The sequence below is a fragment of the Pseudomonas azotoformans genome (genome assembly GCF_900103345.1).
Classification (GTDB): domain Bacteria; phylum Pseudomonadota; class Gammaproteobacteria; order Pseudomonadales; family Pseudomonadaceae; genus Aquipseudomonas; species Aquipseudomonas azotoformans.
Genome location: NZ_LT629702.1, coordinates 6360212 through 6472760, shown reverse-complemented (window position 1 = coordinate 6472760; position 112549 = coordinate 6360212). Strand labels below are relative to the sequence as shown.

Sequence of the window (112549 nt, the reverse complement as noted above, 5' to 3'; positions counted from 1 at the left end):
CAACTGGCGATCAACGGGTGCCAATTGGAAACAGCCAGCCATTGCAGCAAATCGTCCACTAAGTGTGTGACACGGCTGGCGGGCGGCGCCATATGAACCAATTGCTCACCACGATAGATGCCGACTCCTGACTGGCGGAATCGACCCGCATCATCGATCAATCCAAACATGAGCAATTCATGCGCCTTGAGCAAGTCAACTCGATCGCTCGGGCTCCACTGCGTCATAGCCTCGTAAGCGGCAAATGCATTGCGCACTTCCTGGATTTCCCGAGGCAGGCCCAACACGCGTTTACCCTCCAGAACGGCAGTCACTTGCTCGACGCTGAGGGTATTGTTCTCGATAGCCAGCGAGGCCTGGATGGTGCGAATGCGATTGCCACGCCTGAGCTGAGGCGTCTGGCGATTATCATCACCGACTGAAAGTTGACCTATCTGCTCACTGATATCGGCTACCAAGGTGAGCATCTTTGTAGTCAGGGTCAACGGAGGTTGATAACGGCTCATGTCCTCATCCAGCTCAATCACGAAAAAACACATGATGCCTCAAGGGCCCCGCATTGCGCAGCTTCAATCAACTTCCACCCCATCACTGAACTGCAACGCCGCCAACCTTGCATACAACGCATTGCTCGCAATCAACTGCTGATGCGTTCCCACTGCCACCAGCTTGCCCTGGTCCATCACGGCAATGCGGTCAGCATTCTTCACCGTGGCCAGTCGATGGGCGATCACCAGGGTGGTGCGCCCCTGCATCAATTGCGGCAGCGCTTGCTGGATCAGGTGTTCACTCTGCGCATCCAGGGCGCTGGTGGCTTCGTCCAGCAGCAGGATCGGCGCGTCCACCAGCAACGCCCGGGCGATGGCCAAGCGCTGGCGTTGGCCACCAGAGAGGCCCATGCCGCCGTCGCCCAGGTGGGTCTGGTAACCGTCGGGCATTTGCAGGATGAAGTCGTGGGCGTGAGCAATACGCGCCGCCGCCTCAACCTGTTGCTGGGTGGCCGTCGGGTTGCCGTAACGAATGTTCTCTTCAACGCTGCCAAAGAACAGCGCCGGGCTCTGGGACACCAGGGCGAAGTGGCGGCGCAGGTCCATGGGATCGAGTTCAGTCAGCGGGTGGCCTTCGATGAGGATTTGGCCTTGCTGGGGGTCGTAGAAGCGCAACAGCAGGTCGAAAATCGTCGATTTGCCCGCGCCGGATGGGCCGACCAACGCCAGGGTTTCGCCAGGGTTGATGGTCAGGTTCAGGCCGTCGATGGCATAGCTGTCCGGCCGCGAAGGGTAGGAAAAGCGCAGGTCCTGCAGTTCCATGCGCCCGCTGACCCGTTCCGGCAACTGGACGGTGCCGGCGACCGGCGCCTGGATGTCGTTGCTCGACTGCAGCAACTCGCCAATGCGCTCGGCGGCACCGGCGGCACGTTGCAGTTCGCCAAGCACCTCGCTGAGGGTGCCGACCGCACTGCCGACGATCAGGCTGTAGAACACAAACGCCGCCAGCTCACCGCCGGATATGCGCCCGCTGATCACGTCCATGCCGCCGACCCACAACATCACGCCCACGGCGCCGAGCACCAGCATGATCACCAGGGTAATCAGCCAGGCACGTTGGGTGATGCGCTTGCGCGCGGTGGTGAAGGCGTCTTCCACCGTCACGGCGAAGCGCTGTTCGTCCTGCACCTGGTGGTTGTAGGCCTGCACCGTCTTGATCTGGCCGAGGGTCTCGGACACATAGCTGCCCACATCGGCGATCCGGTCCTGGCTCTGGCGCGACAAGCTGCGCACGCGCCGGCCGAAGATCAGGATCGGCGCCAGCACCAGCGGCAGCGCCACCACCACGATGCTGGTGAGCTTGGGGTTGGTGACAAACAGCAGCACGATGCCGCCGATGACCATCAAGGCATTGCGCAGGAACAACGACAGCGAGGAACCGATCACCGATTGCAGCAGCGTAGTGTCAGTGGTCAAGCGTGACTGGATTTCCGAACTGCGATTGTTCTCATAAAAGCCCGGATGCAGGTAGATCAGGTGATTGAACACCTGCCGGCGGATATCCGCGACCACCCGCTCGCCGATCCACGACACCAGATAGAACCGCGCAAACGTGCCGACCGCCAGGCCCAGCACCAGGATCATGAACAACCCGATGGACTGGTTGAGCAAGTGCGGCGATTGGGTCATGAACCCCTGGTCCACCAGCAGACGGATGCCCTGCCCCATGGACAAGGTGATACCGGCCGTGACGATCAGCGCCAACAGGGCGCCAAGCGCCTGCCAGCGGTAAGGCGCGATGAATCGACTGGCCAGGCGAATCGCACGGCGTTGACGGACTGAGAACATGGAGGGCATCACCGATGAGGAGTCTGTACACCTACATGGGGGGAACTTGGGCGAATAGCAATGAGTCAGGTTAATTATGCCCGCCGATGCTGATCCCTAGAGGCTATCGGTCTAACCCCTGGCTGGAAATCTGTATTGGTTTCTGGTGGACTGAGTGTTCGAACCGCTGACCTGGCAGGGAGTTGTAACAGCCTGGTCACGCGCGGGCTTTAGAGTAGGTACACAACCTGATGAGGAGACAGGCCATGACCTTGCAGAACAGCAGCGATGCCAAGATTGAAGTGATCCGCCAACCGCAGCAGTTGCCTTGCTCGTACATTGACGCCCAAGGCCGCGAAGTGCAGATCACCGAAGAGATGATCCAGCAAGCGTGCAGCGAACTGGAACAGCGACTGGTCAAGCCTGCCCAGCAAGGCTGAAGCGCCCACGCTCTTTCAAACCCGGCCCTGGTGGCCGGGTTTTTTATTCGGTCTCTAAACCGCTTCGGCGCCCAACGCGGACACGATGTTCGACAACACGGCCGACTCACCCAGGATGCGCACCTTCAAACCATCGACCTCGCGGCGCTCGGGGTAGTGCTTGCGCAGCAGGTCAAACGCCTTGCGCTGCTCGTCCACCGTTCCTACAAGGCTGCGGCGGAAATCCGCATCATCACGCCGTGGGTCGTACACGCTGCGGCACAGCGTCGCCAGCGCCCATGCCGGGTCGGTAGAAGCATTCAGCTGCACCTCGGCCAACCACGGCGGTGGCAGCAAATCACGCAATTGAATGCTCGGCTCCTGGCCCAGGTGCGCGCAGTACGCCTGATAGATCTGCGCCGTACCGCGCTGCTTGCCGTCGAGGCTGTAGCCAGCGATATGCGGCGTGGCCAGCACGCACAGGTCAGCCAGGTCGACGTCCACTTCGGGCTCGCCCTCCCACACATCCAGCACCGCTTGCAGGTCTTCGCGGTCCAGCAACACCTCACGCAGGGCGGCATTGTCGACCACCGGGCCACGGCTGGCGTTGATCAACCAGGTGCCGGGCTTGAGCTGTTCAAGGCGCTGACGGTCGAACAGGTGCCAGGTGGAGCCGTTGCCGGACTTGGTCAGCGGTGTGTGCAGGCTGATCACATCGCATTGCTCGACGATCTGCGCCAGGCTGACGTAATCGCCGTCTTCGGCGATCTGCCGGGGCGGGTCACAGACCAGCACGTTCCAGCCCAGGCCCTTGAGTACCTTGACCAGCCGCCCGCCGACTTCACCGGCGCCAACCACGCCGTAGGTGCGCTGGTTAAGGTCGGCGCCTTCGATCTCGGCCAGCGTCATCAGGCTGCCCAGCACATAGTCCACCACGCCACGGGCGTTACAGCCGGGGGCACTGGACCACTGGATACCGGCCTGTTTGAAGTAGTCGAGGTCCAGGTGGTCAGTGCCGATGGTGCAGGTGCCGACAAAGCGCACGTTCGTGCCATCAAGCAAGGCACGGTTGACGTTGGTCACCGAGCGCACCAGCAATACATCGGCCTGCTCGACCGTGGCACGGTCAATGGAACGGCCAGGCACGCGGCGAATCTCACCGAAACCCTGGAAGAAGGCATCGAGCAGCGGAATATTTTCGTCGGCAACAATCAGCATGGCAGGCTCCTTAGGCGGACCCGCAGTGTACAGGGATCGCAGCCCTCGCTTACAAATCGCTAACACAGGTTTTTTCCTGACCGATGCGTCAACGCGTAGAATCCGCTGTCCTTGCGCTTGCCTCGACTGGACACCTGTACGTGAACACTGCCACCGCCACCCTTACCCGCCCCGCCCGCATTCGCCGGGAAGTGCGCGGCCTGCTGACGCTCGCCCTGCCGATCATGATCGGCCAACTGGCCACCACGGCGATGAGTTTTGTCGATGCGGTGATGGCCGGACGCGTCAGCCCGCAAGACCTGGCGGCAGTGGGCCTGGGCAACTCGATCTGGATTCCGGTGTACCTGCTGATGACCGGCACACTGCTGGCGACCACGCCGAAAGTTGCACAGCGCTACGGTGCGGGCCAGTTCAGCGCGATCGGGCCGTTGGTGCGACAGTCGTTGTGGCTGGCCGTGGTGGTCGGCATCACGGGGGCGCTATTGCTGCTCTGCGCCGAACCGATCCTGCATGCGATGAAGGTCGAGGCCGACCTGATCGCGCCGTCCATGGGTTACCTGCATGGCATTGCTGCCGGCATGCCGGCCATTGCGCTGTATTACGTACTGCGCTGTTTCAGCGATGGCCTGGGCCGCACGCGACCGAGCATGGTGATGGGCCTGTGCGGCCTGGCGCTGAATATTCCGCTGAACTACATCTTCATCTACGGTCACCTCGGCCTGCCGGCCATGGGGGGTGTGGGATGTGGCTGGGCCACGGCCATTGCGATGTGGGTGATGATGCTCGGCCTGGCCGGCTGGACCCGTTGGGGCCCGGCTTACCAGAGCAGCGAATTGTTCAAGCGCTTCGACTGGCCGCAATGGGGAGTGATCAAGCGTGTACTGGGGATTGGCCTGCCGATTGGCATCGCGATTTTTGCCGAATCGAGCATCTTCGCCGTCATCGCCTTGCTGCTCGGCAGCCTGGGGGCCACGGTGGTGTCCGGCCATCAGATCGCCCTGAACGTCAGCTCGCTGGTGTTCATGATCCCCTACTCCCTGAGCATGGCCGTCACTGTCCGCGTGGGCCAGGCCCTGGGCCGCGGCGAACCGCGTGAAGCGCGCTTCGCCGCCGGTGTCGGCATGGGCACTGCGCTGGCGTATGCCTGCCTGTCGTGCAGCCTGATGCTGGTCTTTCGCGAACAGATTGCCGCGATCTACACCCCGGACCCGATCGTCATCCACCTGGCCTCCACGCTGATCGTGTTTTCAGCGCTGTTCCAGTTCAGTGATTCGATCCAGGTCACTGCCGCCGGCGCCTTGCGTGGCTACCAGGACACCCGTGTCACCATGGTGCTGACCCTGTTCGCCTATTGGGGCGTGGGCCTGCCGGTGGGTTATGCCCTGGGCCTGACCGACTGGCTCGGCGAACCGAGCGGCCCGAGCGGCTTATGGCAAGGGCTGATCGTGGGCCTGAGCTGTGCGGCGGGGATGCTGCTGGTGCGCCTGGCGCGCAGTGCACGCCGGCGCATCCGTGCAGATAAAGCGCAGGGTTAAGCAGACTTCTTGCGGATCCAGTACAGGTACGTACCGGCCTGTTCCTGCTGATCCACCAGTTCGTGGTCCAGGAACACACAGAACTTGGGAATATCGCGGCGCGTGGACGGGTCGGTCGCGATCACCTTGAGCAAGCCGCCGGGCGGCAGGTCACGGATGTGCTGGTGCAGCATCATCACCGGCTCCGGGCAGTTGAGGCCGGTGGCGTCGAGGGTGGCGTCGACGGGCAAATCGAGGTTCATACATCACTCCTGAAACGGATGCCGCTCCAAAGGTGGGAGCGGGCTTGCCCGCGAAGACACGGGCACATTCAACATTAGTTTCGACTGTTATACCGCTTTCGCGGGCAAGCCCGCTCCCACAGGGGTCCTGTGGTGATTTCAACTGTTCAGCGAGCCTTGGGTTTCTTCGCTGTTTCCAATCGACGCAAATGGCAGGTCACTTCCTCACGGTCGTGGTACAGCTGCTTGCAGCCGATCTCCACGCGAATGCCACGCGCCTTGAAGCCGTCCTCAATGCGCTCCAGCAAGCGCTTCACTTCAGCGTAGCGTTGCTTCATCGGCAACTTCAGGTTCACCACCGCCTCGCGGCAATGCCCCTCGCCGATCCAGGTTTCCAGCAGCGCGGCGTTGCGCGCCGGTTTCTCGACGATGTCGCAGACCATCCAGTCCACTGGCTGCTTGGGCACGAAAGTGAAGCCGTCGGCCATCAGGTGCTGCACCAGGCCGGTGTCCATCAGGCTTTCGGCCATGGGGCCGTTGTCGATGGCGGTCACCAGCATGCCACGGTTGACCAGTTGCCAGGTCCAGCCGCCCGGCGCTGCGCCGAGGTCGACGCCGGTCATGTCGCCGTGCAGGCGCTCGTCCCACTGGTCGCGGGGGATAAAATGGTGCCAGGCTTCTTCCAGCTTCAAGGTCGAGCGGCTGGGCGCTTCGCGTGGGAACTTGAGGCGCGGGATACCCATCGGCCACATCGCCGAGTTGTTCGACTCGGCCAGGCCCATGAACACTTCGCGGCCGCTCTTGAAGGTCAGCAACAGGCGCGGCTTGCTCGGGTCGTCGACCAGCTTGCCGGCGTTCAGCAGGGCCTTGCGCAGGTGCACTTCGAATTTCTTGCAGAAGTTCGACAGTTCCTTGCCGTCGTTGGTGTCGACCATCTCCAGCCACAGGCTGCCGCACACCGGGAATTCACGCAGGTGGGCGAGGATCACGCTGATGCGGTCGGTTTCCGGCAGGTCGATGAATACCCCACGCGCCCACTGCCTGGGGAAGATCAGCTCGGCAAAGCGCTGGCCGTGCATCAGGCGCTGGGCGCCGTCTTCTTCGGTGCAGACGAATTCGGCGCAGGCGCTGCCGGTCTTGGCCTTGGCGTAGCCGGAAACGTTCAGGCGCGCGGCGTGTTCCGCGATCTCGGAACAGACTTCGCCTTCAAAACCCGGGCGGCAGTGCATAAAAAGGGTGTTCATCAATTCTCCAAGTGAATCAACCGACCTTGCGCTGTCGCAATGCCTGTCATGAAAACCCGCGCATGATAACGGACTTCGGAACCTTGGACTTAACGATAGAGTCCAGTTATTAGCCTGCTAATGAAAACAGGGCTAAGTTGATAGCTCTGTTCGTCCCGTCAGGTCCGTAGCCGTGCGGACCATAAGGAGTCGTGTCATGTCATCGCTTGATAGCCTGAGAACCCTTAAAACACTGCAAATCGACAACAAGACCTATCACTACTTCAGTTTGCCCGAGGCCGCCAAGAGTCTGGGTGACCTGGACAAGCTGCCGATGTCGCTCAAAGTGCTGCTGGAAAACCTGCTGCGCTGGGAAGACGACAAGACCGTCACCGGCGCCGACCTCAAGGCCATCGCAGCCTGGCTCAAGGAACGCCAGTCCGACCGCGAGATCCAGTACCGCCCCGCCCGGGTATTGATGCAAGACTTTACCGGCGTACCCGCCGTGGTCGACCTGGCCGCCATGCGCGCCGCCGTGGCCAAGGCCGGGGGCGATCCGCAGCGCATCAACCCGCTATCGCCCGTGGACCTGGTAATTGACCACTCGGTGATGGTCGACAAGTTCGGCAACGCCGACGCCTTTGAGCAGAACGTCGACATCGAAATGCAGCGCAACGGCGAACGCTACGCCTTCCTGCGCTGGGGCCAGAGCGCCTTCGACAACTTCAGCGTGGTGCCACCGGGCACCGGTATCTGCCACCAGGTCAACCTCGAATACCTGGGCCGCACCGTGTGGACCAAGGACGAAGACGGCCGCACCTATGCGTTCCCCGACACGTTGGTCGGCACCGACTCCCACACCACCATGATCAACGGCCTCGGCGTACTCGGCTGGGGCGTGGGCGGGATCGAGGCGGAAGCGGCGATGCTCGGCCAGCCGGTGTCGATGCTGATCCCGGAAGTGATCGGCTTCAAGCTCACCGGCAAACTGAAAGAAGGCATCACCGCCACTGACCTGGTGCTGACCGTGACCCAGATGCTGCGCAAAAAGGGCGTGGTGGGCAAGTTCGTCGAATTCTACGGCGACGGCCTGGCCGACCTGCCGTTGGCGGACCGCGCCACCATCGCCAACATGGCCCCGGAATACGGCGCCACCTGCGGTTTTTTCCCAGTGGATGAAGTGACGCTGGACTACCTGCGCCTGTCCGGGCGCCCGGCAGAAACCGTGAAGTTGGTCGAGGCGTACACCAAGGCCCAGGGCCTGTGGCGCAACGCCGGCCAGGAACCGGTGTTCACCGACAGCCTGGCCCTCGACATGGGCAGCGTCGAAGCCAGCCTGGCCGGGCCGAAGCGCCCACAGGACCGCGTAGCCCTGCCAAATGTGGGCCAGGCCTTCAGCGACTTCCTCGACCTGCAATTCAAACCCACCAACAAGGAAGAAGGTCGCCTGGAAAGCGAAGGCGGCGGCGGGGTTGCCGTGGGCAATGCAGACCTGGTGGGCGAAGCCGACTACGAATACGACGGCCAGACCTATCGCCTGAAAAACGGCGCCGTGGTGATCGCCGCGATCACCTCCTGCACCAACACCTCCAACCCCAGCGTGATGATGGCCGCCGGGCTGGTGGCGAAAAAGGCCGTGGAAAAGGGCCTGACCCGCAAGCCCTGGGTGAAAACCTCGCTGGCCCCCGGTTCCAAAGTAGTCACCGACTACTACAAGGCGACTGGCCTCACCCAGTACCTGGACAAGCTCGGCTTCGACCTGGTGGGTTATGGCTGCACCACCTGCATCGGCAACTCTGGGCCGTTGCCGGAACCTATCGAGAAAGCCATCCAGAAGGCCGACCTGGCCGTGGCGTCGGTGCTGTCCGGCAACCGCAACTTCGAAGGCCGGGTGCACCCGCTGGTGAAAACCAACTGGTTGGCATCGCCGCCCCTGGTCGTCGCGTATGCCTTGGCCGGCACCGTGCGCATTGATATCAGCAGCGAACCGCTGGGTAACGATCAAGACGGCAAGCCGGTGTACCTCAAGGACATCTGGCCGAGCAGCAAAGAGATCGCGGACGCTGTGGCCCAGGTCAGCACCGGCATGTTCCACAAGGAATACGCCGAGGTGTTTGCCGGTGACGCGCAATGGCAAGCCATTGAAGTGCCGCAAGCTGCGACCTACGTGTGGCAGAAGGATTCCACCTACATCCAGCACCCACCGTTCTTCGATGATATTGCAGGGCCCCTGCCGGTGATCAAAGACGTCACAGCCGCCAATGTGCTGGCCCTGCTGGGCGACTCGGTCACCACTGACCACATCTCCCCGGCCGGCAATATCAAGACCGACAGCCCTGCCGGCCGCTACCTGCGCGAACAAGGCGTAGAGCCGCGCGACTTCAACTCCTATGGCTCACGCCGTGGCAACCATGAAGTGATGATGCGTGGCACCTTTGCCAACATCCGTATCCGCAATGAAATGCTCGGCGGTGAGGAAGGCGGCAATACGCTGTACATCCCCACTGGCGAGAAGATGCCGATCTACGACGCCGCGATGAAATACCAGGCGTCGGGCACGCCATTGGTGGTGATCGCCGGCCAGGAATACGGCACCGGCTCCAGCCGTGACTGGGCAGCCAAGGGCACCAACCTGCTGGGGGTCAAGGCGGTGATTGCCGAGAGCTTCGAGCGTATCCACCGCTCCAACCTGGTGGGCATGGGCGTACTGCCGTTGCAGTTCAAGCTGGATCAGAACCGCAAGTCGCTCAAACTGACCGGCAAGGAGAAAATCGACATTCTCGGGCTGAGCGATGTGGAGATCGTGCCGCGCATGAACCTGACGCTGGTGATTACGCGGGAGGATGGCACTACGGAGAAGGTTGAGGTGCTGTGTCGGATCGATACGCTGAATGAGGTGGAATACTTCAAGTCGGGCGGCATCTTGCACTATGTGCTGCGCCAGTTGATCGCCTCTTAAGCAACACTGCAAAACCAATGTGGGAGCGGGCTTGCTCGCGAATGCGGTGGATCAGTCAAGCATGCATCGACTGACACTCCGCATTCGCGAGCAAGCCCGCTCCCACAGTTTTGACTGCGTTTCAGATCAGCCGAACAGCCACTTCCACAGCAGGACCAATACGACAACCGCCAGCACCGGCCGCGCAATGCGGTAAGCCTTCGGATGCTTGCGCTTCCACTGCTTGACCACACCACTGAACTTGTCGCTGAAGGTCTTGCTCCAGGCATACGCCTGGTTGATCCCGCCTACGCGCTCGTCATCCAGGTTCTGCGGCGCAGTCGCGCGGCCCAACTGCTTGCTGACCCAGCGGTTGACGCGGGTCATCAGGCGGTTGCTCAGGGGGCGTTCGATATCGCAGAACAGGATCACGCGGGTCTGCTCGGTTTCGTTCTTGACCCAGTGCACGTAGGTCTCATCGAACATCACGTCTTCACCGTCGCGCCAGGCGTAGACCTGGCCGTCGACGAAGATGCGGCAGTCGTCGGAGTTCGGCGTGGACAGGCCCAGGTGATAACGCAGGGAACCGGCAAACGGGTCGCGGTGCGGGTTGAGGTGGCTGCCGCCCGGCAACAGGGCGAACATCGCACCTTTCACATTGGGAATGCTGCTCACCAAGGCCACGGTTTTCGGGCACAGCGCCTCGGCCGATGGCAGCGGTTTGTCGTACCACTTGAGGTAGAAACGCTTCCAGCCTTTCTTGAAGAACGAACCGAAACCGGCGTCGTTGTTCTTTTCGGCGGCGCGGATATAACCCTCGTCGAACAGGTGCATGGCCTCTTCGCGGATCACTTCCCAATTGTCCTTGAGCACGTCCAGTTCCGGGAACTTGCTGCGGTCCAGGTAGGGCTTGGATGGCACGGCCGAGAACAGGTACATCAAGGCGTTATACGGGGCGAACAGCGCCGAATGGTTGACGAACTGGCGCAACATCGGCAAACGCGCCTTGCCGCGCAGATGCACATACAGCGTGCTGCCGATAAACAACGCCAGCACCGACAGCTTGGCGGCCAAAGAAAAGGTCATGCAGCAACTCCTGGAAATAAGCGCCTGGCCAACAGCAGACGTAGCAGCCGGCCATGATAAACACTTGGGCCAGTATGCAGAAGGCCCAAGGTATTGGCGCTGACATACATCAAGCCTGGTTTTCCTGCTCGGTAAACAAATCGCTGAACAGCATGCTCGACAGGTAGCGCTCACCGGAGTCCGGCAGGATCACCACGATGGTCTTGCCCTGCATTTCCGGCTTCTCGGCCAGGCGCACGGCCACAGCCATCGCCGCGCCGCAGGAAATACCGCACAGAATCCCCTCTTCCTGCATCAGGCGCAGGGCCATGGCCTTGGATTCGTCGTCGGTCACCAGTTCCACGCGGTCGACCATCGACAGGTCGAGGTTCTTCGGCACAAAACCGGCGCCAATACCCTGGATCTTGTGCGGGCTGGGCTTGATCTCTTCACCGGCCAGGGCCTGGGTGATCACCGGCGACACGGCCGGCTCGACGGCCACCGACAGGATCGGCTTGCCCGCGATGTTCTTGATATAGCGCGACACGCCGGTGATGGTGCCACCGGTGCCCACGCCCGCCACCAGCACGTCCACGGCGCCATCGGTGTCGTTCCAGATTTCCGGACCGGTGGTTTTCTCGTGGATGGCCGGGTTGGCCGGGTTTTCGAACTGGGCCGGCATGAAGTAAGTGGCCGGATCACTGGCGACGATTTCGCCGGCTTTTTCGATAGCGCCCTTCATGCCCTTGGCCGGTTCAGTCAGCACCAACTCAGCGCCGAGGGCCTTGAGTACCTTGCGCCGCTCGATGCTCATGGATGCCGGCATGGTCAGCAGCAGCTTGTAGCCACGGGCGGCGGCGACAAACGCCAGGCCGATGCCAGTGTTGCCGGAAGTGGGTTCGACGATGGTCATGCCCGGCTTGAGTTTGCCGGTGCTTTCGGCGTCCCAGATCATGTTGGCGCCAATGCGGCACTTCACCGAGTAGCCCGGGTTACGCCCTTCGATCTTGGCCAGGATGGTCACGCCACGCGGCGCGATCCGGTTGATCTGCACCAGGGGCGTATTACCGATGGAGTGCGCGTTGTCTGCAAAGATGCGGCTCATGACGGGTCCTATTGGCGGTATTCAGGAAGGCAACAAGGGTATGCCTCGTGCCGCCAAGCGTCCAGTCGGAGGAACGTTGCACGTGTTACGGGAGTCAATCGCCTACCTGTATGGAGAACTGACTGATGAAACGTCGCTACAGCTGGCCACTATGGACCGTTGCCGGATTGCTGGTGGTACTGGTCGCCTTGAGCATTGCCCTGCCCTATCTGGTGCGCAACTACTTGAATGACAAGCTCGCCGACATGGGCGACTACCGCGGCCAGGTCACCGACGTGGACCTGGCTTTGTGGCGCGGCGCCTACAGGATCAACGGCCTGGAGATCATCAAGGTCGACGGCAAGGTGCCGGTACCGTTCGTCAAGGCGCCGCTGATCGACCTGGCGGTGAGCTGGCACTCGCTGTGGTACGACCATGCGGTGGTGGCCAAGGTGCTGTTCATCAACCCCGAGGTGAACTTCGTCGACGGCGGTGCCAACAAGCAGGCGTCCCAGACCGGTAAAGGCACCGACTGGCGCGAACAGTTGAGCAAGCTGGCGCCCATCACCCTGGATGAGGTACGCATCGAAGACGGCAAGATCGCCTTCCACAACTTCAGCTCCAAACCTCCAGTCAATCTCAATGCAACGTCGGTCAACGCCAGCTTCTATAACCTGACCAACGTGGTCGACGTCAAAGGCAAACGCGACGCCCGCTTCGACGGGAAGGCCCTGCTCCAGGGCCAGGCGCCGCTGGAAGCCAGCGCCACCTTCGACCCGCTGAGCAATTTCGAAAACTTCGAATTCCGCTTCCGCGCCAAGGACCTGCAGCTCAAGCGCATGAATGACTTCGCCTCGGCCTACGGCAAGTTCGACTTCAAGGCCGGCACCGGCGATGTGGTGATCGAAGCCCAGGCGGACAAAGGCCAGTTGACCGGCTATATCAAGCCATTGCTGCGTGATGTTGAAGTGTTCGACTGGCAGCAGGACGTGGAAAACAAAGACAAGAACATCTTCCGCTCGATCTGGGAAGCCGTGGTCGGTGCCAGCGAAACCGTGCTGAAAAACCAGAGCAAAAACCAGTTCGCGACCCGCGTCGAACTCAGTGGCAGCGTGCACCAGCAGAATGTCAGCGCGTTCTCCGCGTTTTTGGCGATTTTACGCAACGGCTTTATCCAGGCGTTCAATGCGCGGTACGAACAGCCCAAGCCCAGCGCTGACTAAATGTGGGAGCGGGCTTGCTCGCGAAGGCGGCGTGTCAGTCAGCGCAAATGTTGACTGAACAACCGCATTCGCGAGCAAGCCCGCTCCCACATGGGCACGAGTACAGATTCAGGTCGTGACCGGTCATTCAGAGACTGAATAACCCGCGTGCGTTCACAGTCGCCGGGGCTGCGCGGTATAGTCCCGGCATTGATGAATGCGAGGAAGCACCGATGAAGTTCGAAGGCACCCAGGCCTATGTGGCTACCGATGACCTGAAACTGGCCGTCAACGCCGCCATTACCCTGGAACGGCCGCTGCTGGTCAAGGGCGAACCGGGCACCGGCAAGACCATGCTCGCCGAGCAGTTGGCCGAGTCCTTCGGCGCCAGGCTGATCACCTGGCATATCAAGTCCACCACCAAGGCCCACCAGGGCCTGTACGAGTACGACGCGGTGAGCCGCCTGCGCGACTCGCAACTGGGCGTGGACAAGGTGCACGACGTGCGCAACTACCTGAAGAAAGGCAAGCTCTGGGAAGCGTTCGAGTCCGAAGAGCGGGTGATCCTGCTGATCGACGAAATCGACAAGGCCGATATCGAGTTCCCCAACGACCTGCTGCAAGAACTCGACAAGATGGAGTTCTACGTCTACGAAATCGACGAGACCATCAAGGCGAAAAAGCGCCCGATCATCATCATTACCTCCAACAACGAAAAAGAGCTGCCGGACGCGTTCCTGCGCCGCTGCTTCTTCCACTACATCGCCTTCCCCGACCGCACCACCCTGCAAAAGATCGTGGATGTGCACTACCCGGACATCAAGAAAGACCTGGTCAGCGAAGCGCTGGATGTGTTCTTCGACGTGCGCAAGGTGCCCGGCCTGAAGAAAAAGCCCTCCACCTCCGAACTGGTCGACTGGCTCAAACTGCTGATGGCCGACAACATCGGCGAAGCGGTGCTGCGCGAACGCGACCCGACCAAGGCCATCCCGCCGCTGGCCGGTGCGCTGGTGAAGAACGAGCAAGACGTGCAGTTGCTGGAACGTCTGGCGTTCATGAGCCGTCGCGGTAATCGCTGATGTTGCTCAACCTGTTCAACGAGATGCGCGCCGCCAAGGTGCCGGTGTCGGTGCGCGAGCTGCTCGACCTGATCAACGCGTTGAAACAGCGCGTGACCTTCGCCGACATGGACGAGTTCTACTACCTGGCCCGGGCGATCCTGGTCAAGGACGAGCGGCATTACGACAAGTTCGACCGGGCCTTCGGCGCCTATTTCAACGGACTGGAAAAGCTCGATGACCACCTGCAGGCGCTGATTCCCGAAGAGTGGCTGCGCAAGGAATTCGAGCGCTCGCTGACCGATGAGGAGCGCGCGCAGATCCAGTCCCTGGGCGGCCTCGACAAGCTGATCGAGGAATTCAAGAAACGCCTGGAAGAACAGAAAGAACGCCACGCCGGCGGCAACAAGTGGATCGGCACCGGCGGCACCAGCCCGTTTGGCTCCGGCGGCTATAACCCCGAAGGCATTCGCGTCGGCGATGCCGGCAAGCGCCAGGGCAAGGCCGTCAAGGTGTGGGACCAACGCGAGTACAAGAACCTCGACGATCAGGTGGAACTGGGCACGCGCAACATCAAGATCGCCCTGCGCCGCCTGCGCAAATTTGCGCGCCAGGGCGCAGCGGAAGAACTGGATATCGACGGCACCATCGACCACACCGCTCGCGACGCCGGGCTGCTGAATATCCAGATGCGCCCGGAGCGGCGCAACACCATCAAGCTGCTGTTGCTGTTCGATATCGGCGGCTCGATGGATGCCCACGTGAAGATCTGCGAAGAACTGTTCTCCGCGTGCAAGACCGAGTTCAAGCACCTGGAGTACTTCTACTTTCACAACTTCGTGTACGAATCGGTGTGGAAGAACAACCAGCGCCGCACCTCGGAACGCACCTCGACCCAGGACCTGCTGCACAAGTACGGCGCCGATTACAAAGTGATCTTTATCGGCGATGCGTCGATGGCACCGTACGAAATCACCCAGGCTGGCGGCAGCGTCGAGCACTGGAACGAAGAACCCGGGTATGTGTGGATGCAGCGCTTCATGGCCAAGTACAAGAAGCTGATCTGGATCAACCCGTATCCCAAGGACACCTGGGGCTATACGGCGTCGACGGGAATTGTGCGGGAGTTGGTGGAGGATCAGATGTATCCGCTGACATTGCGCGGGCTTGAGGAAGGGATGCGGTTTCTGTCGAAGTAGCCTGAAAACCTGTAGTCGCGGGCAACGACTACAGGACTGTCATCAGCCGTGCTGGGCGTCGGTCCAGCCGAACTTCAGGAACAGCGCGGCAAACTGTTTGACCAGTTCAGAGTCCTTCTTGTCGACCTTACGGTCATTGTTGACATCCTGATTGATCGAGACCCCACCAAGGCCATTCCCATCGGCATAGACCGCCGCCGTATAGACGATGCTTTCATCGGTGGGTACACCGTGACCTTGATGAAAATGCAGGCGCACCGTGTCAGGCACACCGTTGCCATCAAAGTCCCGGGCAAACACTTTCAAGTATTTATCAAAGGGTTCGTCAAGGCTGAACCAATTGAACTCAAGAAACAACTGGGCCAACTCAATGGCCTGTGCACGGTCGACCGCATCGACGATGCCATCCTGGTTCACATCATCGGCAATTACCCAGTCCAGCTTCCCGTCATCGGTGATATCGAAGGTTGTGGCCTGGTGGACAAGCGTCGGTGTACGGGTATCGTCGTGAAACTCAAGCGTGACCACGTCGGGCACATCGTTATCGAGTATGTCCTGTGCGTAGATCTTCATGTAGCGCATGGTGAATCCTGATTGTGAATGAACGACCAAGACTTCCATGCGCGTCCTTGCGGACCAATACGACGGAGGACTCAAACACCGTAGGACATATCTCGTACTGTCATTGCGTACTGCCTCAGTACTTAAATGAAGCGACGCAAAAAGTCGACGTGCTGGCGGTGCGCGGTCTCTTGCACCACCGGCGACAATCTGACCATTTCCCCCGGCAGACACTGCGCCAGCCGCGCCAGTGACAACGGCGTCAGTGCCCCGAGGCGTGGATAGCCGCCGATGGTCTGCCGATCATTGAGCAACACAATCGGCTGCCCATCCGGCGGCACCTGGATCGCGCCCAGGGGAATGCCCTCGGAAATCAGCGACGGCCCCTGGTACTGCAAAGGTGTACCCAACAAACGCATGCCCATGCGGTCGGCGCGGCTGTCCAGGGACCAATCGCTGTTGAAGGCATCGAACAGGCTTTGGCCGCCGAACTGGCCGATCTGTGCGCCGAGGATGACATCCAGTGATGCACCGGTTGGCAATTGGGGTTCACTCAGTACCTTCATGGCCCCGCCCGCCCCCGAATAAACGAGGCGCCCGCCTTCGGCCAACGCCCTGCCAAAACCGTCCACCCCGCCCAATTCCTCACGTACAACCGTGGCGCAACTGCCGAGCACATCCGGCGCGTCAAAGCCGCCCGGTGCCGCAAGGTAGGCCCGCGCACCACTGAACGGCTGGGTAAAGCGCAAACGCTGGCCCTTTTGCAGGATAAAACTGCGCCCAGGGCTGATGGCACGTTCGTCGATATACGCGCCCAGGTCCGCACCGGCCAGGGCCAGCAGGCAATAGTCCTCGGCCTGCACGGTGAAACCGCCCAGGGTGATTTCCACCACCGGCGCGTCCAGAGCATTACCCAGCAGCCAGTTGGCCCAGGACATCGACACCCAGTCCAGCGCCCCGCCCTGGGTCACGCCCAGGTGGCGCACGCCAAAGCGACCGGCGTCCTGCAACAGGCACAGCGGCGTGCTGGCCTCGATCAATAAGCGGCTCATGCCTGCGCCTCCAACGGCGTGTCATCGCCACCCAACTTGATGAATTCAGCGTGCTCGACCGCTTCGAAGCGCACCGTGTCACCAGGCTGCATCAGGCTGTAGCCGTCGCGCTCACGGTCGAAAAGTCTGGCCGGCGTGCGGCCGATGAGGTTCCAGCCGCCCGGCGACACCACCGGGTAGGCGGCGGTTTGCCGTTCGGCAATGCCGACGCTGCCGGCCGCCACGCGTTTGCGTGGGGTACTGAGGCGCGGGGTGGCGAGGATTTCATCCACCAGGCCCATAAAGGCAAAGCCGGGCGCGAAGCCGAGGGCAAACACCTGGTATTCGTGGGCGCTGTGGCGGCGAATCACTTCGTCGATCGCCAAGCCGCTGCGCTGGCTGAGCAAGGTCAATTCCGGGCCGACGCTCAGGTCGTACCACACCGGCAGCACATGGCACTGGCCGCCTCCCTGGGCCTGCGGCTGCAGGTCGGTGAGGGCCTGGTCGATCAGCTCCCGCGCCTGGGCCGGGTTCACCGCAACGAGATCGTAATGCACCATCAAGGTGGTGTAGGACGGCACCAAGTCCACCAGTGCCGCGCCAAACCCGCTGCGCAGGCGCTGGGTAGCAGCGAGCATCCACGGCATGTTGGTCTCGGCGATGACATCAAACAGACGCACCATCAGGCAGTCGATGGCGACCACTTCAATCCGTGGTTTCATGCTGGCTTCAATGCCTCGCGGATGCGCTGCACGGCCGCGACCGAGCTGGCGTTGTCGCCGTGCACGCACAGGGTATTGGCTTGCAGGAGCAGCGGGCTGCCGTCGCTGGCAATCAACGTTTCACCACGGGCAAGGGTCAGGGCTTGCTGGACGATAATGTCGGAATCATGGTGCACGGCGCCCGGCAACTGCCGCGACACCAGGTGCCCCTTATTGTCGTAAGCGCGGTCAGCGAAGGCTTCAAACCAAAGGGTGACGCCGTATTCATCGCCCAAGGCCTGGGCCGCGCTGTTGTCGCGGGTGGCGAGCAGCATCAGCGGCAACTCGCCGTAGGCCGCCACGGCTTGGATCACCGCGCGCAATTGCACGGGGTTGGCCATCATGTCGTTGTACATCGCGCCGTGGGGTTTGACGTAGCTGACCCGCCCGCCCTGGGCACGGCAGATGCCATCCAGTGCGCCGATCTGGTAGTGCAGCAGGTCCTGGATTTCCTGCGGGGTGTAAGCCATGGAGCGGCGGCCGAAGCCTTGCAAGTCCTGGTACGCCGGGTGCGCACCGACTTGCACGCCATGCTTGAGCGCCAGGCTGACGGTCTTGCGCATGATGCTCGGGTCGCCAGCATGGAAACCGCAGGCCACATTGGCGCAATCGATGAACGGCATGACTTCGGCATCCAGACCCATGGTCCAGTTGCCAAAGCTTTCGCCGATGTCGCAATTGAGTAGAAGACGGCTCACGGACTGTCGCTCCTGTAGGCTTTGTTTTTTTGTAGTGTGGGATTTTTTACGCAGAACTCGCAACTTGTCCTGACACCCCAACGGCGCTTATCGTGGAATGGCTCGATTTTTGGCGCTGGCCCGGTGCGGCGTCCAACTAATAAAAACCGATCCATGCATAAGAAAAAGTTGATCCCATGAATTTGAAGTTCCTCGAAACCTTCGTCTGGGTGGCCAAACTCAAGAGTTTTCGCCTGACCGCCGAAAAACTGTTCACCACCCAGGCCTCGATCTCCAGCCGCATTGCGGTGCTGGAAAGCGAGTTGGGAGTGAAGTTGTTTCTGCGAGATTCGCGTGGCGTGAGCCTGACTCCGGAAGGCTTGAAGGTGCTGGATTACGCCGAGCAGATGATGGTGACCATGCAGGACCTGAAGCAGTCCCTGGAGACCACCAGCAGCAAGGTCGGGCGCATCCGGATCGGCGCCATGGACACGGTGATCCACACCTGGCTCAGCCCGTTGGTGGCGGAATTGATGGACCACTTCCCCCTCGTGGAAATCGAATTGGTCGCGGATACTGCACTGAACCTAAGCGATCAGCTGCAAAAAGGCTTCCTCGACCTGATCCTGCAAACCGACCTGCTGCGCCTCGAAACCGTACGCAGCCTGGAACTGGCCAGCCACCCCATGGCCTGGATCGTCGCCAGCCAGTCGATCTACAACCGCGACTACGCCTCCCTCGCCGAACTGGCCCGGGAGCGCATCATCACCTACTCGAAAAACTCCCATCCGCACCAGGACGTTATCAGCCTGATGCAAGCCAACGGCGTGGCCGCGCCACGCATGAACTGCGTGAACTCGGTGTCGGCCATTACCCGCCTGCTGCGCGATGGCTTCGGCATCGGCGCGTTGCCGCCGGTGCTGGTCAGCGAAGAACTGGCGCGCGGCGAATTGGTGATGTTGCCGATGGCGCAGAAACTGCCGAATCTGCAGGTGGTGGTGTCGTGGCGCGTGGGGGTGGAGTTGGTGGAAGAAATTGTGGGGTTGTGCCAGAAGGTGGTGGCGCGATATGCCGAAGAGGTTGGCGCAGAGCGGATGGTGCTGGCGAAACCCGATTAAAAAGGTGGGAGCGGGCTTGCTCGCTCCCACATTTGGAACTGTGTATGGCTTACAAACCTTTGAGGTCGCGCTCTTCGATCGGCCGGCTCTGGCGCAGGCGCTTGCCACCCAGCACCACCCAGTCGATCAGGCGGAACAGGCATTCCAAGCCAAACGACAGCAGCATCGCCCCACCCAGGCCCCAGCCCATGGCCTCAGGCGTCAGCAGGATCTGGTAGCTGTAGCCGTTCCAGGTTTCCAGGCGGATGTCCGGGTCGGCCGCCACCGCCACTTGCAGGGCGCGGATGTACCACGGGCCTTGCATGGCCTGGAACTGCTTGTCCAACGCCACCTGGCGATCGAGCATGGCGCCCAGGCTGTTGGCATCGCTCTGGAACACCGGGTCATCACTGGCGCGGTAATGCGCCACCAAGGCTTTCAAATCGCCGTTGAAGAACTGCCGTGCGGTGTTTTCAAACCCGCTGAGGCCGGTCTGGGCCTCGATCAAGTGGGCTTCGACGCGCTTGGCATAGTCGTTGATAAACCCCGGCACCTGCACGCCGACCAGCAGGCCAATCGCAAACAGCACCAACCGCAGATAACTGAGCAACATGGGCGATATCCTTACTCGGTGATGCCTTGGCTGACGCATTCACCGCGTCGCCACAGGCTCCATTGGCCCGGCTCGTAGCGGGTCCAGTTTTCGTTGTCGGTCAACGGCTCGGTGGCGATCACCGTCACCACATCATTGGGCGTGGTTTCGGCCTGAAAATCGACGATCACGTCGACATCTTTCAAGCGGGCCGGGCCGAACGGTGCGCGGCGGGTGATCTGCGCCAATTTGGTCGAGCAATAGCAGAACAGCCAGTCGCCATCGCTGAGCAGGCAGTTGAACACACCTTTGCTGCGGTATTCGGTACAGGCGGCGATCAGGTCCGGCAACACCTTTTCAAGATCCACCGGCTCAGGGAAAGCTTCGCGCACGCGATTGAGCAGGTCGCAAAAGGCCGCTTCGCTGTCGGTGTCGCCCACCGGCCGGTAGAACGTGGCGCGGGGGTTGAAATCCGCCAACTGGCCGTTGTGGGCGAAGCACCAGTTGCGGCCCCACAGTTCGCGCACGAACGGGTGGGTGTTGGCCAGGCTGACCTTGCCGACATTGGCCTGGCGGATATGGCCGATGACCACTTCGCTTTTGATCGGGTAACGCTGCACCAGCAGTGCGACTTCCGACTCACTGCTGGCGGCCGGGTCCTGGAACAGACGCAGGCCACGGCCTTCGTAGAACGCGATGCCCCAACCGTCACGGTGGGGGCCGGTGCGCCCACCGCGCTGCATCAGCCCGGTAAAGCTGAACACGATGTCGGTGGGGACGTTGGCACTCATGCCCAATAATTCACACATGCCAGGGCTCTCGCTGCAGGGCGGACGACGTTAAAGGCGCGGTTCGACGCGCATACCGCTCACGGGTGCAGGACGGCGGAAGGGCACGTCGTCTTCATCTTGATCCGGCTCGGCGGCCAGGGCCGCATCGGCGGCGGCCTTGCGCTCGCGGCGGGCCTTGGCGGCGCGCTCGATCGGCCAGCGGATCAGCACAAACACGAGGTACACGCCAAAGGCGATCATGCTGTACATGAACAGATCGGAAATGGCCCGCCAGGCGTTGTTGCCGACCTTGAGCACCAGGTCCAGGGCCGTAATGGCCACCGCCGGCGCAAACTGGGTCTTGACCGGGTCGACGATGGTCGGGCTGAACAGCAGCACTGCCATCAGCAATTGCAGCGGCTCGCGCAACCAGCGCCAGATCCAGCGGGTCATGCGGCACCACACCAACAGGCAGCCCAAAGCGGCGAAGGCGTAAAGGCCCCAAGCGGTCAGATAGTCGTTCTCGGTCATGGTGTCCATGGCAAGGTTGGCAAACAGGCGGCTATGATAACGGCTTTTGCGTGTCGCGGCTGCAATGCCTGCCACCGTCTGCCAGATAGAGATCAATCCTATGCCTGTATCGACTGCTCCGATTGCCCGCAAGGCCCAAGGCCCCGATCCGTATGCCTGGCTGCAAGAGCGCGACAGCGCCGAGGTGCTCGATTACCTCAAGGCCGAAAATGCCTGGCAGGAAGCGCAACTCGGCGACCAGAAGGCGCTGCGCGACAGCCTGTTCGAAGAGATCAAGGGCCGCATTCTCGAAACCGATCTGTCCCTGCCCTCGCCGTGGGGGCCGTACTTGTATTACACGCGCACCACCGCCGGTGACGAGTACGCCCGCCATTACCGCTGCCGCCGCCCGGCCGATGACAGCAACCAGGTGGACGACAGCAGCGAAGAACTGTTGCTGGACCCCAACGTGCTGGCCAATGGCGGTTTCTTCTCCCTCGGCGCGTTCAGCATCAGCCCCGACCACCAGCGCCTGGCCTACAGCCTCGATACCAGTGGCGAAGAGATCTACACCCTGTACGTGAAGGAATTAGCCACCGGCAAGGTCAGCGAACTGGCGTTTGAAGACTGCGACGGCAGCATGACCTGGGCCAATGACAGCCTGACGCTGTTTTTCGGCGAGCTGGACGACACACACCGCCCGCACAAGTTGTATCGCTACCGCCTGGATGGCACGGCGGCGCAGGAAGTGTTCCACGAGCCTGACGGGCGTTTCTTCCTGCATTGCTACCGCTCCAGCTCTGAGCGCCAGTTGCTGCTGTCGCTGGGCAGCAAGACCACCAGCGAAGTCTGGGCGCTGGATGCCGACCAGCCGCAGCTGGATTTCACCTGCCTGGCGCTACGGGTCGAGGACCATGAATACGATGTCGACCACGGTCAACTGAATGGCGCGTGGACCTGGTTTATCCGCAGCAACCGGGATGGCATCAACTACGCGCTGTTCGTGGCCACCGACATTGGCGACGTGCCGACCGAAGGCGAATGGCAGACCCTGATCCCCCACAGTGACGAAGTGATGCTCGACGGTGTCAGCCTCAACACCACCGCCATGACCCTGAGCCTGCGCATCGGCGGCCTGCCGGTGATCGAGGTGCACCCGGAAGGTTTGCCGGTGTATCGCGTGGAATTGCCCGACGCAGCCTATAGCCTCTACGTACAGAACAGCCTGGAGTTTGTCAGCGACAAAATCCGCCTGCGCTACGAAGCCCTGAACCGCCCGGCCCAGGTCCGTCAGTTGGAACTGGCCAGCGGCACGCAACAGGTGCTCAAGGAAACCCCGGTGCTTGGCCTGTTCAATGCCGACGACTACGTGAGCCAGCGCCTGTGGGCCACCTCGGCGGACGGCACCCAGGTGCCGATCAGCCTGGTGGTCAAGCGCGACCAGCTCGGCAAACCCACACCTCTGTACCTGTACGGCTACGGCGCCTACGGTTCGAGCCTCGACCCCTGGTTCTCCCACGCCCGCCTGAGCCTGCTGGACCGGGGCGTGGCGTTTGCCATTGCGCATGTGCGCGGCGGCGGCGAGCTGGGTGAGGCCTGGTATCGCAACGGCAAGCAGGAGCACAAGCAGAACACCTTCAGCGACTTTATCGCCTGTGCCGAACACTTGATCGCCGAGGGCCTGACGACGTCCAGGCAACTGGTGATCAGCGGCGGCAGCGCCGGCGGCCTGTTGATCGGTGCGGTGCTCAACCAGCGCCCGGCGCTGTTCCAGGCAGCGATTGCCGAAGTGCCGTTCGTCGACGTGCTCAACACCATGCTCGACCCCGAGCTGCCATTGACCATCACCGAGTATGACGAGTGGGGCAACCCGCAAGAACCCGAAGTGTATGAGCGCATCAAGGCCTACGCGCCGTACGAAAACGTCAGTGCCCAGGCCTACCCGCACCTGCTGGTGATCGCCGGCTACAACGACAGCCGCGTGCAGTACTGGGAAGCGGCCAAGTGGGTGGCCAAGTTGCGCGACACCAAGACCGACGACAACCTGCTGTTGCTCAAGACCGAACTGGGCGCCGGCCACGGTGGCATGAGCGGTCGTTACCAGGGATTACGTGACGTAGCGCTCGAATATGGATTTGTGTTCAAGGCGCTGGGGCTGGCTTAAGGAACTTCGCCGGGCGGTTCTGTCTGAACACAGGACCGCCTACTGATTGATGGACCAAGATTGCAGCCATGGCACTACCCACATTAATGAATACCGAAATCCGCGACATGCTCATGGATTGCGGCCTGTTCGACCCCCTATTGCCGGAAGATTTTCACGTCGCCGCCGGCTATTTCAACATCAGCAGCATTGCCCGTGATGAAGCGATCTTCCTCGAGGGCGACGCCGGCACCTTCATGTGCATCATCCACAGTGGCCAGGTGGCGGTGCAGAAAACCAATCATGACGGCCAGCGCCTGACCATCGCCACCCTGCGCAGTGGCCGGGCCTTTGGCGAAATGGCGGTGCTCGACGGCGAGCGGCGTTCCGCCAGCTGCGTGGCGGCCAGCGACTGTGTGCTACTGAACCTGGGCAGGGATTCCCTGGAAAAGATGCTCAACGAAGCGCCCAGGGTTGCCGCCAAGATCATCCGCGCGATTGCCATCGCCCTGTCCAAGCGCCTGCGCATGGCCGACGGGCAGCTACTTTCCCAGCAGTTTTAACCGCCCGGCGACTTCGGCTTGCTGTCGTTTTGCAGCAGGCCGGGCACCGTCTGGTCCTTCGGCGGCGTCGGCAGCACGATGGGCACCAGCGGTGGCGAGCCGTTGGTCTTGGGCACGGCCGGCGGGGTGACTTGCGGGTACAACGTCGGCGTCGGGGTGCCCGGCGTGCCTGGCGTCGGGGCGGGCGCGACCGGTACGGTTTGCAACTCCTGAGCCTGCGCCGCACCCAATGCGAGCGCGCTCAACACAATGACCGTTAGAATGCTGCACTTCATCGATGGCTCCATGGCCTGACCGGAATGTCACAAGGCTACTCCCAACCGCGCAAGAATGCCCTTCCCAATGAGATTTCCATGAAACGTTTCGTTCTGCTCGACACCACCCCGATCCCCGACAACGGCGGTGCCTTGTGCCTGTTCGAATACGGTGAAGATTTTGTCATCAAGATCCAGGGCGGTGACGGCGGCCAATTGATGAACACGCGCATGCACGGCTCCGAAGATGCGCTGGCGGAAATTCCCTGCCGCAGAGTTGCCGGGCGCCCGGACTCACGCGTGCTGATTGGTGGCCTGGGCATGGGGTTCACCCTGGCCGCGGCGCTCAAACACCTGGGCAAGACCGCCGAAGTGGTCGTCGCAGAACTGGTGCCGGGTGTCGTGGAATGGAACCGTGGGCCGCTGGGGGAAAAGTCCGGGCGGCCGCTGCTGGACCCGCGCACGGTGATCCGCCTGGAGGATGTCGCGAAGGTGCTGCAGGCCGAACCCCAGGGCTTTGACGCGATCATGCTGGACGTGGACAACGGCCCCGAAGGCCTCACGCAAAAGGCCAACAGCTGGCTTTACTCCGCCGGTGGCCTGGCCGCCTGCGCCAAGGCCCTGCGCCCCAAGGGCGTGCTGGCCGTGTGGTCGGCCAGCGCGGACAAGCTGTTCAGCGACAAACTGCGCAAGGCCGGTTTCAAGGCCGAGGAAGTGCAGGTGTTTGCCCATGGCAACAAGGGCACGCGGCATACCATCTGGATTGCAGAAAAGCTAAAGAGTTGAATCAATGTGGGAGGGGCGGTGCGACGGTTCGACTTGCCCCCTCCCACATTTTGATTTTCATCAGAACCGGGAATTGCGGTAATCGATCACGTACGGCACTTTTTTGTCGAAGGTCTTTTCCAGCTCGTTACGGTCGAGCTTGGTCATGCCGCCCAGCTGGTGGGCGGTAAACCCGCTGTCGCCCACCTGTGAACCTGGCGCCAGGCTGACCATACGCTTGGCGACGGCTTCAATGGCATCCTTGTAACCGCCCTTCTTGTTCAGGTTGTATTTGCCCAAGTCGATTTGCGTGCGCAGCCAATTGCCCCAGTAGAACTCCAGGAACTCCGGTGCGACCTCTCCCGCGTCCGGCTTGCCATAGGCGGCCTTGCGGGTGAAATACACCAGGCTGCGGAACGTGTCGTCCTGCAGGTTCTTGAAGCCCAGGTGCGCCGGTAACTGCTCGGGCGGCAGGGTCTGGCCCTGGTTGTCCTTGAGCCAGACCTTGCGCGCCACTTGCATGCGCTGCCAGAAGCTCTTCATGTCGGGGCTGTTGCTGAAGTCATCGGTGACCTTGACCCACATAGTCAAGCGGGGGCCGCCGCCCGGCACCTCCCACAAGGTGGTGAAGCTGTGGTGACCGTCGGTCAGGTAGAGCTGGCCGCCGGGGCCGACCACCACGGTTTTCATGTCGTCGGGATGGGTGCCCACCGGGTCTTGGCAGGTGAAGCTCGACGGCTGGTGCAGGTCCGCGCCCTTGGGCACGTTGTCGGCTTCGCCCTGGCCGTTGGTTTCGCAGTATTCATCGAAGACCTTGGCGGGTTTGTCGGCGAACAGGCCCAGGCTGTAGTAAATCTGGTCGAAGCCCACCACGGCCTGGGTCGGGTGCAGTTGTTCGAGGGCCACCTCGATCACCTGCCCCGGCTTAGGGGTCGAGAAGGCTTGGGCCTGGGCAGTCACCAGGCCCAGCAGCAGTGCAACAATCCATGAATGCAAACGCATGAGTTTCAAATCCTTATCGATAAAGTGAAGCGGTTATTTACGTCGCGAGCGGCTAGAATCAACCCTATCCGTGAACCACCAAATAGCCAGGAGCCATGATGAGCTCGACCAACCCGCCCTCCCACACCGCCAAGCTGGACCGCATACTTGCCGATGCCCAGCGCGACCGGGAAATGGGCTACCGCGACAAAGCCTTGAAGATGTACCCCCACGTGTGCGGCCGCTGCGCCCGTGAGTTCTCGGGCAAACGCCTGAGTGAACTGACGGTACACCACCGCAACCATAATCATGATGACAATCCCCAGGACGGTTCCAACTGGGAATTGCTGTGCCTGTACTGCCACGACAACGAACACTCGCGCTACACCGACCAGCAGTACTTCGGCGAAGGCTCCACCAGCAGCCCGACGATTGCCAAGGCCACGCATAACCCGTTTGCGGCGTTGGCGGGGTTGATGAAGAAAGACGACTGATAGTCCATTGTTGCTAGCACCGGCCTCATCGGGGGCAAGCCCCCTCCCACATTCTGACCGGCGTACGCAGGCCTAGTGTGGGAGGGGGCTTGCCCCCGATGGCGATCGTCCAAGCAACACATCCCCCCAAGGCCGTATAATCGCCGTTTTTCTCCAAGGCACCCTTCCCCGTGGGCAATAAACGCTACAGCTGCATCGGTCTGTACAACCCCAAATCCCCCGAAAACGTCGGCTCGGTCATGCGCGCCGCCGGTTGCTACGGCGTGGCCTCGGTGTTCTACACCGGCGTGCGCTACGAGCGCGCCCGGGATTTCATCACCGACACCAAGAAGGTCCACCACGACATTCCGCTGATCGGCATCGATGACCTGAAAAAGATCCTGCCCCTGGGCTGCATCCCCGTCGCCGTGGAACTGGTGGAAGGCGCCCGCCCACTGCCTGAGTACACCCACCCCGACCGTGCGCTGTATATTTTCGGCCCCGAAGACGGCTCGCTGGATAAAGAGATCCGCGATTGGTGCGAAGACGTGGTCTACATCCCGACCACCGGTTGCATGAACCTTGCCGCCACCGTCAACGTGGTGCTCTACGACCGCCTGGCCAAGGGCAACAACACCCGTTCGGGCCCCAAGTACTGATATTTCGGGAACATCCGGCGCCTGCTGGCAGTCAGCTATTTATCAATAGCCCTTGTTGGAGACAGATCATGAGCGACAGCAAAACCTTGCGACCTATCATCGAACACACCCCCTTCGAGACTCAGCCAAAGCAGAACGTGCACGGTTGGGAGCGCATCGGCTCGGTGGCGGGTGGCGTGATGATGGTCGGCAAAGGCCTGCGCCGAGGCGGGATTTTCGGCCTGATCCAGGTGGCGATCGGCGGTGTGGCGCTGGCCCGTGGCTTTACCGGGCACAGCTCGCTCAAGGACAAGCTGGAACAGAGCCGCCAGGAAATGAACACCGTGCGTACGAAAATCGAGCGGGCCGGTGCCGAGCTGAAAAACCTGAAAACCAAGGCAGAAGTGGCTGCTGAAAAAACCACTGGCTAAAGAAGATCTTCCAAACAATGGAGATCTAAATGTGGGAGCGGGCTTGCTCGCGAAGTCGGTGTATCAGTTAAAGATGAGCTAACTGACACACCGCCTTCGCGAGCAAGCCCGCTCCCACATTTGGTTCTGTGCAAGGCTTGGGATCAGTGCAGCAACTTGCTGTCGAGCACCACCGACGACTCGCCGATGATGCTCTCGGCAAGCTGCACGAACTCCGCCGTGGTGATGCGGTTGGCCCGCATCACTGCTTGCGTCAGGTCATCCAGCGACCGCTTGTTATGGGTCTTCACGCGGATCTCGCGATCCAGCTCCTGCAACACCACCACCGCCCGTGCCACTGTCGCGCCGCTGACGTGCTCGCCACGCAGGCTGGTCACGTCCTTGCCTTCCTTCGCCAAGCGCGCCTGTATCGCCTGATAACGCTCATCGGTAATGCCGCCGGCGCGGCGCAGCAATTCGATGGCGTAATACTCGCCCAGGCCTTCGCTGATCCAATCACTGGTGTCGTGATCGTTGAAACGCCCTATCGCCTGCACCACTTCGCGGACCAACGGGCTGCCGCCGTGCTCGCTGACCAACGGGGTGCGGCTGTTGAGGAAGACCGAGTCATGCGCCGAAAAGGCTCCACGGCGCATCGGGTCGCTGGCGCCGACCACCAGCAACTTGGCCGGGTGCCGCGGAAACGCCGTTTCCACTTGCGGCCAGACAAAGGTCAGCAGCGTCAGCACATCCATACGGCGCATGGCCTGGCCCTTGGGCGAAGCCACGGTGACTTCGGTTTCGCCCAGGCGCACCCGGCGGCTGCCGAGGTTGCCAGCGAGCATCCAGCCGGTGGGCCGGTCGAACAGGCGCGACACGTTGTCGATGCGAAACTTGTTCTTGCCGATGCGTGGCCAGGCGGTTTCGACGCTTTTCCAGCCGGCCGGCAGTTCGAACACCAGGCGCGAGACCAATTCCACGCCGTCCTGTTGGTCGAGCCGCGCCGTCGGTACCAGGTCTTCGCCGCGAAACAGCGCCCAGCTCGGTATCATCCGTGCTTCGTAGGTGCCCGGCTTGCGCGCATGGGTAAGGCGTACGCGGTAGGTCAGGCTGGCCTTGTCGGCGCTGGGTTGCCAGAGTCCACGGTGCTCCTTGACGCTCCACTGGCCGTCGGCCTTGAAGTCGCTGTAGTCACCGTCGCGGCCTAAATCGAAGTTCAGGCTGCGCACCGCCGAGCCCTGGGACAGGCTCAGGCGCACCTCGGCCTGATCGCTCTGGGGCAGCAGTTTGACGTGATAATCCAGGTCGACTTTCTTCGCGCACCACCCAGGCTGACTGAGTGCCAACAACACCAGGCTTGCCGCCAGCTTGGTTACCACCCTCATACACACTCCCCTTTCAGCCCGCGCGGAAAATCAGGTAGTCCTCCCAGTCTTCCTCGGGCACGCTGCCTTCGCTGAGCATGCGCCCGGACTGGGAAATGCGTTCATGGTGCACGGCATCACGGTCGCCGCAGACCAGGTGGTGCCACAGCGGCAAGTCCTTGCGCTCGCTGACCAGGCGGTAGCCGCAGGTGGGCGGCAGCCATTTGAACTGGTCGGCCTGGCCCGGGGTGAGCTGGATGCAGTCCGGCACCGACGCACGACGGTTGGGGTAGTCGGTGCACTGGCAGGTCTTGAGGTCGAGCAGTTTGCAGGCGATACGCGTGTAATAGACGCTGTTGTCGTCTTCATCTTCAAGCTTTTGCAGGCAGCACAGGCCACAGCCGTCGCACAACGACTCCCACTCCTCCTGGTCGAGGTGTTCGAGGGTTTTGCGTATCCAGAAAGGTTCGACTTTGGCGGCCATGGCTCTACATCAGTATCGGTAGGTGAAAAGGCCGCCAGTCTAGTGCCCACGGCTGCGGGATCCAAGCGCTTACGACTGGCGGTGTTACAACACTTGTCAGTCTAGTGGCTGCGCAGTAGCTTTGAGGGCCGAATTGACGATCAGGAACTGCTCCATGACACGTGTTGCCGACTATCCGATCCACACCCAGTTCACCGACCGCTGGTCGCCTCGCGCCTTCACCGGCGAGAGCATCTCCAAGGAAACCCTGCTGAGCTTCTTCGAAGCCGCACGCTGGGCACCCTCCGCCTACAACTCCCAACCCTGGCGCTTTCTCTACGCACGCCGCGACACGCCGGACTGGGAGCGCTTCCTGGGTTTGCTGAATGAATTCAACCGTGGCTGGGCACAACATGCGTCGGCCCTGGTGATCATCGCCTCGAAAACCGACTTCACCGCCCCCGGCGCCACGGAAGAAACCCCGGCGCTGTGGCACACCTTCGACACCGGTTCCGCCTGGGGCCACCTAGCGCTGCAAGCCAGCCTCAGCGGTTGGCACACCCACGGCATGGCCGGCTTCGATCAAGAACTGACCCGCAAAGAGCTGAAGATCCCCGAAGGTTATGCGCTGCATGCCGCCGTGGCGGTCGGCAAGCTGGGGGACAAATCGAGCCTGCCGGAGTACCTGCAAGGCCGTGAAGCACCGAGCCCGCGCAAGCCACTGAGCGAGCTGGTGTCCGAAGGTGATTTCAGCCTGTAGTACCGGATGAACACTGCCCCCGAGGGGGCAGTTGTGCGATCTACGCGATCATCTGACGGAACTGCGCCCTGAGCTTGTCGGCGTCACGCAGGAAGTCATCCCGGTGTATCGCAAACGTCGACTCATCAAAGTGCAGGACATCCTGGGGCGGAAAGTCGAAATCCACTGGGTAGACTTTGTTTTCCTTTGCCGAATACATGAAGTTGGACAACTGCGCATCGTTGGGAAACATCTCTTTTTTCTGCAGGTCTGCCAGCATCTCATCGAGTGCCTGCTGTGCTTTCTTCGGCAAACTGCGCGGCGCAATGGCATCCAGCGCGACTCCGTCGATCTTTTTCATTTTTATATAGCCGCGGCCGTTTTCGAACAGCGTCATGGCAAACCCTTCGCCGTAATACTCATTCAGGCAAGCCGCTTGCCGCTCGAAGTAATCAGGCACTTTTACATGACCCGGCTCCCGGGTTTCCTTATAGACATGAATGCCGTCAAGACTTTCATAAAGACGGCTCTCGGAGCCCCCGCCCATCATCCGCCCCAGGTCTGATGCAACGCTGGGCGGGTTCCCACCCCTTGCCCCCAAGCGCATCCACTGGTCGCCCTGCACATGCTGCACCAGCAGCGGGGTCTGCCGATTGGCACTGTAGATGCGCGCCTGGACCACGCCTTCAGGCGTGCGGGTGACTTCACGCACTTCATAGACCGCCGCCTGGCCACTGCTGTCGATATGCCGGATATGCGCGGTGTGCCCATCCGCCGCCCTATACACGCCCTGGCTGTTGCGCGTGCGCCCGGCAAGGTTGGATTCGGGCACCCGGTACTCGCGAAACAGCGTGTTGCTCAGCTCACGGCCAGGCGCAACTTCAACGGTGGCAATCACACCGTCCACAGCGCGCGACTTGGCGGCGAAGTCTTCCAGCGGGCTGCCATAGGCCTGCATCCGGTCAGCATCAAAGCTATACCACTTGCCCTCCTTGAGCACCGCGCCGCCTTCCAGCGTCTGGCCGGCCACCTTGAATGTGCCGGTGGCGGCCACACCGTGCTGTTGGCTCGCGGCCTTCAGCAGGTCATAGCTTGCGGTGCGCCCCGTGAGTTTATTGACGCCCCGTAATCCCAGGCGTCCTCCCTTGTGCAACAGCCTGGCGCTTCCCACCACCAGATCCCCAAGCCCCGCCGCCGGGTTGAAGGCTTCAATGGCTGTCAGGCCAACAAAACGCAGCGCTTTCGACAGCCCGCGAATGCTGGTCACCCCCTTGGAAAAAGCTTTTCCGGCCTGGGCGGCTTTGCCCGCGCCCAAGGTCAACAAGCCGACCACATCCAGCCCCAGATCAAGCGCCCCTTCGCCATAGTTGCCCTTGATGAAGTTGACGATGGCAGACCTGAAGGGGATCAGATTCAAGAAGAACTCCCCGATAGCGTGGTTGGTCGCCCGGTTTTCATCGTAAGAGGTGACACCCCTGGCATACGCCAACACGTCTTCGTTTTTCAGGTCCAGTGACCTGGCGAACACATCGCCAATGGCGTCGAATCGGTTGCCACTCGCCCCCTGTTCTGCACTCAACGTGTCGAAGAGCACGGTTTTACTGACGACGTTCGCGGTCCTGGACTCCATATTCCTGGCGGTGTACGGCTCCGTATAGCGCCCCCTCAAGTGATTCTGTTTTTGTATCGTGCCGCTGCGCGTATCAATCTCATAGACGTTGACCTCCCTACCCCGCGTTGTCTTGACATGCAGGGTATGCCCGCGCGTCTTGAGGGCCAGCGGCGTAAGGAAATCCGTGGCCATGGTGTATTCGTTGGTATGGAAGAACTCGAGCTTGCCGTGCTTGAAGTTGTTCCGGTCCTCCAGTGGCAGCGTGGAAACGAGGTAACTGGCCAGGCCTTTGTGCCCGTTTTCAAGCGACTGGATAGCCAGGTCATATTGGCTCTTGAACGCCTCGGCCACTTTGAAGGCGCCGCCTTCGTACAGTTGGCAGAACCGCTTGACCGGGATCCGGGGATCCTTGGATATCCAATGCTCCTGGTGACCCGGCGGCGCGCCCTCCATCACAATATCAAGCATGGAGCGCATCCCAGGAAAAAGCCCGGGGCGTCCCGGCCTCAGCCAGGCCTTCTGGATATTGCGGATCTCGAACACGCTCGGGTCAACCCCGGGAAAGCATTCCTGGAGTCGGGCCAAGGCCATCGCGCGGCGGCTGGGGATCTCGGTTTGCACGGCAGCGCTGGCTTTCATCAACGCGCTCAATTGGCCGTTGTAGGCCTCGCGCGCGTGCTCCAGGTCACTGTCAGTCAACGTCGATGTCGCATCGAGCACGCCATTGGCCACCGCCCAGTCGGTCAACGCCTTACGCTGCACGTGCTGGGTATGCAGGCCGTCAGAACCGGTCTGCCCGGCCTTCGCCAGTACTTCGGCATAGCTCATCGAGCGCGTGGCCCCAGGCGAAGCGGCTTCGACCCGGGCGGTCGCCATCGCCAGTTGCGCCCAGATGAGGCTGCCGTAAGTCACATTGGCGGGGATGTCCTTGACCAGAAACTCGGGAGCCCGTGCAGCAAGGAGCAAATGCGCCGCAAATGTCGCAGTTTGAGGCGTCGCCCGGCCTTGCTCGACCAGATGGGCACCCACCCCCTCGATCACCACTGAAGCCGGCTGACCCCAGTACCTGCTTTGCCTCTGGATAAATCCGTCGATCGAGTTCTGCGGATCCAGCCCTAAATGGATGGCGGCCATCACGTAATCATTGCTGCTCGCGTCTGTCGGCAAACCACCGAGTTCACTCTGGATGACCTGCCACAGTGCCTGCGCCTTGGGTGAAGCCAGCAGTTTTTGCAGGGCGAGCGGCGGGTTTTGCAGATCGGCATTGGCCACCGCGCTACCGCTGAGCAAATACCCCAGCACGCCCTTGCGACTATCCGGCATCAGGTCGAGGATGGCTTGGCGCTGCGATTCAGTCAGCGGAACCGGCCAGGAGAGCGCCCCGCCGAAATTGCCCAGTACGGGTGCAGGGGCCGGGCCGGCCGGAGCGGTTTCGCTGGGGCTGGCGACTACGGGGAGGGGAGTGTTCACGTTGCCCGCCTGAACAAGCGGGGATGAAACACGGGGAGCAGCGTCGATAGCGGTCATGGTGTTCACCTGTCCGAGGCCAAGGAGTCACTCTTGGTGCTGGAACCTGGCAAAACGGTTCCAGCAGGACGGTGAGGTGTAATCAGTAACCGCGGTCGAAATCCACTTCACCGCGCAATGCGGTCTTGGCCTGGTACGCCCGCAGGTTCTGCACAAACAACTCCACCATCAATTCCGGCGAGGTCGGCGCGGAGCTATGGCCGGTGAGCAGCAGCCCCCACGCCGTCCAGAACGGATGCCGTTGCGGCAATGGCTCCTGGCGGCACACATCGATCACCGCACCGGCCAAATGCCCTTCTTTCAAGGCTTCGACCAGATCGGCATCCACCACCGCCACGCCACGCCCGACATTGATGAACAGCCCGGTCGGCTTGAATTGCTTGAACAGCGCCGCGTCGTAGAGATCGTGGGTACTCGGCGTGTTGGGCAGCAGGTTGATCACGTAGTCCACCTCGCCCACCAGCCGGCCCAACTGGTCGAGCCCGGCCACTTCGATAAACGGCGCCTGCTCGCGTGCGGAACTGGCAATGCCATACAGCTTCACGCCAAACGGCACGAGGAACTCGGCAACGCTCTGGCCAATATCGCCGGTGCCGACGATCAACGCCTTGCGTCCCGCCAGGCTCTGGCCCATGCGGTTGTCCCATTTGCGCTCGACCTGGCTGACCAGGCGGGCCAGCACTTCGCGCTCATGGCCGAGCATATAAGTGAGGACAAATTCAGCCATGACCTGGCCAAAGATGCCTACGGCACGGGTCAATCGATAATCACGCGGCAAGCCGTCGGCCAGCAGCGGCGTGATGCCCGCCCAGGTCGATTGCAGCCATTGCGGGTGATGGCCCTGTCGTAACAATGTGGCCAACAGGTCCGGCTGGCCCAGCCATACCGGGCAATCGGCGGCCAGGCGCGACAGTTCGGCCGAGTCGCCGCTGGTCAGCACTTCAAGGTCCTGTGCCGCTTCGCCGAGCAATTGGGCGTAGAGCGGGTGATCCTGTTCAGCAATCAGAACACGCATGCATAAAACCTTTCAAAAACACTACGGACGGCCGCCCGCATCCTTACGGCCACCGCCCACTTATACGATTCCATTGAAGCGAGTGCCCCGGACGGGGCACCGGTCGATCACATCGGGTCGTTGCGGCGCAGCAGCTCTTCGGGCAAGTGTTCGATGTACTCGTCCTCGGCCGGCGGCATTTGCAGGTGATAGCCCTGCTTGTCGAGGTTTTCCAGGACTTGCACGATGTCTTCCTGTTGCAGCTTGCGCTCGGGTGTCAGCACCAGGTCGAACGCGTGGGCCGGCTTGCCGAAAATCGTGATCAGCGCGTCAGGCACACGCTCAAGGGCATCGCTCTTGAGCACATAGAGGTACATACCGGTGCGTTTGGAGCTGCGGTAGATGGAGCAAATACGTTTCAAGGCTGTTCTCCGGCGGTGGCCAGGCTGTCGAGCAGCGCCTGGCCCATCAACTCGCGGCGCCAGCCACGCAGCGAGTCTGGCAATTGGTAAGGCCCATCGGGGTAGCCACTCTTGACCAGGGCTTCGAGGGTTTTCTTGCGCAGCATCAGTTCCGGCGCCATGTCCAGGCGTTCGGCCTCAGCCTGGCCAAGGGCGCGCAGTTGCTTGATCAGTGCGGCGGCATCCACCGGCAAAGGCTCGGCAACGGCGGGCGGCCATTGGTCCATGGGCACGCTGCCGGCACGCTTGATCAGGTCCAGCAGGAACTGGCCGTCCTGACGCACGGTACGCGGGTGCATGTCTTCGATCTTGCCCAGGGCGGCGAGGTTGTCCGGCTGGGATTTGGCCAAGGGCCACAGCGAGTGTTCACGAATGATGCGGTTGCGCGGCAAGTCACGGGCGCGGGCTTGCTGCTCGCGCCAGGCGCACAGTTCACGCAGCACGGCGAGCTGGGCGCGGGACAGTTTCCATGCCAGCTTGGCGTCGCGGTACACCTCGTACGGGTCGACTTCGCGGCGCAGGTTGGCGACCAGCTCGGCACCGTCTTCCAGCACCCAGGCGTACTTGTCGTCCGTCAAGCGCGGACGCAGCCGCGTATAGACCTCGGCCAGGTGCACCGCGTCTTCGGCGGCGTAGCTGACCTGGGTCTCGGACAAGGGCCGCTGCAGCCAGTCCGAACGGGTCTCGCCCTTGGGCAGCTCGATATCCAGCACGGCTTGCACCAGGCGCGAGTAGCCCATGGAGAAACCGAGGTTCAGGTAAGCCGCCGCCAATTGGGTGTCGAACAAAGGCGCGGGCAGGCTGCCAGTCAGGCGCAGCAACACTTCGAGGTCTTCGCTGCAGGCGTGCAGCACCTTGATCACCGCCGGGTTCTCCAGCAGCGCAGCCAAGGGTTGCCAGTTGTCGATGGTCAGGGGATCGATCAGGTAAGCGCGCACGCCATCACCGATCTGGATCAGCCCGGCAATGGGATAAAAGGTGTCGACCCGCATGAATTCGGTGTCGAGGGCGACGAATGGCAACTGCTGCCATTCGGCGCAATGCTGGCCGAGGCTATCGTTGTCGCAGATCCAGTGAATATCGATGGCCACACGGCTCTCCCTTGAAGAATGGCGCGCAGTATATATCGCGAAAGGGGCTAGCGAGCATCCGCAGTGCACAGCCGACCATGAAAACTCAGACAGGAGATGAAGAATAGTCCGACAGGCGGGAGTTATCCTCTCTTACGAAGAACGTAGACCCGCCACTGGTTGGAGCCCGGCATGAACTCGTGATGGCTCAGGACCTTGAAGCCGGCCTGGCGGAACTCGTCCTCAACGCTTGTACGAGAGGGTACAGAGACAATCACCGAGTCGCGACTGACCCGGTGAAACTCACGCAGCAATGCCTGGCGCCCTTCACTGCTGGGCACATGGCGAAACAATTCCAGGCAGAAAATGCAGTCCACCGCATTCGCCGACAAGCCGATGGAAAACGCCGAACCCTGGAATGTCTTGACCCGCTTGAGCAGGGCCGCCGGGTGGTGGGTCAGCGCGTGGTCGAGCATGTCCTGGGAGTTGTCCGACGCCAGGATGACCCGGTTGACGTGTTCGGCCAGCACCGGCCAGAAGCGCCCCGAACCGCAGGCGAGGTCGAGGATCAGGCCCGGCTCACCCGCGACCTTCAAGGCCTGACGTACCAACCACTCGTCGCGCCAGGCTGCCAGGCGCTGCATCAGCCCGGGCGGGCGCGTGTCGCCGCAGACCCTGGCGTGCTCACGGCCGCAGCGCTCGGCGTATTCAATCTCGATGGAGGAAGGCGTGTGTGGCGACATTGCGGGCTCATATGGGTGGAACGGCAGTGAACGACCTTGATTCGCAGCTTAACCAGCGCAACGTGAAAAAAAGGTCGAAACCGTCATTGCCACCCAATCGATCACGCCGGGTGCAAATACCACCGCCAATCCTGCTCCCCCACCTCGCCCATGAACTGGCGGTATTCAGCACGTTTTACCGCCAGGTACACGCCGAGGAACTCACTGCCAAACGCTTCCCGCGCCCAATCTGAAGCCTCCAGCGCACGCAGGGTGGTGAGCCAGTCGGTGGGCAACAGCTCCTTGGCCTGGGCGTAGCCGTTGCCTTCTACCGGAGCACCGGGGTCGCGTTGTTCACGGATGCCGCGATGGATCCCAGCCAGGATGGCGGCGGCAGCCAGGTAGGGATTGGCGTCGGCGCCGCAGATACGGTGCTCGATATGCCGCGAATTGGCCGGCCCGCCCGGCACGCGCAGGCTGACGGTGCGGTTGTCCACGCCCCAGGTGGCGGCCAGTGGTGCGTAGCTGTTGGTCTGGAAACGGCGGTATGAGTTGGCGTTGGGACAGAACATCAGCAAAGAATCGAGCAAGGTACTGAGCATGCCGCCCACCGCCTGGCGCAACAGTGGCGTGCCATCAGCGGCCTCACTGGCGAACAGGTTATTGCCCTCGGCGTCCGCCAGGCTCACGTGCATGTGCATGCCGGTGCCGGCCAGGTCGTCGAACGGCTTGGCCATGAAACAAGCGGTCATCCCGTGTTTATGCGCCACACCCTTGACCAGGCGTTTGTAGCGCACCGCTTCGTCCATGGCTTGCAGGGCGTCGGTGCGGTGTTCCAGGGTGATCTCCACCTGGCCCGGCGCGTATTCGGAAATGGCGGTGCGCGCCGGAATACCTTGCAGTTTGCAGGCACTGTAGAGGTCGGCGAGAAATGGCTCGATCTGCTCCAGCTCACGCAGGCCGTAGACCTGGGTCGAGCGCGGCCGTCCGCCGTCCACATCGCGTGCCGGTTGCGGGCGACCATTGGCGTCGGGTTTCTGGTCGAGCAAGTAGAATTCCAGCTCGGCCGCCATCACCGGGTAATAACCGTCGGCCTTGAGCCCATCGATCACCTTGGCCAGCAGATGCCGAGGGTCGGCCACGGTGGCAGGCAGGCCTTCGCTGGGGTGCATGCTGACTTGCACCGCCGCAGTGGGGATCAACCGCCACGGCATGCGTTGCAGGCTGCCGCTGATCGGGTAGGCCCGGCAGTCGATATCGCCCACCTCCCAGACCAGCCCGGAGTTTTCCACGTCGTCGCCGTTGATGGTCAAGCCGAGGATGGTGCTGGGCAAAGGGCGCCCGCTCTCGTACACCGCCAGCAGTTCGTCGCGGTGCAGCAACTTGCCGCGTGGCACGCCGTTGTTGTCGAGGATAAACAGCTCGAACATCTCGATGTCCGGGTGTTGTTCAAGGAAGGACTGGGCTTCCTGCAGGCAGGCAAAGACACTCATGGGCATTCTCATACGTAGGGGTCGGGCAGGCGCGCAGGTGCACGCCATCCAGGGGATGGATCAACGTAGGAATGCGCTATCTGGTGGGCGGGCGTGCCGGCAGTGGAACAAAGCCCAGAACGCGAGGGCGGACGGCAGTGTCGCGGGGTGAGTGTCGGAGGAGCCGTCCATGCGGGGATCACAGTGCGAGAGATAACTGCCAGCGTCACACGCCGGCATAGGGCGGTTAAATTCAGGGTTGACGGAGTTTGGTTGCAACTTGGCTAAACATTCATCGTGCCTTGCCACCCTGCCCCACGCTGGAAATAATGGCCGCCCGACCATGCCCCCAAGGACTCGACCGCATGAAAGCTCTTTTTGCCCTGTGTGTACTCGGCCTGGCCACCAGCGCCCTGGCCGACACCGCGCCCTCGCGCCTTGACCAGGTGCTCGAACGCGGCACGCTCACCGTCTGCACCACCGGTGACTACAAGCCCTACACCTCGCTGCGCGCCGACGGCACCTATGAAGGCATCGACATTGCGATGGCCGAATCCCTGGCCAAGAGCCTCAACGCCAAGATCCACTGGGTGCCTACCACCTGGAAAAGCCTGATGCCGGACTTCCTCGCCCAGCGCTGCGACATCGCGGTGGGCGGCATTTCGGTGTCCCTGGAGCGCCAGAAAAAAGCCTTCTTCAGCCAGGCCCTCGGCGTCGACGGCAAGATCCCCCTGGTGCGCTGCGCCGACGTGCAGCGTTACCAGAGCGTCGAGCAGATCAACCAGCCGAATGTGCGCGTGATCGAACCGGCGGGTGGCACCAACGAAGTGTTTGCCCGGGCCCACCTGGGCCAGGCACAGATCCGTTTGCACGACAACGTGACCATCTTCGACGAACTGCTGGCCGGCAAGGCCGACGTGATGATCACCGACGCCAGCGAAGCGCGTTACCAGCAAAAGCTCAAGCCCGGGCTGTGCGCGGTCAACCCGGAACGGCAGATGCAATACAGCGAGAAAGCCTTCCTGCTGCCCCGCGATGACGTGGCATGGAAGAGCTACGTCGACCAGTGGCTGCACCTGAGCGTGGCCACCGGGGTGTATGACGGCATCGTCAATCAGTGGCTGGCGGCGCCTTGATCAACGCGACAAAGGCCCGGCACGCGGCGCTGCGATAGGCACCCTGGCGACTGAGCAGTGCCACGGTGCGTTGCGGTAACGCCGGTTCGATCGCTACCGCACGCAACCCTGGCTGGGCCTGGGCAATCGCACTGGGCAGGATGGTTGCCAGGTGGGTGTTGCGCACGATTTCGATGATCGCGCTGATGGAGTTGGCTTCCATCGCAATCAGCGGCTTTACCCCTTGATCGCGGCAGTAGCCATCGATGTAGCGCCGTGTCGCGAAGCCTGGGTTGAGCAGCACCATCGGCTGCTCCAGCCACCGCCGGCCGTCCAACCCAGGATGGCCAGCCCCCACCACCACGCTCAACGCTTCGGCAAACAGCCCTTCGCATTGGATATCCGGCAGATGCTCGCCGGTAAAACCGATGCCGATATCCAGCAGGTCCTCGGTCAGCGCGGCTTCCATGCGGTCCTGGGTCAGCTCTTCGATGCTCAGGGTGATTCCCGGATACAGGGCGTTGAACCGCGCCAACAACGGGCCGATCAGGTAGGCGGTGAAGGTCGGGGTCATTGCCAGGCGCAGGCTGCCCCGGCTCAAGTCCTGCACGTCATGCATGGCCCGCGTGCCCGCCTGCAAGTCCTGCAAAGCCAGGCGCGCAAAGCGCACATAGGCGGCGCCGGCATCAGTGAGGCTGACACTGCGCCCGGAGCGGTCCAGCAACGGCGCACCGAGGGTGTCTTCCAGCTGTTTGATCTGTTGCGACAAGGTCGGCTGCGACACGTGCAGCGCCTCGGCGGCACGCGTGAAATTGCGATGCTCGGCAACGGCCAGCAGGTAACGGATATGACGCAACAGCATCGGCGGGCCTCCAGCTATAGGCATGACTTATAGAAACCATAATAAGCCGGTCTTGGACGCTATAGCTGAAAACTTCCATCCTTGCCCCATCAGCGACGCAAGGAGAACCCCATGCAAGACCTCATCAACGGCTTTCGCAAATTCCAGTCAGAAGCCTTCGGCCAACGCAGCGACCTGTTCAAGCACCTGGCCACCACCCAGAACCCTGGCACGTTGTTCGTGTCCTGTTCCGACAGCCGGGTGGTTCCGGAACTGCTGACCCAGCAGGAACCCGGTGATCTGTTTGTGATCCGCAACGCCGGCAATATCGTGCCGTCCTACGGCCCGGAGCCCGGCGGTGTGTCGGCCACGGTCGAATACGCAGTGGCGGTGCTGGGGGTGCGCGATATCGTGATCTGCGGCCATTCCGACTGCGGTGCCATGACCGCGATCTCCACCTGCAAATGCCTGGACCACCTGCCGGCCGTGGCCAACTGGTTGCGCCACGCCGAGTCGGCCAAGCTGATCAACGCCGCCCGCGAGCATGCCTCGGACGCCGCCCGCCTGAGTTCATTGGTGCGCGAAAACGTGATCGCGCAACTGGCCAACCTCAAGACTCACCCTTCGGTCGCCCTGGCGCTCGGGCAAGGCCGGCTGACCCTGCATGGCTGGGTATACGACATCGAGACCGGCGCCATCGACGCCCTGGACCAACGCAGCGGTGGCTTCGTGTCGCTGCTGGATCAGATTCACGCTGCCTGACCCTATCCCAACCAAGAGGACCACACCATGTTGCAATCCCACTTCGCCCAAACCCCACGCCTGGCCCTGGCCGACACCGTTATCGAGCTCAAGGCGCGCAAGAACCTGTCCTGGCAGGACCTCACCGACGGCACCGGCCTGAGCCTGGCGTTCGTCACCGCCGCCCTGCTCGGCCAGCACCCGTTGCCCAAGGAGGCCGCTGACGTGGTGTGCGATAAGCTCGGCCTGGACCAGGACACCAGCCGCCTGCTGCAAAGCGTGCCCCTGCGCGGCAGCTTTCCCGGCGGTGTACCGACGGACCCGACGATGTATCGCTTCTACGAAATGCTCCAGGTCTATGGCTCGACCCTCAAGGCCCTGGTGCACGAGCAATTCGGTGACGGCATCATCAGTGCGATCAACTTCAAGCTGGACATCAAGAAGGTCGAAGACCCGGACGGAGGCTCCCGCGCGGTGATCACCCTGGATGGCAAGTACCTGCCGACCAAACCCTTCTGAGTGGCCCGCAACCGTCTACGCTCTTGTCACATCAACAAGAACGAGGGACCGGTAATGAAGGCACTGCTTCGACTCACCTGGCTGCTGCTGTTGTGTTTCAGCCAGGTGCACGCCGCAACGGCTCAGGATGAGAACGCCCAGGCCGCCAAGGCATTGCTGGAAAAAGCCTTGGTTTACTACCAGAGCAATGGCGACAAGGCGTTTGCCGCGTTCAGTCGCCAGGGCGAGTTTGTCGACCACGACCGCTATGTGTTCGTGGTCGACACCCAGGGCGTGCTGCTGGCCAGTGGCGGTCCATCTTCCGCCTTGATCGGCCGCGACGTGTCCGAGGTGCTCGGGCCGGAGTTGCGCCAGTCATTCAAGGCCGCGCTGACGGTGCCGGAAGGCCAGGGCATCCAACAGGCCGATTACCGCTGGCAGAACTGGAACGACGGCAAGGTCGAACACAAGCATGTGTTTTATCAGCGCGTGGGCGAACGCATCCTGGCGGTGGGTTACTACTTGCCCCGGGCCACGCCGGAACAGGCCCGGGCCCTGCGCAACAAGGCGGTGAACGCACTGCTCAAGGATGAACCCGGCACGCTCAAGGCCATCAATTCGTTGCAAGGCGGTTTCCTGCAGGATGACCTCTATGTGTTCGTGGTCGACCTCGATACCCAGCGCTATGTGGCGCACGGCACCAACCTGCGCCTGATCAACACCGACTTCAGCAAGATCAAGGACCCCGACGGCAAGCCGGTGGGCGAGCCGATCCTGAAGCTGATGGCCGAGCAGGACCAGGGCGAATATAAATACCGCTGGAAAAACCCGGTGACCGACAAGGTCGAGAACAAGCACGCGTATGTGCGCAAGGCCGGGCATTTCATGGTAGCGGTGGGTTACTACAGCCCTTGAAGGGTGAAACGCGGTCAAAACTGTGGGAGCGGGCTTGCTCGCGAATGCGGTGCTTCAGTTGAAACATCTTTGACTGACACACTGCATTCGCGAGCAAGCCCGCTCCCACATTTGGTTCCTCGTGGTGCCCGTTACTTAGCTTTGTCTTCGCGGCCGCGCAGCACCCGGTTGGGCATTGCGATTGCCGCCGTGAGCCCCAGCAGCGACACCGCCGCACTCACCATCAACAAATGCCGGAAGGTCACCGCCAGTTCCCCGCGCAGGGCGTCCTGCGCTGGGCCGGGGGCGGCGTTGAGGCCGTCGAGCAGCACATTGCCGGAACTGCCCTCGGCCACCAGCGCGCCGCTGGCCAGGTGGGCGAAGCTGGAGTCCTGCAACAGCGCCAGCAACAGCGCCGACATGCACGCTACCCCGACTGCTCCGCCGAGGGAGCGGAACAGGTTGGTGGTGCTGGTGGCGACGCCGATGTCGCGTTGTTCCACCGAGTTCTGCGTACCCACCAGCGAAGTGGGGAATTGCATGCCGGCGGCGATCCCGCACAGCAACATGAACATCGCCGTCAGCCCCACCGCCTGGGGCGCGCTCAAGGCCATGCCGAGAATCGCAAAGGGGCTCAGCAAGGCGCCACTGAGGATCATCGGTTTATAACGGCCGGTCACCGAGGTCATGCGCCCGGCAAAATAGGCGCCCATCGGCAAGCCCATCGCCAGGGGCAGCAGGTGCAGGGCCGCGCTGTCCGCGCCTGAGCCGGTCACCGTCTGATAACGCAGCGGCATCAGCACCGTCAGGGAAATCGCCTGGAAGCTGGTGAAGAAAATCGTGCACCAGCACAACACCGCGCTGCGGTTGGCGAACAGATGCATCGGCAACAACGGCTCCCGTGCACGCCGCTCATGCCAGACAAACACCGTCAACGCCACCAGCGCACACGCCAGCAAGCCCAGCACCGAGTCGCTGCGCCAATGCTGGCCCTGGCCGATTTCGGTGATGCCCAGCAGCAAGGCGGTGAGGCCGATGATCATCAGCAGCGTGCCGAGGTAATCGATGATCGGCTTGCGCTGCGGCACCGGCAGCCCGACCAGGGTGCGATGGGCCACGTACCAGGCGCCGGCGCCCAATGGGAGGTTGATCAGGAACACCCAGCGCCACGACAGGTACTCGGTCATGTAGCCGCCGAGCACCGGCCCGGCCACACTGGCCACCGCGTACATGCTGCTGAAATAGCCCTGGTAGCGCCCGCGTTCGCGGGGCGGGATGATGTCGCCGATGATCGCCTGGCTCACCGAAATCATGCCGCCGGCGCCGATGCCCTGGAGGATCCGCGCCAGCACCAGTTGCTCCATGCTTTGCGCCATGCCGCAAAACAGCGAGGCCAGGGTGAACAGGCCCATGCCAATCAGCATCATCGGCCGGCGCCCGTACAGGTCGCCAAGCTTGCCGTAGATCGGCACCGCCACGGTCATCGCCACCATGTAGCCGGAGATGACCCAGGCCAGCAGGTTGACGTCGTGGAACCGGGCGGAAATTGCGGGCATGGACACGGCGACAATGGTCTGGTCCAAGGCCCCCAGGAAGATCGCCATCATCAGTGAGGCGAGGATGCTGCGCACAGCGGGCAGCGGCGGAACGGGCTGATTGAGGTGCGTCACGGCAAGACCTTCGAGCAGGGCCCGCGGGAAAAGGCGGCCCGCGGGAATGCTCGATACGATAGCAGGCTATTCGATAGCTTCGTAAGAAAGCCCGACGTAATTTTCGGCGATGGTCTTGCGCCCGGCCTCGGAGTGGATGAAGTAATCGAGCTCACTCTCGGCGATGCGCTGGCTGAAGCCATCCGCCTCGGGAAACTGATGCAGCATCGAGGTCATCCACCAGGAAAAGCGCTCGGCCTTCCACACACGCCGCAGGCAGATGGCGGAATAGCGTTCGAGCAAATCCACCCGCCCCTCGCCGTAGACCTTGAGCAGAATCCGATACAGGGTACTCACGTCACTGGCCGCCAGGTTCAAGCCCTTGGCCCCGGTGGGCGGCACGATATGCGCGGCATCACCGAGCAGGAACAGGCGCCCGTACTGCATCGGCTCCACCACAAAGCTGCGCAGCGGCGCGATGCTTTTTTCGATCGACGGGCCGGTCACTAGGTCGGCTGCAAGGTGGCTGGGCAGGCGGGTTTTCAGTTCGTCCCAGAAGCGCGCATCGGACCACTCATCAAGCGGCTCCTCCACCGGGACTTGCAGGTAATAACGGCTGCGCGTCGGCGATCGCATGCTGCACAAGGCAAAGCCACGCGGATGTTTGGCGTACACCAGTTCAGGGTGAACCGGCGGCGTATCGGCGAGGATACCCAGCCAGCCGAAGGGGTAGACCCGTTCGAAAACGTTCAGTGATTCGGCCGGGATCGACTGGCGCGCAACCCCGTGGTAGCCATCGCAACCGGCGATGTAGTCGCACTCCAGGCGGAAGGCTTCGCCCTGATGTTTGAAGGTCAGCCAGGGTCGATCACTTTTGAGCTCGTGGGGTTGCACGTCATGGGCTTCATACAAGGTGATGGCACCGGCGGCGGCACGGGCTGCCGTCAGGTCGCGGGTGACTTCGGTCTGGCCGTAGATCATGACCGTCTGGCCGCCGGTCAGCGCCTTGAGGTCGATGTGGGTAAGCTGGCCATTGAGCGCCAACTCGAAGCCCTCATGCACCAGGCCTTCGTTGTCCATGCGCTGGCTGACGCCCGCCTGCCGCAGCAGGTCGACCATGCCTTGTTCCAGCACCCCGGCACGGATGCGGCCTTGTACATAGTCGGCGCTCTGGCGCTCGAGGATCAGGGTCTGGATACCGGCATTGTGCAGCAGTTGGCCGAGCAACAGTCCGGAGGGACCGGCGCCGATAATGGCGACTTGGGTTTTCAGCGTTTTCATTATTTTTATGGCCCGCAAGTTCCACCCGAACGGATTGAGTGAAAGAGTTGTCATTGGTCTTGTTGCTGACATTTTTCACTTGAGTGGCCGGCATAAGAAGGTGAAAACTGAGCCAAAGCCTGCGCTTTTTGCCAATTGGGGCGATTACCGCACCACTCTCCTGGGTATCGGATTGAAACCATGACCAAAACCGCGATTCCGGTCTTCAAGCTTTACGGGGAACACCAGCAATGGCCAACCCCCGATTTGTTGCACTGCGAAACCATTTCCCGACGCAGCAGGGAATACCAGTGGGAAATCCAGCCCCACCGGCACGCGGATCTGTGCCAGTTGCTGTATGTGCATAAAGGCCAGGCACAACTGGAAATCGAAGGCCAGCGCAGCACGCTGCACGAATCGACGCTACAAGTCCTGCCGCCACTGTGCGTGCACGGTTTTCGGTTTCCCGAGGATGTCGAAGGCTACGTAGTAACCCTCGCCGCGCCGCTGGTCAGCCACCTGCAGGCACAACTGGGGGCGACGGTGGACGGTTTGCAGTCCCTGGGCAGTTACCCGGCAGGCAAGGACAGTGATTACCTGAACAGCCAGTTCGCCCGCTTGCAGGATGAATACGCCGACGAACAACCAGCCCGGGACATGATGATGCACGCGCTGGTCAGCGTATTGCTGGTGTGGATCAGCCGCCAGGCTATCCAGAAGCGCCACCCACGCGCGCCGAGGGGGCGTGAATACTTCCGCCGCTTTACCCAATTGGTGGAACAGCATTACCGCGAACACCCGAAAATCGAAGACTTGGCCCACAAGCTGGGCATCTCGGTCTCACACCTGAACGGCACCTGTCGGGAATTGGGTGGGCAGCCTGCGCTGCAGATCATGCACGACCGCCAATTGCTGGAAGCCAAGCGCCTGCTGACGTACACCAGCATGACCATCAATGAAATGTCAGAAGTGCTGGGTTTTTCCGACCCGACCAATTTCTCGCGGCTGTTCCGCCGCCGGGTCGGGTTCTCACCCAAGGCGTTTCGTGAGCAACTCAAGGCTGAACAGCCGGTTACCTGAGCGCACTGAAACTGCCGGTATGGGGTACGCATTGGTCCTGATGGCAGCTGATCGCAAAGGTCGGCTGCATGCGGGTCAGTTCAACACGGTAAGCAGCGGTCCCGTAAAGCGCGCTGGCGATGGCGCACAGGGTGACAATCATCAGGTACTTTCTGGTTTTAATGCTCATGGCACAGACCTCTGCGGATCTAAACGGTGCTGTTTAAAGCATAGGTCAACCAGGGCGAGTTGCCATTATCGGACGACATTCAACAGGTTTATGTCGCCCTACAGACCAACGTCCCACGCAGGCTCCTCCGGAAACCTCAGCACCAGAAAATCCAACAGGCTGCGCAGCGCCGACGGCATGTGCTTGCGCGAGGCGTACACCGCGTAGATGTTCATCTGCCGGGGCTCGGCGTCGGGCAGCAGGCGCACCAGTTCACCCCGGCGGATGTAATCGCCGGCCTGGTAAGTGGGCAGCATCGCCACGCCGGCCCCGGCCAGCGTCACACGCAACAAGGTGCTGGCCTCGTTGGACGTGATATTGCCGGTGATGGGCACCGAGACATGCTCGCCCCGCTCTTCGAAATGCCACAGGCTCTTGCCGAAATAGGAATGGGTGAGGCAGTTGTGCCCGGCCAGGTCTTCGACTTTCTGCGGCGCTGGATGCGCCAGCAGATACGCCGGCGAGGCGCATACCACCGAACGGCACAGGGTCAGGCGCCGGGCGATGAGGTTGGGGTCCAGGTCGTTGCTGGTGCGAATGGCCAGGTCGATGCGCTCATCCACCAGGTTCACCGTACGATCGAGCATTTGCAGGTCGACGGTCACCAACGGGTAACGCTTGACGTACTCGGCGATGGCCTCGGCCAATTGCGCCTGGCCGAACGAGGTGCTGACGCTCAGGCGCAGCAGGCCACGGGGCGCGTCATCGGGCTCGCTGACGGCGGCCTGCATATCGCAGCACAGCTCCAGCAATTGTCGACAGCGCGGCAGGGTTTCACCGCCCGCTGCCGTGAGGCTGAGCTTGCGCGTGGTGCGGTGCAGCAGACGTGCGCCGACCCAGTCCTCCAGCTCGGCCAGGTAGCGCGACACCACCGGGCGCGACAGGTCCAGATGATCGGCGGCGGCGGACTGGCTGCCCAGGTCCACCACGGTGACAAACACGCGCATTGCTTGAAGACGATCCATGATTTGCCCGATTTCAGAAACAAACTATGTCCCAGCATCGCATTTTTAGTCTGGTTTTGTGCAACTAAGCTCTGTGCATCCTTTACCGATGCTGGAGCTGCCCGATGTTCTCAACCCTCAAGCGCCTGACCCTGGCCACCGCCGCCCTGGCCTTCGCCGCCCATGCGGCCGCCGCCGAGCTGAAGCTGGATGTGTACAACCCGGGCGAAGCCGCGATCTTCCCGGTCACCTCGGTGCTGGTCAGCGGCGCCAAGGATGCGATCCTGTTGGACGCCCAGTTCGGCAAAGGCCAGGCCGAACAACTGGTGCAGAAGATCCGCGCCAGCGGCAAACACCTGACCACCATCTACATCAGCCACGGCGACCCGGACTACTACTTCGGCCTCGACACCCTCACCGCCGCCTTCCCCGACGCCAAGGTGCTGGCGCCGCAACCGGTGGTCGATCACATCAAGGCGACCGTGGCCGGCAAGCTTGCGTTCTGGGGCCCGAAAATGGGTGCCGACAAGCCGTCTAAAACCATCGTGCCGCAGGTACTTCAAGGCCACAGCCTGAGCCTGGAAGGCCAGCAACTGGAGGTGATCGGCCTGGACGGCGCGCAGCCGGACCGCAGTTTTGTGTGGATCCCGTCGATCAAGGCCGTGGTCGGTGGCGTGGTCGTCGCCGAGAACATTCATGTGTGGATGGCCGATACCCAGAGCGCGCAATCCCACAAAGACTGGCTGGCGACCCTGCAACGCATTGAAGACCTGAAACCGCACACCGTGATCCCGGGCCATTACCTGGGTACGCCGTCCGTCCAATCGGTGAAATTTACTGCTGACTACATCAAGGCCTTTGACGCCGAAACCGCCAAGGCCAAGGATTCCGCCGCCCTGATCGCGGCCATGAAACAGCGTTACCCGACCCTCGCCGACGAAAGCTCGCTGGAACTGAGCGCCAAAGTCGCCAAGGGCGAAATGAAGTGGTGAATGGTTTTAAACCCTAACGTACTGGAGAACGTCATGAGCAAGATTGCAATCATTGGGGCCACCGGCCGGGCCGGTAGCCAACTGCTGGAAGAAGCCCTGCGTCGCGGGCATAGCGTTGTAGCCATCGCACGTAACACCGACAAGCTGGCGGCGCGCCCTGGCGTCACCGTCAAGCAGGTGGATGCCCTGGACGCAGACGCCCTGCAACAGGCCATCAGCGGCAGTGACGTGGTGATCAGCGCCGCGCACTTCGCCACTCTGCCGGCCAGCGCGGTGATCGGGCCGGTGAAGAACGCCGGGGTGAAACGCCTGCTGGTCGTGGGCGGTGCCGGTTCGCTGTTGCTGCCGGGTGGCGCTCGGGTGATCGACAGCGCAGGTTTCCCGGCTGAGTACAAAGCCGAAGCCAGTGCAGGCGCTGTGTTTCTCGACACGCTGCGTCAGGAAAAAGAGCTGGACTGGACCTTCCTGTCGCCTTCGGCGGAGTTCGTCGAGACCGAGCGCACCGGTCAATTCCGCGTGGGCCAGGACGATCTGCTGGTGAGCAGTGAAGGTCGCAGCTGGATCAGCTTTGCTGACTACGCCATCGCCTTGATCGACGAAGTCGAATCGCCGAAGCACTCGCGCCAGCGCTTCACCGTCGGCTACTGAGATGTGGGAGGGGGCTTGCCCCCGATTGCAGTGTGTCAGTCAATACAGGTGTGACTGATCTACCGCTATCGGGGGCAAGCCCCCTCCCACATTTGAAATGTGAGTGTCAGCAGATTTTGGCTTGGGTGACCAACCAATCCATCAACGCTTCAAGCCCCGCCGAAGGCTCGGTGCCCGGTGGATACACCAGGTAATAGCCCATCCCCGTCGGCACTCGCAGTTCAAAGGGTGTCGCCAACCGCCCGGCCTTCAAATCCTCGCCAATCAACGCACGGTCGCCAATCGCCACGCCGGAGCCTTGCGACGCCACCGTCATCGCCAAATCCAGCGTCTCAAAATGATGCCCCTGGCTCAGGTTACCCAGTCGCGTCTTCGCCGCCTTCAACCACAACGCCCAATCCCGCTCATCCCTTGTGGGATGCAGCAGAACCTGTTGCTGCAGGTCTGCCGGTGAGTGCAGAACGCCGAGCATCGCAGGGGTGCAGACCGGGGTGAGTTGTTCGTCGAACAGATGCCGCGCCTCGGCCGACTGCTCGGCGATGGGCGCATAGATCACTGCCGCATCGAATTGCTCGCGGCGAAAGTCCACGGTGTAGGCCACGGTGGTGGTGAGCTCTACCGGCACGTCCGGGCGCTCTTTTTGCCACTGCATCAAGCGCGGCAACAGCCAGCGCATCACACAGGTGGAGGCCTTGAGCTGCAGGACCTGGCGGCGACTGCCGATCTGCTCCACCGCCTCGCCGATCAGGCCAAACACCTGCTGCGCGCGCAATGACCATTCGCGGCCTTCTTCGGTCAGGCTCAAGCCCCGCGCCTGGCGTTGGAACAGCGCGTAGCCCAGGTGGCTTTCCAGCCCGGCAACCTGCCGGCTCACCGCACCCTGGGTGATGTGCAGTTGCTCGGCGGCGCGGGTGAAGTTGCAGCACTGGGCCGTGATCCAGAAGGTGTACAACGCGGGCAGCGGCGGAAGGCGTTTCATCGGGGGCGCAGCCATGACGTGAGGACATGGCTAGTATGACTTTTTATCGATTGTTGCCGCTACCGGCCAGCCGGTCCAATAACGCCTTATCTCAACAATAAGAGCGACGTTTATGGCGACCTGCGGCGAAGTACTGGTCAACCTTCTGGAAGGCTATGGCGTGGACCAGGTGTTTGGCATCCCCGGCGTGCACACCGTGGAGTTGTATCGTGGCCTGGCCCGTTCCAGCATCCGTCACGTCACCCCGCGCCACGAACAGGGCGCCGGCTTCATGGCCGATGGGTATGCGCGCACCAGCGGCAAGCCCGGCGTGTGCTTCATCATCACCGGCCCCGGCATGACCAATATCACCACCGCCATGGGCCAGGCCTACGCCGACTCGATCCCGATGCTGGTGATTTCCAGCGTGCAGTCGCGCAGCCAATTGGGCGGCGGGCGCGGCAAGTTGCATGAGCTGCCGAACCAGGGCGCGATGATCGCCGGTGTGGCGGCGTTCTCCCACACTCTGATGTCGGCGGCCGAGTTGCCCGGCGTGTTGGCGCGGGCCTTTGCGTTGTTCCAGGCCGGGCGACCACGCCCGGTGCATATTGAAATCCCGCTGGATGTGCTGGTGGAAAACGCCGACGCGCTGCTGGGCAGCGAGCCGGTCAGCGTGGCGCGCGCCGGTGCGGCGCCGTCGGCGATCAAGCAGATGAGCCAGTTGCTCGCGGCGGCCGAGCAGCCGTTGATCCTGGCCGGGGGCGGCGCCATCGACGCCGCCGCAGCACTCACGCAATTGGCCGAGGCCCTCGGCGCACCGGTAGCCCTGACGATCAACGCCAAAGGCATGCTGCCTGCCAACCACCCGCTGTTGATCGGCTCGACCCAGACCCTGGTCGCCACCCGCGCCTTGGTCGCCGAAGCCGACGTGGTGCTGGCCATCGGCACGGAGCTGGCGGAGACCGACTACGACGTCACCTTCGCCGGTGGCTTCGAGATTCCCGGCGCGTTGCTGCGGATCGACATCGACCCGGACCAGACCGTGCGCAACTATCCGCCGCAGGTTGCCTTGGTGGCCGATGCACAGATCGCTGCCGAAGCCTTGTTGAACGCGCTCAACAGCAAGCCATTGCCACCCCGCAACAGCACGTGGGGCGCTGCGCGTGTTACGCGCCTGTGGGCCGAATTGAACCCAGGCTGGGACGCCGCCACCCGCGCACAAACCCTGTTCCTCAACACCGTCCTGGAGGAGCTGCCCAACGCCGTGCTGGTCGGCGACTCGACCCAACCGGTGTACAGCGGCAACCTCACCCTGAACCTCGACCACCCGCGCCGCTGGTTCAACTCATCCACCGGCTACGGCACCTTGGGCTACGCCCTGCCCGCCGCCATCGGCGCCTGGCTGGGGCGCGGCGACGGACAACCGGTGGTGTGCCTGATCGGCGACGGCGGCCTGCAATTCAGCCTGCCGGAACTGGCCAGCGCCGTGGAAGCGCGCACGCCGGTGATCGTGCTGCTGTGGAATAACCAGGGCTATGAAGAGATCAAGAAATACATGGTCAACCGCGCCATCGAGCCGGTGGGTGTGGACATCTACACCCCGGACTTTATCGGCGTAGCCAAGGCGTTGGGCTGTGCCGCTGAAAGCATCCAGGGCATCGCACATCTGCGTACGGCACTGCGCAGCGCCGCTGATCGCCAGGGTCCAACACTGATTGAAATCGACCAAGGCCTGTGGATGAAGGAGGTGGCGGTATGAGCGCGGTATTGAACGGGATCTACATCGACGGTTCGTGGCGGGCCGGTCAAGCAGCACTTGAGGTGATCAACCCAGCCACCGAGGCGGTATTGGCCCAGGTCAGCGTCGGCGACGCGACAGCGGTGACCCAGGCGGTCGACGCCGCCAGCGCGGCCTTCAGCGGCTGGTCGAAAAGCACCGGCCGTGATCGCGCCGCCCTGCTGCGCAAGATCGCCCAGGGCGTGAGCGAACAGCGCGAACAGCTGATGCACCTGCAATCGAGCAACAACGGCAAGCCTCTGTTTGAAGCCGCAATTGATGTGGACGATGTGATCGCCACGTTCGACTACTACGCCAGCGTTGCCGAAGAAATGGAAGCCGCTCAGGATCAGCCGGTGGCACTGCCCAGCGATGACTTCAGCGCACGCCTGCGCCGCGAGCCATGCGGCGTGGTGGGGCTGATCGTACCGTGGAATTTCCCGATGGTAACCACCGCCTGGAAACTCGCCCCAGCCCTGGCCGCCGGTTGTTGCGTGGTGCTCAAGCCCTCGGAAGTCACGCCGTTGGCCGAGTTGCACTTGGCGCGGATTATCGCCGAGGCCGGCTTGCCCGCTGGAGTGTTCAACCTGGTGTGTGGCACAGGTTTGGCGGTCGGCGCACCGCTGGCGGCAGACCGTCGGGTGGCGAAAATATCGTTCACCGGCAGTAACGCCGTTGGCGTGCAGGTGATGCAACGCGCGGCCGAAACCATCAAGGGCGTGAGCCTGGAATTGGGCGGCAAGTCTTCGCTGCTGGTACTGGCGGATGCCGATCTGGACCTGGCGGTGGAACTGGCCTGTGGCGGCGGTTTTTTCAACGCCGGGCAGATGTGTTCGGCCACCAGCCGGGTGTTGGTGGCTGACTCGCTCGCCGATGAATTCCTGGTGCGGGTGCAGGCACGGGCTGAAGCTATTCGCGTGGCGGACCCATTTGCCGACGACGTGGAAATGGGTGCGTTGATCAACCGCGTGCAATATCAGCGGGTACTGGGGCATATCCAGCGCGGCATCGAAGACGGTGCCCGCTTGCTGTGTGGCGGTGACCGCCCGGCGGACTTGCCCAAGGGCTTTTTCATTCGCCCCACCGTGTTCACCGATGTGCCGCTGGACAGCGCGTTGTGGAACGAAGAGATCTTCGGCCCGGTGCTCTGTGTCCGGCGTTTTGCTTCTGAGGCAGAAGCGATCGCCCTGGCCAACGACAGCGATTTCGGCCTGGTAGCGAGTGTGGTCAGCCGCCATGCCGAAACCGCCGAGCGTGTGGCGAATGCCTTGCAGGCCGGGCTGGTGTGGATCAACGCGCCGCAAGTGATCTTCCCGCAGACCGCGTGGGGCGGTTACAAGCAGAGCAGCATCGGCCGCGAGTTGGGGCCGTGGGGGTTGGCGGCGTTCCAGGAGATCAAGCATGTGATCCGCTCTATCTAATGTGGGAGGGGCGGTGCGACGATTCGACTTGCCCCCGATAACGGTGGGTCAGTCAAAGATTTGTTGGCTGACACACTGCCATCGGGGGCAAGCCCCCTCCCACATTTTGATCAGCGCAATTTTTAGATAGACCTAGCGACTTTCTCATTTGCCCCACTCCCCCGCCCATGGCCTGATTCGCCCTTGTTCACTCAAGGGCCTCCCATGGAAACCGTTCACGCAAAACCCACCACCGCCCTCTGGCTGATGACCAGCGTCGTGCTGGTCGCCCTCAATCTGCGCCCGTCGATGGCGGCGGTCGGCCCGTTGTTGTCATCGATTCGCGGCGATGTGCCGTTGAGTTTCAGCAGCGCGGCGTTGTTGACCATGTTGCCGGTGATGGCCATGGGCTTGGCGATGTTCTTCGGCATGGGCCTGGCCAAACGCTTTGGCGAACACCGCAGCATCGTGGTGTCCCTGCTGGTGATCGGCGTGGCCACGCTGTCACGGTTGTTCCTCGACTCGGCGCTGGAGTTGATCGTCAGCGCCATCGCGGCCGGTGTGGGGATCGCGATGATCCAGGCGTTGATGCCGGCACTGATCAAGTCGCGGTTCAGTGACAATGTTTCGCTGTTCATGGGGTTGTACGTCACCGCGATCATGGGCGGCGCGGCGCTGGCGGCATCGTTCTCGCCGTTCGTGCAAGTGCAGACCGGCAGTTGGCGCATCGGCCTGGCGATCTGGGCGGTGTTGGCGGTACTGGCGTTGGTATTCTGGTACGCGCAGCGCTCGGTGTTGCCGCCGTTGCCGCAAGCCGGTGCGGGGCCGCAGGAGTCGTTTTTCGGCAATGGCCGGGCCTGGTTGCTCGCAGTATTTTTCGGCCTGGGCACTGCGTCCTACACCTGCGTACTGGCGTGGCTGGCGCCGTACTACGTGGAGCAAGGCTGGAGCGAGCAGAATGCCGGGCTGTTGCTGGGCTTCTTGACGGCCATGGAAGTGGTGTCCGGCCTGGTCACCCCTGCCATCGCCAACCGGCGCCGGGATAAACGCGGGGTGGTGGCGGTGCTGCTGGTGCTGATCATCCTCGGTTTCTTTGGCCTGATCCTCAGCCCGCATCACCTGAGCCTGTTGTGGCCATGCCTGCTGGGCCTGGGCATCGGCGGCCTGTTCCCGATGAGCCTGATCCTGTCCCTCGACCACTTGGACAACCCGCGCCGCGCCGGTGGCCTGACCGCCTTTGTGCAGGGTATCGGCTACCTGATCGCCGGGCTGTCACCACTGATCGCCGGGATGATCCGCGATCAGCTGGGCAGTTTCGAATGGGCCTGGTGGTCGCTGACGGCAGTGATCGTGCTGATGCTGGTGATCGTCACGCGCTTCAATCCAATGCACTACGCACGACATATCCGCTGAGGTCGTGTTGCAAACAGTATTTGTCTCACACCAAACATAGAAACGCCCTACAGAGCTTTCTAATGGCACGCTCGTTCCGTTAAGCTTTTGCGCTGTCTTGTACTGAGTTCGGTACAACAGGTTTACGGACGAAACCGATGCTAAACAGTAACTTGCTCAGAAAGCTCGATATGCAGGACTTGATGGTGTTTATCGCCGTCTACGACCAGAGCAGCGTTACCGAGGTGTCCGAAACACTGTTTGTCAGCCAGTCCACCGTGAGCTACAGCCTGAAGAAGCTGCGCACCAGCTTTGAAGACGAGTTGTTCATCAACACACGAGCGGGCATGCGGCCAACGTACAAGGCCACCACCATGTACGGGCATGTGCAAAAGATCCTCGAAAGCATCAACCTGTGCCACGCCGGTGGCCAGGCTTTCGACCCGACCCAGAAGGCCGTGACGTTCAACGTGTGCGCGCCGGAATACTTCGAACAGTTGATTCTGCCGCGCCTGTTGAAGCACTTCGACCGTGCCGACTTGCCGGTGATCGTCAACGTGCAAAAGCTGGAAACCGACATCCCCGCCGACGACCTGCGCGAAGGCCGCCTCGACCTGGTGATCTGTTTCGGCCCCAACTTCCACCGCGCCCATAAAGACTTGCGCACCCAGATGCTGCTCGAAGACGATCTGGTGTGTGTGTTCGATAAACGCTCGGCGCCAAGGGAGCCGGCCTTCAGCCTGCAGTCCTTCGTCGAACGGCGCCATGTGTTCCCTACGCCGTGGACCTCCGACACCAACATGATCGATGGCTGGCTGGCGCGCCAGGCCCACAAGCGTCAGGTGATCGCCCGCGCCAACAGCTACAGCGCAGCGCTGAAGATGATCACCGGCACCGACTTCATCGTCACCTTGCCGCGCCGCGTGCAAAAACTGCTGGCGCCCGCCACCACGTTCGGCCATTGCGAAGCGCCCAACGGCTTGCCGGGGTTCACCCTGGAGATGCAGTGGAATGAAACCAGCGAACAGGACAGTGCCAATACCTGGTTTCGTGAGCAGGTGGTCAAAGTCTGCGCAGATCAGGGCCTGCTCTGAAACGTCCACCTCACTGTAGGAGCGAGCTTGCTCGCGAAAACGTTAACGATTACGCAGTGCTTCTGGGTTAACGCGGCGCTCTCAGGTTTCTTCGCGAGCAAGCTCGCTCCTACAGGTTGGGTCAGCCGATGGCGACTTTGCTGTAGCAGTCGCGATCCATGTCTACCAGTAGGACGCTGAGTTGAACCTGGATACCTTCCGGCCAGTCACCCAGATCCTGCAAGGCTGCCAGCAGGCTTTCCGACAGCTGCTTCTTGACCTGCGGTGAGCGCCCGCTGAGCAGCGACAGCTTCACCGCGATAAACCCACGCGGGTCGAGGGAGGTGCCAACCTGGAACGTCTCGACCTTGACCGCACGGCTTTTGATATCGAACTCGGAACCGAACTGCCCGGACACCATCAGCACGTTGTTGAGCCGCAGCAGGGTCTTCTCGACAGCGAGGCCTGTCAGGTTGGCGGTGTATTCCAGGTGCAGGTGTGGCATGGATGGCTCCGAGTCTTGGGTAGGAAGATTCCTAGATATACCACGGATAAAAGCCTCAGGCTTTGCTGGCCAGCCCTCTGTCACTCATAAACGCTTCGAGCCGCGAACGTACCCAGCGCTCAGCCGGGTCGGTGTCCACGTGGCTGAGCCAGACCATCGACAAATCCAGGGTTGGTGTTTCGAACGGGAACGGCTCACAGAACAGGTGGCCCGACACCGCCATAGCCTCGGCGGTGTAGTCCGGCAGGCTGGCGATCAGGTCGGTACCGGCGAGCAAGGCCGGCAGTGCGCTGTACTGAGGCACCGACAGCACCACATGACGTTTACGGCCGATCTCCGCCAGCCACTCATCGGCAAACCCGGACACGTTGGCGGTGTGGGACACCAGCACATGGGGCCGTGAGCAATATTCATCGAGGGTCAGCGGCGTTTCCGAGACATCGGCACGCAGGATGCGCGGGCGGATATGGCGTAGCAGCTTGCGCTTGGCGTTCGCCGGCAGGCCACGGGTCTGGGTGATGCCGACGGTGATGTCGCCGGACGCCAGCAGGTCGGGAATGCGCCAGTAGTCCACATGCTGCACCACAAACACCACCTGCGGCGCTTCCTGGCGCAAGGCGCGCAGCAACGGCGGCAACAGGCCGAACTCCACGTCATCGGAGAGCCCGATACGAAAGGTCATGGTGCTGATGGACGGGTCGAAATCGTGGGTCAGGCTCAAGGCCGAGGACAGCGAATCCAGCGCCGGCGACAGGTGCTGGATGATCTCCTCGGCCCGCGCGGTGGGCTCCATACGGTGGCCGACGCGGATGAACAACGGGTCGTTGAACAAGGTACGCAAACGATTGAGGGCCGAGCTGATGGTCGGCTGGCCGAGAAACAGCTTCTCCGCCACCCGCGTCACGTTGCGCTCCAGCATCAGCGCCTCGAACACCACCATCAGGTTGATGTCGGCTTTGCGTAGTTCATTGCGATTCATCGGCGCCTGCCCTTTCCCCAAGACAAGCCGCAGTTTAGAAAGGCCCGTTGCCGGCGTCTACGTGTAGGACGCTTCGCTGGCCTGTGCACCGCGTTCAGGCTCATGCCCCATGCGCAAGCGCAGGGCTGCCACGGCCGCGACCACCAGCACCAACGCAATGACTTTCAAACCATTCATTGCATTGCCGGTACTTTGCTCGATCACGCCCATCACCGACGGCCCGACAAACCCGCCCAACAGCCCGCAGGCGTTGACGAACCCGAGCCCGCCCGCCAGCGCAACGCCCTTGAGGCGCGAAGCCGGGTACAGAAAGATGATCGACTGCACCACAAAGAACATCACCGCCGACAGGCAAAAACCGAGCAGGCTGAACACCGGCCCTGACACCGACGCAATGCCCAGGCCCAACGCCATGGTCAACAGGCCCGTGACCAGCAAGCGGCGGCAACGCCCTGGCGTGGTGGCGAAACGCGGAATCAGCAGCGCACCGAGTGCCGCCGCGATCCACGGCAACGAGGTCAGCAGGCCGACGCTCATGGTGCTCAGTTCACCGTATTTACTGATGATGCTCGGCAGGAAAAATATCACCGTGTAGATGGTGATCTGATGGCAGAAGTACACAAAGATCGCCAGCAGGATCTGCGGGGTCAGCCAGTTCTTCAGCGAGTGACCGCCCGCGCCTGCGCCTTCTTCGCTTTCCTGGGCGAGACGCTGTTCGATCCCGCGCGCTTCCCCGGCCGACAGCCACGGCGCCTTGCTCGGGCGGTCCGGCAGCTTATGCCACACCACCCAGGCAAACGCCACAGCCGGCAGGCCTTCGAGCAGGAACATCCACTGCCAGCCGTGCCAGCCGAGCAGGCCGTCCATGCGCATCAAGGCCGCGCCCACCGGACCGCCGATGATGTTGGCGAAGCACACGCCGAGCAGGAAGTATCCGGTGGCCCGCGCCCGTTGTTCACGGTTGAACCAGTAGGTCAGGTACAGCATGACGCCGGGAAACAGCCCCGCTTCGGCGATGCCCAGCAACAGGCGCAACACGTAGAACGAGGTTTCGCCCTGCACAAAGGCCATGGCCGCCGAGATCAGGCCCCAGGTCACCATGATGCGCGCGATCCAGAAGCGCGCGCCGACCTTGTGCATGATCAGGTTGCTGGGGATTTCCGACAGCGCATACGTCAGGAAAAACAGCCCCGCGCCCAGCCCGTAGGCGGCAGCGGAAATGCCCAGGTCGACGTCCAGGTGATGCTTGGCCAGGGCGATGTTGGTGCGGTCCAGGAAGCTCAGGATGTAGGCGATGATCAGCAAGGGCATCAGCTTGACGAACATCAGTTTGTTCAACGCCTGCGGTGTGCGGGCGGCGGTGGCGGTAGTCATCGGCAGTTCCTCTTGGCGCCCCGCCAGCCGGGCTGGGGGGCGCATCGGTGTTGTTCTAGGAGTCGAGTTGCAGGGCCAACGCCTGGGGGCGATGGGAAAACAGTTGCAGCAGCGCGCCGCCGAGGGCACAGCCGGCCATCACGAAGAAACACACGGTGTAGCCGTGCAGCGTGGTCCAGCCGCCGCCCATGGCAATCAGGCTGCCCATCAGCACCGGCGCCAGGCCGCCGCCAATAAACATCGCGGTGGTGATGATGCCGTTGGCGGTGGACGTCGCCGACGGCTCGGCCGAGTCGCAGGCCACCGCGTAGTAGATCGGCCACACCGCGTTGGCCACCAGGCCGAACAGCAGTTGCACGACAATGATCAACGTCAGGGTGTTGGCGAAGTAGAACGCGCCGACACTCGCCGCCATCCACACCCCGCAGATGATCAGGGTGGTGCGCCGGCCGATGATGTCCGACAGCGACGGCCACACCAGTTGCCCGAGAATGCCGGTGAGGGTGAACACCACGCTCATCCCCGCCGACTCGGCCAACGACAGCCCGGCGATGTTGTAGAGGTAGGCTGGCAGCACGATGTTCACGCCCATGTACACCACTTGGGTGAGCATCGTATTGCCCGCCGTGAGGGCGATATTGCGGTTGCGCAAGGTGGCGACAAAGGTGCGCCAGGCCTCGCCCTTCACCGAACTGGCCGGGGCGTTGTCCGGCGGCGTCATGCCCTTGGCGGCGATGTCGACGTACAACGCAGTGATGCGTTCGGCGGAGGAATAACGCGCCCAGAAAATCATCAGCGGCAGCGCCACCACGAACGCGAAGAAGAACACATAGCGCCAGTTTTCTTCACCAAATACGGTGATGACAAAACTCGCGACGATACCGCTGAGCATCGCGCCAATCGGGTAACCCGTGTGGTGCGCGCCCAGGGCAAAACCGCGACGCTCCACCGGCCACCATTCGGCGGTGTTGCTGACGCCCACCGGCTCACCCCAACCGGCGCCGAGGTTGACCCCAACGCGCAGGGCAATGAAGGTGGCGAGGTTGCCGCTCAGGGCCTTGAAGCCGGACAGAAACGAGATCGCCGTGTAGCCCAGCACCAGCGGCACCTGGAAGCGCGCACGTTTCCAGCCGCCGCCGTAGCGGTCGCTCCACATGGAGCCGGGGATATCCAGCAGCGCCAGGGCCAGCATGACCACCGTGGCCACGGTGCCCCATTGGTCGGCGGATAAATCGAAATGCTTGGAGATGGTCGGCCCCAGGCGCAACACGATCTCACGGTCGTAGGCGTTGAGAATCCAGATCATCCAACAGACCAGCAGCGACACCCAGGAATGCCGGTGAATGCTGCGCAGCGACGCTTTTTTGATAGTTGCCATGGGCCTCTCCAGGCGCGCGAGGGCGCGCACTGACACAAGGTTGCGAAGGAATATGCCTTGTCACACACACGCGCTAGCTGGCGAACCGTCGCTCGGCTATTCCTTGCACGCCCAACCCGGTAATGGCGAACAGCGCTCCACGCTGCTGGCCGTCCGCCGGAAAACGCGGCAGCGGCGGCTTGGCCATGGAAGTCACAAACAGGGTGTCCAGATTCGGCCCGCCAAAGGTCAGGCTGGTGACCTTCTTCACCGGCATCTGGATGATGCGGTCGACGTGGCCGTCGGGGGTGTAGCGCACCAGTTTTCCGGCGTAGACCAAGGCTTGCCACAGGCAGCCCTCGGCATCCACGGTGCAACCGTCGGCAGCGCCACCGCCCGAGGTGTCGACCTTGGCGAAGGTGCGACGGTTGCTCACATTGCCGGTGGCCAGGTCATAGTCGTAGGCCCAGATCTCGCCGGACCAGGTGTCGCAGAAATAGAAGGTTTCGCCCGACGGGCTCCAGCACGGGCCGTTGGACACGATGATGCCTTCGTCCAGGGTGTGCAGGCTCAGGTCGGCGTCCAGGCGGTAAAGCTTGGCGCTGGCGTTGTCTTCCTGGGTGTCCATGGAGCCGAAGATAAAGCGGCCCTGGCGGTCGACCTTGCCGTCGTTGAGGCGGTTATCCGGCAGGTGCGGTTCCGGGTCCATGACCAGGTTGAGCTCACCGCTATTGAGGTCGACGGTGTGCACGCCGTTTTGCAGGGCGACGATGGCCGACTCACCGTTATCGCGCAGGGCCATGGAGCCGATTTTCTGGCCGACCTCCCAGGCGCGCAGTTCGCGGCCATCGTCGGTGCAGCGCAGGATGCGGCCGTCGGCGCTGTCGATCCAATACAAGCGTTGTTGCTCGACGTCCCACACCGGGCCTTCGCCCAGGGTGGTCTTGACGTCGACAAGCACTTCGATACGCATGGTGTGATCCCCTTATTGTTGTTGTGCGGGATGCAGGCCGCGCCGTGACGCGGCGGTTTTTCGGATTAAAAATTGACCTGGTCGCGCCCCTTGAGCCCGAGGATTTCCCGCGCTTCATCCGGCGTGGCGACCCGATGCCCGAGGGCTTCGATCACCGTACGGATGCGTCGCACCTGGTCGGCGTTGGACGCGGCCAACTTGCCTGGGCCGTCCCACAGCGAATCCTCCAGACCGACACGCGCATTGCTGCCCATGGACAGGCCCATGGTCGCCAGCGGAATCTGCCCACGCCCGGCGCCGAGGATCGACCACACATAGTCGTCGCCAAACAGGCGGTCGGCGGTGCGACGCATGTGCGCCAGGTCTTCCGGGTGCCCACCGATGCCACCGCGCAAGCCGAACACCGACTGGATAAACAACGGCGGCTTGAGCAAGCCGCGCTCCAGGAAATGCGCAGCGGTGTACAGATGGCCGATGTCGTAGCACTCGATCTCGAAACGGGTGCGGTTCTCGGCGCACGAATTAAGGATGTGGGTGATGTCACGGAAGGTGTTGCGGAAGATCCGGTCGTCACTCTCCTCCAGGTACGGCCGCTCCCAGTCGTGCTTGAAGTCGGTGAAGCGGTTGAGCATTTCGTAAAGGCCGAAGTTCATCGAGCCCATGTTCAACGAGGCCAGTTCCGGCTTGAACTGCATCACCGGTTGCAGGCGTTCTTCCACGCCCATGGTCGGCGCGCCGCCGGTGGTGATGTTGATCACCACATCGCTGGCGGCCTTGATCTGCGGCAGGAATTCGGCGAACAGCGCCGGGTCCTGGCTTGGGCGGCCATCGTTGGGATCGCGGGCATGCAGGTGGACAATCGCGGCGCCGGCTTCGGCGGCACCAATGGCGGCGTCGGCAATTTCCTGCGCGGTAATCGGCAGATGCGGCGACATCGACGGCGTATGAATCGCACCGGTAACGGCGCAGGTAATGATGACAGGACGATTTTTGGACATGACGACTCTCCGACTTTTATTCTTATGAAAAAAATCCTGGGTGCTGCGCGATGTGTTCTTCCGTGGCTTACAGGTACTCGACGTTACCGTCGACGCTGATCGCCTGGCCGGTCACGTTGCGTGCGGCGGGCGAACAGAGGAACAAGGCCATGGCTGCCACGTCTTCGGCGGTGACCATGCGCTTGAGGGAGATCTTGTTGAGGTATTCCTGGCGCATCTCGGTTTCGGGCACGCCGACCTGTTCGGCACGGGCGCGGATCACGCCGTCCATGCGCGGGCCTTCGACGATGCCGGGCAGCAAGGCGTTGACGCGGATATCGCTCTCGCCCAGCTCCGAGGCCAGGGATTTCATCAGGCCGACAATCGCCCATTTGGTCGCCGCATACGGCGTGCGCCACGCGTAGCCCAAGCGCCCCGCCACCGAGGCGATATGCAACAGGTGGCCGTGGGACGAGGCCTTGAGCATCGGCACCGCGTGGTGGGCAAAGCGGTATTGCGCGGTGAGATTGATGTTGATGGTGGCTTGCCACTCGGCATCGCTGATCGCATCGATACCGCCGGTAGGCCCGGCGATCCCGGCGTTGTTGACCAGCACATCCAGCCCGCCGAAATGCTCGCGCTGCACCTTGAACACCGCCTCGATCTGCGCGGCATCGCTGACGTCGGCGCGAGTGGCAATGCTGCCTGGGTACTTGTCGCGAAACGCAGCCAGGGCCGACTCGCTCACATCACACACATGCACCTGGGCACCGGCCTCCAGATACGCCGCCGCCAGCACTTCACCAATGCCGGCAGCCCCGCCGGAAATCAACACACGTAACCCAGGATAGGGCTGCAGCCGCTGTAGGACACTCATGCACGTTTACCTCCTGAAGCAGACGACCGCGAACGGTCGTTCTTGACGAGCAGGCGCGCCAGGGAATCGGCGGCCTGCATGATGTCGTCGGTCACCGCCGCGCGGGCGCCGGCGCCATCGCCGGCCGCCAGGGCTTCGACGATGCGCGTATGCGCCTCCATCGAACGTTGCAGGTGAGCTTTATCCGGGGCGACCAGCGCAAAGCACGGGCCCATGTGCAGCCAGAAGTTTTCCACGGCAGCCATGGTCAACTCGGCCTGGGCCACCGCGTAGATGCGCCGGTGAAACGCAAAGTTGGTCCACAGGTAGCGCGACACATCGACTTCGTCGGCGGCGTGTTGCATCTGCTGGCACAGGTCGGTGATTTCGTCGAGGTCAGCCTTTTGCAGGCGCAGTACGGCTTTTTCCGCCAGCAAGCCTTCGAGGGCGACCCGTGCATCACGGATTTCACGCAGGCGTTCGACCGTCATCAGGCGTACGCGCAGACGGGAGGTCTCGGTGACTTCAAAGGCGTTTTCGGCGCTGAGGCGTTGCAGGGCTTCACGCACCGGCATCGGGCTGGAACCAAGGGCTTCGGCGAGGCCGCGGATGGTGAGTTTCTGGCCAGGCTGGAAACGGCCACTCATCAGCGCTTCGCGGATCTGGCGGTAGACCTGGTCTTGCAAGGTATCGCGGGACACCTGGCGCAGGGTAGGCAGGAGGAGCGGACCATCTGTCATGAGGCAAAACCTGTGTTGTCGTTCTTATGGCCTCAATATGTGATCACAAATCAAATATGTCAAATAGTTTCCCATTTATGAGAGTGCACAGATAAATGTGGGAGCGGGCTTGCTCGCGAAAGCGGTTGATCAGTCACAGCATTGTTGACTGACACTCCGTCTTCGCGAGCAAGCCCACTCCCACATTTGGACCGCATTTAACCTGATATCAGGGTTTCAGCGGGCGCTCCTGATCCCGCTCGGAAAGCTCCGTCCCATCATCGGGATGTTTCCAGGTCTGCGGTTTTTCTTCCTCATGCCGCCGGGGCTGCTCACGTTCCGGCTCATCCCGCCGTTTCTGTTGATCAGTCATTGCCACCTCCCATCCGTAAGAATTGGTCACATCTTCAGCATAGACAGCGAATGTATTTCCGACCGCATTACCGATTGATAGCCAAAACACATCAATCTATCCAAATTTGTCACTTATCATTTCTAAATGTGTCAGCCACTATTCGAGGTCTTAAGCGAAACAAGCACTTTAAAAAGAACGCTGGAGACACAAAACCATGACTAGCCCTACCCGACCCGACTCTGCCCGCTCGAAAGTGGGTGCGGTATTCCGCGTTACTTCGGGCAACTTCCTCGAACAGTTCGACTTCTTTCTGTTCGGCTTCTACGCCACCTACATCGCTGCCGCGTTCTTCCCTGCCGCTAATGAGTTTGCGTCATTAATGATGACCTTCGCCGTGTTCGGCGCAGGTTTCCTGATGCGTCCGTTGGGCGCGATCATCCTGGGTGCCTATATCGATGACGTCGGTCGCCGCAAAGGCCTGATCGTGACCTTGTCGATCATGGCCAGCGGCACGCTGCTGATCGTGCTGGTGCCCGGTTATCACACCATTGGCTTGTGGGCCCCCCTGCTGGTGCTGCTGGGCCGCCTGCTGCAAGGCTTCTCGGCCGGTGCTGAACTGGGCGGTGTGTCGGTGTACCTGTCCGAGATGGCCACCCCAGGCCGCAAGGGCTTCTACACCAGCTGGCAATCGGGCAGCCAGCAGATCTCCATCGTGGTCGCCGCCGCGCTGGGCTACGGCCTGAACGTGTGGATGGAACCGTCGGTGGTTGCCGACTGGGGCTGGCGCATTCCGTTCGCCATCGGCTGCGTGATCATCCCGTTTATCTTCGTGCTGCGTCGCAACCTGCAGGAAACCGAAGAATTCGCCAACCGCAAACATCGCCCGACCATGCGCGAAGTGATGGCGACCCTGGTGAAAAACTGGACCGTGGTCATCGGCGGCATGCTGATGGTGGCCATGACCACCACCGCGTTCTACCTGATCACCGTGTACGCGCCGACCTTCGGCAAGACCGTGCTGCAACTGAGCACGTCCGATGCGTTGCTGGTGACCTTGCTGGTGGCCGTGTCGAACTTTGTCTGGCTGCCGATCGGCGGCACGTTGAGCGACCGTTTCGGCCGCAAGCCGGTGCTGATCGCCATGACCGCAATGACGGTTCTCACAGCCTACCCAGCACTGTCCTACGTGGTGAACGCACCGAGCTTCGCCCATATGCTGGAAACCCTGCTGTGGTTCTCCTTCCTCTACGGCATGTACAACGGCGCCATGATCCCGGCCCTCACCGAAATCATGCCGGTGGAAGTGCGCGTGGCGGGCTTCTCCCTGGCCTATAGCCTGGCAACCGCGATCTTCGGCGGTTTCACGCCGGCGATCTCCACCTGGTTCATCCACATCACCGAAGACAAAGCCTCGCCGGCCTACTGGATGATGTTCGCCGCCCTGTGCGCGTTGTGCTCGACCCTGGCGCTGTATCGTCGCGCCAACACCCGTGGCCAGGTGATGCAGGGAGCCGCATGATGAAGGCCCTGTTCAAGACCCTGACGGCCCTGGCCCTCGGCGCCCTGGCGCTGTCGGCCCAGGCCGAACAGCTCAAGGTGATGACCTCGGGCGGCTTCACGGCTGCCTATAAATTGCTCGGCCCGCAATACGCCAAGCACAGCGGCGACACCCTCGACACCATCCTCGGCCCGTCGATGGGCAAGGCGCCGGAAGCGATTCCCAACCGCCTGGCCCGAGGTGAACACGCCGATGTGGTGATCATGGTCGGCTACGCCCTGGACGACTTGATCAAGCAGGGCAAAGTCGACCCGGCCTCCCGCGTGGAGCTGGCAGACTCGCGCATCGGCCTGGTGGTGAAGGCCGGCGCCGTCAAACCGGCGATCGGCACCGATGCCGAATTGAAAGCCGCCCTGAGTAAAGCCAAGTCGGTGGCCTATTCGGACAGCGCCAGCGGTGTGTATGTCGAGAAAGAGCTGTTCAAGAAGCTCGGCATGCCCGCCAAAGGCACCATGATCGAACGCCTGCCGGTGGCCGAGCAGGTTGCCAAAGGTGACTACGAAGTGGGCTTGCAGCAGGTCGCGGAGTTGTTGCCGGTTCCGGGTGTGACTTACGTCGGCAAGATTCCGGAAGATGTGCAATCGGTGACACGTTTTGCCGCTGGCATTCCGGTCAACGCCGAACACCCGGAGCAGGCCAAGGCGCTGTTGCAATTCCTGGCTTCGCCCCAGGTGCAACCGGTGGTGCAATCCACCGGGCTGGATTCGGTGTCACGCTGACCGGAACGGCATCTCCCGCACCAACCGCTCCAATTCCAGCGCCGCTGGCGGCAAGGTCCGCCCGCGGCGTTTTATCAAGCCCACATTGCGCATCACCTGCGGCTCCACCAGCGGCACACTCACCAGAATCGGGTGCTCGACCGCCGGCATCGCAATCGACGGCACCATCGCCACCCCCAGCCCCGCTTCCACCAACCCGATCATGGTGGTCACGTGGTGCGTCTCGCAGATACTCGGCTTTTTCACCCGCACGCCGCGCAGGGCCTGGTCGAGCAGGAAGCGGTTGCCGGAGGTCTTGTCCACGGTGATGTAGTCGTGCTCGTAGGCTTCGGCCCAGGCCACGCTGTCACGCTGGGCCAATGGGTGGTCGCGACGACAGGCCAGCACGTAGCGCTCCTGCAGCAACAGCTCGAACTCCACCTCATCGGCCAGGCTGCCGCTGAAACTCACGCCGAAATCCGCCTCGCCACTCTCCACCGCATTGCACACCTCGCCAGCACTGGCATCCAGTACGCGCAGGCGGATCTTCGGGTACAGCTTGTGGAACTCGGAGATCACGTGGGGCATGAAGTAGTACGCGGTGGACGGCACGCAGGCAATGGTGACATTGCCCATGCGCGTGGACGCGACGTTGCTGATGCCCATCAGCGCCACGTCGAGGTCATCGAGCATGCGCTCCACCTGCGGCAGGAAGGCGCGGCCGACCATGGTCAGGCTGACGCGCCGGGTGGTGCGTTCGAACAGTTTCACATCGAGGGCGGTTTCGAGCTTTTCGATGCGCCGGCTGAGGGCCGGTTGCGAGATGCGGATGGCCTCGGCGGCGCCACGGAAACTGCCCTTGTCTACCACGGCGCGGAAGGCCTGGAGGTCGTTGAGGTCGAAGTTGATGATCACAGGAGTGAGGCCAGAGTGGTCGAGGGGGTGGGCATTATCGTATGGGAGCGGATGGGGCGCCATGTGTGCCAGGACCGGTTTGCCGTAATAACCCTGCTACAAATATGAAGTCATACATATCAGCGGGTTATTGACTGCCCGCGACCACGCAACCGTCGAAATGGGTCAATACTTGCGTCCTGACCTACACAACGGGAGATGGACTCATTCATGGAAACCTTTCACTTCTGGATGGACGACGAGACGCCGGATATCGGCTTTGACCAGATGCTCCTTGCATCACGCCAATGGTCAAGTAGGATTGAATCCTACTCACCCCTGGCGGACGTCCAAATGCGCTCAACCCAGCAAATGAGCATTACCTTGCCCATCGAAATGGCTGCCTTGGTCAAGGCCAAGGTCGCTGCCGGTGAATACGCCACCGAAAGCGAAGTGATCCGCGACGGCCTGCGGGCCTTGCTGGCACGGGATCGCGCCATGGATGACTGGCTGCGCGACCAGGTTATCCCCGCCGCCGTGGCGCTCGAAGCAGACCCCGGCCGGGCGTTATCGGCCGAGCAGGTTCGCGAGCACCTGGCCACCAAACGCCAGCGCAAAGGCCACGATAGAACGTGAAGTGTTCAGTGACCTTTTCGCCCGAGGCACTGACCCAACTTGACGCCCTTGAAGACTACATCAGCGATGCCGGCTCGCCGCTGGTCGCTGCCCGCTTCGTCGACAACCTCGTGACCTGCTGCGAAAACCTGACCTTGTTTCCTTTACGTGGCACCCGCCGGGACGACGTGCTGCCCGGCCTGCGCATTACGCATTATCGGCATTCCACCGTCATCGCATTCAGGGTGGATGCCCGTGCGCGGAGGGTGTCGATTCTGGGAGTTTTCTACGGCGGCCAGGATTACGCCGTGCTGTCACAACAAGAGGGGTCCACCGCCGATTAATGTCGCAGTGCCACTAATGAACGATTCCACCGGAAACAATTCTAAACAGTTCGTTTTAGTATAAATTGCGCGATTCCCATCGATGGCATTCAAGGAGGTTCCCCGTGGCAACTCTGCAAACGAACACAATCCAGGCCCTGCAGGACAATCGCAGCGCCCTCCTTGACCAATGGAATGCCAGCCTCGAGGCCTCGGGCGCCACGCGCAATCTCAAAGGCGACGACATCAAACAGCAGACCAGTGAGTTCCTCAACCTGCTGACGACTGCCCTGCAACCAGATAGCTCGCAGAACACCGAGCATGAAAACTGGGCAGAAACCCGTGTATTCCTGGAGAAACTCTCCCACAGCCGCGCCCTCGCCGGCCAGGATTCGCAACAGACCGCGAGCTTTATCTTTGCCCTCAAGGGCCCGTTGTTCGCCCTGCTGCAACGTGAATATGCCGACCAGCCGGCGCAACTGGCCGAACAACTGCTGAAAATCTCCGAGCTGCTCGATGCGCTGGGCATGCACACCATACGCACCTTCCAGAAATCCCGGGAGTCGGTGATCAAGCGCCAACAGGAAGAATTGCTCGAGCTGTCCACCCCGGTGGTCAAACTGTGGGACGGCGTCCTGGCCCTGCCGATGATTGGTACCCTGGATTCGCAACGCACTCAGGTGGTGATGGAATCGCTGCTGCAGCGCATCGTCGACACCGGCGCGGAAATCGCGATCATCGACATTACCGGCGTACCGACCGTCGACACCCTGGTGGCCCAGCACCTGCTCAAAACCGTCACGGCCATCCGCCTCATGGGCGCCGATTGCATCATCAGCGGCGTACGCCCGCAAATCGCGCAGACCATCGTACACCTGGGCCTCGACCTGCAAGGCGTGGTGACCAAGGCCAACCTGGCCGACGCACTGGCACTCTCCCTCAAACGCCTAGGCGTCACCGTCACCAAGGCCGTTTAAGCATGGAACGCATCCCTATTTTGCAGATGGGCGAGTTCTTGCTCGTGACCATCCAGGTGGACATGCACGACCAACTCGCGCTGACCTTGCAGGACGACTTGTCCGAGCGCATCAGCCGTACCTCCGCGCGCGGTGTGCTGATCGATATCTCGGCGCTGGACATGGTCGACTCGTTCATCGGACGCATGATCGGCACCATCTCCGGCCTGTCACGCATCATGGATGCCCAGACCGTACTGGTCGGCATGCAGCCCGCCGTGGCCATTACGCTGGTGGAACTGGGCATGACCCTGCCTGGCGTGGCGACGGCGCTGAATGTCGAGCGCGGCATGAAACTGCTGCGTGACCGGGTAGAACACTCATGACCCAAGCCAGCAATGGCACCCACCCGGTGCTGATCGAACAGGACGTCGTGCTGGCTCGACAACTCGTACGCAAACTGGCCCAGGACTGCGGCATGCGCCTGATCGACCTGACCAAGCTGGTCACGGCGGTCAGCGAGCTGGCGCGCAACACGGTGGTCTATGGCAAGGGCGGCTACATGGACTGGGCAATGGTCGAAAAAGACCACCGACCCGGCGTGCGCCTGACCTTTCGAGATGAAGGGCCGGGCATTCCCGATCTCAAGCTGGCAATGACCGACGGCTGGACCTCCGGCAGCGGCCTGGGCCTGGGGCTCACCGGCGCCAAGCGCCTGGTGGATGAATTTGAACTGGAGACCGCGCCAGGCCAGGGCACCCGCGTGACGATCACGCGATGGGCATGAACATCCCCAGCGCCCTGACGCATGTACTGTTGATTGAAGACACCAGCCAGATCGGCCATGCGCGTCGCACGGCGCAGCAGCTTGCCGAGCAGTTGGGTTTCGACGACACCGATGCCGGGCGCGTGGCCCTGGTGGCCACTGAACTGGCCAGCAATGTCCTCAAGCATGCCGAGCATGGCCAACTGCACCTGCGCACCACCGGTAACGGCGGCCTCGAACTGGTCGCCATCGACCGTGGCCAAGGCTTCGACCTGAACAGCTGCCTGGTGGATGGCTACTCCACAGGAGGCACCCAGGGCATTGGCCTGGGCGCGATTTCGCGCCTGGCCCAGGTATTCGATGCGTACGCCGACCCACGCGGCACGGCGATCCTGGCCAGGCTGTATCCGCGCGGTTCAGTGGCAAAAGACATTCGCTACGGGGTCAGCCAGCACTCACTGCATGACGACCCGCACTGCGGGGACGCCTGGCACCTGGCAATCGAACCCGGTCGTTTCAGTGTGATGGTGGCCGATGGACTCGGCCATGGCGAATATGCCGAGCACGCCGCGCGGGCAGGAGAGGTGGTATTTGCCCAGGATGCTTTCCTGGATTCAACGGTGCTGATGAACGATCTGCACATTGCCATGAACGGCACCCGCGGCGGCGCCCTTGCCGTGGCCCAGTACGATGCCGAGGCCGATCACCTGAGGTTTACCGGCGTGGGCAATATTGGCGCCAGCCTGATCGGGCCGGGCAAGTCCCGTGGCCTGGCTTCCCATCCTGGGATCGTCGGTGTGCAATTTCGCAAGGCACATGCCTTCGACTACGCTCAAGTTGGCGGCCAGTTGCTGATCCTGTACAGCGACGGCCTGCAATCACGCTGGAACCTTTTGGACTACCCCGGGCTCGTCCACCGCCACCCTGCCCTGATCGCCGCCGTCCTGCACCGTGACTTCTGTCGCGGCCGGGATGACGTCACGGTCTTGGTGATTGCCCTGGAGGCCGTTGATGGCTGACACCCCTGCCTCGCTCGCCGCTGAAATACAACGCCTTCGCCTGGAGGCGGACGCCTTGCGTGCCGAGTTGGACGAAACCAACCAGGGCGTGCTCGCGCTGTATGCCGAACTGGACACCCAGGCCGATCAACTGCGCCAGGCATCGGACCTCAAGAGCCGCTTCCTGTCCTACATGAGCCATGAGTTCCGCACACCGCTGGGCTCGATCCTGAGCATCACCAGCCTGCTGGCCGATGAGCTGGATGGCCCGTTGAGCGAGGAACAGCACACCCAGGTCGGCTTCATTCGCAACTCGGCCCGCGAACTGCGCGAGATGGTCGATGACCTGTTGGACCTGGCCAAGATCGAGGCCGGGCGTATCAGCATTTCCCCTGCCTGGTTCGACATGTTCGACCTGTTCTCGGCATTGCGCGGCATGTTCAGGCCGATTGTCGATGCGTCCTCGGTGGATCTGATCTTCGAAGAGCCGTCCGGCTTGCCCAAGCTCTACACCGATGACAAGAAACTGGCGCAGATCCTGCGCAACTTTATCTCCAACGCGCTGAAATTCACGGTGCAGGGCGAAGTGCGGGTGTCGGCGCGCATGGAGAATGAACACGAGATACGCTTTGCCGTGCACGACACCGGCCTGGGCATCCCGGTCGAATTGCACAGCAACCTGTTCGAAGACTTTTCCCAGATCGATTCGCCCTTGCAGAAGCGCCTGCGTGGCACCGGTCTGGGCCTGTCGTTGTGCAAGCGTTTCGCCGAACTGCTCGGTGGCCGGGTGGGTGTGGAAAGCACCCCCGGTGTGGGCTCGCAGTTTTTTGTGATCATTCCCTATTCTCTCGCCAGCGAGACCGTCGATGAAACGTGACATCCAACTGCTGATCGTCGACGACAACGCCGCCACGCGTTACGCCCTGCGCCGACGTCTTGAGCGCCATCACTACCGGGTACTGGAAGCCGGCACGGGCCAGGAAGGACTCGACCTGATCACCAGCGAAAAGATCGACGCACTGATCCTGGACGTCAACCTGCCTGACATGAGCGGCTTCGATATCGTGCGCGGGTTGCGCGCCAACCCGGCCACAGCCTTGCTGCCGGTGGTGCACGTTTCGGCGGCGTCCATCGAGACCGGCGACATCATCACCGGCCTGGACGCAGGCGCCGATGCCTACCTGATCCACCCGGTAGACCCCGACGTACTGCTGGCAACCCTGCGCACCTTGCTGCGGGTACGCGACACCGAATACGCCCTGCGCGAAAGCGAGGCGCGCTTTCGGGAGATCTTCTTCAATATCAGCGCACCGATCGCGGTGATGGACGCGCAGTTGAAGGTTCACGAGTGCAACCACGCCTTCGCCCAACTGATCCACGACAACCTCAACCCGGATGCGCTGCTCGAATGCTTCGCCAGCGATCAATATAGCGTCATCCAGGAGCTGTGCCTGCGCCTCGCGGCAGGCGAGCGCTGGAAGGGCACGCTGCAGATGAAGGTCGATGGCCAACTGCGCGAAACCGAATGGCAGATTTCGCCCTATGACCGCGCCGAGCTGAGCCTGGTGTTTGTCGAGGACGTAACCGAACACCGCCATCGTGAGCGTCACCAGCAGGCCGAACTGGCCAACGCCGCCAGCCAGCTGGCACGTACGGAGGCGCAACTGCTCCAGGCCCAGAAAATGGATGCCCTGGGCAAGCTCACCGGCGGTATCGCCCACGACTTCAACAACCTGCTGACGGGCATCATCACCAGCCTTGAACTGATCAAGAAGCGCATCGAAAGCCAGCGCACCGACAAGGTCGTCGGTTATGCCGACGCGGCGCTCAGTTCAGCCCTGAGCGCCGCCGGCCTGACCAACCGCCTGCTCGCCTTCGCCCGCCAGCAGCCACTGGACACCCGACCGACCGATATCAACGCACACATCCGCTCCCTGGAAGAACTGCTGGTGCGCACCATCGGCGAACACATTGCCCTGAAGCTGGAGTTGACCAGCAACCCCGCCGTGGCGCTGGTGGACCCGATCCAACTGGAAAGCGCGGTACTGAACCTGGTGATCAACGCCCGGGATGCACTGCCCCAGGGCGGGATTATCTGGGTGACGACTTACCTGTCGTACTCCAACGGCAACCTCAAGCTGGAAGACGGCCCGTACGTTGCACTGTCGGTACGGGACAACGGTGTGGGCATCGAGCACAGCGTGATCGATAAGGTGTTCGACCCATTCTTCACCACCAAACCCGTGGGCCAGGGCACCGGCCTGGGTCTGTCGACCATCTATGGCTTTGCCCGCCAGTCCGGCGGTGATGCGCAGATCCGCAGCGTCACCCGCCAGGGCACCGAGGTGACCCTCATGCTCCCCGCCGCCGACGGCCCCGCCACCCTTGCCACCAAGACCGTGGCAGTGCCGGGTAACAGCAAGGGTGAACACATACTGATCGTAGAAGACATGCCCTCGGTCCGCAGTTTTGTCGCCGAGGTACTGATGGACGCCGGCTATCGCTGCAGCCTGGCCGCTGACGGTGACGAAGCAATCGCCATTCTGCAGGCCGACCCGAGCATCCATCTGCTGCTGACGGATGTCGGCCTGCCCTACATGACCGGTCGGGAGTTGGCCGACCACGCACGCACCCTGCATCCCAACCTGCCCATCCTGTTCATGACCGGCTACGCGGAAAATGCGGCCAACCGACAGAACTTCCTGGGCGAACGCATGGACCTGATCACCAAGCCCTTTCACATTGACGAGTTGCTGGAAAAGATCAGACAGGGCATGGGGGAGTAGGACTAGGAACCAATTACCGGGGACAACGGGGTTTCCCACGCGTGAAGTTCAGCGACAAGCTTGGTAGGGTGACCGGCTCTCCTCCCCTCGTCCGCTGGCGATCATCAATGACCGATTCTTCAAAAATACACCCGGCACTCCGATTTGGCGTGTACACAGCGGGCCTGTTGTGCGTCGCCACCCTGGGCTTTTTTGCCTGGCAAAGTTATTACCCCGTCAGCGCTGCCAACGGCTGGGACGTCCAGGTGGTGCACCACGACGTCACCAAGGCCGCTTCACTGATGCCCATGGCAGACGGTTCGTTGATGGTCAGCCTGGAGCTCGACAAGGCCAAGGGCAGCATCGTACGTATCCACCCTGATGGTAGCCGCGAGGTGGTGGTGGCCAACCTGTCGAAACCCGACGGCCTGTTCGCCACCCGAGGCGGTTGGGTGTTCAGCCAGGAGTCGGCCGACCTGCCCGTGAGTTTCTTCAAGGACGGCGTCGTCACCGAACTGTTCAAAGGCGAGAGTGTGCAAGGATTGTGGGATGACGGCGACGATCTCTATGCCATCGAAGACCGCAAACCCGTCGGGCGATTGCTGCGCTATCGCTGGAGCGACCAGACCCTCACCGTGGTGCGCGACCAATTGCAGGAAGGCGAGTCCATCGTGCGTTGTACTGACGGACGGATGCTCTACACCGAGAAGAAGAAAGGCGTGGTGCGTGAGCTGACCGAAGACGGCAGCGACCCGATGGTATTGAGCAAGCTGAACAAGCCGACGTTTTTGATGTGCGATGCGCGTGGGCTGTGGGTCAATGAGGACGCTACCCATCGTGCGCGGTTGCTGTTGATTGATAAACAGGGGCACCAGCACACAATCCTTTCGTTCCTGAAAGCCCCGCAGTCGATTGTGCCGAGCGGCCGGGGGACTTATCTGTTGGCGGAAGGTGGCAGGGATCGGGTACTGGAACTCGTGCCTGAGCCGCAAAAAATTTCACCGTAAAACTTCGTACTATCACTCGATTGAGCGGGCCGAGAAACTGTCAAGAATGACAGTACCGCTGGTCTTGCGACGCGTTGACGGGTGGCCGCTTCGGGACTTTGCTTAGGCATACCGCTACCGGCAATGTGTCGGCGTACAGCGGGAGACATGGGTTTGCGAGGATACGAAGAATGAGCGGAAGACAAAACGGTACGGTGAAGTGGTTCAACAACGAAAAAGGGTATGGGTTCATTACTGCGGAGAGCGGGCCTGACCTTTTCGTCCATTACAGAGCGATTCAGGGGAGTGGATTCAAAGAATTGAAGGAGGGACAGAAAGTCACTTTCGTAGTCGTGCAAGGTCAGAAGGGCATGCAGGCGGATGAGGTGGCCGTGGAGGGCTGATCCCCTTCGGATCAACGCCTGAGAACCTCACTAAAGTCGCTATATTGCACTGAAAAAGGAGAACGGCCATGCCCAGTAAAACTCCGCGAACTGCAAGCACCACTGGCTGCGAGGCAGCGAAATACGATAATAAGGATATCTTCTTCCGAAGCCCGTCCTTCGCCAAGGGAGGCCAGTTGCTACGCGAAGGGCAAACCGTGACCTACGAGCTGAGAAGAAGAAGCGACGGTGTGCTGGAGGCATTCAACATTCGTGTTGAGGAAGAACCCAGTACGCATTAGTGCAGCCTACTGCGTGCCATGAACCCCGTTCGCGGCACGCCTTTCACGCTTTCCTCCCCCGCACGGCCAACGCCCCACCTGCGCACGGACTGCTGCCTCGTCATGCAGTGCGCGCCAGAGCGTCGCATCGATAGCACTGATGATTACTATCGAAACGAGCGCCTGCCCGATTTTCAGTACCGGTTCCTATAATCGCCTCCAATTTCCCTCCCCCTCGCCTGGCCTCAGGCGACATTCACCCTGGAACCCAACACCATGCCAAGTGCCAGCCAGGCCCCCAGCGGCCTTCCCGAACATAATCAACAGAGCGTCAAACAGCAGTGGCTGGCGATTCTCTCGGTCGCCGTCGGTGCCTTCGCCCTGGTCACCAGTGAGTTTCTCCCGGTGGGCGTGCTCAACGACGTCGCTGCCGACCTCGGCATCAGTGCCGGCCACGCCGGCCTGATGGTGACCCTGCCCGGCATCATGGCCGCCCTCGCCGCCCCGTTGCTATCGGTGATCATTGGCGCCATGGACCGCCGCTACCTGCTGATCGGCCTGACGCTGATCATGATCATCGCCAACATGGTCGTGGCGTTCGCCAGTGACTTCAGCCTGCTGCTATTCGGCCGCGTCTTGCTGGGCATCAGTATCGGCGGTTTCTGGGCGACGGCCATCGCCCTCAGCGGCCGCCTGGCCCCCAAGGGTGTGGACGTCGCCAAGGCGACCTCGATCATCATGATGGGCGTGACCCTGGCCACCGTTCTGGGCGTGCCCGTCGGCACTTGGCTCAGTGGCCTGATGGGCTGGCGCATGACGTTCCTGGTCACCGCGCTGGTGGGCATACCGGTGCTGTTGGCGCAGGTCCTCCTGCTGCCCCGGCTGGATCCTGAGAAAGCCATTCTGGTGCGCGACCTGCCCGCCTTGTTCATCAACCCACGGGCTCGGGTCGGGTTGATCGCGGTATTGCTGATCGGCCTGGCGCACTTTGCTGCGTACACCTATGTCGCGCCGTTCTTCAAGAACAGTTCCGGCTTCGACGGCCCGACCATCGGTTCGCTGCTGCTGATGTTTGGCGTGGCAGGGGTTGCGGGTAACATCTTTGCCGGCTTCGCCGCCAACCGCAGCGTGCGCTACACGCTACTGCTGGTCGCACTGATGATCGGCACCAGCACTGCACTGTTCCCCTACTTCGCCACTGGCTTGACCGGCGCAGCGATGCTGATCGCACTCTGGGGCTTTGCCTTCGGTGCCTTCCCGGCCTGCGCCAGTATCTGGATGTTTGTCGTGGCGCCCAAGGATGTCGAACGCGGCATGCCGCTGTTTGTCGCCCTGTTCCAGGTGATCATTGCCCTGGGTTCGTTCTTTGGCGGGCGAATCGTCGACCAGATGGGCAGCTCGGTGTTGTTGAGCCTGGCCACGGTGTTGGTCGGCGTAGGCTTTGTGACGGTGCTGGTGCTGGGGCGTAAAGTCAGCAACAGCTTGGTCGCGCAACCCGCCTGACCCTGTCAACCCTCACCGACAGGCCTGCTGAGCACCGAGTTCAGCAGGCCTTTTTCACTTCAGCCGAGTATCTGCGCCAGCGCTTGGCTGGCCCGCATCCTTAATCAGGATAAAAGAACTGAACGCCAGAAAATCACCTAAATGCTGAGTGATGATCGCAACAGTGATCGGCAGTTGAAGGGTTTGGTACTCATGCACTGCAATATTGCGAAAGCCGACCATATTCTTCAGGTTGGTCAGCAGAGATGAACTGACCCAGCCGCCTCGAGATAACAGCTCGAACACGTCTCGCGCGCTCTGAGGAACACCCAGTCGCTCACGACGAATCAGGTGCTGCCCCATATCCAGCGCAGCTTCACATGCACGCTGTATATTAAGAATCGCCGCATCTTGACGAGTGAAGTCAGTAGCGAAACCCGCAGGGTCCTTTTCGTATTCTTCGCGAGCGCGAGCAACACAGCGCTCGATGCTCGAGGCTTTGTTGATGAGCACATCATCGACCATGCACTGTTCCTTCCTTCTGAATATCGGCCAGCAACCCTGCCCTTGCAGCATCTAATGCGGTTTTTTCACTGAGGATATAGCTCTCGAAAATACCCGCTTGGCTGTCCTTGTTCCAGAGCCGACGTCCTGTCGTTATTACCTGGTATTGCATGACGGTGGATGCCGCCCGCAGATCCAGCAAGTCAACGGGCACCGCCACAATGTCCGCGAGTTCTCCAGCCATCTGCCACAGCAGCAGCGGGTCTACTGGGCCGGCGGCAAGCACTGCAAGGTCCAGATCACTGTCTGCATGCGCCCCCCCTGTCGCTTGACTACCAAATACATAGACAGCCATCAGATCAGGGAGACCAGCCAATAAATGCGCCAACACTTGTTCAAAGTTCATGTTGCGTCCCACGTGCCATCTGATGAATGACCGTAGCAGAATTCACCCGGGAATTTCTGCCCCAAACAAAAAAACCCCAACAACAATTAAGTTATCAGGGTTTTTCGTTCTTCAATAATGGCGGAGAGATAGGGATTCGAACCCTAGGTACCGGTGAAGGTACAACGGATTTCGAATCCGTCCCATTCGGCCACTCTGGCATCTCTCCAACGGCGCGCATCATAACAGCATGATTCGTGGATGCAAAGCGCCGAAGCGATTTTTTTCCGTGCTATCAGATGCTTGCGTCGATTAAAGCGGTACGCCGAGACGATTGGCGACTTCTTCGTAGGCTTCGATCACATCACCGAGGCCCTGGCGGAAGCGGTCTTTGTCCATCTTCTTCTTGGTGTCCTTGTCCCACAGGCGGCAGCCGTCCGGGCTGAATTCGTCGCCCAGCACGATGGAGCCGTCGTGGAACACGCCGAACTCGAGCTTGAAGTCCACCAGCAGCAGGCCGGCGTCGTCGAACAGCTTGCTCAGCACGTCGTTGACCTTGAGGGACAGCTCCTTCATGCGTGCCAGTTGCTCAGCGGTGCCCCAGCCGAATGCCACGACGTGGGATTCGTTGATGAACGGGTCGCCCTTGGCGTCGTCCTTCAGGAACAGCTCGAAGGTGTACGGGTTGAGCTTGAGGCCCTCTTCCACGCCCAGGCGCTTGACCAGGCTGCCGGCGGCGTAGTTACGCACGACGCATTCAACCGGGATCATGTCGAGCTTCTTGACCAGGCACTCGTTGTCGCCCAGCAGCTTGTCGAATTGGGTCGGGATGCCGGCCGCTTCGAGCTTCTGCATGATGAAGGCGTTGAACTTGTTGTTCACCATGCCCTTGCGATCAAGTTGTTCGATGCGCTTGCCGTCGAACGCCGAGGTGTCGTTGCGAAACAGCAGGATCAGGCGGTTGGCGTCGTCGGTCTTGTACACCGACTTGGCTTTGCCGCGGTAGAGTTCTTCACGTTTTTCCATGATGGGCTCCGCTTGCTAAATGGTGGGCTAGGCGATGTGTCGCCAGTCGAGCCCTGAATCTTGATCGGCCAGTTGCAGCCAGTCCGGGTCGCACCCGAGGGTGTCGACAAAACATTGCCGGGCCAGCTGCGGCAGGTTGTTCTTGCTGCTCAGGTGGGCCAGGACCAGGTGTTGCAAGTCTTGCCAGCCCAACTCATACACCAGGTACGCCGCCTGGTGGTTGTTCAAATGTCCCAGTTCGCCGCCCACCCGCTGCTTGAGGAAGTAGGGGTAATGACCACGAGCCAACAGGTCTCTGCAGTGGTTGGACTCGATCATCAAGGCATCGAGGTTCCGGTAACCGTCCAGTACCTTGGTGCAGTAGGAGCCCAGGTCGGTCAGCACGCCAAGGCGCCGCTCACCGTCACTGAAGACGTACTGCGTCGGCTCCTGGGCGTCGTGCGCCACGGCAATCACATCGATGCTCAAGGCGCCGATTTGCAACTGCTCGCCACCGGCCAGGAAACCTGCGGGTTCAATGGGCTTGCGCATCCCGCGCAAGGTGCCGCGACTGAGGTACACCGGAAGATTGTAGCGCCGAGACAGCAAACCCACGCCATGCACGTGGTCGGCATGTTCGTGGGTCACCAGAATCGCGCTCAGCTGCGCGGGGTGAACCCCCAGGCGCAGCAGGCGCCGCTCGGTTTCTTTTAACGAGAAACCACAATCCACCAGCACATACGTGTCGTCATGTGCGACCAGCGTGCCGTTCCCTTGGCTACCGCTGCCGAGAACGGCAAAACGCATCGGATCAGCCCAGGTTGTCCTGAATCACGCCCAACACTTTGCGCGCTGTTTCAGCCGGCGCAACGGTATTGATGTTCTTCTCGACGGTGACCTGCACGCTGTCGCCCACCTTGCTCAACCGAACCTGGTAGCGCTCGGCGCGGGTCTCGATCTCTTCCTTGGTCGGCTTGCTGCCGAACAGTTTGCCGAAGAAACCAGGCTCGTCGTCTTTACGCTCGGCCTTTTCCGCCACGTTGATGTAGTACAGGCCCAGGCTGCGGTTGATGTCTTCAACGCGCCAAGGGCCCTGCTCCAACGCGCGGCCAACACTGGCCCATGCACGGTCGAGGTCTTCACCCAGGTTAAGCACCACGTTGCCGCTGCCGTCTTCAGTCAGGCTGACACGGCTCGGAGTGTCGTAATCACGTGCGGCGAGCAGGGAAACCGAACCGCCCTTCTCGGAGATACGGCTCATGCTGGCCAGCATCTCGTCGACCAGCGCCGAGTCGACACCGGTGTTGACCGAGCGGTTGGTGAAGTCAACGTTGGCGGTGCTGCCGGCCGGGCGCTCGGCGCTGACCACGTAGACTTCACTGGTATTACGCTGCACGCCTGGCTCGATGCGCACACGCACACGGGCTTCACTGTCGGCGGCTACCCCACCGGCCTGCAGGCGCTTGGCCATGGTGGCGGACAGCTCGCTGCCCTGCTGCCATGCGGTGGTGAACTCACCGGTCTGCGGGCGCTGTTCGTCAATACGGAAACCGTTGTCCTGGAAGAACTGCACGGCCACTGGCCAGACTTCAGCAGGTGGGCGTTGCGCAACGATCCAGCGCGAGTCGCCGCTTTTCTGCAGGCTGTAGTCGCTGGCATCCGCCACGGCCGAGATCGGCTGTGGACGTGGCACCACGTATTCACCTTTAGTGGTGTCGTCGGCGACGTTGCGCGGGATCGGCAGCAACGGGTCAAGGCGCTTGGCGACGTTGACGCCCGGCGGCAATTCCATCGGTTTGGTAGGTTGTGCTTCCAGGTAATCGCTGCCGCGGTCACGGAAGTAGCCTTCCGGGCCCCAGATCCAACCGCAGCCACTGGTGCTGGAGATAATCAAGGCAAGTGCGGAAAGTCCGGCCAATCGCTTCATGCGTAGTGCTTCCTCAATTAAACCAGGACGCCGGACTGGCGCAGGGCCTGTCGCAGCGGTTCGTGACAGGCTTCGCTGAGACGGGTGAGCGGCAGACGGATACCGTCCGGCATCATGCCCATTTCAGTCAGCGCCCACTTCACGGGAATAGGGTTGGATTCGATAAACAGTGTCTTGTTGAGCGGCATCAGCTTCTCGTGGATCGCGCGGGCGGCCACGGCGTCGCCGGCGATAGCGGCGGCGCACATTTCGCTCATGGCACGCGGGGCCACGTTGGCGGTCACGGAGATGTTGCCCTTGCCGCCCAGCAGGATCAGCTCGACAGCGGTGGCGTCGTCACCGGAATACACCAGGAAATCACTGCTCACGCCGGCCAGGATGTCCTTGGCGCGCTGCAGGTCGCCGGTGGCTTCCTTGATACCGATGATGTTCGGTACGGTGGACAGTCGGATCACGGTCTCGGCCTTCATATCGCACGCGGTACGACCCGGTACGTTATAGAGGATCTGCGGGATGTCGACCGCTTCGGCAATGGCGCGGAAGTGCTGGTACAGGCCTTCCTGGGTCGGCTTGTTGTAGTACGGAGTCACCAGCAGGCAGGCATCGGCACCGGCCTTCTTGGCGTTTTTGGTCAGCTCGATGGCTTCACGCGTCGAGTTGGCGCCCGTACCGGCGATCACGGCAATACGGCCCGCGACACGCTTGACCACGAATTCGATGACCTGGATGTGTTCTTCCACGTCTAGGGTGGCCGATTCACCGGTGGTGCCGACCGCCACGATGGCGTTGGTGCCTTCTTGCAGGTGGAAGTCCACCAGTTTGCCCAGGCTGTCCCAGTCGAGATGACCTTGTGCATCCATGGGTGTGACCAGTGCCACCATACTGCCCGCAATCATGCAACCGCTCCTGCCGGAAAAAGAGAGCCGTAATGGTACTGGCGCCAAGATGCTTGCACAAGCGAAGTACCGCCTGAGGATGCGTTCTGGCGCAACTAAACGACGGGCAATGCCATCATTGGGCAAAAGCACGCCCTGAAGCACGATGAAATCAGACCGGTCACGCAATGAAAACGCCACCTCCTATCCCTTGGCGACGGTTTTCGCTACCCTTCATCCTTTGATCGATACAGCCCACACGGTATCGACCGCTCATCGTTTTAGGAAGGCTGCATGTCCACCCCCACAGTTCGCGAACAATTCCTTGTTATCAGTGCCCTCGGCGCCAACCCCATGGAGCTGACCAACGTCCTGTGCCGCGCCAGCCATGAAAACCGCTGCGCCGTCGTGACCTCCCGCCTGACCCGCCACGGCGAGTGCAGCGCGCTGGTCCTGCAGATCTCCGGCACCTGGGATGCCCTGGCGCGCCTGGAAACCGGCCTGCCGGGCCTGGCCAAGAAACATGACTTCACCGTCAACGTGGTGCGCAGCGCTGCCCTGGAGAATCGTCCCCAGGCGCTGCCGTATGTGGCTTACGTCAGTTCGGCGTATCGCTCGGATATCGTCAACGAGCTATGCCAGTTCTTCATCGACCACAACGTCGAGCTGGAAAACCTGACCTGCGACACCTATCAGGCCCCGCAAACCGGCGGCACCATGCTTAACGCTACGTTTACCGTAACGTTGCCGGCTGGCGTGCAGATCAGCTGGTTGCGCGACCAGTTCCTGGATTTCGCCGATGCGCTGAACCTCGACGCCTTGATCGAGCCATGGCGCCCACAGAACCCAATGTAAGGAAGTTTTCATGGCGGTAGTCATCGACAAACCCGTAGCGGATTTCGCAGCCCAGGCCACCAGCGGCCAGACCTTCAGCCTTGCCGCCCTCAAGGGCAAGCAAGTGGTGATCTACTTCTACCCGAAGGACAGCACACCGGGCTGCACCACTGAAGGCCAGGGCTTTCGTGACCAGTACGCAGCGTTCAAGGCGGCCAACACCGAGGTGTTCGGCGTATCGCGTGACAGCGTGAAATCCCACGAGAACTTCAAGGGCAAGCAGGCGTTCCCCTTCGAGCTGATCAGTGACAAGGATGAAGCGGTTTGCCAGCTGTTTGATGTGATCAAGCTGAAGAAGCTGTACGGCAAGGAATACCTGGGCGTGGATCGCAGCACCTTCCTGATCGACAAAGATGGCGTGCTGCGCCAGGAATGGCGTGGCGTGAAAGTGCCAGGGCATGTGGATGCCGTGCTGGCGGCGGCGCAGGCTTTGAACAAGGCTTGAAGCCTTGGGGCGAACACCCCTGTTCGCCCCAATTGTTACAACATCGGCGCAACCACCGGCTCCTGCCGCGGCCACGCATCCAGCACCGCCTTGAACAGCGTCGCCAGCGGGATCGCAAAAAACACGCCCCAGAATCCCCATAACCCACCGAACAACAGCACCGCGCAGATGATCGCAACCGGGTGCAGGTTGACGGCCTCCGAGAACAACAGCGGCACCAGCACGTTGCCATCCAGGGTCTGGATGATCCCGTAAACCGCCATCAGATAGATGAACTGGTCGCTCCAGCCCCACTGGAACAAGGCGATCAAGGTCACGGGCACCGTCACCACCACGGCGCCGACGTAGGGCACCACCACCGAAATCCCCACCAGCAAGGCCAACAAGGCCGCGTAGTTCAAGTCCAGGGCGATGAAGGCGATGTAGGTCACGCCCCCGCAGATAATGATCTCGATGACCTTGCCGCGAATGTAGTTGGCGATCTGCCGGTTCATTTCCTCCGCCACCCGGGTAATCAACGCACGCTCACGTGGGAGGTAGCCTCGCACCCAGCGACCAATCATGGCGCGGTCCTTGAGGAAGAAGAACACCAGGATCGGCACCAGCACCAGGTAGATCATGATGTTGACCAGCAGCGGCAGGCTGGACAGGGAAAAGGTCAGCGCCCATTGCCCGAATTTTCCGATCTCTCCGCGCGCCACTTCGATGGCTTGCAGCACCTGTTCGTCCGACACCAAATGCGGGTAGCGCTCCGGCAACAACAGCAACAGCGACTGCCACTTGGCGAGCATGCCGGGCAGTTCATTGAACAGGGTGATCAACTGATGCCATAGCAGCGGCAATACCACCACGATAAACAGCACCAACAAACTCATGAACAAGGCGAACACCAGCCCTACCGCCGCACCACCCGGCAGGCGCAGGCGCTCCAGCGTAGTGACCAGGCCCTGCATCAGGTAAGCCAGCACCATCCCCGCCAATACCGGCGCCAGCATGCCGCCCAAGGTGAGTACGGCCGTAAAGGCCAGAAACAGCAGGACCGCCAGCACCACGGCTTCTTCATCGGAGAAGTAGCGCTGGATCCAGTCTCGTAACACTTTGAACATCAATCAACCTCGGGTGATGGGGCAAACGGTTCAGGCCTTGCGCAACCAGTAACGGTAAACACCGACGGCGTCTTCTTCATGCAACAGCGTGTGGCCGGCCAACTTGGCAAACGTACGGAAATCACGCTGGGAGCCAGCGTCCGTGGCGATCACCTTGAGCACTGCGCCACTGGCCAGCCGGTTGAGTTCCAACTTGGCCTTGAGCAAGGGCAACGGGCAATTGAGGCCGCTGGCATCGAGTTCGGCATCAAAGGCTACAGCGTCGGTCATGGTTTTACTCCGGGCACGCGTTTGGGTTGCTTAGAATATCTGGTCCGAAGCTCAGTGTCCGGCTACAGTAAGCTCTTTGTCGAAAGGCTCTGTGCATGACTTTTTTGCGCCCTACCCTGCTGACGCTGGCTTGCCTGCTGGCCTCCCCAGGCTTCGCTGACGACCTGCCGTCACTTGGCGACGCCAGTTCTGCCATTGTCTCGCCACAACAGGAATACCAGCTGGGCCGCGCCTGGCTGGCCTACCTGCGGGGCCAGGTCTCGCAACTCAACGATCCGCAGCTCAAGGACTACGTCGAAACCAGCGTGTACAAGCTGGTGGAGACTAGCCAGGTCAACGACCGGCGCCTGGAATTCATCCTGATCAACAGCCCGCAACTGAACGCCTTTGCCGCACCGGGCGGCATCGTCGGCGTCAACGGCGGCCTGTTCCTCAACGCCCAGACCGAAGGGGAATATGCCTCGGTACTGGCTCACGAACTGGCGCACTTGTCCCAACGCCACTTCGCCCGTGGCGTTGAAGCGCAACAGCGCATGCAGATTCCGATGATGGCCGCCCTGCTCGGCGGCATCATTGCCGCTGCGGCGGGTGCAGGCGATGCGGGTATTGCCGCGATTGCCGGCACCCAGGCCGCGGCGATCCAGGAACAACGTCGGTTCTCTCGCCAGAATGAACAAGAGGCTGACCGTATCGGCATCCTCAACCTGGAAAAAGCCGGTTATGACCCGCGCTCCATGCCGACCATGTTCGAACGACTGATGCGCCAATACCGCTTCGACGCCAAACCGCCGGAGTTCCTGTTGACGCACCCGGTCACCGAATCGCGGATCGCCGATACCCGCAACCGCGCCGAACAGTCCAAACCTGGCGGCAAGGAAGACAGCCAGCGCTATCAGCTGATCCGCGCACGGGTGCAGTTGCAATACGAAGACACGCCAGGTCTTGCCGCCAAGCGTTTCCAGGCGCAGCTCGACGAAAACCCGAAGAACGATGTGGCGCGCTATGGCCTGGCGATCGCCCAGATCAAAGGCTCCCAATTCAAGCAGGCTCGGGAAAACCTTGCGCCGCTGCTGGCCAAGGCGCCCAACGACATCACTTACAACCTGGCGCAGATCCAGCTGGACATCGACAACAGCCGTCTGCCGGATGCCCAGCAACGTACGGATCGGATGCTCACCCAGTATCCGGGTAACTATCCGTTGAATCAGGTGCGCGTAGACCTGCTGCTCAAGCAGAACCGCACAGCGGATGCAGAAAAGGCACTGGACGGTCTGCTCAAGTCTCGCCCGGATGACCCGGACGTGTGGTACCAGGTCGCTGAGACGCGCGGCTTGTCGGGCAACATCATCGGTTTGCATCAGGCCCGCGCCGAGTACTTTGCGCTGGTCGGTGATTTCCAGCAGGCCATTCAGCAATTGGATTTCGCCAAGCGTCGCGCCGGCAGCAATTTCCCGCTGTCGTCGCGCATCGATGCACGCCAGCGTGAGTTGATCGAACAGGAACGCCTGGTCAAAGGGATGATGAGCTAAAACACCAGGCACAAAAAAGCCCCGCCTTCGTTAAACGAAAGCGGGGCTTTTTGTTTTTACCGACTTACTCAGCCAGTTTGAAGGTAATGAAGCTGGCGCGGCCCTGACGCAACACACGCATCGAGACCGAGCGGTTCTTCGGCAACGCCTTGGCGATGTCAGTGAACTGCTTGGTGGTCTCGATCGCCTGATTGTTCAGGTGGGTGATGACATCACCTGGCTGCAGGCCGATCAGGGCAGCAGGACCGTCCTGCACTTCCTTGATCACGACGCCGCTCTTGAGATCGAAGCTCTTTTTCTGCTCAGCGGTCAGCTCGGCTACGGCGATACCCAGGCGGTTGCTGCTGCGCTCGGCGCCCGGCTTGGTGTTGCCAAGGGCATCCAGGGTGGCGCCTTCTTCAGGGATTGCGCCCACGGTCAGTTCAACAGTCTGGCGCTTGCCTTCGCGGATCACTTCCAGCTTGGCTTTGCTACCCGCCTTGAGCGCACCTACCAGGTGCGGCAAGTCGGCGGACATGACGACCGGCTGGCCGTTCATGCTCAGGATCACGTCGCCAACTTGCAGGCCGCCTTTAGCAGCCGGGCCGTCATCCTGGATCTGTGCGACCAGCGCACCGGCCGGCTTGTCGAGACCGAAGGATTCAGCCAAGTCTTTGTTCACTTCCTGAATTACTACGCCCAACCAACCACGGCTGACCTTGCCACCGCTTTTCAGCTGATTGGAAACGTCCATGGCCACGTCGATCGGGATCGCGAACGATACGCCCATGAAACCACCGGAACGGGTATAGATCTGCGAGTTGATCCCCACGACTTCGCCCGCCAGGTTGAACAGCGGACCACCGGAGTTGCCCGGGTTGATCGGCACGTCGGTCTGGATGAACGGCACGTAGTTTTCGTTCGGAAGGCTGCGGCCAATGGCGCTGACGATGCCTTGGGTCACGGTATGGTCAAAACCAAACGGCGAACCGATGGCAACTACCCACTGCCCGGCTTTCAGGTCCTGGGATTTGCCCAGCTTCAACACGGGCAGGTCCTTGCCCTCAATTTTCAGCAAGGCCACATCGGACCGTGGATCGGTACCGACAAGCTTGGCCTTAAGCTCACTGCGATCGGCCAGGCGCACGAGAATCTCGTCAGCGTCGGCAATCACGTGGTTGTTGGTAAGGATGTAACCGTCTGGCGAAATGATGAAACCCGAGCCCAGGGACTGAGCCTCTCGCTGCCCCCCACCACCGCCACGGGGTGCGCGCTGTTGCGGCATGCCGCGCTCAAAGAACTCGCGCAGCATTGGCGGCAGGCCTTCCAGGTCCGGCATCTGCTGGTTGGAGACTTTGCGATCCGGCAGTTTTTGCGTGGTACTGATGTTCACCACGGCAGGTGAGGCTTGCTCGACCAATTGGGTGAAGTCAGGCAGCTCGACTGCTTGCGCAGGCAACGCCTGACCCAGCACCAACACCGTGGCGACTATGGATAGGTAAGACTTCAAACGTGGTATCGACATACAGCTCCCGTTACGACGAGCAGGGTTGAGCGACAGGGTTCAAGAAACGCCGGAAACTGCGACCGACATCTTTGTTCCGCGAACAAAACAAGGCCAGAGCCGACAAGCCCTGACCTATAAAAAACATGGGGATTTTTTGCAAGTGAAAATGCTGATCCAGACATGCTCTCGGCAGCCAACCTGGCATGGGAATAAAGTGAAACCTCAGGATGAACATAGGATTAACGACTCACGGTTGGGCGGCCGGCTTTTTTTCACCGCGTACCGATAGCGCGATGCGCTCTGCGGTGCCGATGGGTATTTCACCCACCACCGTCACCATCATTTCGCCGTCCACCGTATTCAGGCGACGCGAAACGGCAACCGTAGGGCCCAGCTGAGTGCGGGTTTCCGTAACACTCGCATCGCTGATGGGCTCCAGAAACACCGAGAAACGCGCCAGCCCGTCTTCATACATCAGGCTGTCGACGATCGATTTGGTGTTGGCGTCTTTGCGGGCACTGGTATTGGTCAGTTGGAAACCCGGTGGCAACCATTCCAGATGCCAAGTCTCGGTAGATTGCACCTCCAGTGCTTCGCGATTGGCGGCGGCGATAGGTGTGCATTCGCTGCTGGGCTGCAGATCGCGATCGTCAGGCACGACAGATGTGTTCAGTCGCGTGAACTGGAAGCGCTCCAATAGTTGTCCTTGATCATTCAGCAGCAAGGACTTGAGCGGCAGCGCGGTCTCCCTATCCAGGTGCAGTTCAAAACCATAACGGTACTGGTCACGCGGCGTGATCGATACGATGACCGCATTTCGACCGGCCACGCGCGATTTGCCAATGACGGCCAATTCGTAGAATTGATTGAGTTTTTGCGGATCGAGCGCACGTGACGGTGCATCACGAGAATTGCCAATGCCTGCGACGAGGGTGCCGCTGACGCATTGTGTCCGGCCATCCAACCGCACGACTTCCTGGGCAGAGCCATCGAGCTGCAAGAGCCGCTCACGGACCTGACCATCTTGGACACGATGCCAGATGTCATGGGTGGAAAAACTGCCGTTACGTTCATAAACGAACGTACCTTGAAAGCTTTGCTGTTGCTCTGCACGCCCAAGTCGAGTCAGCCAGTCTTGGGCTTCATCGGCGTGGGCGGGGAGTGCAAACCAACCACTGAGCAAAAGCGTAAGGAGCGGTATGGCTCGCATAGAGCTCCTTACGGATTAGCGGTTTTCCAGGCTTGCTGCACGAGCATAAGGCAGAGCGCTTTCAGTGCCCTTCAGAGCCGACTCCTGTGCATGTTGGCGCAGGTAGCCTGGAAGACGCTGGTCTTGCCAGCCGGATTGCCCTTGCAGTACACCGTTGGCCATCGGGCCGGTGGTGTCAGAGCTTTCCTTGTAGCCGGCCAATACCGCTGGGCCTTTGACTTGCGGACCGGCCATGACCGGTTGCTGAGTCTGTTGGGCCAGTTCGGCACCGGCGATTTCGTCCTGGTTGTACAGGCGAACACCAGCAAGCACGGCAACAGTTACCGAGGCAGCAACTGCCAGGCGACCCAGGCTACGCCATGGACCACGAGCAGCTTTTGCCGGAACGGCTTCATCAGCCAGCGCAGCAGAAACGGCCGCAGCAATATCCAGACGAGGGATTAGAAGATCCTTGTGCATCACCGCCCGAGCGACTTGGTAACGAGACCAGGTATCACGGGTTTCGGCATCATCAAATGCGTTGAGCACTCGACGAAGTTCCAGTTCATCCGCTTCGTTATCCATCACTGCGGACAGCGATTCCTGCAGGGCATCACGACTCATGGCGGTTCCTCTCTTGGCTGTCGCCGCTGTCTTTAGTTTTCCTGCAACAACGGTTGCAAGGCTTTATCGATGGCTTCCCGGGCCCGGAAAATCCGTGACCTTACAGTCCCCACCGGACACTGCATGACGCTCGCAATGTCTTCGTAACTCAGACCATCAAATTCACGTAAAGTTAACGCCGTACGCAAATCTTCTGGCAGTTGCTGAATTGTGCGATGAACGGTGCCTTCGATCTCGTCGCGCAGCAATGCACGCTCCGGCGACTCGAGATCCTTGAGGCCGTGATCACCATCGTAAAATTCCGCATCTTCTGAACTTACATCGCTATCCGGTGGGCGGCGCCCGCGAGACACCAGATAGTTCTTCGCCGTGTTGATGGCGATTCGGTATAGCCACGTGTAAAACGCACTATCACCGCGAAAGTTACCAAGTGCACGGTACGCCTTGATAAAGGCTTCCTGTGCAACGTCCTGCGCTTCATGGGTGTCGTGCACAAACCGCACGATCAACCCGAGAATTTTGTGCTGGTATTTCAGCACTAGCAGATCAAAAGCTCGCTTGTCGCCGCGTTGAACGCGCTCGACCAGCTGCTGATCCTCTTCCTGGGTTAGCATGAACACTCCTCGTAGTACTTGAAGGAGGCTTGCATAACTAAACGATCAGGCTTGCAAACATAGACTCGGTCTTTTCGCAAAAGTTCTCCCCCTTCAAGCAAGTTTCCGGCACGCACTGATTTGGCACACACGAAAAACGCAGCACGGGCAACGCCGACTGCGCGAATAATCTTGTCGTCGGTTTTCTGACGCGTCCAATGCTCCCGACGGGCCAATAAACTCAACGTTTTCCCAGCTTTCGGGCAACCTGCTATTGAGTCGGGGCCTATGCAAAAAGTTCCCGCTTCAATAACCGGCTGATTTTACCCGAGCCGTGCACCGTAATCTCACATTGCCACGAATGCCCGGCTATTGTGCCGCTCCACCCCTCTATATACTAGTAGCCCGTGTGACCCTTTGATTCGCCGATTCAGGCGTCCTGTTTGCGCCACCTCTTCGGATCGCTTTTTGCGGAATCCTTCCAATGAGCCAACAGTTTCAACACGATGTCCTGGTGATCGGCAGCGGCGCGGCCGGTTTGAGCCTTGCGCTGACCCTCCCCAGCCACCTGCGCATTGCGGTACTGAGCAAAGGCGACCTGGCCAACGGCTCGACATTCTGGGCCCAGGGCGGTGTCGCTGCCGTGCTGGACGACACCGATACGGTGCAATCCCATGTCGAAGACACCCTGAACGCCGGCGGCGGCCTGTGCAATGAAGAAGCGGTGCGTTTCACCGTCGAGCATAGCCGCGAGGCCATCCAATGGCTGATAGACCAGGGCGTCCCCTTTACCCGCGATGAACACGCAGGCAGCGACGACGGCGGCTTCGAGTTCCACCTGACTCGCGAAGGCGGCCACAGCCACCGTCGCATCATCCACGCCGCCGACGCCACCGGCGCTGCTATTTTCAGGACACTCCTCGACCAGGCGCGCCAACGCCCCAACATCGAATTGATGGAGCAACGCGTCGCCGTCGACCTGATCACCGAAAAACGCCTGGGCCTGGACGGCGAGCGCTGCCTCGGCGCCTACGTGCTCAACCGGGGCAGCGGCGAAGTCGACACCTACGGCGCACGCTTCACCATCCTCGCCTCTGGCGGCGCGGCCAAGGTCTACCTCTATACCAGTAACCCTGACGGTGCCTGCGGTGACGGCATCGCCATGGCCTGGCGTTCGGGCTGCCGGGTGGCCAACCTAGAATTCAACCAGTTCCACCCCACCTGCCTGTATCACCCACAGGCCAAGAGTTTCCTGATCACCGAAGCCCTGCGTGGCGAAGGCGCCCACCTGAAACTGCCCAATGGCGAACGTTTCATGCAGCGCTTCGACCCGCGCGCCGAACTGGCTCCGCGCGACATCGTCGCCCGCGCTATCGACCATGAGATGAAGCGCCTGGGTATCGACTGCGTGTATCTCGACATCAGCCACAAACCCGAAGCCTTCATCAAGACCCACTTCCCCACCGTCTACGAGCGCTGCCTGACGTTCAACATCGACATCACCAAAGGCCCGATCCCGGTGGTGCCGGCCGCGCACTACACCTGCGGCGGCGTGATGGTCGACCAGCACGGTCGCACCGACGTGCCCGGCCTGTACGCGATTGGCGAAACCAGCTTCACCGGCCTGCACGGTGCCAACCGCATGGCCAGCAACTCGCTGCTCGAATGCTTCGTCTATGCGCGCTCTGCAGCGGCGGACATCCTTGAACAACTGCCGCGCATTCCGGTGCCGGCCGCCCTGCCCCGCTGGGATGCCAGCCAGGTGACCGACTCGGACGAAGACGTGATCATCGCGCACAACTGGGACGAGCTGCGCCGTTTCATGTGGGACTACGTAGGGATCGTGCGCACCAACAAGCGCCTGCAACGGGCGCAACATCGCGTACGGCTGCTGCTGGACGAGATCGACGAGTTCTACAGCAACTACAAAGTCAGCCGCGACCTGATCGAGCTGCGCAACCTGGCCCAGGTCGCCGAACTGATGATCCGCTCGGCCATGGAGCGCAAGGAGAGCCGTGGCCTGCATTACACCCTCGACTATCCGCAGATGCTGCCCGAGGCCCGCGACACTATTCTGGTGCCAACCACCTACGGCGGCTGAACTTCAGGCGTACGCGCAGGCGCCGGTGCACATCGGCGGCCTGCGCATCCCTCGGCACACAGACCGAACGTACCCGCCGTTCGCCCTGCACCCGATAACGCAGCACCACGATCAACGGCAACGCCAGGCTGTCGGGACGCAACTGCACGCTGTGCCAGCCCCGCGCAGCACTCCACAGCTGCCAACCGTCTGCATCGCGGCGCAGGCCACAAATCGACGAACGGTGAGTCAACAGGACAGCGCGCGGCAAAACCCAGGCGGCGTGCGCCAGGCACGCCAGCATGCCAAGGCTCGCAAAAGGAAGTTGCACGAACATCAAGGCGCCCAGCGCAAACAGCTGGGCAAGGAGATACGCCGCCAGCAACAGCCGTGAGGCCTGCCAGCAGCATTCAAAGCTGTTACTTGGGCTGGACACGATCCAGGATCATCCGGACCATGCGCTGCAGCTCCGGGTCTTCCGATTCGGCGCGTTCCATGAACCAGCCGAACATGTCCTGGTCTTCGCACGTCAGCAGGCGGACATAGAGGTCGCGATCCACTTGATTGAGCGTCGCGTAGACCTCCTTGGTGAAAGGCACCAGCAACACATCCAACTCCAGCATGCCGCGACGGCTGTGCCAGTAGAGGCGATTGATTTCTACATCTTCGACCATGGAGCGCTCCTCAAATAGGCGGCAAGTATACAGACCCGACGGCACCGGAACAGTCGGCTTTGGTCGCCCCATACGGAAACTATCCATTTGCCGGGCGCCCCTCTATGATGCACCCATGACTTTTTGACCTGCGATGACCCATGGCTGACTCTGCTTTCTTCTGCCCCCTGTCCCACGAAGGCGTTCTCGCCGTCCGCGGCGCCGACGCTGCCAAATTCCTTCAGGGCCAACTGACCTGCAACCTCAATTACCTGAGCGACACCCAGGCCAGCCTGGGCGCGCGCTGCACGCAAAAAGGGCGCATGCAGTCGAGTTTCCGCATCCTGTTGCAAGGTGATGGCGTGTTAATGGCCATGGCCAGCGAGCTGCTGGAGCCGCAACTGGCCGACCTGAAAAAATACGCCGTGTTCTCCAAATCCAAACTCACCGACGAAAGTGCCGCCTGGGTCCGCTTCGGCCTGGTGAACGCGGACCAAGCCCTGACCAGCCTTGGCCTTGAGCTACCGACAGAGACCGACAGCGTTGCCCGCACCGACACCTTGATCGCCGTTCGCGTTTCCCCTGGCCGTGCCGAACTCTGGGTGACGGCCGAGCAAGCCGACGCCATACGTGATCAATTGACCGCAACCCTTGAACAAGCCCACCTGAATGAATGGCTGCTGGGCCAGATCCGCGCTGGCATCGGCCAGGTCATGCCCCAGACCCGCGAGCTGTTCATCCCGCAAATGCTCAACCTGCAGGCCGTGGGCGGCGTCAGCTTCAAGAAAGGCTGTTACACCGGCCAGGAAATCGTCGCGCGCATGCAGTACCTGGGCAAACTCAAACGTCGCCTGTACCGTTTGAGCCTCAATGCGCCGGAAATGCCCGAGCCAGGAACTCCGCTGTTTTCTCCCAGCCATAACAGCTCGATCGGCGAAGTGGTCATCGCCGCAAAAGCTGACCAGAGCGTTGAACTTCTGGCCGTGTTGCAAGCCGAAGCTGCCGAGAGTGGCGATGTGCACCTGGGCACACTGGAAGGTCCAGGCTTGCGACTGCTCGACCTGCCTTACACCCTCGACCGCGATCGAGAGATCCAGCGTTAATCGCCGTACCTTCTTGCAACACCCTAGAGAGCATGAATGAACAAGCTGGCGGAAAAAGTCCAACAGGCTTTGGTGAGGGCCATCGATAACGATGACCTGGTTCTGCCGACATTGCCGGAAGTGGCCCTGAATATTCGTCAGGCCGCAGAAGACCCGGAAATCAGCATCAGCCACTTGAGCAAAGTGATCGGTCGCGACACCGCACTGTCGGCGCGCCTGATCAAAGTGGTCAACAGCCCGTTGTTGCGTGCGACCCAGGAAGTCACCGACCTGCACACCGCCATCACCCGGTTGGGCACCAACTACAGCAGCAACCTGGCGATCGGCCTGGTCATGGAGCAGATCTTCCACGCGCGTTCCGACGTGGTCGAACAAAAGATGCGTGATGTGTGGCGCCGCAGCCTGGAGGTCGCGGGTGTGAGTTATGCCCTGTGCCGCAGCCACACCCAACTCAAGCCGGACCAGGCGGCCCTCGGCGGCCTGGTGCACCAGATCGGTGTGCTGCCAATCCTGACCTACGCCGAAGACCACTACGAGCTGCTCGCCGACCCGGTCAGCCTCAACCACGTCATCGAGAGCATCCACCCACTGCTGGGCGACAAACTGCTAGGCGGCTGGGACTTTCCGGAAATGCTGGCGAAACTGCCAGGCCAATACCTGGACCTGGAACGCGACTCGCCCAGTCTCGACTACATCGACCTGGTGCAGGTCGCCGTGCTGTATTGCCATCGAGGTACCGATCATCCCTTGGCCAGCGTTCCCGTCTCCAGCTTGCCGGCCATCAGGAAACTGCGGGTCGACCCTTACAGCGACGCCTTGCGCGCCGAGCTGGATGAAGCCCGCTCGATGTTCTATTGATCAACCCGCGATAAAACTCACCCGCACTTTCAGCCCGGCCTGCTCGCCATCGTGCAGGCTGATCTGCGCCAGGTGCGCCCGGCAGATTTCGCCGACGATCGCCAGCCCCAGGCCCGAGCCCATACCCTGCTGGCTGAGCCGGTAGAAACGCTCGAACACCCGGTCCCGCTCATACAGCGGGATTCCCGGCCCATCATCTTCCACTTCCAGCACGGCCGGTGCCGTGACCCGAAGGATCACATTGCCACCCGGTGGCGTGTGCGCCAGGGCGTTGTCCACCAGGTTGCTCAGCAACTCATTCAACAGGGTTGGCTCCCCGCGCAGCCACACCGGCTCATCGGCTTCCAGCGCCAATGCCACGCCGCGTGCGTGGGCCAGCGGCGCCATGGCCATGCCCAGCTCACGGGCCAACTGGCTGAGGTCGAGCAACTGCGCTCCGCCTTCGGCAATGGCGCGAGCACCATTTTCGATGCGCGCCAGGGACAGCAGTTGATTGGCCAGGTGGGTCAGGCGGTCAGTGCCCTGGGCGGCGGTTTCGAGGGTACTGCGCCAGGTGGCGGGGTCCTCGGCGCGCAAGCCCAGCTCCAGCCGGGCCTTGAGCGCGGCCAGTGGCGTACGCAACTCATGGGCCGCATCGGCAATAAACTGCGCCTGGCGCTCGAACTGGCCGCGCAGGCGTTCGGTAAAGTGGTTGAGGGAACGCACCAATGGGCCAAACTCATGCTGCACTTCCACCAGGGGCAATGGCCGCAGGTCGTCAGGCTGGCGCTCTTCCACTGCCGTACGCAAACGCTCCAGTGGGCGCAACGCCGCACTCACGGCAAACCACACCAGCAACAACGCGCCCACGGCGAGCATGCCCAGGCGCAGCAGGGTGTCGGCCATCAGGCTGCGGGCCATGCTCACGCGTGCTTCATCGGTTTCGGCGACGCGGATTTCGGCCATGCCGTTCATGTTCGGTTCGGAAACGGCCTTGAGCAAGCTGACCACCCGCACCGGCTGTCCTTGGTACACCGCGTCATAGAAGCGTGCCAGCGCCGGATAATCATCGGTACGCGGCGTACCCGGCGGTGGGCCGGGAAGGTGCTCGTAGCCGGAGATCAGTTTCTGGTCGATGTCATTGACCTGGTAGTAAATCCGCCCCGCACTGTCGTAGGCAAAGGTGTCCAGCGCCACATACGGCACATTGGCGCTCAGGGTGCCATCCACCTGGGTCAAGCCGGCGGCGATGGTACGCGCCGAGGCCAGCAGCGTGCGGTCGTAGGCGGTATCGGCGGCCTCGCGGCCGTTCCAGTAGGCGCTCATGCCACTGGCCAGCATCAACAGCACCAGCAACAGCGCCAGGTTCCACAACAGGCGCCAGCGTAGGCTGCTGGGCTTATGCATCGCGGGCTTCCAGCAAATAGCCGAGGCCGCGGAAGGTGACGATGGCGATAGGCTGGCCGTCGAGTTTCTTGCGCAGGCGGTGCACGTAGATTTCGATGGCGTCGGGGCTGGCCTCTTCGTCCAGGCCGAACACCTGGGAAGCCAGTTGCTCCTTGCTCATCACCCGGCCCGGACGGGCAATCAGCGCCTCAAGCACGGCTTGCTCGCGGGAGGTGAGCGTCATCAACTCTCCCCCGACCGTGAAACGCCGCGTATCGAGGTCGTACACCAGCACGCCGCAGGCCTGCTGACGCTCACCACCCAACACGCTGCGGCGCAGCAGCGCCTTGACCCGCGCCTCCAACTCCGTCAGTTCGAACGGTTTGGCGAGGTAGTCGTCCGCCCCCAGGTTGAGGCCGTGCACGCGGTCTTTCACATCGCTGCGTGCCGTGAGCATCAGCACCGGCAGATTTTTCCCACGGGCACGCAGGCGTGCAAGCACCTCGAAACCGTCCATGCGCGGCAGCCCCACATCGAGGATCGCCGCCGCGTACTCCTCGCTGCTCAGGGCCAGGTCCGCCGCCACGCCGTCGTGCAGCACGTCAACGGTCAAACCCGTGCTCTTGAGCGCTTGCGCGACACTTTCGGCGAGTTGCAGATGGTCTTCAACCAGCAGGACACGCATGGATTGCTACCTCATTCAGGGGTGGTCGGCGCCACGCTTTGGCGGGCAGTTTACAGGCGCCGACCGGCCTGTGAAGCCCGAAAACATTGAAAGCCGACTGAAAGGTTAGTGAAAGCTTCGCCCTTTAGCATCCAGCCACGGTGGTCTATGCCCGCCGAGCTGCCTTAACCGCAGCGCCCGAAAAACGCCTCGAAGCGTTTTCGCCAAAATAAGAACAATAACGGAGTACACAACGATGCTGTCGACACAGCCCCAGGCCCCCTCGCCTGTTCGTTTTTCTCGCCTGACCCAGACCGCCCTCGCCAGTGCTGCTACCCTTGCCGGCTTTTCGCCGCTTAGCCAGGCTGCCTTCTTCGAAGACAGTAGCGCGACCCTGGAAACCCGCAACATGTACTTCAACCGCGACTTCCGCGACGGCACCAGCGCCCAGCAATCCAAGCGCGACGAATGGGCCCAGGGCTTCATGCTCAACCTGCAATCGGGCTACACCGACGGCACCGTCGGCTTCGGCGTGGATGCGCTGGGCATGCTCGGGGTCAAGCTCGACTCCAGCCCCGACCGCACCGGCACCGGCCTGCTGCCCACCCATGACGATGGCCGCGCCGCCAATGAATACTCCAAGCTGGGCCTGACCGGCAAAGTGAAGATCTCGGCCACCGAGTTGAAAATCGGCTCGTTGATCCCCGAGCTGCCGATCCTCAAGCCCAATGACGGGCGCATCCTGCCGCAGACCTTCAACGGTGGCCTGATCACCTCCAAGGAATTCAAGAACCTGGTGTTCACCGGCGGGCGCCTGGACAAAGCCAAGGACCGCGACGACACCAATTACGAAGACATCGCCCTCAACAACAAGAACAGCCGCTTCGTCAGCGGCGCCACCGGCAAGCACTTCAATTTCGGCGGGGCCGACTACAAGTTCGCCGACAAGATCACCGGCAGCTACCACTTCGCCCAACTCGATGATGTGTACCGCCAGCACTTCCTCGGCCTGGTCGCCTCGCGCCCGATGGGCCCCGGCACGTTCGGCACCGACCTGCGCCTGGCCATCAGCGATGACACCGGCGCCGCCCGTGGCGGCAAGATCGACAACACCTCCCTCAACGGCCTGTTCAGCTATGCCCTCAACGGTCACAAGCTCAGCGCCGGTTACCAGCATATGTCCGGCGACAGCGCCTTCCCCTATGTGGATGGCAGCGACCCGTACTTGGTCAACTTCGTGCAGATCAACGACTTTGCCGGCGCCGAAGAGCGTTCCTGGCAGGCGCGCTACGACTACGACTTCGCCAAGCTGGGCATCCCAGGGCTGAGTTTCATGAGCCGTTACCTGTCGGGTGACAACATCAAGCTCAAGAACGGCGAGACAGGCAAGGAGTGGGAGCGCAACACCGAGATCAAGTACGTTGTGCAAGCCGGCACGTTCAAGGATGTGGCCGTGCGCCTGCGCAACGCCACGTACCGCTCCAACTATTCGGCCCGTGACGCAGATGAAGTGCGTCTGCTGGTCAGCTATAGCGTTGCGCTCTGGTAGTAACCCCTCATAACAACAAAGACGGAGATAACCATGACCCTTTCACTGCGTAAACTGGCCCTCGCCGCCGGCTGCATGCTGTTCGCCGGCCAACTGCTGGCCGCTGACGAGCCCAAGCGCCCAGAGTGCATCGCCCCGGCCTCGCCGGGCGGTGGTTTTGACCTGACCTGCAAACTGGCGCAAAGCGCGCTGGTCAACGAGAAGCTGCTGAGCAAGCCGATGCGCGTGACCTACATGCCCGGCGGCGTGGGCGCGGTGGCTTACAACGCTGTGGTCGCCCAGCGTCCTGCGGATGCCGGCACGCTGGTGGCCTGGTCCAGCGGTTCGCTGTTGAACCTGGCCCAGGGCAAGTTCGGTCGTTTCGATGAAAGCGCCGTGCGTTGGTTGGCGGCGGTCGGCACCAGCTACGGTGCCATCGCGGTGAAAGCCGATTCGCCCTACAAGACCCTCGACGATCTGGTCAAAGCCTTGAAGAAAGATCCGGGCAGCGTGGTGATCGGTTCCGGCGGCACCGTCGGCAGCCAGGACTGGATGCAAACCGCGCTGATCGCCAAGGCCGCCGGGATCAACCCGCGCGAACTGCGTTATGTCGCCCTCGAAGGCGGCGGTGAAATTGCCACGGCCCTGCTCGGCGGCCATATCCAGGTGGGCAGTACCGACATCTCCGACTCCATGCCGCACATCCTGAGCGGCGACATGCGCCTGCTGGCGGTGTTCTCCGAACAGCGTCTGGACGAGCCGGAAATGAAGAATATTCCGACCGCCAAAGAGCAAGGCTACGACATCGTCTGGCCGGTGGTGCGTGGCTTCTACCTCGGGCCAAAAGTCAGCGATGCCGACTACGCGTGGTGGAAAGACGCCTTCGACAAACTGCTGGCCTCCGAGGAATTCGCCAAGCTGCGTGACCAGCGCGAGCTGTTCCCGTTCGCCATGACCGGCCCGGAGCTGGACACCTACGTGAAGAAACAGGTGGCTGACTACAAAGTGCTGGCCAAAGAGTTCGGCCTGATCCAGTAATCGCCCCTCTTCTGTGTAATGCCCCTGTAGGAGCGAGCTTGCTCGCGAAGAACCCAAGGACATCCACGTGCATCCAGACAGCACGCGTTATCGTTGACGTTTTTCGCGAGCAAGCTCGCTCCCGCAAGAGGGGCCTTGGAGTTTCTTATGCTCTTACAACGCATTTTCGCCGCCGCGCTGCTACTGGCCTGCGCCGCCCTGGCACTGATGGCCTGGCCGTATCAGGCGTCGTTTTCCTACGAGCCAGTGGGGCCGCGCGCCTACCCGCTGCTGATGCTCGGGCTGATGAGCCTGGCACTGATCTACATGCTGTTTCGTCCACAACCGACCAAACACACCGAAGAAGAACCCGCGCTGGACCGCGAAACACTGATCAAGATCGGCGTGTGCGTCGCGCTGTTGATCGTGTTCGCCGGCACCTTCGAACCCCTGGGTTTCATCCTCAGCAGCATGCTGATCGGCATCCCGATGGCACGCCTGTATGGCGGCCGCTGGTTGCCCAGCGTGGTGATCGTCAGCCTGATGGCGATCGGTCTTTACCTGCTGTTCGATAAAGCCATGGATGTGCCGCTGCCCCTCGGCCTGCTCGACGTTCTGGAGAACTGATATGGATACTTTCGGCTACTTGGGCCAGGGCTTCGGCGTTGCACTGTCCCCTTACAACCTGGTGACCGCGCTCTGCGGCACCCTGATCGGCACCGTGGTCGGCCTGTTGCCGGGCCTGGGCCCGATCAACGGCGTGGCGCTGTTGATCCCCATCGCCTTTGCCCTGGGCCTGCCGCCGGAATCGGCGCTGATCCTGCTGGCAGCCGTGTACCTGGGCTGCGAATACGGTGGGCGCATCAGCTCGATCCTGCTGAACATCCCGGGCGAAGCCTCCACCGTGATGACCACCCTCGACGGCTACCCGATGGCCCGCAAAGGTCTGGCAGGCGTGGCGCTGTCGTTGTCGGCGTGGAGTTCGTTCATCGGCGCGTTTATCGCCACCTGCGGCATGGTGCTGTTTGCGCCGCTGCTGGCCAAATGGGCGATTGCCTTCGGCCCGGCCGAATATTTCGTACTGATGGTGTTCGCAATTGTCTGCCTCGGCGGCATGGCCGGTGACAAGCCACTGAAGACCTTCGTGGCGGCACTGATCGGCCTGTTCCTCTCGGCGGTCGGCATTGACGCCAACAGCGGTGTGTATCGCTTCACCGGCGACAACATCCACCTCACCGACGGCATCCAGTTCGTCGTGCTGGTGCTGGGTCTGTTCTCCATCAGCGAGATTTTGTTGCTGCTGGAAAAAACCCACCGTGGCCAGGAAGCGGTCAAAGCCACCGGGCGCATGATGTTCAACCTGAAGGAAGCCGGCGCGGTGTTCGTGGTGAATATCCGTTGCGGCCTGCTCGGTTTCATCATGGGCGTGCTGCCCGGTGCAGGAGCCACGTTGGCGTCAGCGGTTGCCTACATGACCGAGAAACGCCTGGCCGGTGCCAGCGGTAAATTCGGCCAGGGCGACATGCGCGGCCTCGCCGCTCCGGAAACCGCGATTGGCGCGTCCGCCTGCGGCGCCCTGGTGCCAATGCTGACCCTCGGCGTTCCCGGCTCGGGCACCACGGCGGTGATGATCGGCGCACTGTCGCTGTACAACATCACCCCGGGCCCGCTGCTGTTCCAACAGCAACCGGACATCGTCTGGGGCCTGATCGCCTCGTTGTTCATCGCCAACATCATGCTGGTGATCCTCAACATTCCGATGATCCGCATCTTCACGCGTATCCTCGCCGTGCCGAACTGGGCGCTGGTGCCGGTGATCGCGATCATCACCGCCATCGGGGTGTACGCGGTGCACGCCACCACCTTCGACCTGTTCCTGATGGTGGGTATCGGCATCTTCGGCTACATCCTGCGCAAGCTCGACTTCCCGCTGTCGCCGGTGCTGCTGGGCTTTATCCTTGGCGGTCTGATGGAACAGAACCTGCGCCGTGCGCTGTCGATCTCCAACGGTGCGCTGGAGATCCTGTGGTCGAGCCCGATCACCTTTGGCGTGTGGGTACTGACCGCGATCATGCTGTTTGTGCCGCTGCTGCGTATCTACCGTAAACGTGCCCTGCAGCGTCGTGCCGTGGCCGATGTCTGAGGTCACCTTTAAACATTGGTGGGGCACACCGCTGGTCGGCCTGGCCGGCGGTTTCCTGGCCAGCCTGGTCGGCTGGCCTTTGCCGTACATGGTCGGTTCGCTGCTGGCGATCATCCTGGTGCGCTGCCTCACGCCGTGGCAGCTGGCGGAGATCCCCGGCGGGCGCAAATGCGGCCAATGGGTGGTGGGCATCGGCATCGGCCTGCACTTCACCCCCGTGGTGATCGAACAGGTGATGAGTCACTTCGGCCTGATCTTCTTCGGCGCACTGGTCACCAGCCTGTCGAGCGTGGTCGGCGTGTGGCTGATGCGCCGCAGCGGTGAAGACCGCGCCACGGCGTTTTTCTCCAGCATGCCCGGCGGTTCCGGTGAGATGGTCAACCTCGGCGCACGCAATGGTGCCGTGTTGAGCCGTGTCGCGGCGGGCCAGAGCCTGCGGGTGCTGGTGGTGGTGCTGTGTGTGCCGGCGATTTTCAAGTACTTGCTCGAAGGCGGTACACCGCAGTTTCATCCAGCGCCGGTGAGTTGGCCGTGGCTGCTGGCGCTGTTTCCGCTGGGCGCCTTGGTCGCCTGGGGTTGGCAGCGCTTGCGTCAGCCAAACCCTTGGTTGTTCGGGCCGTTGCTGGTGAGTGCAACGGCCAGCGTGGTCTGGGACCTGCATATCGGCCTGCCCGATGGCGGCAGCCAGATTGGTCAGTGGTTGATCGGCAGTGGCCTGGGGTGCCACTTCAACCGACAGTTCTTTCGTCGGGCGCCGTCGTTCATGGGGCGCACATTGATTGGCACTGCCTTGACCATGGCACTGGCGACGTTGGCGGCGGTGGGTCTGAGTGCAGTGACTCAGTTGGATTTACGCTCGCTGACCCTGGGCATGATGCCCGGTGGCATTGCCGAGATGAGTCTCACGGCCGAGACCCTGCAACTGTCGGTGCCGTTGGTGACGGCGATGCAGGTGATGCGCTTGTTGTTTGTGTTGTTTCTGGCGGAGCCGTTGTTCAGGCATTGGAACCGGCAACCGTAATCCACCTGTTTCAAGTGGCCCGCCCTGGGCCGCTACCGCTGGTCGGCACTGTCATTTCTCACAGCTTGTCGCCGCACTGCCCCTGGCTTTGAATGAAATCCGAACTCCCCGCATGCGCGATGAGCCAGCTTTCTATATCAATCAGGGATCACGATCATGACAACCGTTGCCGGTACACCAATAACAGCCAACTTCGGCACTCCCAAAACGCAGGATGAAGAGGTCTACGAATTCGACCTCAGCCAACCCGAGCACGTACCCCCTGTCGCGTTCGCAGATTTATCGTTAAATATACCCAGCCTCACGAAGCCCTATATTGGTTACGATGGAGCGATCAATAAAGCAGCGAAAAATCTCGACCCTGAAAAAGGTCTCTTGTGTATTCTGATGCCATACATCGATATGGTAGCAAATGATTTCGTCGAGCTGTTCTTCGGAAATGCTACTGAGCGGGCTGCCTTTACGACAGTTTCTGATGCCCAAGCTTCGGCGGGGTTATCGATTTCCTTGTATGTGTCACGCGCATGGCTTGAATACGGTCCCGTTTTTCCCTGTTTTTTCAGGGTCACGCGCGCTGGCGGAGGCGACGCGGAGACGAAAAAATTCAGGTTCTTTGTTGACGATGTTGTACCTGCCGGGCCCAACCCAGACGATGCAACTCATCACGACTATATAACTGCACCGCAATTGGAGATACACATCATCGAAAATGGCGTGCAGCCAGAAGATGCTCAGATGGGTGTCAAGATACAAATCCCCAAGTACCCAAACAGACCAGGTTTGAATCCGCTTTATAATTGGGCCGCACGAGATACAATCTGGCTGACACTCAACGGCCATGTGATTAAGCACGTAGTAACAGAAGGCGAAGCGGCAGGTACGGACCCAATCACCATCACCGTCTACAACGCCACATGGGACACAGTCGGCTACGGCGATGTGATCATTCAATATTATGTGATAGACGAAGCTGGGAATAAAACAGTTGCCCCCTCTCCGCTGACAATTGTCGAGTCTTTTGTCGGCAATCCAAATCCTCTTCTAGCTGCACCTTTCATCGCTGAAGTTGACGATGAGGGGAAGTTAGATGTTCGCCTACTGGACGGTGAAGATGCGACCATCGTTATTAATGTCCCTGGCAACGGCTACCAAAGATTTGATGTAATAGAAGTATTCGCAGTGGGACATACCGCTGCAGGAACCCCTGTTGAAGAGGTATTTACCGGCACCGTCAATTCAGTCTTTGTTAATTTTCATATTTTTCTGCCTTTCAAGTATTTAGAAACGCTGGTCGGCGGCAGCCTGCGTATTCGCTTCGAACGGATACGCGCAGGCGTCACACCTAATCGTCGTTCGAAGGTCAATGTATATGAAGTCATTGGCGACTCAATCCCGGTCGAGCTTCCTCCTGCGAGAATTCTTCAGGCACCGGACGGCAATATACCGGTAGACGCTGCATCGATTACCATCTGGATCGATCACTATACCGGACAAGACGCGTTCGACGCAGTGACAGTGATTTTAATCGGAACCTACGCCAATGGAGCCGGTTACTATCGAGAAGTAGGGCCGCGACCCGCCGGAAAAGGCAACATTATCTTTAACCTCGCAAACGGTCCCGACGGCGACATTTCCCGTCTTGAAGGCGGCACACTGGACGTTCTTTACACAGTCACGAATGAGGCCGGAACTCGTCCGTCTCAAGTTGCCAACTTTGATGTAGGCGAACTTGTCGCTTCGTTGCCTATTGTTAAAATTGACGAGGCCCCGCCACCAGATTATGTATTTAATCCATCCGTGAGTCTTTTTGGTGCAACCGTCCTTGTCCCGCAAAACCCGGCTTTCACTCTAGGCAGTATCGTTACATTGCACTTTGAAGGTTCTGCACCGGGTGGCAGTACCACTAAACCTTTCCCCATTACCCCCATCTGGGTGGGGAGAGACCTATACTTCGAGATCGAACGTCCTTTCGTGATAGCCAACCTCGACAAATCAGCCAGAATTTATTACATACGGACCAAGCCAAATGAACGTACGCGTATTTCCCACGCAGTGGATATGCGCGTTGGGACGCGACTGAATCTTCCCGCGCCGCAGATTTTGCAATCAACCGTTGTCATACCAGACGTAAGTGCCACAATCGATCCGCTCCATGTAGTCAGTCCGCCGGTAGCCACGATTCGCGTCAAGTACAACATGCTGGACGCTGACACTATCCAACCTTTCATTAAGGGAAAGATGGGTATAGGCAGCCCAACTATTGCGCCAAAACTCGGCAACACCGCCCAGGGTTATGTTGATTTCAACGTTTCAAACACTGTCGTTGCCGCTCACATAAATGAGGCGTTTAACGTTGACTATGTAGTCACACGAAACGGTTCTGACACCCCTTCAAACTCACTGAATGTAAGAGTCTTCCCGCTTCCTGACTTGGTCACGAACGTGGTGAGCATTCCTCAAGCCTCAGGAGGTCAAGTCGACGCCAATACTGCCAACACGGTACAAGTGCTCGAATACCCCTTTATGCAGCTAGGTCAGCCTGTCTGGATAACTTTTGAACATGATGATGGAACATTAGATTATGTAGTGCGTAACGGCGTCCCAGTAACGCCTGCAGAGTACAGCTCCAGAAAAATCATCACCTCGATCCCCAACGACTACCTGAGGTCACGCCCAAATGGAAGTCCCCTTCGCATCAAAACACAGGTCTCAATGGATGGGCTCAATAGTCAAAACTCTACCGTGCGTTTGAATGCACCACCCTACAGTATTAAAAGACAGGCGGGGATTGTTGCTCACATTGATGTAGGTGCACTCCCTGCTAGATTGGTCATTAGTCCAGATGGAAGCAGGGTTTACGTGACTAACTACAGCTCTCACACTGTCTCGGTAATTTCAACAGCCACCCACAAAGTAATTCATACCATCCTTGGATTAAACTCGCCCTATGCTATCGCTGTAAGCCCAGATGGCGGAAGGTTGTACGTGAGCAACATCGGCTCACAAAGGGTAACAGTCATCAACACAACCAGCTATGGCTTCATCAATCAGATAACAGGGTTTGCCACCCCCTATACAATTCTGTTAAACAAAGATGGGTCACGTCTATATGTTGCCTGTTATTCGTCACACGCCTTGTACACCCATGACACTCTCGATGGCAAACGCCTATATACGCTGTCAGGGTATACCAACGCTGCCGGGCTGGCTTTCAGCCCAAGCCAGACCCGACTTTATGCAGGCAGTCAAACCACAGTTAATGTTATTGACCCACCATCCAATGTCCGTGTGGCAGCGATTACAGGATTCTCCACTCCTCAAGACATGGCTTACAGCCCATACAACACCAGCACCAATCCGACGCTCTACGTGGCTAATACCAACGGAGATAACGTTCATATAATTAATGCGGGCTCCAATATCATACGCCGTATCCTACCCGCATTTAGCCGTCCATACGGCATCGTCATGCACCCTACTCAACCACTCGCCTACGTTACCGACTACAATAATAATGCGGTAAAAGTAATAGACACCATTCAGGAAACGGTGATCGATGTTATCTCGGGGTTCAATCGCCCCCACGGAGTTGCTATCAGCGGCGACGGCTCCACCCTTTATGTGACCAATTACTTGGGTAGTACAGTAACGGTTGTAAACACCTGAGTTCTAATAACCTAGAAACAAAATGCCCCGCGCTTTCCAGCCCGGGGCATTTTTCATTCATGCGCGCTTAAAAGTCATACCGCACCCCCACATTCACCCCCCACGGCTGATCAACACTCTTGCCCATACTGCGCTCTACATCGGCGTGGACCTTCCAGTTCTTCGACACGGCCATGGCCAGTCCGGCTGCCATTTCAACCCGGGTACCCGACAGGTCGTTGTTGAAGCTGTTGCCGTTCACCGACACCTTGTTGCTCTGGTTGAACTCATGGGCAACGGCAGTCCGCAAGTACGGCTGCAATACACTGCCACCGTCCAGTTGGATATCACGCCCAGCGGTCACACCGGCCTTGCCCACCACCGAAGCGGTACGCGCGCCCTTGGCTTGCAGGCCATTATCCAACTCGTAGCTCTGGCGCTGGATGATTGCCGTGGCCAACTGGCCGTAAGGTTCCACGAAGAAGCCGTCGTCCAGCTTGATGTGGCGGCCCACCTCTGCCGAAGCAGTCACTGCGTTTTGCGTGTAGTTGCCTTTGGCTTTCCTGCCGTCGCTCATCGCCACATTGGACTCGTTGTGCAAGCGGTTGAACTTGAGCACACCGTCGAAGTAGAAGCCGCTCTCAGCGTCCAGCCACGTGGCGTAACCACCGGCGTAGTAACTGTTGACGGTGGCTTTGCTGCCACGGTTCAGGTCCAGGTCGGAGGTGCTGTGACCGGCCAGGAAGCCTGCCAGCCATTGGCCGTCGCCGCCGGACAACGGTACGTCGGCACCCAGGGTAAAACCACGCTGTATCTGGTTGTACTGCACACCTTTATCGCGGTTGTTCACTTCAAACTTGTTGCCGTACGTACGGCTCCACAAGCCGCTCGACTTACCATCGCTGTGACGCAACTCACCCATGCGGGTACGCAGGTTGGTCATTTCACCGTAGAGAACGCTCGGCGCCGCGTTGGCCAGGGCCAGTACGGAGTGGGTGCTCGGGCTGATCACCTTGCTGCCCGGGTCCAGCAGCCAGTCCTTGCCTTCGTTGTCGTTGACCAGGCTGTAGGAGTAAGTGCCCACGTCCACACGGTCACCCAGCAGGCTGAACTTGGCACCGCCATCGGCGGTGTGTACCACGTGCAGGCGGTCATCGCTCAACGGGTCGGCACCGCTGCTGGCGATCAGCAGCTTGTGATCACCCGACGACGTCCCGGTGACGTTAAGGAAGTCGCCGGTCAACGTGGCGAAATCCGCCGTCATGATGAAGGTGCCGTTGCCCGACAGGTTTTCCACGTCCAGTTGATAGAACACGCCCGGGTCGCCGAACTTGACGTTGCCGCCGCTCAGGGCCAGGTCGCCCACTTGCTGGTTGTCGACCATCACCCAGGTGGCGTCGCTGTTGATCGCCAGCTTGTCGACGTTTTCCAGGCGGCCAGTGAGGATCGAGCCGTTGCTCAGGCCGACGCTGGCGCTGCCGCCGTTGTTGATCACATCGCCGTTCATGATGGCGTGGTCGAGGCTCAGGTCCAGGGCGCTGCCGGTGCCCACCTGGATGTTGCCGGCCAAGGCACTGTTGTTGACACGCATGTTGGCGTTGCCGCCACCCGTCAGCTCGAGCATGTTGCCGTTGCCGCCGACCAGGGTGGAGCCATTGCGCACGTCGATTTCAGCAGTGAACGGTCGCTCTACGCTGATTGCCGGACCATTGAGCCCAACCACCCGCGAACCGTCCAGGGTCAATTGAGGCGTCGCAGGCACGGTCAGGCTTTCACCCGTCATTACCACGCCACTGGTAGCCCCTGTAATTTCACTGCCGGTCGCAATCGCCGCCCCCCCCTGCAGCACCAGGCCCTGCCGGCTTTGCCCTCTCAACGTAGAGTTATTCAGTTCCAGCAGGCTATGGGAGGTGACGTTGGCTCCCCAGGTCGCACCGATGACTTCGCTGCCATTGACCTGTGCGTAGGAACCAGTCGTCGTGCCCGTCTGGCGAGCCACGTTCAAGCCGCCGCTGAAATGGCTGGTAATCTTTGTGCCGGTGATGACTGCGTTCGAGTTGGCCAGGGTAATCGCCGCCTGGGAGGCGTGTGCCGAGGTCACGGTGGCACCGGTCATGGTCAGATTGGAGCCGGTCGTAGCACGGATTTCCTTGACCGTCGCGCCGTCGTGGACAGTGAGCGTCGCACCGTTCTGGGCAATGTAATCGGTAGCGGCTGTACCGGGATAGACGTCATGTTTGCCGCTACCGACGTTACCGTCTACGACGACCGCGGAGAGTGCTTGCTCGCTCAGTAAGTAGAGCGGGGTAACCGCCATGAGTTTGATGATTGACGATAAACGCGACAAGCGAAAACGATGGGAAGTAATAGAAGTCATGCCATGTAGCCTCAGAAGTAAATACCAGTTCGAATGCGGACCCCGTATCGAATAGGTTTCCGTTTTCTTCGGCGCAGAGACTAAAGACCTGACCTCCCAAGCCCTGTAGGACTTTCCTTAAGGTCACGCGGATAGCGACTAAAGGTCATCACACGAAAAAGCCTCACCCTTTCAATCAGAAAGGATGAGGCTTCAACGTTGCTTCAAAGCGTACCGCTAAGACGTGACGCCCCCGGAACGCAACTACCCGGCACACCACCGCCAGTACCGACGAGGTCCCAGGCCGCCCTGACCTCATCGGAGATGCCCCGATCGCCTGTCGAGGGGCGATAAATTCTCCATCGCACGCCAACATAGCCTCGCCCTGAAGTACCCGTGTGGTCTTCGAACCAGGCTCTCAAATCCATTGGCACAACCAGACCAAGATTGACATTGGAACTGTTGATTTTGAACCACGCACTCTCTATGGGCGTACCGACAGGTACACCGATCGGTGCAGTAGGTGGGACATACGCATACCTGACCGCCTCAATCATCACTTCATCGTCGATCTGGAGCAATCCAGAATCCAGGACCTTGATGGGCACACCTAGCCAAGGACTTCTTGTGCAGTTGATGTAGTAGCTGAAGTTCGTCTGGCCGGTAACGGGCTGGGCGTTATTAAAGGTCGCATCGGCCAGGCCGCTTAGATTGAAGACTTCTACGATGACGTCTTGATGTGGCGAATGTTTGTAATTGACCGCATCACGGATGAGGCAGAAAAGGGGAATAGTACCGTTCCCCGTCTCACCGATATCATCCCAGTCCACGGTAACCGTCACGATAAAGCCTGGGGCTTCGGCCCCTGTCACAGGATAGGTGGCGACAACATTGCCCGCATAGACAAAGTCAATGAAATCAACTGCCTCCAGGCCGGGTGGCAACAAGAAGGTTGCGGTGGCATCAAATCCACGGTCCTTTTCCGAAAGACGGTTGAGTGGCCTTGGCAGCGGCCCTCCGCCAATCAGATCAGGCTTGGCCAGGTTGGGGTCTACCGGGCCTTCGCCCGGGTTGGTGACGCCCGGCTCACGCAGGTCGACGTCTACCTGCGTGTCTGGCCCTGGGTAAGTGCTACCGTCTTGGCGTTCAACAGTGAGTTTAATGTCCGCAGTGTAAAATTCCCCGCCCGCCGCAATGGCCGCAAACGGCGCGGGAATGTCCAGCGGGAAGACGCCCATGCCGAGGGCTTGCCGGTAGATCTCAACTGTTCCCCAGCGAACCACCAAGATATCGGAGGGCAGATGGCCGGTAAGGTTTTCCAGGCGCACCGTCGCACTGTTGCGGGCTTCCTCTTTATCGACCACGGGCTCTTCCAACACCGACACAGTACCGAATTCCGGTGGATCGTTGAGACTGACCCGCACATACGCCGGAAGGGAGAGGACGGTGCTGTTACCAGAACGATCCTCCAGGCTATACCGCACAGGGATTTCGCCTGACCTTGCCAGGATCATCGCGGTGGGAATGGTCCCCTCAATGTCTCCGGTCAGCGGAACGCTATCCGCCACCGGAAGCTCGCTCGTCCCGACATAAACCTTATAAGTATCTCCCCCGCGACGATCGGCAGGATCAGGAATAGTGAATTCAAGACCGTCTTTTCCCTCCAGGTCAGCAGGAGTCAGTTCCGAACCGTAATCTTCCAGTCTGATCAAACCAGGTTGGTTGTTGTAGTTAGGGTCCTGCCCATCCACATAGACCCGGATGATGTTGTAGTTAACGTCATTGGCGCCAAAATTGACTACATGCACCCGGATGTCCTTGATGCCATGAGTCTGCAACGCGGATTTAGGCCCCAGATCCACCATCACAGGGTCTGTCAGAATGTCGGTGTGGTCATAGGTCCTGATCTCGATAGGCCTGTCGTTGACGAATACGGTGAATGTTTCAAAGTCATTGAGAAAGCCACTCCGATCCCACAGCCGGATGGACAGCACCACGCCCTGCAGTTGCATGTCCCTGTCCACAATATTCCTATGTGAGTCCCCAGGAATAGCGGGTAACAACCCGTCGATCAAAGGGGCAGGCTCAAGTGTGGGATCAATGACGGGGTCTTCCCAATCTTCCATGGGAAACTGCGGTTGCGCGGACGTTTTTTTATTGATGATGTTTTGGGGCTTGTTGGACATGGTGCACACTCCTGGTAGGAACAAGTTTTCACCCCGGTCACCCCGGGCCGTCTATCGGGAAGAACGAACTACGACCGACAACTACCTGGTCTTGCGAACCTGCTGATCTCGTGTCCATTAAATGTGAGTTCTCGATCACCCGTAACTGTCAAACTTGACAGGTGCCGAGCGTTTGAATCGCGCACGGGTGTAACGCCCGTGCGCGCGGCTTCATTCATCCGAAAGGCAAGGCGGCCGGCCAGCAGGACGGATCAACGTAATGGCCACCAACCTGCGAGGAGACCACCCCATTCCGCCCCCTGCGGGTTTCATCACCCGGTACCGCGCTATGGCTGAACCATGTCGAGGATTTGTTTGCCCGGTAGGTGGTTTCACCAACCCTGGATGCAGGATGTAGGGGTCGAAGGCAACCCTGAACTCATAACCATCCCGAGCCTCTGCGGGACTCAACGTATGGGAAAATGTGTTAATCGTTTCGGGCATGACGCCACTCGGATGACCGTTGGGGTTTGCGTAACTGGCCCACTCGAGAACCACTTCGTCACCGCCTTCCAGCAAGCTAGCGTCCCCCGGAATGAAGACGCCTACACCGTTAACCCAAGGCCTCAATGGGCAACTGATAAACCCTGCATCAGGCCCCGGTCCATAGGTGACGCCAACGTACTCCAGGTCCTGCAACCCGACGATGGGCACAATGTTGACAATCACCGGGGTGTCCTCGGCACGCTGGCGGTTCACGCCGTTAAAGGTCCAATAGAAGAACGCGAAGATGCCGCCGTTACCAACAATGGGTGCCAAATCAGCCCAGTCGACAAAAAACTCGATCTCCTGCCCGGCGACGTCGGTGAGCTGCACGGTATAGGTGGCCAACGGTACCGGATGGTTACCTGCCATCAGCTCCAAGGTTTCGTTGGCATTAGGCTCGTCGAACAACAAGGTCACGACCCGAACAGGGAGGCCCACGTCATTGAGGGTCAGCAGGTTGTCGCCGTCTCGCCCCTTGACCGTGACTGTCTCCAGCAAGCGGTTGATCGGGTCCGGATTGTCTGGGCTGACTTGGCCGGCAACCGTCAAGTCGACAGGGACAAACCGAGGTTGGGAGGGCCTGGGCGTCGCCAATCCTCGCTCCCATGTATAACCCGCCCGAATCGTCCCCGGTGTCACCTCAAAACCACCTGTAGCGAGGTCCGAATACGGGATTGGCACGCAGATGGGCCAAGCCTGAATAGCCGCAATCTCAATTTCAGGCAGAGGAATAAAGTTCCAGAGAGGACGCAGAATGTCCCCCGGCGCAGAGCCGAATATTTCAAGAATATTCATGAACACACCACCGGGCTCGCGGGCATCGCTTAGTGTGATACGTCCGTCGTTCAACTGAGGCAGATCGACCGGGCGCAGCTCAATAGGTGTTACTGCCAAATTGATATACAACACACTGGTAAATGACGGACCCGATTCGCGACCTGCCCGGTCTCGCAGCCAGTAGTGTGCGTTGTACTCTCGATTGGACGCCAGACCACGCAGGACGTCCCCGGGGAAAATCACCTCAACGGGCGCTCCATCTTTGTGTGCTTGGGTGATGGTGGTTGTGGCAACAATATCCTGTTGCCGTGGATGCCTGCGCAAGGGCCGACGCAAAGGCAAAGGAGCCAGGTAGGCTTCAACAACATCGCCTAATCGCATGTCCAGCCAGGCAGGCGTAGTAGTGGAAACGACGGTGCCCACCACCTGGTCGTTATTGGCGGGGTCATTCAGGTAATCATCAGTGACGCCGTCTTGTTCAATTTCAGGTGGAAATCGCATGCGTGGGCCGCGCTGCCCCTGATTGGGCCCGACCTTGTCGCTGTCCAGCAGGGTTACAAAAGACGGCTCGCCGGGGTTCCCACTGCTTTCCCTAAGCAACACTTCATAGTGCAAGTTATGCAAGCCAGCGGCATCCATCAGATGGGGCGGTACCACCGCGTCAACGAGAGGCAAGTCGGTGGCATCGTAAGGTGCCTCCACCCGCTTGGTGTCAAACGGTACGCCATCCCAGTACCAGACAACGGCAGTTACGTCGCCAGGGAACAGAGCGCCAGCCCCGCCCCACAGGGTGGGTACCTGGACTGGCAAACCCGTACTTTGAAAGGTCACCGGGATCTTGAAACCAACATCGTCAGCCCACAGGGGCAACGCATCCGGCGCCACCGGGGCATCTGCTTCAAGAACCCCAGGAGCCCTGGCTCGAGCGAGCATTGGAGTCGTTACAGTGGGTCTAGTCATATCTAATCTCCTTGGTAATCAGCAGTAAGCCGCCGTCGACCAAGAGCTGGTATGCACCAGCCCCCACGGCCGAGAAGAGTAGTTAATGCGCTTGAACTGACCATGAATACTGTCAGAACTAACAGGTACCCCTGCGTTCTGAAGCGTGCAAAAAAGTGAAGCCCATGTCGAAACAACGAGTAGACGCGGTACAGGCGGCATTGCACCGCCCTTTTCAATCAGACCGGCGGTAATCGCCACTCGATCGGCGTCTCGCCATTCTGCTCAAGAAACTTGTTGGTCCGGCTGAAATGCCCGCACCCCAAAAACCCGCGATACGCCGACAACGGCGACGGGTGCACCGACGTCAGCACCAAGTGCTTGGTGGCGTCGATCAGCTTCTGCTTGCCCTGGGCATGGGCACCCCACAGCAGGAACACCAGGTGCGGCTGATGCTCGC

110 protein-coding genes, 1 tRNA gene and 1 pseudogene (2 of these 112 cut by a window edge) are annotated in these 112549 nt (G+C 61.0%); 51 read left to right on the top strand and 61 right to left on the bottom strand.

Going from position 1 to position 112549, the window contains the following annotated elements; genetic code table 11:
* Both BLR69_RS29405 and BLR69_RS29400 read right to left on the bottom strand, forming a co-directional pair.
* Positions 1-506 (bottom strand): annotated as a pseudogene (locus BLR69_RS29405) (Fic family protein); its annotated part reaches 259 nt to the left of the window's first position; the annotation flags it as partial.
* Between the two features lie 63 nt (positions 507-569).
* Positions 570-2345: an ABC transporter transmembrane domain-containing protein gene (locus BLR69_RS29400; protein ID WP_166794322.1), complete on the bottom strand. Its 1776-nt coding sequence runs from the start codon at positions 2343-2345 to the stop codon at positions 570-572.
* Between the two features lie 236 nt (positions 2346-2581).
* On the opposite strand from BLR69_RS29400, the gene BLR69_RS31000 reads away from it, so the two are divergent.
* On the top strand, positions 2582-2755 hold the full coding sequence (locus tag BLR69_RS31000; protein WP_058425072.1) for a PA1571 family protein: 174 nt from the start codon (positions 2582-2584) through the stop codon (positions 2753-2755).
* A 54-nt stretch (positions 2756-2809) separates the two neighbouring features.
* Here the strand turns inward: BLR69_RS31000 and pdxB are convergent, their stop codons facing one another.
* The gene (pdxB, locus tag BLR69_RS29395) at positions 2810-3952 is read right to left on the bottom strand and encodes a 4-phosphoerythronate dehydrogenase PdxB (protein WP_071496731.1); all 1143 of its coding nucleotides are present in this window, start codon (positions 3950-3952) and stop codon (positions 2810-2812) included.
* A 140-nt stretch (positions 3953-4092) separates the two neighbouring features.
* Here pdxB and BLR69_RS29390 point away from each other — a divergent pair, with 140 nt between their 5' ends.
* Positions 4093-5487 (top strand): MATE family efflux transporter, encoded by a 1395-nt coding sequence (locus BLR69_RS29390; protein ID WP_071496732.1) that lies wholly within the window; start codon positions 4093-4095, stop codon positions 5485-5487.
* Here the strand turns inward: BLR69_RS29390 and tusA are convergent.
* The gene (tusA, locus tag BLR69_RS29385) at positions 5484-5729 is read right to left on the bottom strand and encodes a sulfurtransferase TusA (RefSeq protein WP_058425075.1); all 246 of its coding nucleotides are present in this window, start codon (positions 5727-5729) and stop codon (positions 5484-5486) included. The two genes, BLR69_RS29390 and tusA, sit on opposite strands and share 4 nt — an antisense overlap.
* Before the next feature lie 146 nt (positions 5730-5875).
* Positions 5876-6952, bottom strand: a complete 1077-nt coding sequence (rlmM, locus tag BLR69_RS29380; protein WP_034102534.1) for a 23S rRNA (cytidine(2498)-2'-O)-methyltransferase RlmM — start codon at positions 6950-6952, stop codon at positions 5876-5878.
* Positions 6953-7148: 196 nt separating this feature from the next.
* On the opposite strand from rlmM, the gene acnA reads away from it, so the two are divergent.
* Positions 7149-9890, top strand: coding sequence for an aconitate hydratase AcnA (acnA, locus tag BLR69_RS29375; protein WP_071496733.1), 2742 nt, complete (start codon positions 7149-7151; stop codon positions 9888-9890).
* 126 nt (positions 9891-10016) lie between these two features.
* Here the strand turns inward: acnA and BLR69_RS29370 are convergent, their stop codons facing one another.
* Both BLR69_RS29370 and cysK read right to left on the bottom strand, forming a co-directional pair.
* Positions 10017-10955, bottom strand: coding sequence for an aspartyl/asparaginyl beta-hydroxylase domain-containing protein (locus tag BLR69_RS29370; RefSeq protein ID WP_034102532.1), 939 nt, complete (start codon positions 10953-10955; stop codon positions 10017-10019).
* Positions 10956-11064: 109 nt separating this feature from the next.
* Positions 11065-12039, bottom strand: a complete 975-nt coding sequence (gene cysK / locus BLR69_RS29365) for a cysteine synthase A (protein ID WP_071496734.1) — start codon at positions 12037-12039, stop codon at positions 11065-11067.
* A gap of 125 nt (positions 12040-12164) precedes the next feature.
* On the opposite strand from cysK, the gene BLR69_RS29360 reads away from it, so the two are divergent.
* The 3 genes from BLR69_RS29360 (at position 12165) to BLR69_RS29350 (ending at position 15477) form a co-directional block, all read left to right on the top strand.
* On the top strand, positions 12165-13241 hold the full coding sequence (locus BLR69_RS29360) for an AsmA family protein (RefSeq protein WP_071496735.1): 1077 nt from the start codon (positions 12165-12167) through the stop codon (positions 13239-13241).
* 212 nt (positions 13242-13453) lie between these two features.
* Positions 13454-14299, top strand: coding sequence for an AAA family ATPase (locus BLR69_RS29355; RefSeq protein WP_003189627.1), 846 nt, complete (start codon positions 13454-13456; stop codon positions 14297-14299).
* Positions 14299-15477: a vWA domain-containing protein gene (locus BLR69_RS29350; RefSeq protein WP_071496736.1), complete on the top strand. Its 1179-nt coding sequence runs from the start codon at positions 14299-14301 to the stop codon at positions 15475-15477. The genes BLR69_RS29355 and BLR69_RS29350 overlap by 1 nt, the downstream gene beginning before the upstream one ends.
* Before the next feature lie 42 nt (positions 15478-15519).
* Here the strand turns inward: BLR69_RS29350 and BLR69_RS29345 are convergent, their stop codons facing one another.
* The 4 genes from BLR69_RS29345 to BLR69_RS29330 form a co-directional block, all read right to left on the bottom strand.
* Complete coding sequence (locus BLR69_RS29345) at positions 15520-16098, bottom strand: hypothetical protein (protein WP_134434967.1); 579 nt, start codon at positions 16096-16098, stop codon at positions 15520-15522.
* Positions 16099-16181: 83 nt separating this feature from the next.
* On the bottom strand, positions 16182-17090 hold the full coding sequence (locus BLR69_RS29340; RefSeq protein ID WP_071496738.1) for a 5-oxoprolinase subunit C family protein: 909 nt from the start codon (positions 17088-17090) through the stop codon (positions 16182-16184).
* Positions 17087-17791 carry a 5-oxoprolinase subunit B family protein gene (locus BLR69_RS29335; protein ID WP_071496739.1) on the bottom strand — a complete coding sequence of 235 codons (705 nt, stop codon included), beginning with the start codon at positions 17789-17791 and terminating at the stop codon, positions 17087-17089. The genes BLR69_RS29340 and BLR69_RS29335 overlap by 4 nt, the downstream gene beginning before the upstream one ends.
* Positions 17788-18528: a 5-oxoprolinase subunit PxpA gene (locus BLR69_RS29330; protein WP_071496740.1), complete on the bottom strand. Its 741-nt coding sequence runs from the start codon at positions 18526-18528 to the stop codon at positions 17788-17790. The genes BLR69_RS29335 and BLR69_RS29330 overlap by 4 nt, the downstream gene beginning before the upstream one ends.
* A 176-nt stretch (positions 18529-18704) precedes the next feature.
* On the opposite strand from BLR69_RS29330, the gene BLR69_RS29325 reads away from it, so the two are divergent.
* Positions 18705-19625, top strand: a complete 921-nt coding sequence (locus tag BLR69_RS29325; protein WP_071496741.1) for a LysR family transcriptional regulator — start codon at positions 18705-18707, stop codon at positions 19623-19625.
* Positions 19626-19674: 49 nt separating this feature from the next.
* On the opposite strand, the gene BLR69_RS29320 is transcribed toward BLR69_RS29325, so the two are convergent.
* From BLR69_RS29320 to BLR69_RS29310, 3 genes are read right to left on the bottom strand one after another with little or no spacing between them, the layout of a single operon-like run.
* Positions 19675-20217, bottom strand: coding sequence for a DUF2937 family protein (locus BLR69_RS29320; protein WP_071496742.1), 543 nt, complete (start codon positions 20215-20217; stop codon positions 19675-19677).
* A gap of 11 nt (positions 20218-20228) precedes the next feature.
* Positions 20229-21005: a class II glutamine amidotransferase gene (locus tag BLR69_RS29315; RefSeq protein ID WP_058425088.1), complete on the bottom strand. Its 777-nt coding sequence runs from the start codon at positions 21003-21005 to the stop codon at positions 20229-20231.
* A gap of 30 nt (positions 21006-21035) precedes the next feature.
* A complete protein-coding gene (locus BLR69_RS29310) occupies positions 21036-21572 on the bottom strand; it encodes an MFS transporter (RefSeq protein WP_071496978.1) in 537 nt (178 codons plus the stop codon).
* A gap of 25 nt (positions 21573-21597) precedes the next feature.
* On the opposite strand from BLR69_RS29310, the gene BLR69_RS29305 reads away from it, so the two are divergent.
* Positions 21598-23640 (top strand): S9 family peptidase, encoded by a 2043-nt coding sequence (locus BLR69_RS29305; RefSeq protein ID WP_071496743.1) that lies wholly within the window; start codon positions 21598-21600, stop codon positions 23638-23640.
* Positions 23641-23708: 68 nt separating this feature from the next.
* Entirely contained in the window at positions 23709-24182 is a 474-nt protein-coding gene (locus BLR69_RS29300) for a cyclic nucleotide-binding domain-containing protein (protein ID WP_071496744.1), read from the top strand.
* On the opposite strand, the gene BLR69_RS29295 is transcribed toward BLR69_RS29300, so the two are convergent.
* Positions 24179-24457, bottom strand: coding sequence for a hypothetical protein (locus BLR69_RS29295; RefSeq protein ID WP_071496745.1), 279 nt, complete (start codon positions 24455-24457; stop codon positions 24179-24181). The genes BLR69_RS29300 and BLR69_RS29295 overlap by 4 nt on opposite strands.
* 78 nt (positions 24458-24535) lie before the next feature.
* On the opposite strand from BLR69_RS29295, the gene BLR69_RS29290 reads away from it, so the two are divergent.
* Positions 24536-25222 (top strand): spermidine synthase, encoded by a 687-nt coding sequence (locus BLR69_RS29290; protein ID WP_071496746.1) that lies wholly within the window; start codon positions 24536-24538, stop codon positions 25220-25222.
* A gap of 60 nt (positions 25223-25282) precedes the next feature.
* Here the strand turns inward: BLR69_RS29290 and BLR69_RS29285 are convergent, their stop codons facing one another.
* Positions 25283-26203, bottom strand: coding sequence for a ParB/Srx family N-terminal domain-containing protein (locus BLR69_RS29285; RefSeq protein WP_071496747.1), 921 nt, complete (start codon positions 26201-26203; stop codon positions 25283-25285).
* A gap of 98 nt (positions 26204-26301) precedes the next feature.
* Between BLR69_RS29285 and BLR69_RS29280 the strand changes: the two genes are divergently transcribed.
* The 3 genes from BLR69_RS29280 (at position 26302) to BLR69_RS29270 (ending at position 27724) form a co-directional block, all read left to right on the top strand.
* Positions 26302-26676 carry a YajD family HNH nuclease gene (locus tag BLR69_RS29280; RefSeq protein WP_025858458.1) on the top strand — a complete coding sequence of 125 codons (375 nt, stop codon included), beginning with the start codon at positions 26302-26304 and terminating at the stop codon, positions 26674-26676.
* 170 nt (positions 26677-26846) lie between these two features.
* On the top strand, positions 26847-27314 hold the full coding sequence (locus tag BLR69_RS29275) for an RNA methyltransferase (protein ID WP_003189607.1): 468 nt from the start codon (positions 26847-26849) through the stop codon (positions 27312-27314).
* A gap of 68 nt (positions 27315-27382) precedes the next feature.
* Entirely contained in the window at positions 27383-27724 is a 342-nt protein-coding gene (locus tag BLR69_RS29270; RefSeq protein WP_071496748.1) for a YgaP family membrane protein, read from the top strand.
* A 143-nt stretch (positions 27725-27867) separates the two neighbouring features.
* Here BLR69_RS29270 and BLR69_RS29265 read toward each other — a convergent pair whose 3' ends face one another.
* Together BLR69_RS29265 and BLR69_RS29260 are read right to left on the bottom strand one after the other, a co-directional pair.
* A complete protein-coding gene (locus tag BLR69_RS29265; protein ID WP_071496749.1) occupies positions 27868-29088 on the bottom strand; it encodes a hypothetical protein in 1221 nt (406 codons plus the stop codon).
* A 13-nt stretch (positions 29089-29101) separates the two neighbouring features.
* Positions 29102-29551: a YcgN family cysteine cluster protein gene (locus tag BLR69_RS29260; RefSeq protein ID WP_071496750.1), complete on the bottom strand. Its 450-nt coding sequence runs from the start codon at positions 29549-29551 to the stop codon at positions 29102-29104.
* Between the two features lie 154 nt (positions 29552-29705).
* Here BLR69_RS29260 and BLR69_RS29255 point away from each other — a divergent pair, with 154 nt between their 5' ends.
* Entirely contained in the window at positions 29706-30290 is a 585-nt protein-coding gene (locus BLR69_RS29255) for a nitroreductase family protein (RefSeq protein ID WP_058425096.1), read from the top strand.
* A gap of 40 nt (positions 30291-30330) precedes the next feature.
* Here BLR69_RS29255 and BLR69_RS29250 read toward each other — a convergent pair whose 3' ends face one another.
* The 6 genes from BLR69_RS29250 to BLR69_RS29225 all read right to left on the bottom strand — a co-directional run bounded on the left by BLR69_RS29250 (position 30331) and on the right by BLR69_RS29225 (position 38148).
* A complete protein-coding gene (locus tag BLR69_RS29250; protein WP_134434968.1) occupies positions 30331-33408 on the bottom strand; it encodes an OspG family effector kinase in 3078 nt (1025 codons plus the stop codon).
* An 82-nt stretch (positions 33409-33490) separates the two neighbouring features.
* A complete protein-coding gene (locus BLR69_RS29245; RefSeq protein WP_071496752.1) occupies positions 33491-34423 on the bottom strand; it encodes a D-2-hydroxyacid dehydrogenase in 933 nt (310 codons plus the stop codon).
* Positions 34424-34530: 107 nt separating this feature from the next.
* Positions 34531-34824 (bottom strand): YcgL domain-containing protein, encoded by a 294-nt coding sequence (locus BLR69_RS29240; protein ID WP_071496753.1) that lies wholly within the window; start codon positions 34822-34824, stop codon positions 34531-34533.
* Entirely contained in the window at positions 34821-35954 is a 1134-nt protein-coding gene (gene rnd / locus BLR69_RS29235) for a ribonuclease D (protein ID WP_058425099.1), read from the bottom strand. Before rnd ends, BLR69_RS29240 begins: the two co-directional genes overlap by 4 nt.
* Before the next feature lie 122 nt (positions 35955-36076).
* Complete coding sequence (locus BLR69_RS29230) at positions 36077-36676, bottom strand: class I SAM-dependent methyltransferase (protein WP_071496754.1); 600 nt, start codon at positions 36674-36676, stop codon at positions 36077-36079.
* 101 nt (positions 36677-36777) lie between these two features.
* Positions 36778-38148 (bottom strand): glutamine synthetase family protein, encoded by a 1371-nt coding sequence (locus BLR69_RS29225; protein WP_071496755.1) that lies wholly within the window; start codon positions 38146-38148, stop codon positions 36778-36780.
* 344 nt (positions 38149-38492) lie between these two features.
* Between BLR69_RS29225 and BLR69_RS29220 the strand changes: the two genes are divergently transcribed.
* Positions 38493-39263, top strand: coding sequence for a transporter substrate-binding domain-containing protein (locus BLR69_RS29220; RefSeq protein WP_071496756.1), 771 nt, complete (start codon positions 38493-38495; stop codon positions 39261-39263).
* Here BLR69_RS29220 and cynR read toward each other — a convergent pair.
* On the bottom strand, positions 39238-40104 hold the full coding sequence (cynR, locus tag BLR69_RS29215) for a transcriptional regulator CynR (RefSeq protein ID WP_071496757.1): 867 nt from the start codon (positions 40102-40104) through the stop codon (positions 39238-39240). The genes BLR69_RS29220 and cynR overlap by 26 nt on opposite strands.
* A 111-nt stretch (positions 40105-40215) precedes the next feature.
* Here cynR and BLR69_RS29210 point away from each other — a divergent pair, with 111 nt between their 5' ends.
* From BLR69_RS29210 to BLR69_RS29200, 3 genes are read left to right on the top strand one after another with little or no spacing between them, the layout of a single operon-like run.
* On the top strand, positions 40216-40845 hold the full coding sequence (locus tag BLR69_RS29210; RefSeq protein ID WP_071496758.1) for a carbonic anhydrase: 630 nt from the start codon (positions 40216-40218) through the stop codon (positions 40843-40845).
* 27 nt (positions 40846-40872) lie between these two features.
* Positions 40873-41343: a cyanase gene (gene cynS, locus BLR69_RS29205; RefSeq protein ID WP_071496759.1), complete on the top strand. Its 471-nt coding sequence runs from the start codon at positions 40873-40875 to the stop codon at positions 41341-41343.
* Between the two features lie 54 nt (positions 41344-41397).
* Complete coding sequence (locus BLR69_RS29200; RefSeq protein ID WP_071496760.1) at positions 41398-42237, top strand: cache domain-containing protein; 840 nt, start codon at positions 41398-41400, stop codon at positions 42235-42237.
* Between the two features lie 131 nt (positions 42238-42368).
* On the opposite strand, the gene BLR69_RS29195 is transcribed toward BLR69_RS29200, so the two are convergent.
* A complete protein-coding gene (locus BLR69_RS29195) occupies positions 42369-43886 on the bottom strand; it encodes an MDR family MFS transporter (protein ID WP_071496761.1) in 1518 nt (505 codons plus the stop codon).
* A 66-nt stretch (positions 43887-43952) separates the two neighbouring features.
* Complete coding sequence (gene pobA / locus BLR69_RS29190; RefSeq protein ID WP_071496762.1) at positions 43953-45146, bottom strand: 4-hydroxybenzoate 3-monooxygenase; 1194 nt, start codon at positions 45144-45146, stop codon at positions 43953-43955.
* Between the two features lie 180 nt (positions 45147-45326).
* Between pobA and BLR69_RS29185 the strand changes: the two genes are divergently transcribed.
* Complete coding sequence (locus tag BLR69_RS29185; protein ID WP_071496763.1) at positions 45327-46205, top strand: helix-turn-helix domain-containing protein; 879 nt, start codon at positions 45327-45329, stop codon at positions 46203-46205.
* Here the strand turns inward: BLR69_RS29185 and BLR69_RS30995 are convergent.
* Together BLR69_RS30995 and BLR69_RS29180 are read right to left on the bottom strand one after the other, a co-directional pair.
* Entirely contained in the window at positions 46198-46374 is a 177-nt protein-coding gene (locus BLR69_RS30995; RefSeq protein WP_165447907.1) for a hypothetical protein, read from the bottom strand. The two genes, BLR69_RS29185 and BLR69_RS30995, sit on opposite strands and share 8 nt — an antisense overlap.
* A gap of 98 nt (positions 46375-46472) precedes the next feature.
* On the bottom strand, positions 46473-47378 hold the full coding sequence (locus BLR69_RS29180; RefSeq protein ID WP_071496764.1) for a LysR family transcriptional regulator: 906 nt from the start codon (positions 47376-47378) through the stop codon (positions 46473-46475).
* Between the two features lie 104 nt (positions 47379-47482).
* Here BLR69_RS29180 and BLR69_RS29175 point away from each other — a divergent pair, with 104 nt between their 5' ends.
* Positions 47483-48349 carry an MBL fold metallo-hydrolase gene (locus BLR69_RS29175; protein WP_071496765.1) on the top strand — a complete coding sequence of 289 codons (867 nt, stop codon included), beginning with the start codon at positions 47483-47485 and terminating at the stop codon, positions 48347-48349.
* 33 nt (positions 48350-48382) lie between these two features.
* Positions 48383-48997, top strand: coding sequence for an NAD(P)-dependent oxidoreductase (locus tag BLR69_RS29170; protein WP_071496766.1), 615 nt, complete (start codon positions 48383-48385; stop codon positions 48995-48997).
* 106 nt (positions 48998-49103) lie between these two features.
* Here BLR69_RS29170 and BLR69_RS29165 read toward each other — a convergent pair whose 3' ends face one another.
* Complete coding sequence (locus BLR69_RS29165) at positions 49104-49976, bottom strand: LysR substrate-binding domain-containing protein (protein WP_071496767.1); 873 nt, start codon at positions 49974-49976, stop codon at positions 49104-49106.
* 112 nt (positions 49977-50088) lie between these two features.
* Between BLR69_RS29165 and BLR69_RS29160 the strand changes: the two genes are divergently transcribed.
* From BLR69_RS29160 to BLR69_RS29145, 4 genes are all read left to right on the top strand, one after another.
* A complete protein-coding gene (locus BLR69_RS29160; protein ID WP_071496768.1) occupies positions 50089-51714 on the top strand; it encodes a 5-guanidino-2-oxopentanoate decarboxylase in 1626 nt (541 codons plus the stop codon).
* The gene (locus BLR69_RS29155) at positions 51711-53153 is read left to right on the top strand and encodes an aldehyde dehydrogenase family protein (protein ID WP_071496769.1); all 1443 of its coding nucleotides are present in this window, start codon (positions 51711-51713) and stop codon (positions 53151-53153) included. The genes BLR69_RS29160 and BLR69_RS29155 overlap by 4 nt, the downstream gene beginning before the upstream one ends.
* A gap of 204 nt (positions 53154-53357) precedes the next feature.
* Complete coding sequence (locus BLR69_RS29150; protein ID WP_071496770.1) at positions 53358-54545, top strand: cyanate transporter; 1188 nt, start codon at positions 53358-53360, stop codon at positions 54543-54545.
* A gap of 137 nt (positions 54546-54682) precedes the next feature.
* Entirely contained in the window at positions 54683-55618 is a 936-nt protein-coding gene (locus tag BLR69_RS29145) for a LysR family transcriptional regulator (protein ID WP_071496771.1), read from the top strand.
* A 121-nt stretch (positions 55619-55739) separates the two neighbouring features.
* On the opposite strand, the gene BLR69_RS29140 is transcribed toward BLR69_RS29145, so the two are convergent.
* From BLR69_RS29140 to BLR69_RS30990, 9 genes are all read right to left on the bottom strand, one after another.
* Positions 55740-56102 (bottom strand): 5-carboxymethyl-2-hydroxymuconate Delta-isomerase, encoded by a 363-nt coding sequence (locus tag BLR69_RS29140; protein ID WP_071496772.1) that lies wholly within the window; start codon positions 56100-56102, stop codon positions 55740-55742.
* 55 nt (positions 56103-56157) lie between these two features.
* Entirely contained in the window at positions 56158-57081 is a 924-nt protein-coding gene (locus BLR69_RS29135; protein ID WP_071496773.1) for a LysR substrate-binding domain-containing protein, read from the bottom strand.
* A 57-nt stretch (positions 57082-57138) separates the two neighbouring features.
* Positions 57139-58455, bottom strand: coding sequence for an MFS transporter (locus BLR69_RS29130; protein WP_071496774.1), 1317 nt, complete (start codon positions 58453-58455; stop codon positions 57139-57141).
* A gap of 55 nt (positions 58456-58510) precedes the next feature.
* Positions 58511-59833 carry an MFS transporter gene (locus BLR69_RS29125; protein WP_071496775.1) on the bottom strand — a complete coding sequence of 441 codons (1323 nt, stop codon included), beginning with the start codon at positions 59831-59833 and terminating at the stop codon, positions 58511-58513.
* Between the two features lie 73 nt (positions 59834-59906).
* Entirely contained in the window at positions 59907-60785 is an 879-nt protein-coding gene (locus BLR69_RS29120; protein WP_071496776.1) for an SMP-30/gluconolactonase/LRE family protein, read from the bottom strand.
* A gap of 65 nt (positions 60786-60850) precedes the next feature.
* Complete coding sequence (locus tag BLR69_RS29115; protein ID WP_016975200.1) at positions 60851-61783, bottom strand: BKACE family enzyme; 933 nt, start codon at positions 61781-61783, stop codon at positions 60851-60853.
* 67 nt (positions 61784-61850) lie between these two features.
* A complete protein-coding gene (locus BLR69_RS29110) occupies positions 61851-62639 on the bottom strand; it encodes an SDR family oxidoreductase (RefSeq protein WP_071496777.1) in 789 nt (262 codons plus the stop codon).
* The gene (locus BLR69_RS29105) at positions 62636-63358 is read right to left on the bottom strand and encodes a GntR family transcriptional regulator (RefSeq protein ID WP_071496778.1); all 723 of its coding nucleotides are present in this window, start codon (positions 63356-63358) and stop codon (positions 62636-62638) included. The genes BLR69_RS29110 and BLR69_RS29105 overlap by 4 nt, the downstream gene beginning before the upstream one ends.
* A gap of 208 nt (positions 63359-63566) precedes the next feature.
* On the bottom strand, positions 63567-63710 hold the full coding sequence (locus BLR69_RS30990; protein ID WP_166794323.1) for a hypothetical protein: 144 nt from the start codon (positions 63708-63710) through the stop codon (positions 63567-63569).
* Between the two features lie 196 nt (positions 63711-63906).
* On the opposite strand from BLR69_RS30990, the gene tcuC reads away from it, so the two are divergent.
* Together tcuC and BLR69_RS29095 are read left to right on the top strand one after the other, a co-directional pair.
* Positions 63907-65211, top strand: a complete 1305-nt coding sequence (gene tcuC, locus BLR69_RS29100) for an MFS transporter (protein ID WP_071496779.1) — start codon at positions 63907-63909, stop codon at positions 65209-65211.
* Positions 65211-65969: a substrate-binding domain-containing protein gene (locus BLR69_RS29095; RefSeq protein WP_071496780.1), complete on the top strand. Its 759-nt coding sequence runs from the start codon at positions 65211-65213 to the stop codon at positions 65967-65969. Before tcuC ends, BLR69_RS29095 begins: the two co-directional genes overlap by 1 nt.
* On the opposite strand, the gene BLR69_RS29090 is transcribed toward BLR69_RS29095, so the two are convergent.
* The gene (locus BLR69_RS29090; protein ID WP_071496781.1) at positions 65961-66863 is read right to left on the bottom strand and encodes a LysR family transcriptional regulator; all 903 of its coding nucleotides are present in this window, start codon (positions 66861-66863) and stop codon (positions 65961-65963) included. The two genes, BLR69_RS29095 and BLR69_RS29090, sit on opposite strands and share 9 nt — an antisense overlap.
* A 210-nt stretch (positions 66864-67073) precedes the next feature.
* Between BLR69_RS29090 and BLR69_RS29085 the strand changes: the two genes are divergently transcribed.
* From BLR69_RS29085 to BLR69_RS29030, 12 genes are all read left to right on the top strand, one after another.
* On the top strand, positions 67074-67478 hold the full coding sequence (locus BLR69_RS29085) for a ribbon-helix-helix domain-containing protein (protein WP_172832143.1): 405 nt from the start codon (positions 67074-67076) through the stop codon (positions 67476-67478).
* The gene (locus tag BLR69_RS29080; RefSeq protein WP_071496782.1) at positions 67475-67801 is read left to right on the top strand and encodes a type II toxin-antitoxin system RelE/ParE family toxin; all 327 of its coding nucleotides are present in this window, start codon (positions 67475-67477) and stop codon (positions 67799-67801) included. Before BLR69_RS29085 ends, BLR69_RS29080 begins: the two co-directional genes overlap by 4 nt.
* A 104-nt stretch (positions 67802-67905) precedes the next feature.
* Positions 67906-68757 (top strand): STAS domain-containing protein, encoded by an 852-nt coding sequence (locus BLR69_RS29075; protein WP_071496783.1) that lies wholly within the window; start codon positions 67906-67908, stop codon positions 68755-68757.
* 2 nt (positions 68758-68759) lie between these two features.
* On the top strand, positions 68760-69122 hold the full coding sequence (locus tag BLR69_RS29070; RefSeq protein ID WP_017254285.1) for an STAS domain-containing protein: 363 nt from the start codon (positions 68760-68762) through the stop codon (positions 69120-69122).
* The gene (locus tag BLR69_RS29065; protein WP_058425131.1) at positions 69119-69523 is read left to right on the top strand and encodes an ATP-binding protein; all 405 of its coding nucleotides are present in this window, start codon (positions 69119-69121) and stop codon (positions 69521-69523) included. The genes BLR69_RS29070 and BLR69_RS29065 overlap by 4 nt, the downstream gene beginning before the upstream one ends.
* The gene (locus tag BLR69_RS29060) at positions 69520-70521 is read left to right on the top strand and encodes an ATP-binding protein (protein ID WP_071496980.1); all 1002 of its coding nucleotides are present in this window, start codon (positions 69520-69522) and stop codon (positions 70519-70521) included. Before BLR69_RS29065 ends, BLR69_RS29060 begins: the two co-directional genes overlap by 4 nt.
* Positions 70514-71377 (top strand): sensor histidine kinase, encoded by an 864-nt coding sequence (locus tag BLR69_RS29055; protein ID WP_071496784.1) that lies wholly within the window; start codon positions 70514-70516, stop codon positions 71375-71377. Before BLR69_RS29060 ends, BLR69_RS29055 begins: the two co-directional genes overlap by 8 nt.
* Entirely contained in the window at positions 71367-73286 is a 1920-nt protein-coding gene (locus BLR69_RS29050) for a response regulator (RefSeq protein WP_071496785.1), read from the top strand. The genes BLR69_RS29055 and BLR69_RS29050 overlap by 11 nt, the downstream gene beginning before the upstream one ends.
* Before the next feature lie 107 nt (positions 73287-73393).
* Positions 73394-74272, top strand: a complete 879-nt coding sequence (locus tag BLR69_RS29045) for an SMP-30/gluconolactonase/LRE family protein (protein ID WP_172832142.1) — start codon at positions 73394-73396, stop codon at positions 74270-74272.
* 170 nt (positions 74273-74442) lie between these two features.
* Positions 74443-74655 (top strand): cold-shock protein, encoded by a 213-nt coding sequence (locus BLR69_RS29040; RefSeq protein WP_071496786.1) that lies wholly within the window; start codon positions 74443-74445, stop codon positions 74653-74655.
* 68 nt (positions 74656-74723) lie between these two features.
* A complete protein-coding gene (locus BLR69_RS29035; RefSeq protein WP_071496787.1) occupies positions 74724-74936 on the top strand; it encodes a S1 domain-containing protein in 213 nt (70 codons plus the stop codon).
* 255 nt (positions 74937-75191) lie between these two features.
* Positions 75192-76418, top strand: a complete 1227-nt coding sequence (locus BLR69_RS29030) for an MFS transporter (protein ID WP_071496788.1) — start codon at positions 75192-75194, stop codon at positions 76416-76418.
* A gap of 54 nt (positions 76419-76472) precedes the next feature.
* Here the strand turns inward: BLR69_RS29030 and hepT are convergent, their stop codons facing one another.
* The 7 genes from hepT to dapA form a co-directional block, all read right to left on the bottom strand.
* The gene (hepT, locus tag BLR69_RS29025; protein ID WP_071496789.1) at positions 76473-76922 is read right to left on the bottom strand and encodes a type VII toxin-antitoxin system HepT family RNase toxin; all 450 of its coding nucleotides are present in this window, start codon (positions 76920-76922) and stop codon (positions 76473-76475) included.
* On the bottom strand, positions 76912-77307 hold the full coding sequence (gene mntA / locus BLR69_RS29020) for a type VII toxin-antitoxin system MntA family adenylyltransferase antitoxin (protein ID WP_071496790.1): 396 nt from the start codon (positions 77305-77307) through the stop codon (positions 76912-76914). Before mntA ends, hepT begins: the two co-directional genes overlap by 11 nt.
* A gap of 118 nt (positions 77308-77425) precedes the next feature.
* Positions 77426-77515, bottom strand: a tRNA-Ser gene (locus tag BLR69_RS29015).
* A gap of 83 nt (positions 77516-77598) precedes the next feature.
* On the bottom strand, positions 77599-78312 hold the full coding sequence (gene purC / locus BLR69_RS29010) for a phosphoribosylaminoimidazolesuccinocarboxamide synthase (protein WP_010212191.1): 714 nt from the start codon (positions 78310-78312) through the stop codon (positions 77599-77601).
* Between the two features lie 27 nt (positions 78313-78339).
* Entirely contained in the window at positions 78340-79098 is a 759-nt protein-coding gene (locus BLR69_RS29005; protein WP_071496791.1) for an MBL fold metallo-hydrolase, read from the bottom strand.
* A gap of 4 nt (positions 79099-79102) precedes the next feature.
* Positions 79103-80218 carry an outer membrane protein assembly factor BamC gene (gene bamC, locus BLR69_RS29000; RefSeq protein ID WP_071496792.1) on the bottom strand — a complete coding sequence of 372 codons (1116 nt, stop codon included), beginning with the start codon at positions 80216-80218 and terminating at the stop codon, positions 79103-79105.
* Positions 80219-80235: 17 nt separating this feature from the next.
* On the bottom strand, positions 80236-81114 hold the full coding sequence (gene dapA, locus BLR69_RS28995; RefSeq protein WP_071496793.1) for a 4-hydroxy-tetrahydrodipicolinate synthase: 879 nt from the start codon (positions 81112-81114) through the stop codon (positions 80236-80238).
* Positions 81115-81387: 273 nt separating this feature from the next.
* Here dapA and BLR69_RS28990 point away from each other — a divergent pair, with 273 nt between their 5' ends.
* Together BLR69_RS28990 and BLR69_RS28985 are read left to right on the top strand one after the other, a co-directional pair.
* Positions 81388-81948 carry a glycine cleavage system protein R gene (locus BLR69_RS28990; RefSeq protein ID WP_003172487.1) on the top strand — a complete coding sequence of 187 codons (561 nt, stop codon included), beginning with the start codon at positions 81388-81390 and terminating at the stop codon, positions 81946-81948.
* 10 nt (positions 81949-81958) lie between these two features.
* The gene (locus tag BLR69_RS28985; protein WP_071496794.1) at positions 81959-82432 is read left to right on the top strand and encodes a peroxiredoxin; all 474 of its coding nucleotides are present in this window, start codon (positions 81959-81961) and stop codon (positions 82430-82432) included.
* Between the two features lie 35 nt (positions 82433-82467).
* Here the strand turns inward: BLR69_RS28985 and BLR69_RS28980 are convergent, their stop codons facing one another.
* Together BLR69_RS28980 and BLR69_RS28975 are read right to left on the bottom strand one after the other, a co-directional pair.
* A complete protein-coding gene (locus BLR69_RS28980) occupies positions 82468-83538 on the bottom strand; it encodes an AI-2E family transporter (protein WP_071496795.1) in 1071 nt (356 codons plus the stop codon).
* A 30-nt stretch (positions 83539-83568) separates the two neighbouring features.
* Positions 83569-83808, bottom strand: coding sequence for a sulfurtransferase TusA family protein (locus BLR69_RS28975; RefSeq protein WP_071496796.1), 240 nt, complete (start codon positions 83806-83808; stop codon positions 83569-83571).
* 95 nt (positions 83809-83903) lie between these two features.
* On the opposite strand from BLR69_RS28975, the gene BLR69_RS28970 reads away from it, so the two are divergent.
* The gene (locus tag BLR69_RS28970; RefSeq protein ID WP_071496797.1) at positions 83904-85337 is read left to right on the top strand and encodes a M48 family metalloprotease; all 1434 of its coding nucleotides are present in this window, start codon (positions 83904-83906) and stop codon (positions 85335-85337) included.
* Positions 85338-85401: 64 nt separating this feature from the next.
* Here the strand turns inward: BLR69_RS28970 and BLR69_RS28965 are convergent, their stop codons facing one another.
* The 4 genes from BLR69_RS28965 to rpoE all read right to left on the bottom strand — a co-directional run bounded on the left by BLR69_RS28965 (position 85402) and on the right by rpoE (position 89250).
* Positions 85402-86841 carry a DegQ family serine endoprotease gene (locus tag BLR69_RS28965; protein ID WP_071496798.1) on the bottom strand — a complete coding sequence of 480 codons (1440 nt, stop codon included), beginning with the start codon at positions 86839-86841 and terminating at the stop codon, positions 85402-85404.
* Between the two features lie 229 nt (positions 86842-87070).
* A complete protein-coding gene (locus BLR69_RS28960) occupies positions 87071-88033 on the bottom strand; it encodes a MucB/RseB C-terminal domain-containing protein (protein ID WP_071496799.1) in 963 nt (320 codons plus the stop codon).
* A gap of 15 nt (positions 88034-88048) precedes the next feature.
* A complete protein-coding gene (locus BLR69_RS28955; RefSeq protein WP_003172479.1) occupies positions 88049-88636 on the bottom strand; it encodes a sigma-E factor negative regulatory protein in 588 nt (195 codons plus the stop codon).
* 32 nt (positions 88637-88668) lie between these two features.
* Positions 88669-89250: an RNA polymerase sigma factor RpoE gene (gene rpoE / locus BLR69_RS28950; RefSeq protein WP_003172477.1), complete on the bottom strand. Its 582-nt coding sequence runs from the start codon at positions 89248-89250 to the stop codon at positions 88669-88671.
* A gap of 463 nt (positions 89251-89713) precedes the next feature.
* Between rpoE and nadB the strand changes: the two genes are divergently transcribed.
* On the top strand, positions 89714-91330 hold the full coding sequence (gene nadB, locus BLR69_RS28945) for an L-aspartate oxidase (protein WP_071496800.1): 1617 nt from the start codon (positions 89714-89716) through the stop codon (positions 91328-91330).
* Here the strand turns inward: nadB and BLR69_RS28940 are convergent.
* Both BLR69_RS28940 and BLR69_RS28935 read right to left on the bottom strand, forming a co-directional pair.
* Positions 91299-91745, bottom strand: a complete 447-nt coding sequence (locus BLR69_RS28940; protein ID WP_071496801.1) for a protein YgfX — start codon at positions 91743-91745, stop codon at positions 91299-91301. The genes nadB and BLR69_RS28940 overlap by 32 nt on opposite strands.
* Positions 91729-91983: an FAD assembly factor SdhE gene (locus BLR69_RS28935; protein WP_014717362.1), complete on the bottom strand. Its 255-nt coding sequence runs from the start codon at positions 91981-91983 to the stop codon at positions 91729-91731. The genes BLR69_RS28940 and BLR69_RS28935 overlap by 17 nt, the downstream gene beginning before the upstream one ends.
* Before the next feature lie 140 nt (positions 91984-92123).
* Here BLR69_RS28935 and ygfZ point away from each other — a divergent pair, with 140 nt between their 5' ends.
* Complete coding sequence (ygfZ, locus tag BLR69_RS28930; protein ID WP_071496802.1) at positions 92124-93065, top strand: CAF17-like 4Fe-4S cluster assembly/insertion protein YgfZ; 942 nt, start codon at positions 92124-92126, stop codon at positions 93063-93065.
* A gap of 36 nt (positions 93066-93101) precedes the next feature.
* Complete coding sequence (locus BLR69_RS28925) at positions 93102-93923, top strand: HDOD domain-containing protein (protein WP_071496803.1); 822 nt, start codon at positions 93102-93104, stop codon at positions 93921-93923.
* Here BLR69_RS28925 and BLR69_RS28920 read toward each other — a convergent pair whose 3' ends face one another.
* Complete coding sequence (locus BLR69_RS28920) at positions 93924-95309, bottom strand: sensor histidine kinase (RefSeq protein ID WP_071496804.1); 1386 nt, start codon at positions 95307-95309, stop codon at positions 93924-93926.
* Positions 95302-95973 carry a response regulator gene (locus BLR69_RS28915; protein WP_010212220.1) on the bottom strand — a complete coding sequence of 224 codons (672 nt, stop codon included), beginning with the start codon at positions 95971-95973 and terminating at the stop codon, positions 95302-95304. Before BLR69_RS28915 ends, BLR69_RS28920 begins: the two co-directional genes overlap by 8 nt.
* A gap of 235 nt (positions 95974-96208) precedes the next feature.
* Here BLR69_RS28915 and BLR69_RS28910 point away from each other — a divergent pair, with 235 nt between their 5' ends.
* From BLR69_RS28910 to BLR69_RS28885, 6 genes are all read left to right on the top strand, one after another.
* Positions 96209-97501, top strand: a complete 1293-nt coding sequence (locus BLR69_RS28910) for an OprD family porin (protein WP_071496805.1) — start codon at positions 96209-96211, stop codon at positions 97499-97501.
* Positions 97502-97528: 27 nt separating this feature from the next.
* Complete coding sequence (locus tag BLR69_RS28905) at positions 97529-98518, top strand: Bug family tripartite tricarboxylate transporter substrate binding protein (protein WP_166794326.1); 990 nt, start codon at positions 97529-97531, stop codon at positions 98516-98518.
* 147 nt (positions 98519-98665) lie between these two features.
* Positions 98666-99124 carry a tripartite tricarboxylate transporter TctB family protein gene (locus BLR69_RS28900; protein WP_071496807.1) on the top strand — a complete coding sequence of 153 codons (459 nt, stop codon included), beginning with the start codon at positions 98666-98668 and terminating at the stop codon, positions 99122-99124.
* 1 nt (position 99125) lies between these two features.
* Positions 99126-100640, top strand: a complete 1515-nt coding sequence (locus BLR69_RS28895; protein ID WP_025855390.1) for a tripartite tricarboxylate transporter permease — start codon at positions 99126-99128, stop codon at positions 100638-100640.
* Positions 100633-101661 carry an AbrB family transcriptional regulator gene (locus BLR69_RS28890; protein ID WP_071496808.1) on the top strand — a complete coding sequence of 343 codons (1029 nt, stop codon included), beginning with the start codon at positions 100633-100635 and terminating at the stop codon, positions 101659-101661. Before BLR69_RS28895 ends, BLR69_RS28890 begins: the two co-directional genes overlap by 8 nt.
* Positions 101662-101817: 156 nt before the next feature.
* Positions 101818-105327 carry a YncE family protein gene (locus tag BLR69_RS28885; protein WP_071496809.1) on the top strand — a complete coding sequence of 1170 codons (3510 nt, stop codon included), beginning with the start codon at positions 101818-101820 and terminating at the stop codon, positions 105325-105327.
* A gap of 67 nt (positions 105328-105394) precedes the next feature.
* Here the strand turns inward: BLR69_RS28885 and BLR69_RS28880 are convergent, their stop codons facing one another.
* The 4 genes from BLR69_RS28880 to ung all read right to left on the bottom strand — a co-directional run.
* Positions 105395-107683: an autotransporter outer membrane beta-barrel domain-containing protein gene (locus BLR69_RS28880; protein WP_071496810.1), complete on the bottom strand. Its 2289-nt coding sequence runs from the start codon at positions 107681-107683 to the stop codon at positions 105395-105397.
* A 203-nt stretch (positions 107684-107886) separates the two neighbouring features.
* Positions 107887-109848 (bottom strand): hypothetical protein, encoded by a 1962-nt coding sequence (locus BLR69_RS28875; protein WP_071496811.1) that lies wholly within the window; start codon positions 109846-109848, stop codon positions 107887-107889.
* 210 nt (positions 109849-110058) lie between these two features.
* On the bottom strand, positions 110059-112110 hold the full coding sequence (locus BLR69_RS28870; protein ID WP_071496812.1) for a hypothetical protein: 2052 nt from the start codon (positions 112108-112110) through the stop codon (positions 110059-110061).
* 218 nt (positions 112111-112328) lie between these two features.
* Positions 112329-112549: the 3' end of a uracil-DNA glycosylase gene (gene ung / locus BLR69_RS28865; protein ID WP_071496813.1), read on the bottom strand. The gene runs 472 nt beyond the window's last position; only the last 221 of its 693 coding nucleotides appear in the window; its start codon lies beyond the right edge, outside the window; the stop codon is at positions 112329-112331.

Coding starts and splice junctions, on each gene's coding strand:
- BLR69_RS29160 (WP_071496768.1), top strand. CDS start 50,089: ATGGCGACCTGCGGCGAAGTACTGGTCAACCTTCTGGAAGGCTATGGC.
- BLR69_RS29335 (WP_071496739.1), bottom strand. CDS start 17,791: ATGAAACCACGGATTGAAGTGGTCGCCATCGACTGCCTGATGGTGCGT.
- cysK (WP_071496734.1), bottom strand. CDS start 12,039: ATGAGCCGCATCTTTGCAGACAACGCGCACTCCATCGGTAATACGCCC.
- BLR69_RS29120 (WP_071496776.1), bottom strand. CDS start 60,785: ATGCGTATCGAAGTGCTTGTCGACGTCAAGACCACCCTGGGCGAAGGC.
- BLR69_RS29245 (WP_071496752.1), bottom strand. CDS start 34,423: ATGCGTGTTCTGATTGCTGAACAGGATCACCCGCTCTACGCCCAATTG.
- BLR69_RS29225 (WP_071496755.1), bottom strand. CDS start 38,148: ATGAGTGTCTTTGCCTGCCTGCAGGAAGCCCAGTCCTTCCTTGAACAA.
- dapA (WP_071496793.1), bottom strand. CDS start 81,114: ATGATTGCGGGCAGTATGGTGGCACTGGTCACACCCATGGATGCACAA.
- BLR69_RS28870 (WP_071496812.1), bottom strand. CDS start 112,110: ATGACTAGACCCACTGTAACGACTCCAATGCTCGCTCGAGCCAGGGCT.
- BLR69_RS29030 (WP_071496788.1), top strand. CDS start 75,192: ATGCCAAGTGCCAGCCAGGCCCCCAGCGGCCTTCCCGAACATAATCAA.
- BLR69_RS29150 (WP_071496770.1), top strand. CDS start 53,358: ATGGAAACCGTTCACGCAAAACCCACCACCGCCCTCTGGCTGATGACC.
- BLR69_RS28955 (WP_003172479.1), bottom strand. CDS start 88,636: ATGAGTCGTGATGCCCTGCAGGAATCGCTGTCCGCAGTGATGGATAAC.
- BLR69_RS28875 (WP_071496811.1), bottom strand. CDS start 109,848: ATGTCCAACAAGCCCCAAAACATCATCAATAAAAAAACGTCCGCGCAA.
- BLR69_RS29040 (WP_071496786.1), top strand. CDS start 74,443: ATGAGCGGAAGACAAAACGGTACGGTGAAGTGGTTCAACAACGAAAAA.
- BLR69_RS29315 (WP_058425088.1), bottom strand. CDS start 21,005: ATGTGTGAATTATTGGGCATGAGTGCCAACGTCCCCACCGACATCGTG.
- BLR69_RS28885 (WP_071496809.1), top strand. CDS start 101,818: ATGACAACCGTTGCCGGTACACCAATAACAGCCAACTTCGGCACTCCC.
- BLR69_RS29045 (WP_172832142.1), top strand. CDS start 73,394: ATGACCGATTCTTCAAAAATACACCCGGCACTCCGATTTGGCGTGTAC.
- BLR69_RS28915 (WP_010212220.1), bottom strand. CDS start 95,973: ATGCGTGTCCTGCTGGTTGAAGACCATCTGCAACTCGCCGAAAGTGTC.
- hepT (WP_071496789.1), bottom strand. CDS start 76,922: ATGGTCGATGATGTGCTCATCAACAAAGCCTCGAGCATCGAGCGCTGT.
- BLR69_RS29165 (WP_071496767.1), bottom strand. CDS start 49,976: ATGAAACGCCTTCCGCCGCTGCCCGCGTTGTACACCTTCTGGATCACG.
- BLR69_RS29340 (WP_071496738.1), bottom strand. CDS start 17,090: ATGAGCCGCTTATTGATCGAGGCCAGCACGCCGCTGTGCCTGTTGCAG.
- BLR69_RS29400 (WP_166794322.1), bottom strand. CDS start 2,345: ATGCCCTCCATGTTCTCAGTCCGTCAACGCCGTGCGATTCGCCTGGCC.
- BLR69_RS29250 (WP_134434968.1), bottom strand. CDS start 33,408: ATGACCGCTATCGACGCTGCTCCCCGTGTTTCATCCCCGCTTGTTCAG.
- BLR69_RS28890 (WP_071496808.1), top strand. CDS start 100,633: ATGTCTGAGGTCACCTTTAAACATTGGTGGGGCACACCGCTGGTCGGC.
- pdxB (WP_071496731.1), bottom strand. CDS start 3,952: ATGCTGATTGTTGCCGACGAAAATATTCCGCTGCTCGATGCCTTCTTC.
- BLR69_RS29355 (WP_003189627.1), top strand. CDS start 13,454: ATGAAGTTCGAAGGCACCCAGGCCTATGTGGCTACCGATGACCTGAAA.
- BLR69_RS29110 (WP_071496777.1), bottom strand. CDS start 62,639: ATGAGTGTCCTACAGCGGCTGCAGCCCTATCCTGGGTTACGTGTGTTG.
- acnA (WP_071496733.1), top strand. CDS start 7,149: ATGTCATCGCTTGATAGCCTGAGAACCCTTAAAACACTGCAAATCGAC.
- BLR69_RS29115 (WP_016975200.1), bottom strand. CDS start 61,783: ATGTCCAAAAATCGTCCTGTCATCATTACCTGCGCCGTTACCGGTGCG.
- BLR69_RS29105 (WP_071496778.1), bottom strand. CDS start 63,358: ATGACAGATGGTCCGCTCCTCCTGCCTACCCTGCGCCAGGTGTCCCGC.
- BLR69_RS30995 (WP_165447907.1), bottom strand. CDS start 46,374: ATGAGCATTAAAACCAGAAAGTACCTGATGATTGTCACCCTGTGCGCC.
- purC (WP_010212191.1), bottom strand. CDS start 78,312: ATGGAAAAACGTGAAGAACTCTACCGCGGCAAAGCCAAGTCGGTGTAC.
- BLR69_RS28975 (WP_071496796.1), bottom strand. CDS start 83,808: ATGACCGACGCTGTAGCCTTTGATGCCGAACTCGATGCCAGCGGCCTC.
- BLR69_RS28980 (WP_071496795.1), bottom strand. CDS start 83,538: ATGTTCAAAGTGTTACGAGACTGGATCCAGCGCTACTTCTCCGATGAA.
- BLR69_RS29140 (WP_071496772.1), bottom strand. CDS start 56,102: ATGCCACACCTGCACCTGGAATACACCGCCAACCTGACAGGCCTCGCT.
- BLR69_RS29350 (WP_071496736.1), top strand. CDS start 14,299: ATGTTGCTCAACCTGTTCAACGAGATGCGCGCCGCCAAGGTGCCGGTG.
- pobA (WP_071496762.1), bottom strand. CDS start 45,146: ATGAAAACGCTGAAAACCCAAGTCGCCATTATCGGCGCCGGTCCCTCC.
- BLR69_RS29370 (WP_034102532.1), bottom strand. CDS start 10,955: ATGACCTTTTCTTTGGCCGCCAAGCTGTCGGTGCTGGCGTTGTTTATC.
- bamC (WP_071496792.1), bottom strand. CDS start 80,218: ATGAAGCGATTGGCCGGACTTTCCGCACTTGCCTTGATTATCTCCAGC.
- BLR69_RS29285 (WP_071496747.1), bottom strand. CDS start 26,203: ATGCGTTTGCATTCATGGATTGTTGCACTGCTGCTGGGCCTGGTGACT.
- BLR69_RS29085 (WP_172832143.1), top strand. CDS start 67,074: ATGGAAACCTTTCACTTCTGGATGGACGACGAGACGCCGGATATCGGC.
- BLR69_RS29130 (WP_071496774.1), bottom strand. CDS start 58,455: ATGACTACCGCCACCGCCGCCCGCACACCGCAGGCGTTGAACAAACTG.
- BLR69_RS29270 (WP_071496748.1), top strand. CDS start 27,383: ATGAGCGACAGCAAAACCTTGCGACCTATCATCGAACACACCCCCTTC.
- BLR69_RS29280 (WP_025858458.1), top strand. CDS start 26,302: ATGAGCTCGACCAACCCGCCCTCCCACACCGCCAAGCTGGACCGCATA.
- BLR69_RS29325 (WP_071496741.1), top strand. CDS start 18,705: ATGAATTTGAAGTTCCTCGAAACCTTCGTCTGGGTGGCCAAACTCAAG.
- BLR69_RS29065 (WP_058425131.1), top strand. CDS start 69,119: ATGACCCAAGCCAGCAATGGCACCCACCCGGTGCTGATCGAACAGGAC.
- BLR69_RS29170 (WP_071496766.1), top strand. CDS start 48,383: ATGAGCAAGATTGCAATCATTGGGGCCACCGGCCGGGCCGGTAGCCAA.
- BLR69_RS29070 (WP_017254285.1), top strand. CDS start 68,760: ATGGAACGCATCCCTATTTTGCAGATGGGCGAGTTCTTGCTCGTGACC.
- BLR69_RS29295 (WP_071496745.1), bottom strand. CDS start 24,457: ATGAAGTGCAGCATTCTAACGGTCATTGTGTTGAGCGCGCTCGCATTG.
- BLR69_RS29305 (WP_071496743.1), top strand. CDS start 21,598: ATGCCTGTATCGACTGCTCCGATTGCCCGCAAGGCCCAAGGCCCCGAT.
- BLR69_RS29135 (WP_071496773.1), bottom strand. CDS start 57,081: ATGAATCGCAATGAACTACGCAAAGCCGACATCAACCTGATGGTGGTG.
- BLR69_RS29260 (WP_071496750.1), bottom strand. CDS start 29,551: ATGGCCGCCAAAGTCGAACCTTTCTGGATACGCAAAACCCTCGAACAC.
- BLR69_RS28970 (WP_071496797.1), top strand. CDS start 83,904: ATGACTTTTTTGCGCCCTACCCTGCTGACGCTGGCTTGCCTGCTGGCC.
- BLR69_RS29125 (WP_071496775.1), bottom strand. CDS start 59,833: ATGGCAACTATCAAAAAAGCGTCGCTGCGCAGCATTCACCGGCATTCC.
- BLR69_RS28910 (WP_071496805.1), top strand. CDS start 96,209: ATGCTGTCGACACAGCCCCAGGCCCCCTCGCCTGTTCGTTTTTCTCGC.
- BLR69_RS28935 (WP_014717362.1), bottom strand. CDS start 91,983: ATGGTCGAAGATGTAGAAATCAATCGCCTCTACTGGCACAGCCGTCGC.
- BLR69_RS30990 (WP_166794323.1), bottom strand. CDS start 63,710: ATGACTGATCAACAGAAACGGCGGGATGAGCCGGAACGTGAGCAGCCC.
- cynS (WP_071496759.1), top strand. CDS start 40,873: ATGTTGCAATCCCACTTCGCCCAAACCCCACGCCTGGCCCTGGCCGAC.
- BLR69_RS28925 (WP_071496803.1), top strand. CDS start 93,102: ATGAACAAGCTGGCGGAAAAAGTCCAACAGGCTTTGGTGAGGGCCATC.
- BLR69_RS29210 (WP_071496758.1), top strand. CDS start 40,216: ATGCAAGACCTCATCAACGGCTTTCGCAAATTCCAGTCAGAAGCCTTC.
- BLR69_RS29345 (WP_134434967.1), bottom strand. CDS start 16,098: ATGGAAGTCTTGGTCGTTCATTCACAATCAGGATTCACCATGCGCTAC.
- BLR69_RS31000 (WP_058425072.1), top strand. CDS start 2,582: ATGACCTTGCAGAACAGCAGCGATGCCAAGATTGAAGTGATCCGCCAA.
- BLR69_RS29060 (WP_071496980.1), top strand. CDS start 69,520: ATGAACATCCCCAGCGCCCTGACGCATGTACTGTTGATTGAAGACACC.
- BLR69_RS29095 (WP_071496780.1), top strand. CDS start 65,211: ATGAAGGCCCTGTTCAAGACCCTGACGGCCCTGGCCCTCGGCGCCCTG.
- BLR69_RS29055 (WP_071496784.1), top strand. CDS start 70,514: ATGGCTGACACCCCTGCCTCGCTCGCCGCTGAAATACAACGCCTTCGC.
- cynR (WP_071496757.1), bottom strand. CDS start 40,104: ATGCTGTTGCGTCATATCCGTTACCTGCTGGCCGTTGCCGAGCATCGC.
- BLR69_RS29300 (WP_071496744.1), top strand. CDS start 23,709: ATGGCACTACCCACATTAATGAATACCGAAATCCGCGACATGCTCATG.
- BLR69_RS29180 (WP_071496764.1), bottom strand. CDS start 47,378: ATGGATCGTCTTCAAGCAATGCGCGTGTTTGTCACCGTGGTGGACCTG.
- BLR69_RS28985 (WP_071496794.1), top strand. CDS start 81,959: ATGGCGGTAGTCATCGACAAACCCGTAGCGGATTTCGCAGCCCAGGCC.
- BLR69_RS29035 (WP_071496787.1), top strand. CDS start 74,724: ATGCCCAGTAAAACTCCGCGAACTGCAAGCACCACTGGCTGCGAGGCA.
- BLR69_RS29175 (WP_071496765.1), top strand. CDS start 47,483: ATGTTCTCAACCCTCAAGCGCCTGACCCTGGCCACCGCCGCCCTGGCC.
- BLR69_RS29265 (WP_071496749.1), bottom strand. CDS start 29,088: ATGAGGGTGGTAACCAAGCTGGCGGCAAGCCTGGTGTTGTTGGCACTC.
- BLR69_RS29050 (WP_071496785.1), top strand. CDS start 71,367: ATGAAACGTGACATCCAACTGCTGATCGTCGACGACAACGCCGCCACG.
- BLR69_RS29290 (WP_071496746.1), top strand. CDS start 24,536: ATGAAACGTTTCGTTCTGCTCGACACCACCCCGATCCCCGACAACGGC.
- BLR69_RS28900 (WP_071496807.1), top strand. CDS start 98,666: ATGCTCTTACAACGCATTTTCGCCGCCGCGCTGCTACTGGCCTGCGCC.
- tcuC (WP_071496779.1), top strand. CDS start 63,907: ATGACTAGCCCTACCCGACCCGACTCTGCCCGCTCGAAAGTGGGTGCG.
- BLR69_RS29200 (WP_071496760.1), top strand. CDS start 41,398: ATGAAGGCACTGCTTCGACTCACCTGGCTGCTGCTGTTGTGTTTCAGC.
- BLR69_RS28920 (WP_071496804.1), bottom strand. CDS start 95,309: ATGCATAAGCCCAGCAGCCTACGCTGGCGCCTGTTGTGGAACCTGGCG.
- BLR69_RS29255 (WP_058425096.1), top strand. CDS start 29,706: ATGACACGTGTTGCCGACTATCCGATCCACACCCAGTTCACCGACCGC.
- BLR69_RS29145 (WP_071496771.1), top strand. CDS start 54,683: ATGCTAAACAGTAACTTGCTCAGAAAGCTCGATATGCAGGACTTGATG.
- BLR69_RS28880 (WP_071496810.1), bottom strand. CDS start 107,683: ATGACTTCTATTACTTCCCATCGTTTTCGCTTGTCGCGTTTATCGTCA.
- BLR69_RS29220 (WP_071496756.1), top strand. CDS start 38,493: ATGAAAGCTCTTTTTGCCCTGTGTGTACTCGGCCTGGCCACCAGCGCC.
- ygfZ (WP_071496802.1), top strand. CDS start 92,124: ATGGCTGACTCTGCTTTCTTCTGCCCCCTGTCCCACGAAGGCGTTCTC.
- BLR69_RS29185 (WP_071496763.1), top strand. CDS start 45,327: ATGACCAAAACCGCGATTCCGGTCTTCAAGCTTTACGGGGAACACCAG.
- BLR69_RS29360 (WP_071496735.1), top strand. CDS start 12,165: ATGAAACGTCGCTACAGCTGGCCACTATGGACCGTTGCCGGATTGCTG.
- BLR69_RS28990 (WP_003172487.1), top strand. CDS start 81,388: ATGTCCACCCCCACAGTTCGCGAACAATTCCTTGTTATCAGTGCCCTC.
- BLR69_RS29320 (WP_071496742.1), bottom strand. CDS start 20,217: ATGTTGCTCAGTTATCTGCGGTTGGTGCTGTTTGCGATTGGCCTGCTG.
- BLR69_RS29230 (WP_071496754.1), bottom strand. CDS start 36,676: ATGTCGCCACACACGCCTTCCTCCATCGAGATTGAATACGCCGAGCGC.
- BLR69_RS28965 (WP_071496798.1), bottom strand. CDS start 86,841: ATGTCGATACCACGTTTGAAGTCTTACCTATCCATAGTCGCCACGGTG.
- BLR69_RS28895 (WP_025855390.1), top strand. CDS start 99,126: ATGGATACTTTCGGCTACTTGGGCCAGGGCTTCGGCGTTGCACTGTCC.
- mntA (WP_071496790.1), bottom strand. CDS start 77,307: ATGAACTTTGAACAAGTGTTGGCGCATTTATTGGCTGGTCTCCCTGAT.
- tusA (WP_058425075.1), bottom strand. CDS start 5,729: ATGAACCTCGATTTGCCCGTCGACGCCACCCTCGACGCCACCGGCCTC.
- BLR69_RS29005 (WP_071496791.1), bottom strand. CDS start 79,098: ATGCGTTTTGCCGTTCTCGGCAGCGGTAGCCAAGGGAACGGCACGCTG.
- rlmM (WP_034102534.1), bottom strand. CDS start 6,952: ATGAACACCCTTTTTATGCACTGCCGCCCGGGTTTTGAAGGCGAAGTC.
- nadB (WP_071496800.1), top strand. CDS start 89,714: ATGAGCCAACAGTTTCAACACGATGTCCTGGTGATCGGCAGCGGCGCG.
- rpoE (WP_003172477.1), bottom strand. CDS start 89,250: ATGCTAACCCAGGAAGAGGATCAGCAGCTGGTCGAGCGCGTTCAACGC.
- BLR69_RS29155 (WP_071496769.1), top strand. CDS start 51,711: ATGAGCGCGGTATTGAACGGGATCTACATCGACGGTTCGTGGCGGGCC.
- BLR69_RS28960 (WP_071496799.1), bottom strand. CDS start 88,033: ATGCGAGCCATACCGCTCCTTACGCTTTTGCTCAGTGGTTGGTTTGCA.